The organism is Streptomyces sp. NPDC048504, from assembly GCF_043200035.1.
GTDB lineage: Bacteria > Actinomycetota > Actinomycetes > Streptomycetales > Streptomycetaceae > Streptomyces.
In genome coordinates this window covers 1-113,148 of record NZ_JBICXA010000009.1, presented here as the reverse complement: position 1 = coordinate 113,148, position 113,148 = coordinate 1, and the positions used below count along the sequence as shown (strand labels likewise).

Annotated in this window: 99 protein-coding genes and 3 pseudogenes (1 of these 102 only partly in view); 44 read left to right on the top strand and 58 right to left on the bottom strand. The window is 70.0% G+C overall.

From position 1 onward, the window contains the following. Positions 1–192 carry the 3' portion of a nuclear transport factor 2 family protein gene (locus ACGFY9_RS23140; RefSeq protein ID WP_393756888.1) on the top strand. 135 nt of this gene lie to the left of the window's left edge, so the window shows 192 of its 327 coding nt (coding positions 136–327); its start codon lies off the left edge, out of view; its stop codon occupies positions 190–192. A gap of 94 nt (positions 193–286) precedes the next feature. Continuing rightward, positions 287–1,282 carry an aldo/keto reductase gene (locus tag ACGFY9_RS23135; RefSeq protein WP_393756886.1) on the top strand — a complete coding sequence of 332 codons (996 nt, stop codon included), beginning with the start codon at positions 287–289 and terminating at the stop codon, positions 1,280–1,282. 175 nt (positions 1,283–1,457) lie between these two features. On the opposite strand, the gene ACGFY9_RS23130 is transcribed toward ACGFY9_RS23135, so the two are convergent. Further along, positions 1,458–2,192, bottom strand: coding sequence for an ABC transporter ATP-binding protein (locus ACGFY9_RS23130; protein ID WP_393756884.1), 735 nt, complete (start codon positions 2,190–2,192; stop codon positions 1,458–1,460). Between the two features lie 100 nt (positions 2,193–2,292). Then, entirely contained in the window at positions 2,293–3,771 is a 1,479-nt protein-coding gene (locus tag ACGFY9_RS23125; protein ID WP_393756882.1) for an ABC transporter permease, read from the bottom strand. Positions 3,772–4,045: 274 nt separating this feature from the next. On the opposite strand from ACGFY9_RS23125, the gene ACGFY9_RS23120 reads away from it, so the two are divergent. Further along, entirely contained in the window at positions 4,046–5,224 is a 1,179-nt protein-coding gene (locus ACGFY9_RS23120; RefSeq protein WP_393756880.1) for a D-alanyl-D-alanine carboxypeptidase family protein, read from the top strand. A 243-nt stretch (positions 5,225–5,467) separates the two neighbouring features. Here ACGFY9_RS23120 and ACGFY9_RS23115 read toward each other — a convergent pair whose 3' ends face one another. Together ACGFY9_RS23115 and ACGFY9_RS23110 are read right to left on the bottom strand one after the other, a co-directional pair. After that, positions 5,468–6,229 carry an SDR family oxidoreductase gene (locus ACGFY9_RS23115; RefSeq protein WP_393756878.1) on the bottom strand — a complete coding sequence of 254 codons (762 nt, stop codon included), beginning with the start codon at positions 6,227–6,229 and terminating at the stop codon, positions 5,468–5,470. 16 nt (positions 6,230–6,245) lie between these two features. After that, positions 6,246–7,244, bottom strand: coding sequence for a Gfo/Idh/MocA family protein (locus ACGFY9_RS23110; protein WP_393756876.1), 999 nt, complete (start codon positions 7,242–7,244; stop codon positions 6,246–6,248). An 87-nt stretch (positions 7,245–7,331) separates the two neighbouring features. Between ACGFY9_RS23110 and ACGFY9_RS23105 the strand changes: the two genes are divergently transcribed. From ACGFY9_RS23105 to ACGFY9_RS23090, 4 genes are all read left to right on the top strand, one after another. Beyond that, positions 7,332–8,618 (top strand): multidrug effflux MFS transporter, encoded by a 1,287-nt coding sequence (locus tag ACGFY9_RS23105; RefSeq protein ID WP_393756874.1) that lies wholly within the window; start codon positions 7,332–7,334, stop codon positions 8,616–8,618. Next, complete coding sequence (locus ACGFY9_RS23100; protein ID WP_393756872.1) at positions 8,570–9,742, top strand: serine hydrolase domain-containing protein; 1,173 nt, start codon at positions 8,570–8,572, stop codon at positions 9,740–9,742. Before ACGFY9_RS23105 ends, ACGFY9_RS23100 begins: the two co-directional genes overlap by 49 nt. Before the next feature lie 239 nt (positions 9,743–9,981). Next, positions 9,982–10,977: a small ribosomal subunit Rsm22 family protein gene (locus ACGFY9_RS23095; protein ID WP_393756870.1), complete on the top strand. Its 996-nt coding sequence runs from the start codon at positions 9,982–9,984 to the stop codon at positions 10,975–10,977. 218 nt (positions 10,978–11,195) lie between these two features. Next, positions 11,196–11,933, top strand: a complete 738-nt coding sequence (locus tag ACGFY9_RS23090; protein ID WP_393756868.1) for a bifunctional DNA primase/polymerase — start codon at positions 11,196–11,198, stop codon at positions 11,931–11,933. A 10-nt stretch (positions 11,934–11,943) separates the two neighbouring features. On the opposite strand, the gene ACGFY9_RS23085 is transcribed toward ACGFY9_RS23090, so the two are convergent. The 4 genes from ACGFY9_RS23085 to efeO are packed head-to-tail and all read right to left on the bottom strand — an operon-like array spanning position 11,944 to position 16,201. After that, positions 11,944–12,933, bottom strand: coding sequence for a hypothetical protein (locus tag ACGFY9_RS23085; RefSeq protein ID WP_393756866.1), 990 nt, complete (start codon positions 12,931–12,933; stop codon positions 11,944–11,946). Then, positions 12,893–13,765, bottom strand: coding sequence for an iron uptake transporter permease EfeU (efeU, locus tag ACGFY9_RS23080; protein WP_393756864.1), 873 nt, complete (start codon positions 13,763–13,765; stop codon positions 12,893–12,895). Before efeU ends, ACGFY9_RS23085 begins: the two co-directional genes overlap by 41 nt. A gap of 3 nt (positions 13,766–13,768) precedes the next feature. Beyond that, a complete protein-coding gene (gene efeB, locus ACGFY9_RS23075; protein WP_393756862.1) occupies positions 13,769–15,061 on the bottom strand; it encodes an iron uptake transporter deferrochelatase/peroxidase subunit in 1,293 nt (430 codons plus the stop codon). Positions 15,062–15,070: 9 nt separating this feature from the next. After that, on the bottom strand, positions 15,071–16,201 hold the full coding sequence (gene efeO, locus ACGFY9_RS23070; protein WP_393756860.1) for an iron uptake system protein EfeO: 1,131 nt from the start codon (positions 16,199–16,201) through the stop codon (positions 15,071–15,073). Positions 16,202–16,895: 694 nt separating this feature from the next. Between efeO and ACGFY9_RS23065 the strand changes: the two genes are divergently transcribed. Both ACGFY9_RS23065 and ACGFY9_RS23060 read left to right on the top strand, forming a co-directional pair. Beyond that, complete coding sequence (locus ACGFY9_RS23065; protein WP_393756858.1) at positions 16,896–17,402, top strand: hypothetical protein; 507 nt, start codon at positions 16,896–16,898, stop codon at positions 17,400–17,402. Further along, the gene (locus ACGFY9_RS23060; protein ID WP_393756856.1) at positions 17,395–18,039 is read left to right on the top strand and encodes a PhzF family phenazine biosynthesis protein; all 645 of its coding nucleotides are present in this window, start codon (positions 17,395–17,397) and stop codon (positions 18,037–18,039) included. Before ACGFY9_RS23065 ends, ACGFY9_RS23060 begins: the two co-directional genes overlap by 8 nt. A gap of 153 nt (positions 18,040–18,192) precedes the next feature. Here the strand turns inward: ACGFY9_RS23060 and ACGFY9_RS23055 are convergent, their stop codons facing one another. Together ACGFY9_RS23055 and map are read right to left on the bottom strand one after the other, a co-directional pair. After that, positions 18,193–18,840, bottom strand: a complete 648-nt coding sequence (locus ACGFY9_RS23055) for a heme oxygenase (biliverdin-producing) (RefSeq protein WP_393756854.1) — start codon at positions 18,838–18,840, stop codon at positions 18,193–18,195. Between the two features lie 112 nt (positions 18,841–18,952). Then, positions 18,953–19,810: a type I methionyl aminopeptidase gene (gene map / locus ACGFY9_RS23050; RefSeq protein ID WP_393756852.1), complete on the bottom strand. Its 858-nt coding sequence runs from the start codon at positions 19,808–19,810 to the stop codon at positions 18,953–18,955. Positions 19,811–19,868: 58 nt separating this feature from the next. Between map and ACGFY9_RS23045 the strand changes: the two genes are divergently transcribed. Beyond that, the gene (locus tag ACGFY9_RS23045) at positions 19,869–20,096 is read left to right on the top strand and encodes a hypothetical protein (RefSeq protein WP_384168572.1); all 228 of its coding nucleotides are present in this window, start codon (positions 19,869–19,871) and stop codon (positions 20,094–20,096) included. Positions 20,097–20,168: 72 nt separating this feature from the next. Here ACGFY9_RS23045 and ACGFY9_RS23040 read toward each other — a convergent pair whose 3' ends face one another. Further along, a complete protein-coding gene (locus ACGFY9_RS23040; protein ID WP_393756850.1) occupies positions 20,169–21,521 on the bottom strand; it encodes an MFS transporter in 1,353 nt (450 codons plus the stop codon). A gap of 58 nt (positions 21,522–21,579) precedes the next feature. After that, positions 21,580–22,182 (bottom strand): hypothetical protein, encoded by a 603-nt coding sequence (locus ACGFY9_RS23035; RefSeq protein ID WP_393756848.1) that lies wholly within the window; start codon positions 22,180–22,182, stop codon positions 21,580–21,582. A gap of 105 nt (positions 22,183–22,287) precedes the next feature. Here ACGFY9_RS23035 and ACGFY9_RS23030 point away from each other — a divergent pair, with 105 nt between their 5' ends. The 3 genes from ACGFY9_RS23030 (at position 22,288) to ACGFY9_RS23020 (ending at position 24,379) form a co-directional block, all read left to right on the top strand. Beyond that, positions 22,288–23,361 carry an exo-alpha-sialidase gene (locus ACGFY9_RS23030; RefSeq protein ID WP_393756846.1) on the top strand — a complete coding sequence of 358 codons (1,074 nt, stop codon included), beginning with the start codon at positions 22,288–22,290 and terminating at the stop codon, positions 23,359–23,361. Positions 23,362–23,398: 37 nt separating this feature from the next. Beyond that, positions 23,399–24,139, top strand: coding sequence for an NADPH-dependent F420 reductase (npdG, locus tag ACGFY9_RS23025; RefSeq protein ID WP_393756844.1), 741 nt, complete (start codon positions 23,399–23,401; stop codon positions 24,137–24,139). A 69-nt stretch (positions 24,140–24,208) separates the two neighbouring features. Beyond that, positions 24,209–24,379, top strand: a complete 171-nt coding sequence (locus ACGFY9_RS23020) for a hypothetical protein (RefSeq protein ID WP_365299770.1) — start codon at positions 24,209–24,211, stop codon at positions 24,377–24,379. On the opposite strand, the gene ACGFY9_RS23015 is transcribed toward ACGFY9_RS23020, so the two are convergent. Next, complete coding sequence (locus ACGFY9_RS23015; protein WP_393756842.1) at positions 24,369–25,169, bottom strand: site-2 protease family protein; 801 nt, start codon at positions 25,167–25,169, stop codon at positions 24,369–24,371. The two genes, ACGFY9_RS23020 and ACGFY9_RS23015, sit on opposite strands and share 11 nt — an antisense overlap. Before the next feature lie 270 nt (positions 25,170–25,439). Here ACGFY9_RS23015 and ACGFY9_RS23010 point away from each other — a divergent pair, with 270 nt between their 5' ends. Further along, positions 25,440–29,504, top strand: a complete 4,065-nt coding sequence (locus ACGFY9_RS23010) for a BTAD domain-containing putative transcriptional regulator (protein ID WP_393756840.1) — start codon at positions 25,440–25,442, stop codon at positions 29,502–29,504. Between the two features lie 52 nt (positions 29,505–29,556). Here ACGFY9_RS23010 and ACGFY9_RS23005 read toward each other — a convergent pair whose 3' ends face one another. The 3 genes from ACGFY9_RS23005 to panB form a co-directional block, all read right to left on the bottom strand. Next, complete coding sequence (locus tag ACGFY9_RS23005) at positions 29,557–30,381, bottom strand: ABC transporter permease (RefSeq protein WP_393756838.1); 825 nt, start codon at positions 30,379–30,381, stop codon at positions 29,557–29,559. Continuing rightward, on the bottom strand, positions 30,378–31,397 hold the full coding sequence (locus tag ACGFY9_RS23000) for an ATP-binding cassette domain-containing protein (protein ID WP_393756836.1): 1,020 nt from the start codon (positions 31,395–31,397) through the stop codon (positions 30,378–30,380). The genes ACGFY9_RS23005 and ACGFY9_RS23000 overlap by 4 nt, the downstream gene beginning before the upstream one ends. A gap of 244 nt (positions 31,398–31,641) precedes the next feature. Beyond that, the gene (gene panB, locus ACGFY9_RS22995; RefSeq protein WP_393756834.1) at positions 31,642–32,517 is read right to left on the bottom strand and encodes a 3-methyl-2-oxobutanoate hydroxymethyltransferase; all 876 of its coding nucleotides are present in this window, start codon (positions 32,515–32,517) and stop codon (positions 31,642–31,644) included. 217 nt (positions 32,518–32,734) lie between these two features. Between panB and ACGFY9_RS22990 the strand changes: the two genes are divergently transcribed. From ACGFY9_RS22990 to ACGFY9_RS22975, 4 genes are all read left to right on the top strand, one after another. Further along, a complete protein-coding gene (locus ACGFY9_RS22990; protein WP_393756832.1) occupies positions 32,735–34,324 on the top strand; it encodes an MFS transporter in 1,590 nt (529 codons plus the stop codon). 54 nt (positions 34,325–34,378) lie between these two features. Further along, positions 34,379–35,041: a TetR/AcrR family transcriptional regulator gene (locus tag ACGFY9_RS22985; protein WP_393756830.1), complete on the top strand. Its 663-nt coding sequence runs from the start codon at positions 34,379–34,381 to the stop codon at positions 35,039–35,041. A gap of 188 nt (positions 35,042–35,229) precedes the next feature. Next, complete coding sequence (locus ACGFY9_RS22980) at positions 35,230–36,282, top strand: endonuclease/exonuclease/phosphatase family protein (protein WP_393756828.1); 1,053 nt, start codon at positions 35,230–35,232, stop codon at positions 36,280–36,282. 98 nt (positions 36,283–36,380) lie between these two features. Next, the gene (locus ACGFY9_RS22975) at positions 36,381–37,595 is read left to right on the top strand and encodes an MFS transporter (RefSeq protein ID WP_393756826.1); all 1,215 of its coding nucleotides are present in this window, start codon (positions 36,381–36,383) and stop codon (positions 37,593–37,595) included. A gap of 126 nt (positions 37,596–37,721) precedes the next feature. On the opposite strand, the gene ACGFY9_RS22970 is transcribed toward ACGFY9_RS22975, so the two are convergent. The 8 genes from ACGFY9_RS22970 to ACGFY9_RS22935 all read right to left on the bottom strand — a co-directional run bounded on the left by ACGFY9_RS22970 (position 37,722) and on the right by ACGFY9_RS22935 (position 47,444). Then, positions 37,722–38,156, bottom strand: coding sequence for a VOC family protein (locus ACGFY9_RS22970; protein ID WP_393756824.1), 435 nt, complete (start codon positions 38,154–38,156; stop codon positions 37,722–37,724). A gap of 82 nt (positions 38,157–38,238) precedes the next feature. Continuing rightward, positions 38,239–38,613 (bottom strand): alpha/beta fold hydrolase, encoded by a 375-nt coding sequence (locus tag ACGFY9_RS22965; protein ID WP_393756822.1) that lies wholly within the window; start codon positions 38,611–38,613, stop codon positions 38,239–38,241. Further along, positions 38,504–40,540: an NAD(+) synthase gene (locus ACGFY9_RS22960; protein WP_393756820.1), complete on the bottom strand. Its 2,037-nt coding sequence runs from the start codon at positions 40,538–40,540 to the stop codon at positions 38,504–38,506. Before ACGFY9_RS22960 ends, ACGFY9_RS22965 begins: the two co-directional genes overlap by 110 nt. Positions 40,541–40,638: 98 nt before the next feature. Further along, positions 40,639–41,163 (bottom strand): hypothetical protein, encoded by a 525-nt coding sequence (locus tag ACGFY9_RS22955; RefSeq protein WP_393756818.1) that lies wholly within the window; start codon positions 41,161–41,163, stop codon positions 40,639–40,641. A 36-nt stretch (positions 41,164–41,199) separates the two neighbouring features. Next, positions 41,200–43,614, bottom strand: coding sequence for a DNRLRE domain-containing protein (locus tag ACGFY9_RS22950; protein WP_393756816.1), 2,415 nt, complete (start codon positions 43,612–43,614; stop codon positions 41,200–41,202). 347 nt (positions 43,615–43,961) lie between these two features. After that, the gene (locus tag ACGFY9_RS22945) at positions 43,962–45,920 is read right to left on the bottom strand and encodes a protease pro-enzyme activation domain-containing protein (protein WP_393756814.1); all 1,959 of its coding nucleotides are present in this window, start codon (positions 45,918–45,920) and stop codon (positions 43,962–43,964) included. Positions 45,921–46,146: 226 nt separating this feature from the next. Further along, positions 46,147–46,776, bottom strand: a complete 630-nt coding sequence (locus ACGFY9_RS22940) for a DUF305 domain-containing protein (RefSeq protein WP_393756812.1) — start codon at positions 46,774–46,776, stop codon at positions 46,147–46,149. Beyond that, positions 46,773–47,444, bottom strand: coding sequence for a DUF3105 domain-containing protein (locus ACGFY9_RS22935; protein WP_393756810.1), 672 nt, complete (start codon positions 47,442–47,444; stop codon positions 46,773–46,775). Before ACGFY9_RS22935 ends, ACGFY9_RS22940 begins: the two co-directional genes overlap by 4 nt. Before the next feature lie 354 nt (positions 47,445–47,798). Between ACGFY9_RS22935 and glnA (ACGFY9_RS22930) the strand changes: the two genes are divergently transcribed. Further along, positions 47,799–49,160 carry a type I glutamate--ammonia ligase gene (gene glnA, locus ACGFY9_RS22930; protein ID WP_019064820.1) on the top strand — a complete coding sequence of 454 codons (1,362 nt, stop codon included), beginning with the start codon at positions 47,799–47,801 and terminating at the stop codon, positions 49,158–49,160. A gap of 72 nt (positions 49,161–49,232) precedes the next feature. Further along, positions 49,233–49,532 carry a hypothetical protein gene (locus ACGFY9_RS22925; protein ID WP_393756808.1) on the top strand — a complete coding sequence of 100 codons (300 nt, stop codon included), beginning with the start codon at positions 49,233–49,235 and terminating at the stop codon, positions 49,530–49,532. 39 nt (positions 49,533–49,571) lie between these two features. On the opposite strand, the gene ACGFY9_RS22920 is transcribed toward ACGFY9_RS22925, so the two are convergent. From ACGFY9_RS22920 to ACGFY9_RS22900, 5 genes are all read right to left on the bottom strand, one after another. Then, positions 49,572–50,591 (bottom strand): TolB family protein, encoded by a 1,020-nt coding sequence (locus ACGFY9_RS22920; protein WP_393756806.1) that lies wholly within the window; start codon positions 50,589–50,591, stop codon positions 49,572–49,574. Beyond that, complete coding sequence (locus tag ACGFY9_RS22915; RefSeq protein WP_393756804.1) at positions 50,588–51,949, bottom strand: MFS transporter; 1,362 nt, start codon at positions 51,947–51,949, stop codon at positions 50,588–50,590. Before ACGFY9_RS22915 ends, ACGFY9_RS22920 begins: the two co-directional genes overlap by 4 nt. Position 51,950: 1 nt before the next feature. After that, positions 51,951–52,826, bottom strand: a complete 876-nt coding sequence (locus ACGFY9_RS22910; RefSeq protein WP_393757402.1) for an alkaline phosphatase family protein — start codon at positions 52,824–52,826, stop codon at positions 51,951–51,953. 152 nt (positions 52,827–52,978) lie between these two features. Continuing rightward, a complete protein-coding gene (locus tag ACGFY9_RS22905; protein ID WP_393756802.1) occupies positions 52,979–53,419 on the bottom strand; it encodes a VOC family protein in 441 nt (146 codons plus the stop codon). A gap of 24 nt (positions 53,420–53,443) precedes the next feature. Next, the gene (locus ACGFY9_RS22900) at positions 53,444–53,956 is read right to left on the bottom strand and encodes a pyridoxamine 5'-phosphate oxidase family protein (protein ID WP_393756800.1); all 513 of its coding nucleotides are present in this window, start codon (positions 53,954–53,956) and stop codon (positions 53,444–53,446) included. 187 nt (positions 53,957–54,143) lie between these two features. On the opposite strand from ACGFY9_RS22900, the gene ACGFY9_RS22895 reads away from it, so the two are divergent. Further along, on the top strand, positions 54,144–57,143 hold the full coding sequence (locus tag ACGFY9_RS22895; protein WP_393756798.1) for a bifunctional [glutamine synthetase] adenylyltransferase/[glutamine synthetase]-adenylyl-L-tyrosine phosphorylase: 3,000 nt from the start codon (positions 54,144–54,146) through the stop codon (positions 57,141–57,143). A gap of 144 nt (positions 57,144–57,287) precedes the next feature. Then, positions 57,288–58,147, top strand: a pseudogene (locus ACGFY9_RS22890) (LysR substrate-binding domain-containing protein). Positions 58,148–58,608: 461 nt separating this feature from the next. On the opposite strand, the gene ACGFY9_RS22885 reads toward ACGFY9_RS22890, so the two are convergent. Together ACGFY9_RS22885 and ACGFY9_RS22880 are read right to left on the bottom strand one after the other, a co-directional pair. Beyond that, positions 58,609–59,469: a phosphatase PAP2 family protein gene (locus tag ACGFY9_RS22885; RefSeq protein ID WP_393756796.1), complete on the bottom strand. Its 861-nt coding sequence runs from the start codon at positions 59,467–59,469 to the stop codon at positions 58,609–58,611. A 164-nt stretch (positions 59,470–59,633) separates the two neighbouring features. Continuing rightward, positions 59,634–60,668, bottom strand: coding sequence for a LacI family DNA-binding transcriptional regulator (locus ACGFY9_RS22880; protein ID WP_318015932.1), 1,035 nt, complete (start codon positions 60,666–60,668; stop codon positions 59,634–59,636). Positions 60,669–61,030: 362 nt separating this feature from the next. On the opposite strand from ACGFY9_RS22880, the gene ACGFY9_RS22875 reads away from it, so the two are divergent. From ACGFY9_RS22875 to ACGFY9_RS22850, 6 genes are all read left to right on the top strand, one after another. Then, positions 61,031–62,305: an extracellular solute-binding protein gene (locus tag ACGFY9_RS22875; RefSeq protein ID WP_365299720.1), complete on the top strand. Its 1,275-nt coding sequence runs from the start codon at positions 61,031–61,033 to the stop codon at positions 62,303–62,305. 128 nt (positions 62,306–62,433) lie between these two features. Next, positions 62,434–63,438: a carbohydrate ABC transporter permease gene (locus tag ACGFY9_RS22870; RefSeq protein ID WP_393756794.1), complete on the top strand. Its 1,005-nt coding sequence runs from the start codon at positions 62,434–62,436 to the stop codon at positions 63,436–63,438. Between the two features lie 13 nt (positions 63,439–63,451). Further along, positions 63,452–64,318 carry a sugar ABC transporter permease gene (locus tag ACGFY9_RS22865; protein ID WP_393756792.1) on the top strand — a complete coding sequence of 289 codons (867 nt, stop codon included), beginning with the start codon at positions 63,452–63,454 and terminating at the stop codon, positions 64,316–64,318. A 161-nt stretch (positions 64,319–64,479) separates the two neighbouring features. Further along, entirely contained in the window at positions 64,480–66,213 is a 1,734-nt protein-coding gene (locus ACGFY9_RS22860) for a glycoside hydrolase family 13 protein (RefSeq protein WP_393756790.1), read from the top strand. Between the two features lie 161 nt (positions 66,214–66,374). After that, positions 66,375–67,751: an alpha-amylase family protein gene (locus tag ACGFY9_RS22855; protein ID WP_393756788.1), complete on the top strand. Its 1,377-nt coding sequence runs from the start codon at positions 66,375–66,377 to the stop codon at positions 67,749–67,751. Positions 67,752–67,790: 39 nt separating this feature from the next. Then, positions 67,791–68,453: an HAD family hydrolase gene (locus ACGFY9_RS22850; protein WP_393756786.1), complete on the top strand. Its 663-nt coding sequence runs from the start codon at positions 67,791–67,793 to the stop codon at positions 68,451–68,453. Here the strand turns inward: ACGFY9_RS22850 and ACGFY9_RS22845 are convergent. Then, positions 68,434–69,660: a helix-turn-helix transcriptional regulator gene (locus ACGFY9_RS22845; protein WP_393756784.1), complete on the bottom strand. Its 1,227-nt coding sequence runs from the start codon at positions 69,658–69,660 to the stop codon at positions 68,434–68,436. The two genes, ACGFY9_RS22850 and ACGFY9_RS22845, sit on opposite strands and share 20 nt — an antisense overlap. A gap of 574 nt (positions 69,661–70,234) precedes the next feature. On the opposite strand from ACGFY9_RS22845, the gene ACGFY9_RS22840 reads away from it, so the two are divergent. Next, positions 70,235–70,558: a hypothetical protein gene (locus ACGFY9_RS22840; protein ID WP_393756782.1), complete on the top strand. Its 324-nt coding sequence runs from the start codon at positions 70,235–70,237 to the stop codon at positions 70,556–70,558. Positions 70,559–70,789: 231 nt separating this feature from the next. Here ACGFY9_RS22840 and ACGFY9_RS22835 read toward each other — a convergent pair whose 3' ends face one another. Then, positions 70,790–71,404, bottom strand: coding sequence for a DUF4232 domain-containing protein (locus tag ACGFY9_RS22835; RefSeq protein ID WP_393756780.1), 615 nt, complete (start codon positions 71,402–71,404; stop codon positions 70,790–70,792). A gap of 147 nt (positions 71,405–71,551) precedes the next feature. Then, positions 71,552–72,592 (bottom strand): NAD(P)/FAD-dependent oxidoreductase, encoded by a 1,041-nt coding sequence (locus tag ACGFY9_RS22830; RefSeq protein ID WP_393756778.1) that lies wholly within the window; start codon positions 72,590–72,592, stop codon positions 71,552–71,554. Between the two features lie 99 nt (positions 72,593–72,691). On the opposite strand from ACGFY9_RS22830, the gene ACGFY9_RS22825 reads away from it, so the two are divergent. Continuing rightward, positions 72,692–73,327 carry an HAD family hydrolase gene (locus tag ACGFY9_RS22825; protein ID WP_393756776.1) on the top strand — a complete coding sequence of 212 codons (636 nt, stop codon included), beginning with the start codon at positions 72,692–72,694 and terminating at the stop codon, positions 73,325–73,327. A 28-nt stretch (positions 73,328–73,355) separates the two neighbouring features. On the opposite strand, the gene ACGFY9_RS22820 is transcribed toward ACGFY9_RS22825, so the two are convergent. Continuing rightward, a complete protein-coding gene (locus ACGFY9_RS22820; protein WP_393756774.1) occupies positions 73,356–73,925 on the bottom strand; it encodes an NUDIX domain-containing protein in 570 nt (189 codons plus the stop codon). A gap of 376 nt (positions 73,926–74,301) precedes the next feature. Then, the gene (locus tag ACGFY9_RS22815; protein WP_393756772.1) at positions 74,302–74,529 is read right to left on the bottom strand and encodes a hypothetical protein; all 228 of its coding nucleotides are present in this window, start codon (positions 74,527–74,529) and stop codon (positions 74,302–74,304) included. Between the two features lie 444 nt (positions 74,530–74,973). Between ACGFY9_RS22815 and pulA the strand changes: the two genes are divergently transcribed. From pulA to ACGFY9_RS22800, 3 genes are all read left to right on the top strand, one after another. Further along, the gene (gene pulA, locus ACGFY9_RS22810; RefSeq protein WP_393756770.1) at positions 74,974–80,388 is read left to right on the top strand and encodes a pullulanase-type alpha-1,6-glucosidase; all 5,415 of its coding nucleotides are present in this window, start codon (positions 74,974–74,976) and stop codon (positions 80,386–80,388) included. A 76-nt stretch (positions 80,389–80,464) separates the two neighbouring features. Beyond that, positions 80,465–82,084, top strand: coding sequence for a SpoIIE family protein phosphatase (locus ACGFY9_RS22805; protein ID WP_393756768.1), 1,620 nt, complete (start codon positions 80,465–80,467; stop codon positions 82,082–82,084). A 53-nt stretch (positions 82,085–82,137) separates the two neighbouring features. Next, positions 82,138–82,494, top strand: coding sequence for a 5-carboxymethyl-2-hydroxymuconate Delta-isomerase (locus tag ACGFY9_RS22800; RefSeq protein WP_393756766.1), 357 nt, complete (start codon positions 82,138–82,140; stop codon positions 82,492–82,494). 17 nt (positions 82,495–82,511) lie between these two features. Here ACGFY9_RS22800 and ACGFY9_RS22795 read toward each other — a convergent pair whose 3' ends face one another. From ACGFY9_RS22795 to ACGFY9_RS22775, 5 genes are all read right to left on the bottom strand, one after another. Then, positions 82,512–83,201, bottom strand: coding sequence for a TetR/AcrR family transcriptional regulator (locus ACGFY9_RS22795; RefSeq protein WP_393756764.1), 690 nt, complete (start codon positions 83,199–83,201; stop codon positions 82,512–82,514). Positions 83,202–83,269: 68 nt separating this feature from the next. Beyond that, positions 83,270–84,307, bottom strand: coding sequence for a PDR/VanB family oxidoreductase (locus tag ACGFY9_RS22790; protein WP_393756762.1), 1,038 nt, complete (start codon positions 84,305–84,307; stop codon positions 83,270–83,272). Further along, positions 84,307–85,173, bottom strand: a complete 867-nt coding sequence (locus ACGFY9_RS22785; protein ID WP_393756760.1) for a metal-dependent hydrolase — start codon at positions 85,171–85,173, stop codon at positions 84,307–84,309. Before ACGFY9_RS22785 ends, ACGFY9_RS22790 begins: the two co-directional genes overlap by 1 nt. Before the next feature lie 177 nt (positions 85,174–85,350). Continuing rightward, complete coding sequence (locus ACGFY9_RS22780; protein WP_393756758.1) at positions 85,351–87,273, bottom strand: hypothetical protein; 1,923 nt, start codon at positions 87,271–87,273, stop codon at positions 85,351–85,353. Positions 87,274–87,322: 49 nt separating this feature from the next. Beyond that, positions 87,323–87,835, bottom strand: a complete 513-nt coding sequence (locus ACGFY9_RS22775; protein WP_393756756.1) for a tetratricopeptide repeat protein — start codon at positions 87,833–87,835, stop codon at positions 87,323–87,325. A gap of 142 nt (positions 87,836–87,977) precedes the next feature. Here ACGFY9_RS22775 and ACGFY9_RS22770 point away from each other — a divergent pair, with 142 nt between their 5' ends. Next, positions 87,978–88,379 (top strand): hypothetical protein, encoded by a 402-nt coding sequence (locus ACGFY9_RS22770; RefSeq protein ID WP_043682399.1) that lies wholly within the window; start codon positions 87,978–87,980, stop codon positions 88,377–88,379. Positions 88,380–88,467: 88 nt separating this feature from the next. Here ACGFY9_RS22770 and ACGFY9_RS22765 read toward each other — a convergent pair whose 3' ends face one another. The 8 genes and pseudogenes from ACGFY9_RS22765 to ACGFY9_RS22730 form a co-directional block, all read right to left on the bottom strand. Beyond that, on the bottom strand, positions 88,468–90,018 hold the full coding sequence (locus ACGFY9_RS22765) for a DUF1996 domain-containing protein (RefSeq protein ID WP_393756754.1): 1,551 nt from the start codon (positions 90,016–90,018) through the stop codon (positions 88,468–88,470). A gap of 183 nt (positions 90,019–90,201) precedes the next feature. Then, positions 90,202–90,855, bottom strand: a complete 654-nt coding sequence (locus ACGFY9_RS22760; RefSeq protein WP_318015915.1) for a response regulator transcription factor — start codon at positions 90,853–90,855, stop codon at positions 90,202–90,204. Then, positions 90,840–92,108 (bottom strand): sensor histidine kinase, encoded by a 1,269-nt coding sequence (locus ACGFY9_RS22755; protein WP_393756752.1) that lies wholly within the window; start codon positions 92,106–92,108, stop codon positions 90,840–90,842. The genes ACGFY9_RS22760 and ACGFY9_RS22755 overlap by 16 nt, the downstream gene beginning before the upstream one ends. 144 nt (positions 92,109–92,252) lie before the next feature. Continuing rightward, entirely contained in the window at positions 92,253–93,257 is a 1,005-nt protein-coding gene (locus ACGFY9_RS22750; protein WP_393756750.1) for an NAD-dependent epimerase/dehydratase family protein, read from the bottom strand. 86 nt (positions 93,258–93,343) lie between these two features. Next, positions 93,344–93,913, bottom strand: a complete 570-nt coding sequence (locus ACGFY9_RS22745) for a winged helix-turn-helix domain-containing protein (RefSeq protein WP_393756748.1) — start codon at positions 93,911–93,913, stop codon at positions 93,344–93,346. 295 nt (positions 93,914–94,208) lie between these two features. After that, positions 94,209–95,129 (bottom strand): DUF6891 domain-containing protein, encoded by a 921-nt coding sequence (locus ACGFY9_RS22740; protein ID WP_393756746.1) that lies wholly within the window; start codon positions 95,127–95,129, stop codon positions 94,209–94,211. Between the two features lie 83 nt (positions 95,130–95,212). Continuing rightward, positions 95,213–96,241 carry a glutamine synthetase gene (glnII, locus tag ACGFY9_RS22735; protein ID WP_033284207.1) on the bottom strand — a complete coding sequence of 343 codons (1,029 nt, stop codon included), beginning with the start codon at positions 96,239–96,241 and terminating at the stop codon, positions 95,213–95,215. A gap of 256 nt (positions 96,242–96,497) precedes the next feature. Beyond that, positions 96,498–96,914: pseudogene (locus ACGFY9_RS22730) on the bottom strand (MarR family winged helix-turn-helix transcriptional regulator); the annotation flags it as partial. A gap of 20 nt (positions 96,915–96,934) precedes the next feature. Here ACGFY9_RS22730 and ACGFY9_RS22725 point away from each other — a divergent pair. After that, positions 96,935–97,798 carry an alpha/beta fold hydrolase gene (locus ACGFY9_RS22725; protein ID WP_393757400.1) on the top strand — a complete coding sequence of 288 codons (864 nt, stop codon included), beginning with the start codon at positions 96,935–96,937 and terminating at the stop codon, positions 97,796–97,798. A gap of 3 nt (positions 97,799–97,801) precedes the next feature. On the opposite strand, the gene ACGFY9_RS22720 is transcribed toward ACGFY9_RS22725, so the two are convergent. The 3 genes from ACGFY9_RS22720 to arsM all read right to left on the bottom strand — a co-directional run bounded on the left by ACGFY9_RS22720 (position 97,802) and on the right by arsM (position 99,959). Then, on the bottom strand, positions 97,802–98,488 hold the full coding sequence (locus ACGFY9_RS22720; RefSeq protein WP_393756744.1) for a hypothetical protein: 687 nt from the start codon (positions 98,486–98,488) through the stop codon (positions 97,802–97,804). Positions 98,489–98,776: 288 nt separating this feature from the next. Further along, a complete protein-coding gene (locus ACGFY9_RS22715) occupies positions 98,777–99,157 on the bottom strand; it encodes an arsenate reductase family protein (RefSeq protein WP_393756742.1) in 381 nt (126 codons plus the stop codon). 10 nt (positions 99,158–99,167) lie between these two features. After that, entirely contained in the window at positions 99,168–99,959 is a 792-nt protein-coding gene (gene arsM, locus ACGFY9_RS22710) for an arsenite methyltransferase (protein ID WP_393756740.1), read from the bottom strand. Between the two features lie 70 nt (positions 99,960–100,029). Here arsM and ACGFY9_RS22705 point away from each other — a divergent pair, with 70 nt between their 5' ends. The 4 genes from ACGFY9_RS22705 to ACGFY9_RS22690 all read left to right on the top strand — a co-directional run bounded on the left by ACGFY9_RS22705 (position 100,030) and on the right by ACGFY9_RS22690 (position 102,099). After that, entirely contained in the window at positions 100,030–100,416 is a 387-nt protein-coding gene (locus tag ACGFY9_RS22705; RefSeq protein WP_393756738.1) for an ArsR/SmtB family transcription factor, read from the top strand. After that, positions 100,413–101,135 carry an aquaporin gene (locus tag ACGFY9_RS22700; RefSeq protein WP_393756736.1) on the top strand — a complete coding sequence of 241 codons (723 nt, stop codon included), beginning with the start codon at positions 100,413–100,415 and terminating at the stop codon, positions 101,133–101,135. Before ACGFY9_RS22705 ends, ACGFY9_RS22700 begins: the two co-directional genes overlap by 4 nt. Before the next feature lie 97 nt (positions 101,136–101,232). After that, complete coding sequence (locus tag ACGFY9_RS22695) at positions 101,233–101,580, top strand: arsenate reductase ArsC (protein ID WP_393757398.1); 348 nt, start codon at positions 101,233–101,235, stop codon at positions 101,578–101,580. Between the two features lie 204 nt (positions 101,581–101,784). After that, positions 101,785–102,099, top strand: a complete 315-nt coding sequence (locus tag ACGFY9_RS22690) for a hypothetical protein (RefSeq protein ID WP_033284269.1) — start codon at positions 101,785–101,787, stop codon at positions 102,097–102,099. A gap of 190 nt (positions 102,100–102,289) precedes the next feature. On the opposite strand, the gene ACGFY9_RS22685 is transcribed toward ACGFY9_RS22690, so the two are convergent. Continuing rightward, complete coding sequence (locus ACGFY9_RS22685; RefSeq protein WP_393756734.1) at positions 102,290–103,474, bottom strand: winged helix DNA-binding domain-containing protein; 1,185 nt, start codon at positions 103,472–103,474, stop codon at positions 102,290–102,292. A 153-nt stretch (positions 103,475–103,627) separates the two neighbouring features. Here ACGFY9_RS22685 and ACGFY9_RS22680 point away from each other — a divergent pair, with 153 nt between their 5' ends. Then, positions 103,628–104,968 (top strand): DUF2252 domain-containing protein, encoded by a 1,341-nt coding sequence (locus ACGFY9_RS22680; RefSeq protein WP_393756732.1) that lies wholly within the window; start codon positions 103,628–103,630, stop codon positions 104,966–104,968. Between the two features lie 229 nt (positions 104,969–105,197). After that, positions 105,198–105,503, top strand: a complete 306-nt coding sequence (locus ACGFY9_RS22675; protein WP_393756730.1) for a hypothetical protein — start codon at positions 105,198–105,200, stop codon at positions 105,501–105,503. Positions 105,504–105,537: 34 nt separating this feature from the next. Here the strand turns inward: ACGFY9_RS22675 and ACGFY9_RS22670 are convergent, their stop codons facing one another. From ACGFY9_RS22670 to glnA (ACGFY9_RS22650), 5 genes and pseudogenes are all read right to left on the bottom strand, one after another. Then, positions 105,538–106,122 carry a hypothetical protein gene (locus tag ACGFY9_RS22670; protein ID WP_393756728.1) on the bottom strand — a complete coding sequence of 195 codons (585 nt, stop codon included), beginning with the start codon at positions 106,120–106,122 and terminating at the stop codon, positions 105,538–105,540. 2 nt (positions 106,123–106,124) lie between these two features. Further along, complete coding sequence (gene htpX / locus ACGFY9_RS22665; RefSeq protein WP_393756726.1) at positions 106,125–107,048, bottom strand: zinc metalloprotease HtpX; 924 nt, start codon at positions 107,046–107,048, stop codon at positions 106,125–106,127. 133 nt (positions 107,049–107,181) lie between these two features. Continuing rightward, positions 107,182–108,482 (bottom strand): annotated as a pseudogene (locus tag ACGFY9_RS22660) (hypothetical protein). A 2-nt stretch (positions 108,483–108,484) separates the two neighbouring features. Then, a complete protein-coding gene (locus ACGFY9_RS22655) occupies positions 108,485–108,745 on the bottom strand; it encodes a hypothetical protein (RefSeq protein ID WP_393756724.1) in 261 nt (86 codons plus the stop codon). Positions 108,746–108,842: 97 nt separating this feature from the next. Further along, positions 108,843–110,252, bottom strand: coding sequence for a type I glutamate--ammonia ligase (gene glnA, locus ACGFY9_RS22650; protein WP_393756722.1), 1,410 nt, complete (start codon positions 110,250–110,252; stop codon positions 108,843–108,845). 198 nt (positions 110,253–110,450) lie between these two features. On the opposite strand from glnA (ACGFY9_RS22650), the gene ACGFY9_RS22645 reads away from it, so the two are divergent. From ACGFY9_RS22645 to ACGFY9_RS22635, 3 genes are all read left to right on the top strand, one after another. Beyond that, positions 110,451–110,921, top strand: coding sequence for an RDD family protein (locus ACGFY9_RS22645; RefSeq protein WP_019064483.1), 471 nt, complete (start codon positions 110,451–110,453; stop codon positions 110,919–110,921). Between the two features lie 170 nt (positions 110,922–111,091). Continuing rightward, positions 111,092–112,267: an acyl-CoA dehydrogenase family protein gene (locus ACGFY9_RS22640; protein WP_393756720.1), complete on the top strand. Its 1,176-nt coding sequence runs from the start codon at positions 111,092–111,094 to the stop codon at positions 112,265–112,267. Positions 112,268–112,504: 237 nt separating this feature from the next. After that, complete coding sequence (locus tag ACGFY9_RS22635) at positions 112,505–113,014, top strand: flavin reductase family protein (protein WP_393756718.1); 510 nt, start codon at positions 112,505–112,507, stop codon at positions 113,012–113,014. Positions 113,015–113,148: the final 134 nt, after the last annotated feature.

Here is a 113,148-nt window from a genome sequence, read left to right as displayed (position 1 = left end):
GACCTCGCCGAGTGGATCGACCGGGAGATCTTCTCCTCCCACGGCCACATGGAGGTCGACCGCGAGTCCGACGGCGGCCGCGCCCTCCTCGCCCGCTACTCCAACGACGCGTGGGGCGAGATGCGCACCCGGTGGAGTTTCACGGTCGGCGAGGACGGCAGGATCGCCCGCTTCGAGACGGGCCAGGCCTGACCGCCGTAAAAAAGAGGCTTCTCCCGACGGGATGTGAGCCCCTGTGTGAAAGCCCTTGACCTGAAGTGCGCTCCAACTCCTAGTGTCCCCAGGCATGGAGACGAAGTCGAACATCAGGACCCTCGGCCGCAGCGGTATCGACGTGAGCGCTCTCGGCTTCGGCTGCTGGGCCATCGGCGGTGAGTGGCAGGACGTGAGCGGGCAGCCGCTCGGCTGGGGCAAGGTCGACGACGAGGAGTCCGTACGGGCGGTCCGGCGCGCCCTCGATCTGGGCGTCACGTTCTTCGACACCGCCGACACCTACGGCGCGGGGCACAGCGAACGCGTCCTCGGCCGTGCGCTCGGCAAGCGCCGTGCCGATGTCGTCGTGGCCACCAAGTGGGGCAACGTCTTCGACGAGGAGACCCGCACCCTCACCGGCGCCGACGACTCCCCGGAGTACGCCCGCCGCGCGCTGACCGCATCCCTGAAGCGCCTCGACACCGACCACATCGACCTGTACCAACTGCACCTGTCCGACGCGGACTTGGGACGGGCGGCCCAACTCCGGGACCAGTGCGAGGAGTTCGTGCGTGAGGGGCTCATCCGCGCCTACGCCTGGAGCACCGACGACCCCGCCCGCGCCGCCGTCTTCGCCGAGGGGGAGCACTGCGCGGCCGTGCAGCACGCGGCGAACGTGTTGCAGGACGCCCCTGAAATGTTCGCGCTGTGCGAGGAGTTGGGCCTGGCCAGCATCAACCGCAGCCCCCTCGCGATGGGCCTGCTCACCGGAAAGCAGGCGCCGGGACGGGAGTTGGAGGCCGGCGACATCCGCAACACGCCCCCGGCCTGGATGCAGGGCTTCAAGCAGGGCGCGGGCGCCGACGAGGACTACGTCGCCCGCGTCGAAGCCCTGCGCGAGATCCTGACCTCCGAGGGCCGTACCCCGGCCCAGGGCGCCCTCGCCTGGCTCTGGGCCCGCAGCCCGCGCACCGTACCGATCCCCGGCTTCCGCTCGGTCACCCAGGCGGAGCAGAACGCGGGCGCGATCGCGAAGGGGCCGCTCACCGCGGAGCAGTTGGCGGAGGTCGACCAGGTGCTCGGGCGGTGAGCGGACGACGGGACCGTCTCCGGGGGCGGTAGTCCTGGATCGTGGGCCCGCGCAGCCGCACACGCCGAGCAGAGCGCGGGCGCGATCGCGAAGGGGCCGCTCACCGCGGAGCAGTTGGTCGAGATCGACCGCGTGCTCGGCAGGTGAACGGCCCCGACGGGACCAACAGGTGGGCTCAGTAACCCTGGTTGCCGTGTTCCGCGTACTGCTGCTGAGGGGTGAACCGGCCGCCCCGGCCCTGTTCGGTCAGCCTGATCTGGCCGGCCTTGATGGTCGCCAGGCGCGGTGCGCGGCGGGCGATCGACGAGTCGTGGGTGACCATGATGAAGGTCAGCCCGTACTCGTGCCAGAGGCCTTCGAGCAGGCCCATGATGTCGTCGCGGGTGCCCTCGTCGAGGTTGCCGGTGGGCTCGTCGGCGAGGAGCACCTTCGGCTTCTTGACCAGCGCGCGGGCGATCGCGACGCGCTGCTGCTGGCCGCCGGAGAGTTCGGACGGGGCGTGCTTCAGCCGGTCGCCGAGACCGACCGACGAGAGCGCCTCGGCGGCCCGCTCGCGGCGCTCGGCCGGCTTGACGCCGAGCGGCACCAGGGCCGTCTCGACGTTCTCCTGCGCGGTGAGCGTCGGGATGAGGTTGAAGGACTGGAAGATGATGCCGATCTTCTCGGCCCGCAGCCGGGTCAGCTTGGCCTCGCTGATGGTGGCGAGGTTGACGCCGTCCAGCTCGACACTGCCCTCGGAGGGGCGGTCCAGGCCGCCGATCATCTGCAGCAGCGTCGACTTGCCGCCGCCGGTGGGGCCCTGGATGACGAGCTGGTCGCCGTCCTCGATCGTGAGGTCGACGCCGCGCAGCGCCTCGACCGTCTCCTTGCCCCGCGAGTAGCGCTTGGTGACGCCGGTGAGCTTGTACATGGAATCTCCGTCGTGAACGTCTGTGAAGAAGAGGGTCGGGGCGCCGCCTCTCGGGGGGAGTGGAGGCGGCGCCCCGGATCAGGGGGATACGGCCGGTCGGCTACGACACGCTGCGCAGCGCGTCCGCCGGACGCATCCGCGAGGCACGCCAGCCGCCCATCGCGCCGGCGATCAGACCGCCGGTGACGGCCAGGCCCACCGCGAGGGCGATCGTGGTCAGCGAGACCGGCGCGTTCAGGGCGATCTCCAGGGTGTTGGAGGTGGCCTGCTGGCCGGGACCGCCCTGGCCGCCGCCGGGGCCGCCGCCCTGGCCGCCACCGCCGCCGGTGGAGCCGAGCTGCGCGGTGAGCTTGGGGCTGATCGCGGTGACCGTGTAGGCCGCCAGGAGGCCCAGCGCGATACCGAGACCGCCGCCGATCAGACCGTTGACCATGGACTCGCCGACGACCTGCCGGGTCACCCTGCGGCTCGGCCAGCCGAGCGCCTTCAGCGTGCCGAACTCACGTACCCGGCGGGAGACCGCCGACGAGGTGAGCAGCGCGGCGACGAGGAACGCGGCGATCAGGACCGCGATGGACAGCCACTTGCCCACGCTGGTCGCGAGGTTGGAGGCGGTGGACAGCGAACCGGAGACCGTGGACGCGAGGTCGGCGGAGGTGGTGACCGTCGTACCCGAGATGTTCTTCTGGATGGTCGTCTTGACGGCCGAGATCTGCTTGGAGTCGGTCGCCTTGACGTAGATCGTGGTGACCTTGTTCTTCGAGTCGCTCAGCGTCTGCGCCTGCTTCAGCGGCACGTACACGTCGATCGTGGACTCGCTGCTGTTGGGCGTCGCGATGCCGATGACCGTGAACTTGGTGCTGGAGATCTTGAAGGTCGAACCGACCTTGTACTTCTTCGTCTTGGCGTACGACTTGCTGACGATCGCGACCTTCGCGTTGGTCTGCGCGGTCGTGAAGGTCTTGCCGGTGGTGATCTTCGACGTGGACAGCGGGCCCAGCGTCTGGTTGGTGACGTCGATGCCCGCGACCGAGTACGAGTTCACGTTGAAGTTGGCGCCGCCGCCCTGGACCTGCGGCGCACCGGTGCTGCTGGTGCCGCTGCCGCCGGGGCCACCCTGCTGCGAGGACCCCGAAGAGCCGGACGTGGTGGAGGACTTCGCCTTGCCCTGGGTGAAGGAGCCGTCGACCTTGGTGACGTTCAGGGTGAGCGCGCCGACCGCCGTGGACACGCCCTTCTGCGAGCCGACCTTGGTGACCAGGGAGGACGCGAGGGCCTGACCGCCCTGCGTGTTCACCCGGTCCGAGCTCTGCGAGCTGCTGCTGGAGGAGGTGGCGCCGAACTTGAAGCTGGGACCCTGCGAGCTGCCGGCCTTGGGGGCCGACTGCGCCTTGGTCACGGTCATGTCGGTTCCGAGACCGTAAAGAGACTTGAGGACCTTGTCCTGAGCCTGATTCATGCCGGCCGACACCGAGTTGACGGTGATGACCAGCGCGATACCGAGCGCCAGACCCATCGCGATGACCAGGGCCGCCTTCTTGCGCCGGCCCAGCTCGCGCTTGAGATAGATGCCAAACATCCCATTCCCCAAAGGTTCTTGGCGCCCGCTGTGGGCGCGGCCACAAGCTATGGAGGAACCTTTGAGTCGACCTGAGTAAAGGATGTGTCTGGCCTGAGAAAAAGAGGCCCGAAATCAGAATTGCGTCAGACAGCTCATTCCTAAGCTGACGAGGGCTTCCTGCCAGGAAACCCCTGTTCAATGGCCTGCTGACATGGGCTGTCGATCATCCTTCCGGCGCCTCGCGACGGACCCCGCCGTGCACGCCCGCGCCCGCGTTTTGTACGGTCCCGGGATGCGCGATTCCTCTCGGCTCACCCGGCGTGCCGCTCTCGGCCTGACCGCCGCCGCTCTTCCCCTGGCGGCGGCCGCACCCGCGTCCGCGGCTACCGCGATCGGCGGTGAGCGGCTGGCCCGCGACGGGATCCAGGCCGGCGACGCCTCCACGCTGCCCAAGAAGCTCACGGCCCGCTCCTGGCTGATCGCCGACCACGAGACCGGCGAGGTGCTCGCCTCGTACCGCGCGCACCAGCGGCTCGCGCCCGCGTCCACGCTGAAGATGCTGTTCGCCGACACCGTGCTGGGGAAGTTCGAGCGGACCCGCACCTACCGGGTGACCGACGCCGACCTCGCCGACGTCCCCTCCGGCTCCAGCCTCGTCGGCGTGAAGCCCGGAATCCTGTACAGCGTCCACCAGTTGTGGCAGGGCGTCTTCCTTCGCTCCGGCAACGACGCCGTGCACGTACTGGCCCACATGAACGGCGGGATCGCGCGGACGGTCGCCGAGATGCAGGCCAAGGCGAAGGACCTCCAGGCCCTGGACACGCACGTGGTGAGCCCGGACGGCTTCGACCACCCCGGGCAGGTCTCGTCGGCGTACGACCTCACGCTCTTCGCCCGGCACGGGCTGCACGACGACGACTTCAGCTCCTACTGCTCGACCCGGACCGCGGACTTCCCGGCCGGCGGCAAGAAGACCTTCCAGATCCAGAACACCGACCGTCTGCTCAGCGGCGCCTACGGCCTGCGCCCGTACCGCGGCATCATCGGCGTGAAGAACGGCTACACCAGCCACGCCGGCAACACCTTCACCGGTGCCGCCACCCGCGACGGCCGTACCCTCCTGGTCACCGTGATGCACCCCGCGAACGGCGGCAACGAGGTCTACAAGGAGACCGCCGCGCTCCTCGACTGGGGCTTCGGCAAAGGGAGTTCGGCCCAGGCCGTGGGCACGCTGGTCGAGCCGCTGAGCGAGGGCGGGGCGACCGCGAGCCCGACACCGTCGGGGAAGGGCGCGAAGGGGGCGCCGGGCGCCACCGGAGCCGCCGCGTCCTCGTCGGACGGTCCCTCGCCCTGGCGGCTGCTGGAAGGCGCGGCGGGGACGGTCGCTGTGCTCGCGGGCGGCGCGTTCGCGTTGCGCAGGCGACGGGCGGCCGTAGCGGCGGCGAAGTCCCAGGAACTCGACGGGAGTTGATGTGACGCGACAGCCGCTCCACGGTCCGGTGCGTAACCCGCGGTCCCACGCGGGCTCCACCCCCACCCGGGTCGTGGAACGACTGTCGCCTCTCCCCCCTCGGTTTTGGTCCGCGGAACACAGCGCTCCCATATTGCGGAAGCCCCGTGCTCCAAGTGTGAAGCTTTGGTGGAGAGAGTTGAGCATAGGTCAGCAACCGGGCGCAATGGTGCGGATGGTCAAATTCCGTTTGTGCCAATCGACTTAGCCGCGCCCCACGTACGGCATCGCGGTCGCCAGCACCGTCGCGAACTGCACGTTCGCCCCCAACGGCAGCTCCGCCATGTGCCGCACGGTCCGCGCCACATCCGCGACATCCATCACCGGTTCCGGGGCGACCACCCCGTTGGCCTGCAACGCCCCGGTCTCCATCCGCGCCGTCATGTCGGTCGCCGCGTTCCCGATGTCGATCTGCCCGACCGCGATCGAGTACGGCCGCCCGTCCAGCGACAGCGACTTGGTGAGCCCCGTCAGCGCGTGCTTGGTCGCGGTGTAGGCCACGGAGTGCGGCCGAGGCGTGTGCGCGGAGATCGACCCGTTGTTGATGATCCGCCCGCCCTGCGGCACCTGCTCCTTCATCCGCTGGTACGCCGCCTGCGCACACAGGAACGCCCCGTTGAGATTGGTGTCCACCACGTGCCGCCACGCGTCGTACGGCAGGTCCTCCACCGCCACCCCACCGGGCCCGAAGGTCCCCGCGTTGTTGAACAGCAGATCCACCCGCCCGAACCGCTCCACGGCGGCGTCGAACAGCCCGTCCACGTCCTCCGGCCGCGCCACATCCGTCGCAACGGCGAGGGAGGCGCCCTCGGGCACCAGCGCGGCCGTCTCCTCCAGCGGTCCGGTGCGGCGGCCGGCCAGCGCCACCGACCAGCCCGCGCGCAGCAGTTCCACGGTGACCGCGCGCCCGATGCCGGAGCCGGCGCCGGTCACCACGGCGATCCTCGACGATTCCTCAGCGTTCATGGCCGCAGCCTACGAGTCACCCCTCCTGCGGGTACCGCACCCCGATCCGCTCCCGCACCGCGTCCAGCGTCCGCATCACCGCGAGGGTCCCCTCCAGCGGCACCAGCGGCGACTCGGTCTCCCCGGCCCGCACCGCCCGCATCACCTCGGACGCCTCGTGGCGCAGCGTGTTGCGCGGCCCGTCCGCCGGGTCGAGGACGAACTCCTCGGGGTCGCGCCCGTCCCGGTGCAGCACGAACCGCTCCGGGTGGAAGAAGCCGTCCGGGATGTCGATCCGCCCCAGCGAACCGGTCACCGACGCCGAGGTCCCCGTACCGCCGACGATCGAGCAGTGCAGCGCGGCCAGCGCGCCGCTGTCCCAGGTGAACAGCGCCGCCGTCTGCAGATCGGCGCCCTCGGGCGAGAGCACGGCCGACGCCTTCACGTCGGCGGGCTCACCGAGCAGCAGATGAGCGAACGACACCGGGTACACCCCGAGGTCCAGCAGCGCGCCGCCGCCCTGCGCCGGGTCGCGCAGCCGGTGTGCGGGCGGGAAGGGTCCCGCGAGCCCGAAGTCGGCCTGAACGGTGCGGACCTCACCGACAGCCCCGTCGTCGACAAGCGACTTGAGCCGCCGTATCAGCGGATGGCAGTACATCCACATGGCCTCCATCAGGAAGCTGCCGCGCTCGCCCGCCAGCGCGACAAGTTCCGTCGCCTCGCGGGAGTTCAGGGTGAAGGCCTTCTCGACGAGCACGTTCCGCCCGGCCTCCAGGCAGAGACCGGCGGCCGCGCGGTGCGCCGCGTGCGGGGTGGCGACGTAGACGACATCGATGTCCGCGTCGTTCGCCAGTGCGTCCCAGTCGCCGTAGGCCCGCTCGATCCCGAAACGTTCCGCGAAGGCCTTCGCCGAGGGCTCCGTCCGGGAGGCCACCGCGACCAGCTCGGCGTCCGGCAGATCGACGAGCTCCGCCGCGAACGCGGCCGCGATCCCGCCGGTCGCCAGGACTCCCCAGCGCACCCTCTGTTCCGTCATCGCGGCCCCACCCTCGCTCACCAGACCCTCGGCACCCTGTACGAGCTGAGAGCATAGGTGGCGGATCACTCGGAGAGGGAGGGGCACATGCCCGAGCAGGAGGCGCAGGCGCAGGCCGTGCCGCGGTCCGCCGTACCGTCGTCGCCCAAGGCGACCCGTCGCGCGGGCCTCTTCATGATCCTCGTCCTCGGCGGCCTCACCGCGACCCCGCCGCTGTCGATGGACATGTACCTCCCCGCGCTCCCGGCGGTCACCCGCTCCCTGCACGCACCCGCGGCGACCGTCCAACTCACGCTCACCGCCTGCCTGGCGGGCATGGCGCTGGGCCAGTTGGTGGTGGGCCCGATGAGCGACAAGTGGGGCCGCAGACGCCCGCTGCTGACCGGCCTCGCGGTCTACGTCGTGGCGACGGCCCTGTGCGCGGTCGCGCCGAACGTCGAATCCCTGGTCGCCTTCCGCCTGCTCCAGGGCCTGGCGGGCGCGGCCGGAATAGTGATCGCGCGGGCGGTCGTACGCGACCTGTACGACGGCGTGGCCATGGCCCGCTTCTTCTCCACCCTGATGCTGGTCTCCGGGGTGGCCCCGATCGTCGCGCCGCTGGTCGGCGGCCAGATCCTGAGGGTCACGGACTGGCGGGGGGTGTTCGTGGTCCTGACGTTCGTCGGGACGGCGCTCGCGGTCCTCGTCTGGACCCGCCTCCCCGAGACCCTCGCCCCGGCGGACCGCCACGCGGGCGGCACGGCGGAGGCCCTGCGCGGCATGCGCGCCCTCCTGGCCGACCTCCCCTTCACGGGTTACATGCTCACGGGCGGCTTCTCCTTCGCGGCGCTGTTCGCGTACATCTCGGCGTCCCCCTTCGTCGTCCAGGAGATCTACGGCGCGACCCCGCAGACCTTCAGCCTCCTCTTCGGCATCAACTCGGTCGGCCTGGTGGCGGTGGGCCAGATCAACGGAAAACTGCTGGTGGGCAGGGTCTCCATGGACAAGGTCCTGGGCGCTGGCCTGGCGGTGGTGCTGCTGGCGGCGACGGCGCTGCTGCTGATGGCCACGGGCGCGTTCGGGCAGGTGGGCCTGGTCCCGGTGGCGGCCGGTCTGTTCGTCCTGATGTCGGCGATGGGCGTGACGCTCCCCAACGCCCAGACCCTCGCGTTGATGCGCACGCGCCACTCGGCGGGTTCGGCGTCCGCGCTGCTGGGCACGTCATCCTTCCTGATCGGCGCGGTCGCCTCCCCGTTGGTCGGCATCGCGGGCGAGCACACCGCCGTCCCGATGGCGGTCGTCCAACTGGTGGCCGCACTGGTGGCGGTGGCCTGCTTCGTGGGAATGTGCCGTCCTTGGAACACACGTACGACCGCGGAGGGAGTGGGGAGCTGAGCGCCCCGAGACTGCGCAACGACACCCCGGAACGGGCCGGCCTCGACCCCGAGGAACTCCGCCACCTGGTCCGGCAGGTCCACGACCTCACCACCGGCGACCACCCCTGGGCGGCGGGCACCGTCGTGGTCGCCGGCCGCGGCCCGGTGATCGCCGTGGAGGAGGCGGCGGGCTGGGCCGTTCGCTACTCCGCCTACGACCCCGAGGCCGACCGGGGCGTCGAACTGCCACCGGCGTCCCGCGTCCCGACGACAGTGGACACCCCCTTCGACCTGGCCTCGGTCACCAAGCTGTTCACGGCGGTGGCCGCGATGCAGCAGATCGAGCGGGGCACGCTGGGCATAGACGCCAGGGTGGGCGCGTACCTGCCGGACTTCCGGGCCGCGGCCCGCCACGGCATCACCGTCCGCCAACTCCTCACCCACACCTCGGGCCTGCGCCCCGAACTCCCGCTCTACGACTGTGCCGACGACGCCGAACGCCTGTCGATGCTCCGAACGGAGGCGCCGGCGGGGGAGCCGGGCGAGTACGTCTACTCGGACCTGAACCTCCTCCTGCTCCAGTTCGTTCTGGAACGCATCAGCGGCCGCACACTCGACGTCCTCATCCACGACGGCATCACCCGCCCGTTGGGCATGACGTCCACGGACTTCGGCCCCTGCCCCGGCGCGGCGGCGACGGAGGACCAGCGCCGCCCATGGGCCAAGGCGGACCGGGGGATGCTGCGGGGTGTCGTCCACGACGAGAACGCGTGGGCGCTGGGTGGCGTGGCCGGTCACGCGGGCCTGTTCTCGACGGGCCGTGATCTGGCGGTCTTCTGCCGCACGTTGCTGGCGGGGGGTTCGTATGGGCCCGCCCGCATCCTGGGATCCGACTTCGTGGAGTTGTTGCTGACCCCGCCGGGGCTCGGCTTCGGGGTCGATCAGGCCTGGTTCATGGGGGAGTTGGCGGGGCGGGGGGCGGTGGGGCACACGGGGTTCACGGGGACGTCGGTGGTGCTGGATCCGGCTACGGACACGTTCCTGGTCCTGCTGGCCAACACCGTGCATCCGCGAAGGCGGGGGGCGGACAGTGGGCCTCGGGCGGCTGCGGGGACGCGGGTGGCTCGGGCGGTTAGAGGGTGAGAGGGGTGCGGGGTGGTGCCGGTTGTGTTGTGTGGTGCGGCCCGGTGGGGGCTGGTCGCGCGGTTCCTCGCGCCCCTTCGTAAGCGGGGCTGTGTTTGAGAGGTGCGGGTAGGGCGGGCTTTTTGAGCCGAGTTCTTCCATGCCCCGCCATGGGTGGTGGGTGGGCATAGGCCTCGGGGGTCTGGGGGCGGAGCCCCCAGGGACCTCGGCTGGAGCCCCGGGGCACTTAGAATCGGCGGGTGAACGACCCCGTGGCCCCGGCCGAAACCCTCCGTACCGCTCTGGCCCGCCTGCTCGACGGGCTTCCGCCCAGGCAGGCCGCCGGGGCTGTGGAGCGGCTGATCGCCAGTTACCGGGGTGCCACCCCGACCGACGCCCCGATCCTGCGGGACCGTGCGGACGTGGCGGCCTACGCGGCGTACCGGATGCCGGCGACTTTCGAAGCCGTACGTTCCGCGCTGGACGCCTTCGCGGACGCCGTACCCGACTGGGCCCCGCAGGGACACGTGGACGTCGGCGGCGGGACCGGTGCCGCCACCTGGGCCGTCGCCGCCACCTGGGACGGTGATCGCCCGGTGACCGTCCTCGACTGGGCCGAGCCCGCGCTCGCCCTGGGGAAAGAGATCGCCGCCGCCAACCCGGCGCTGAGCAAGGTCAGTTGGCGGCGCGCACGGATCGGATCCGCGCTCACCCTCGACCCCACCGACCTCGTCACCGTCTCCTACGTCCTCAACGAACTCACCGCCCCCGACCGAGCCACCCTCGTCGACGCCGCCGCATCCGCAGCCCAGGCCGTCGTGATCGTCGAAGCAGGCACCCCCGCCGGTTACGCCCGCGTCATCGAGGCCAGGGACAGACTCATCGCCGCCGGTTTCCACATCGCCGCCCCCTGCCCCCACAGCGCCGCCTGCCCGATCACCCCCGGCGAGGACTGGTGCCACTTCTCGGCGCGGGTCAGCCGTTCCTCCCTGCACCGCCAGGTCAAGGGTGGCTCCCTGCCGTACGAGGACGAGAAGTTCAGCTACGTGGCCGCCGCCCGCTTCCCCGTCGAACCCGCCCCCGCCCGCGTCGTACGCCGCCCGCAGATCCGCAAGGGACAGGTACTCCTCGACCTCTGCGAGACCGACGAGCAGCTGCGCCGGACGACGGTCACCAAACGCCACGGCGACCTGTACAAGGCGGCCCGGGACACGAACTGGGGCGACCCCTGGCCGCCGTACACCTCACAGCCGTAGAACCGCAGGTGGCCTTGAAGGCCGTAAATCCCGCCAAATCGTCTGATAGCCGCTGATCCGGGTCTCGGTGTGTCTCGTCCCACCCACCCCGGATGCGGGGTCCCGCCTCTCAAGGCGCAGGATGGTGGGACCATAGGGGAAGTTCTCCGCACAACGGCAGGGCTTCGCACGACGGCAGGGCAAGACGGCAAGGCGACAACAGCAGGGCGAGGAGATAGATGAGCGCGACGTTCGGTGGCCGGACCGGTCGGCAGGGCAGACTCTCCTCGTGGCTGCGTGGACGCCGCCCGCAGGAGGCCCCCGACGACGGCAGCGGACGCGAGGCGCTGCTGCTGGCCGCCGCCGAGGCCGGGCTGCCGCTCGCCCCCGCCGCGCACCCGGCTCCGGGCTACCGATGTTCGTGCGACCGTGTGGGCTGCCCCACACCGGCCCGGCATCCCGTGTCGTTCGCCTGGCAGACGCAGTCCACGACCGACCGCGCCCAGATCGAGCGCTGGGCCCGCCACCAGCCGCAGGCCAACTTCATCACCGCGACCGGCATGGTCAACGACGTCCTGGACGTACCCCTCGAAGCGGGCCACGAGGCACTGGAGCGGCTGCTCGCCGCCGGTGTCGAGGTCGGCCCGGTCGCCGCGAGCGACGACGGACGGCTGCTCTTCTTCACCCTCACCCGCGGCACCCCCGAGGACGAGGACGAGTGGTGGCCGTGCGAACTGGACTGCCACCCCGAGACGATGGACGAACACCCCGGCCTGCGCTGGCACTGCCGCGGCTCCTACGTCCTGGTCCCCCCGGCCCAACTCCCCGGCGAGAACCAGTCCGTTCACTGGGTACGCGGCCCCGAGCATCCCCTGCCCGACCCGCTGACCCTCCTCGAAACCCTCACGGACGCCTGCGCCCGCCACGCGGGAGCGGAACCGGACCACGCGAACTCGGCCTGGCCGCTGGGCCGTTGACCTCCTGAGGTCAGCCGCCCTGCGCGGAGGTCAGCCCCTCGATCCGCCCCAGCACCGACACCTTCCCGCCCCGCTTCGGGTCCAACGCCACCTCGTTCGAGATGAGTTGAAGGGTGAGGGACTGCTCCACCTCACCCGTCGTCAGCGCCTGTACGTCCTTGTTCTGCGTCGGCACCGACGTGCCCTCCGCCGCGGTCTCCTTCTGGAAGTACCGCGTGGTGAAGAACACCAGTGCCCCGCCGTCCGCCGTACGCAGCGCCAGCGGCGCGTAGTCGCCGCTCGTCAGCGGCTGGTCGAGGAACTGGACGGCCAGGCCGGGCTTGGTGGCCTTCTCCCGGTCCGCACGCCACGCACTGGTGTGCGTCCCGTCCGCGAAGTCCGACCCACCGCTCTTCAGATACGTCGCATAGCTCTGGCTCAACTCGCCCGGCGCGACGGCCAGTTCGGTCGAGTTCGCCGGTACGGCCTCCGCCCAGCCGTCCTTGTCGGTCTTGAACTTCGGTACGGCACTGGGCGCGAGCAGCGTCAGATACGCCACCTGCCACGGCTCGGAGAGGTCGTTGCGGGTGAAGACCAGCAACCACCGGGCCCCGCCACCCTTGTTGGCGGCGGTGTCGGCCACGAACCAGCGCGGCCAGCCGGCCTTCTTCGGGATGGTGAACTTCGCGTCCGTCAGCTCCAGCGGCGAGTAGTTCGCGTTCCCGGACGGCGAGTTGGTGTGCCCCGCCTTCAGCCGCGCCGCGTCGATGTCACCGAGCGCGCCGGTGACATGAGCGGCGTCCAGCGAACTGTCGTACGCCTTGTCGGCCGCGTTGTACGCGGTCGTGAACTGCTGGAGCGCCGTCGCGGCCTCGGCGCGGGTGGTGGCCGGGAGGACCTCCCGCTCGCCGTGGACCACCACGCAACCGCTCGCCGTCAGCGACAAAGCGGTCACCGAGGCCGCTATCAGTACGCGCCGGTCAAGCCTGCGGAGCCTTCGAGGGCTGCGATCCCTGCTCATCAGGTGTCTTCACCTTCCCCTTCCCGGAGGCGAACCCTACCGGGGCGAAGAACAGGGCGAGCGTGGGGACCAGGTACAGCAGCCACACCGTGATCTGCAGGACCGTCGGGTCCGGCTGGAAGTTGAAAACGCCCTTCAGGAGGGTGCCGTACCAGCTGTCCGGCGGGATCGTGTCGCTGATGTCGAAGGCCAGCTTCGTCAGCCCCGGGAGCCAGTCGGCCTCCTGCAAGTCGTGGAAGCCGTATGCCAGTACACCCGCCGCGACGACGACCAGCATCGCCCCGGTCCAGGTGAAGAACTTCGCGAGGTTGATCTTCAGCGCGCCCCGGTAGAACAGCCAGCCCAGGAACACCGCCGTGGCCAGACCCAGTCCTACGCCGACCAGCGGGCGCGGGGTGCCGTCGCTCGCCGCGTGCACCGACGCCCACACGAACAGGGCGGTCTCCAGGCCCTCGCGGCCGACGGCGAGGAAAGCGGTGGCGACCAGCGCGCCCGTGCCCATCGCGAGGGCCGCGTCCAGCTTGCCGTGCAGTTCGGTCTTCAGGTGCCGGGCGGTGCGCCGCATCCAGAACACCATCCACGTCACCAGACCGACCGCGAGGATCGACAGCGACCCGCCGAGCGCCTCCTGCGCCTGGAACGTCATCTCCTGCGAGCCGAATTCGAGCGCGCAGCCGAAGCCCATCGCGATGAGCACCGCGACGACGATGCCGATCCAGATCGGCTTCAGCGCGTCCCGCCGGCCCGTCTTGACGAGATAGGCGATCAGGATGCAGACGACGAGACTGGCTTCCAGCCCCTCGCGCAGACCGATCAGATAGTTCGAGAACACGGTCTACGACTCCTTCGCGTCCTTGGAGAACAGCGTGCTGCCCCACCAGTCGTCCTTGTCACGGACGCCCGGCGGGACGGCGAAGACCGCCGAACCCACGTGCTGGATGTACTCGTTGAGCGCGTCGGACGCCGACAGCTTCCGCTGGAGCGGGATGAATCCCTTGCGTACGTCGCGCTGGTAGGCCAGGAAGAACAGGCCCGCGTCGAGACGGCCGAGGCCGTCGGTGCCGTCGGTGAAGGAGTAGCCCCGGCGCAGGATGGTGACCCCGCTGTTGGAGTCGGGGTGCGCGAGCCGGACGTGCGCGTCGGGCTTCATCGCCTTCAGGAAGGGCGCGTCGTGTTCCTTCGCCTTGCCGACCGGAGCGCCCTCGCCCTTGTCCCGCCCGAAGACGTCCTCCTGCTCCTGCAGCGAGGTCCGGTCCCAGGTCTCGATGTTCATCCGGATGCGCCGGGCGACGAGATACGAACCCCCGGTCATCCAGGCCGAGTTCGCGCTGTTGTCGCCCTCGCCCACCCACACGAACTTCTTCAGCCGGTCCGTCTCGGTCCCCGCGATGTTGCGGGTGCCGTCCTTGAACCCCATGAGATTGCGCGGGGTTTGAGCCCCCGGGGTCGTCGACGAGGTCTTCCCGAAGCCCAGTTGGGACCAGCGGATGGCGACCTTGCCGAAGCCGATACGGGCCAGGTTGCGGATCGCGTGCACGGCGACCTGCGGATCGTCCGCACAGGCCTGGACGCAAAGGTCCCCGCCCGTACGGGACTTGTCGAAGTTGTCGCCGGGGAACTGCGGCAGGTCGACCAGGGCTTCAGGACGACTGCCCTTGAGCCCGAAGTGGTCGAAGAACCCCGGCCCGAAGCCGATGGTGAGGGTCAGCCGCGAGGGTTTCAGCCCCAGCGCCTCACCGGTGTCGTCCGGCGGCGCCTCGGCGAGCCCGCCGTAGGCACCCTCGCCGACCGCGTGCCCACCGGTCATCCGGCGGGCGGCGGCCGTCCAGTCCTTCAGCATCCGCACGAACTCGGCGCGGTCGTCGGTCTTCACGTCGAACGCGGCGAAGTGGAGCCGGTCCTGCACGGGTGTGGCCATGCCGGCCTGGTTGGCGCCGTGGAAGGCGACCGCGGCACCGGTGTCGGCACCGGCCGGATCGACATCGTCGCCGACCCGGGTCATCGCCACCGCGCCACCGGCCGCGACGGCACCGAGCGCGAGCCCGGCACCGCCCCAGCCGATGAGCGAACGACGGGAGGGGCTCTCGGATTTCTGGGGCGTGGTCTCGGATTTCGGGGTCTCGGCCATGGTGATCCCCTACTTCACGACGGCGGCGGCGAGCTTGGACAGCGGCTCCGCAAGGGCGTTGACCGCGTCCGACAGCTCCTTGCGCTGGTCGGCGGTGACCTTGTCGTACGACACGAAGCCGTCCGAGGTCGAGCGGTACTTGTCGAGCAGCGTGTTCAACGCGGCGAACTGCTTGTCGAGTTCGGTGGTGAGGGCCGCGTCGTTCTTCCGCGCGACCGGCTTCAGCAGCTCGTACGCCTTCTGCGCGCCCTCGACATTGCCCTTGAAGTCGCTCAGGTCGGTGTGCGAGTAACGGTCCTCCTCACCGGTGACCTTGCCGGTGGCGACCTCGTCGAGGAGTTCCTTGGCACCGTTGGCCATGGAGGTCGGGGTGATCTCGGCCTTGCCGACGCGCTTCTGCCAGTCCTTCAGATCGGTGACCAACTCGGCGGCGAGGGCCTTCTGTTCGGCGCCGATCTTCTTGTCCTGCCACAGGGCCTTCTCCAGCGCGTGCCAGCCGGTCCACTTCTGGCCCTTCTCCAGGTCGTTGACGCGGGTGTCGGTCTTCGGGTCGATGTCCCCGAACGACTCGGCGATCGGCTCGGTGGCCTCCCAGCCGTAACGGGAGGGCGCGTAGGCGTTCTTGGCGGCGGTGAGGTCGCCCGCCTTGATGGCGTTGGCGAAGGTCTCCACCTTCGGGATCGTCGCGTCGGCCTGCTCCTGCGCGTACTCGCGGTAGGCGGCGACGGCCGCGTCCAGCTTCGGGTCGCGCTTGGCGACGCTGCCCCCGGTGACGGTCAGCTTCTGCCGCACACCGTGCCCCTTCATCCCCGGCCGGCAGGCGATCTCGTACGACCCCGCCTTCACTTCAGCGGTGAGCGTGTACTTCGTTCCCGGCCCGATGTTCTCCTTCTCGGAGACGATCCGGTCGTCCGGGAAGAGGATCTCGACCTCGGTCGCCTTCGAGCCGGTGTTCTCGATCTTCAGCGTGACCTGTCCGGCCGGGATCGACGTCGCCGAGGTCGTGCACTTGGAGTCGGCCGCGGTCACCTGGATCGCGTCGCCGTCCTTGGCGTCGCTCTTCGCGGTGCACGCCGTGACGGCGGTCAGTGCGGCCGCGGCGGCGACGGCGGTGGCGACGGGAAGTCGGACGGCACGCATGCAGGCTCCAAGCGGAAGTGTCTGGCGAGGCAGTGTGGTGAGGCTGCCCTAACTTACCTGAGGCTTACCTCAGTCCTACCCGCGCGGTCCGGTATTCACTGCCCACAGAAAAATCACAGACACGGCTTGATCTCGACGGCGGAAAACAAACGGCAAGTAATGGTCAAGAGAAGGTCAAGCGGGGCGTTTCGGTGCCACCACGACCGCCCCCGTGCGCGGATGCGGGAACACCTCACGGGCTCGCCCGGCAGCACCACCAACTCCGGTACGACGGGCTCGACTTCGGGCGCGGGCGTGGTGTTCGCGATGCGCAGGCGGCGTACGGAGGCGTAATCGGGTGTCGGGGCGGTCGTAGGTCCCCCAGACTGCTCCTCATGACCATGAAGAGGGGCCGCAGGGAACTGCTCGGGCCGGGCGGTCTCGTACTCGATGTGCGGGACCGTCCCGGCCTGCCTTCGTTGCGCTTCGAGACGGCGGAGGGCGGTTGTTCGCACGAGGGTCTCTTCGTGCACCGGCTCGAAGGCTTCCGCTCACCGTCGCCGCGCATCCGGTCGGACCTGATGAGAAACCCCGGCAACTGGATTCACCAGTACGCGCGTTGGCTGGAGGAGGCGAAGGAGGGCCCACTGCACGACGCACGCTGGTACCTCCGCGAGCGGCGCAAGTTCCCGGCGTACGTGGGTGGGGCGACTTCATGCGCGACTGGCCCGCCTGCCACCTCGACTGGTGCGCGGGAGGCTGGGAGGGCGTCGTACCGCTACGCCCGCTCTCGCCCACGGACGTGCCACGCGTGAAGGCCTACCGCAAGCACGTTCAGGAGGACACGCCCGCCCCCGTCCTCCTGTGGCGGGTGACGCCGTTCGACGGCTGGGCACTCCTCGACGGCCACGACCGTGCCGTGGCGGCACTGGCGGAGGGCAGGACCCCGCCGTGCGTCGTCCTGTACCGCGCACCGGACGACGAGGACTGGCGCCGCACCGCAGACGAGCTGACCGAGGCGCACGAACAACGCATGCGCCAGTTCGCGGAGCGCCCGCAGACCCCTGAGCGCCAACGGGCCGTCCTGGAAACGGCGTACGAGGACACGCTGTCCTCGCTGCCGTACGACGAGGCCCCCACCCTCACCTGGCCCCTCCCCGGTGGAGCCCCCACCTGGGATGACCTCGCCGCCCGCGCGGTGTTTGAATGCCCCCGTGACTGACTACGACGTACTGCGTGTCTTCTGCGGGCCCAGCGGCGGATACGGCAATGAACTCGGCGTCGTCCGCGAGGGTTCCGTCATGCCGGACCCGGACGAGCGGCAGGTGTTCGCCGGGAAACTCGGCTTCAGCGAGACGGTGTTCGTCGACGACCCCGAGCGCGGGGTCATCGACATCTACACCCCGACCACGCGCCTGCCCTTCGCCGGCCACCCCTGCGTCGGCACGGCCTGGCTCCTGGACATACCCGAACTGGTCACCCCCGCAGGCGTCGTGGGCGCCCGCCTGGACGGCGAGTTCAGCTGGATCGAGGCCCTCCCGGAGTGGGCCCCGCCCCGCACCCTGCGCCAGTACGCCACCGCCCCCGAGGTCGACGCCCTCCCCGTGCCCCCGCCCGGCGAGTGGATCTACGCCTGGGCTTGGGAGGACGAGGCAGCGGGCCGCATCCGCGCCCGAGCGTTCCCCGGCCGCGACGACGGCATCCACGAGGACGAGGCGACGGGTGCGGCGGCGTTGTTGCTGACCGACCAGCTGGGCCGGGCTCTCAACATCACGCAGGGCACGGGTTCCCAGATACTTACGGCGCCGCAGCCGGGGGGTTGGGTCGAGGTCGGGGGACGGGTGTTCCTGGAACGCTGACGGCTCCGTGACACCAACTCCTCCGTAATGGCGGCCACTTCACCACGCAGGCCGGCAATATACAGCCCGTCCGGCGCTTGAGGACGAGGCCCCTTCAGGGCCGATCGGGGGTCTGGGGGCGGAGCCCCCAGCAACGCACCCGCAGACAGACACTCAAGCCGACAGCGGAAACTCCGCACCCAGAGCCCGAAACACCCCGGTGTTCAAGGCAAACGCCCGCTTGCACTCGGCCACGACCCGCTGCTTCTCCAGATCATCGACCGGCACGGAATCCAACCGCTCCCGGTATCCCCGCTTGAACGCCGCCGGGTTCCCGATCCCCTCGAACACATAGAACCGGACCCCGTCCCCCTTCCGGGAGAACCCCCACGTCCGCTCCGCCTTGTCCCGGATGATCTGCCCGCCGGAGAGATCCCCGAGGTAACGGGTGTAGTGATGGGCGATGTACCCGGCCGGCCACGACTCCGCGCACTCCCGCACCCGTTCCGTGTAGGCCCGGGTCGCCGGCAGTGCCGTCAGCCCGGAACGCCACTCCGCACCCCGCAGATGCTCAAGGTCCCGCTCCAGCGCCGGCAGCCGGAACAACTCGGCCTGGATGAACGCCCCGGCCACCGGATCCGCCGCGAGGCGCTCCGCCCCGGTCTCCAACGCCTCGTAGACGAACCACAGTTGCTCGGTGTACCGGGCGTACGCGTCCACGCCCAGTCGGCCGCCGAGCAGATCGCTCATGAAGGTGGAGGTCTCGGCCTCCACGTGCTGTTCGTGGGACGCGGTGCGGATGACTGTCGAGAAGGAGTCCATGAACCCTATCCTCTAAGGCAAGCCTTACCTAAGTCAACAGGTTTACCGACACCCTGTCGGTAAAAGCGTACAAGAAAAGACCCGTCCTCGGCCGAGGACGGGTCTCGACGTGCTACGGCAGCGTCAGGACCTCCGCCCCCGTGTCCGTCACCACCAACGTGTGCTCGAACTGAGCCGTCCGCTTCCGGTCCTTCGTGACGACCGTCCACCCGTCGTCCCACATGTCGTACTCGTACGTCCCCAGCGTCAGCATCGGCTCGATCGTGAACGTCATCCCGGGCTGGATGACCGTCGTCGCGTGCGGGCTGTCGTAGTGCGGGACGATCAGGCCGGAGTGGAAGGACGAGTTGATGCCGTGGCCGGTGAAGTCCCGGACCACGCCGTAGCCGAAGCGCTTGGCGTACGACTCGATGACCCGGCCGATGATGTTGATCTGCCGGCCCGGCCTGACCGCCTTGATCGCGCGGTCCAGGGACTCACGCGTGCGCTCGACCAGCAGCCGGGACTCCTCGTCGACGTCACCGACCAGGTAGGTCGCGTTGTTGTCGCCGTGCACCCCGCCGATGTACGCCGTCACGTCGAGGTTGATGATGTCGCCGTCGCGCAGCACCGTGGAGTCCGGAATGCCGTGGCAGATCACCTCGTTGAGCGAGGTGCACAGGGACTTGGGGAAGCCGCGGTAGCCGAGCGTGGACGGGTAGGCGCCGTGGTCGCACATGTACTCGTGCGCCACGCGGTCGAGTTCGTCCGTGGTCACCCCCGGCGAGATGATCTTCGCGGCCTCCGCCATCGCCCGCGCGGCGATCCGCCCGGCGACGCGCATCGCCTCGATCGTCTCGGGGGTCTGCACCTCCGGCCCGGTGTACGGGGTCGGCGCGGGCTTGCCGACGTACTCGGGGCGACGGATGTTTCCGGGCACGGGACGGGTGGGGGAGAGCTCCCCTGGTACGAGCAGCGACTGGCCAGACATGCCAGCGAGTCTAACCAGCGGACATGGGGGAACATGGCCGTAGGGAAAGGAGCCGTTGATGGCCCTGTTCAAGAAGCGCACGGTCGGGAAGCCCGGCGAGTGGTACTACTGCCTCGAACACAAGAAGGTCGAGGAGGGGCCGGAGTGCCCCGCCAAGGACCGCTTCGGGCCCTACACCACCCGCGCCGAGGCCGAGCACGCGATGGAGACGGCCCGCGAGCGCAACCTGGAGTGGGAGAACGACCCCAAGTGGCACGACGCCGCCAAGGGGACCGAGGACGACTGACCGGCCTGCGCTACGACGGCACCGGCGGTGACTTGATCAGGCCGCGCTACGACGGCCGGCGGCGCCGACCGCTCAGGCATCGGCCGGGGCCGCGGGGGTCGTTGGGGGCGTACGGGTCGTAGGAGTCGTCGCCGCGCGCTGCGCCTTCAGCCGTAGCGCGTGCTCGTCCGTCCGCGCGTCGTACGACATCAGCTTCGGCAGTCCCACGGCCAGCAGCCCCACCGCGCCCACGCCCATCAGGCCGCCCGCCCACACCGAGGTCCGCACCCCGGTCAGGGCGGCCATGCCACCGGACCTGACCTGGCCCAGCTGAGGGCCCACCGAGTAGGACAGCAGCTCGATCCCGGCGAGCCGGCCGCGCAGCTCGTCCGGGATCGTCTGGTTCCAGATGACCCCGCGGAAGATGCCGCTGACCATGTCGCAGCCGCCCGCGACGGTGAGGAACAGCAGCACCAGCCACACGTTGCCGACCGCGCCCGCGCAGGCGATCGCCGCGCCCCACAACGCGGCCGCCAGCACCACCATCCGCCCGTGCCGGTGGATCCGCGAGGTCCAGCCGCTGGTCATGCTCACCAGCAGGGCACCGGCCGGGACGGTCGAGTACATCAGCCCCAGCGCCCACGGCGCGTGCAGATCATCGGCGAGAAACGGCAGCACCGCGAGCGGCATCGCGAAGAACATCGCCGCCAGGTCGATGGCGTACGTCCCGAGGAGTTCCTTGCGGCTCCAGGCGTACCGGGCACCCTCCGCGATCGACTTCAGCGAGGGCTTCTGCGCCTCGTGGGCGCCGGGCGAGGCGGCGATACGGAAGATCAGGACGACGGACAGCGCATACGTCACCGTGTCCGCCGCGAACGCGTACGGCAGCCCCGCGAACGCCACGACCACCCCCGCCACCGCCGGTCCCGTGACCCCGCCGACCGTCCAGCGCAGGGAGTTGAGCGCCGACGCGGCCGTCATGTGCTCGTGCGCCACGATCCGCGGCCACAGCGAGTCCAGCGCGGGCCGCTGGATCGCACCGAGGACGGCGGTCAGGGCCGCGATCACATACAGCGGCCACACGGCGGGCTCCGGCAGCAGCGAGTTGAAGAGCAGCGCCCCGCACAGCACACCGAGCCCGGCCTCGGTCCACACGATCAGCTTCCGCTTGTCCCACGCGTCGGCGAGCGCACCGCCGTAGAGCCCGAACACGATCAGCGGCACCAACTCCACGGCACCGACCGTGCCCACCGCCGCCGCGGAGCCCGTGAGTTCCTTGATCTGCACCGGGAGCGCGACGAACGTCAGAAAACTCCCGAAGCTCGACACCAGCCCCGCGATCCAGAGCCTGCGGAAGTCGGCGGAGGCGTGCCAGGGGGCCAGGTCGGGGAGGAGGGCGCGGAGGCCCGTGGGGGGTTCGGCGGGGGGATCCGTGCTGTCGGTCACGAGGGGCAATGGTCGGGGCGGTGTGGGGACCTGGCAACCGGATTTCTCCCCGGTCCGGCTACCAGGGTGTGGGCGGGGGCGCGGTGAGCTGGTCGGTCAGCCGGGACAGGCGGTCACGGAAACGTCGTCGCCCCCGTGTCGCCGGCAGCACGTTCTCCCCGGCCGCCGCGCTCACCAGGTGCTGGACGGTGTCGAGGTCCAGGTCCGTGCCCTCGGGTACGGGGAGCGACTCGTGGGCCAGGGAGGCGAGTTCACGGTTCTCGGAGCCCAGGGAGAGGACGGTCGCCCCGGCCCGGCGGGCGTCGTGCACCCGCTCCAGGAGGGGGTCGCCAGGGCCCTCCGGCGACACCACCAGCAGCGTCTCACCACGCCGGGCCGCCTCGATCCGGCCGAGCCCGACGGCCAGGTGCGCCGGATCCGAGGGGCGCGCGTCATGCCGTACGAGAGTCGGTGCCAGCTCGGGCGTACCCGACCACGCGGCCTCGTCGACGAGGTGCGCCGCGAGATGCCACGGCTCGTACGCGGGCGTGCCCACCAGCAGCAGCCCGCCCCCGTGCGACACCACCGACCCGCGCAGCACCCCCGCGAACCGTCGCGTCGCCCCCAACCACTCGGTCCCGGCGAGCACTTCACGCAACAGCGCGACCCGTACGGCATCCATGACCGAGCATCCTGCCCCAACCGGCCGTTCGTGACGTGGAGTTCACCACGAATTCGCCCAACTTGGGGATGGTGCGGGCTCATAGGCCACACAAGGAGTCAACTCATGACAGAGGTAACCGTCCCCTTCGTCGCAGGCCAGGGAGGCTACGCGAGCTACCGCATCCCGGCGGTCGTGGTGAGTTCCGCCGGCACCGTCCTGGCGTTCTGCGAGGGCCGGGTCGACTCCGCGAGCGACCACGGCCACATCGAGATCGTCCTACGGCGCTCCACGGACGGCGGCCGCACCTGGGGCCCGCTCATTGCCGCCGCCACCAACGGCCCCCACCTCGCGGGCAATCCGGCCCCCGTCGTCCTCGACACCGGCCGCATCCTGCTCGTGTACGTCCGCGCGACCGCCACCGCCACCGAGGACGCCATCCTGCGCGGCCAGGTGCCGGCGGCCGACGGGCGGCGGATCTGGGTGCGCTACAGCGACGACGACGGTGTCACCTGGTCGAGTTCGAAGGAGATCACCGCGCAGGTGAAGAAGCCCGAGTGGCGCTGGTACGCCACCACGCCCGGGCACGCGATCCAGCTGAGCACCGGCCGGGTGGTCGTCGCCGCCAACCACACGATCCCGCCCACCGGCAAGGACGTGGGCAACGAGGCGAAGTACAACAGCGGCCACTGTCTGCTCAGCGACGACAAGGGCGAGACCTGGTCGATCGGTTACGTCGACGAGAACCCGGACGGCTACGTCAACTGCAACGAGACCACCGCCGCCGAACTCCCCGACGGGCGCGTCTACTTCAACACCCGCAACGACGCGACGGCCCCCGGTCACCGCGCCGACGCGTACTCGGCGGACGGCGGCAGGACCCTCGTGGAGCCCTTCCGCCCGCAGGCCGGCCTCACCGCCCCGATCTGCGAGGCGAGCGTCCTCCAACTCCGCGACCCCGACGTGCTGTTGTACTCCGGCCCCGGCGACCCGGCCGCCCGCGCCCTGATGACCCTGCGCGCCTCCACCGACGACGGCACCACCTGGCGCCCCGTGCACACGGTCGACGGGCTGCCCGCCGCGTACTCCGACCTCGTACGGATCGACGACGACACGGTCGGACTCCTCTACGAGACCGGCGACTTCGGGCCGTACGAGACAATCACGTTCCGGCGGGTCCCCGTGACGGACCTCACCTGAGCCGATACGGGTGCGGAGGCGGACGTAAAGTCGGCCCATGACCTCTACCGACAGTGCTGCACAGACCCCCGCGACGGCCTCCGGGACCGCCCCCGCGAAGGCCCCCGCCAAGGACCCGTGGGACCTCCCCGACGTCTCCGGACTGGTCGTCGGCGTGCTCGGCGGGACCGGGCCGCAGGGCAAGGGCCTCGCATACCGGCTCGCCAAGGCCGGCCAGAAGGTGATCATCGGCTCCCGCGCCGCCGAGCGCGCGCAGGCCGCCGCCGACGAACTCGGCCACGGGGTCGAGGGCGCCGACAACGCCGAGACCGCGCGCCGCAGCGATGTCGTGATCGTTGCCGTGCCCTGGGACGGTCACGGCAAGACCCTGGAGTCGCTGCGCGAGGAACTGGCCGGCAAGCTCGTCGTCGACTGCGTCAACCCGCTCGGCTTCGACAAGAAGGGCGCCTACGCGCTGAAGCCGGAGGAGGGCAGCGCCGCCGAACAGGCCGCCGCCCTGCTGCCCGGCTCGCGGGTCGCCGCCGCCTTCCACCACCTGTCGGCGGTGCTGCTCATGGACACGGAGATCGCCGAGATCGACACGGACGTGATGGTGCTGGGCGAGGAGCGCGCCGACGTCGAGATCGTGCAGGCGCTGGCCGGCCGTATCCCCGGCATGCGCGGTGTCTTCGCCGGCCGGCTGCGCAACGCGCACCAGGTGGAGTCCCTGGTCGCGAACCTGATCTCCGTCAACCGCCGCTACAAGGCACACGCGGGACTGCGCGTCACGGACGTCTGAGCGGGTGGGGGACACTGGTGGCGACCAGCCTTCAGCGTCCCCCATGTTCTGCCGACAGGAGCCGACCCCATGCCCCGCCTCGCCCTCTACGCCCTCGTCGTCTGCCTGCTCGCCGTGGCCGCGGCGGTCGTCTCCTTCGTACAGGGCAGCCTGCTGGGGATCGTGTGGGTACTGCTCGCGGGCCTCTCGTCCAACATGTGCTGGTACTACCTGAAGCGCGGCCGCTCGGTCACCCGCTGATCGAGCAGAACTCGTTGCTGCCCTGCCAGAAGCGGTACAGGTTCTGGCCGCAGTAGGTCTCGAAGTCGCTGATGCCCAGCCCGCGCAGGATCGCGTCGATCACATCGAAGAAGTACGTGTTGATCGACGGCACCCACAGCAGCGCGAACACGAACAGCAGGCCGAACGGCGCGAACGGCTCCACCTGCCGCTTGATGTTGTACGACAGCCAGGGCTCGATCACGCCGTAGCCGTCCAGGCCCGGCACCGGCAGGAAGTTCAGCAGCGCGGCCGTGACCTGGAGCAGCGCGAGGAACGCCAGCGCGAACCGGAAGTCACGCGGCACCCCGTCCAGCGAGTGCAGCCAGAACGGCGCGGTGCAGACGGCCGCGAACAGTACGTTCGTCAGCGGACCCGCGGCCGAGATCAGGCTGTGCTTCCACTGGCCCTGGATCCGGTTGCGCTCGATGAACACCGCGCCACCGGGCAGACCGATGCCGCCCATGATGACGAAGATCACGGGGAGCACGATGCTGAGCAGGGCGTGCGTGTACTTCAGCGGGTTGAGGGTGAGATAGCCCTTCGAGCCGACCGAGATGTCACCGCTGTGCAGGGCGGTGCGCGCGTGCGCGTACTCGTGCAGACACAGGGAGACGATCCAGGCCGCCGTCACGAACAGGAACACGGCGACGCCCGGCTGCTCGGCGAACCCGGTCCAGGTGGCCCAGCCGGTCACCGCCGTGACGGCCAGGATCCCGAGGAAGACGGGACTGATCCGCCGGTCGCTCGGGCGGGTGGTGGTGGCGGTCATGGGGGCGGGCTCCCTGCTGGGGGTCGGTGGATCGCGAAGCCCGACGGTACCGGGCACTAGGGGAAAACGTCTCGCGAGCGGCTGTCGGTTCCGGGGAAGGTAGAGGGAGGGGCAGGGGACGGGGGAAGGTGGGGACATGGGACTCTGACACGCGTTCTACGACCCCGTCACCCCTCGGGGGCTTCTTGGTGGGCTTCTCCGGGGTCGTCGTACCGCGTCCGGCGCCGCGCCGCCGTAACCCCGTGACCGCTTTCCACGCCACCGGAGACAATGGACCCCGTGCGCTATCGCATTCTCGGCACCACCCAGGCACTCCGCCCCGACGGCACCCCCGTCCCGGTCGGCGGGGCGCGGCTGCGCGCCCTGCTCACCGTGCTCGCGCTGCGGCCCGGCAAGGCCGTACCCGCGAGCCTCCTGGTGGACGAGGTGTGGGGCGTGGACACGCCCGCCGACGCGACCGGCGCGCTGCAGGCGCTGGTGGGCAGGCTGCGCCGGGCGCTCGGCGCCGACGCGATCACCTCGGCGGAGAGCGGCTACCGGCTCGCCGCCGCCCCCGACGACATCGACCTGCACCGTTTCGAGCGGCTGACGGGGGAGGGGCTGCGGGCGCTGGCCGACGGCAACCCCGCGAAGGCGGCCGAGGTCCTGGACGACGCGCTCGCCCTGTGGAACGGCCCGGCCCTGGCCGACCTCCCCGACCGCACGGCGGAGGCGGCCCGCTGGCAGACCCGCCACCTGGACGCCCGCCGAGCCCGCCTCACCGCGGCCGTCTCCCTCGGCGACGCGGACACCGCCCTCCCCGAACTGACCGCCCTCTGCGACACCCACCCCCTGGATGAACCCCTCCAGTCCCTACGCCTACGTGCCCTCCGCGCGACGGGCCGCACGGCGGAGGCACTGGCCGCGTACGAGGACGTACGACAGCTGTTGGCGGACCGGCTGGGCTCCGACCCGGGCCCCGAACTGCGGGCGCTGCACGGGGAGTTGCTGAGCCCGGGGGGCGGTGGTCACGGCGGGTCCGGTGGTCGTGGCGGCCTCGGCGGGCCTGGTGGCCGTGCAGGGGCCGGTGGTTCTGAGGGTCATGGCGGATCCGGTAGGGGTTCCGGACGGGGCGGGGCCGGCGGCCGCGGCGGGTTCGGTGGGCCTGGTGGCCGTGCCGGGGCTGGTGGTTCTGAGGGTCATGGCGGATCCGGTAGGGGTTCCGGTCACGGCGGGTCCGGTGGTCGTGGCGGCCTCGGCGGGCCTGGCGGCCGTGCAGGGGCCGGTGGCTCTGATGGCCATGGCGGATCCGGAAGGGGTTCCGGAGAGGGCGGGTCCGCCGGTCGTGGCGGGTTCGACGGGTCCGGCGGTCATGCCGGGGTCGGCGGACCGGGTGCCCACGGCGGACCGGACGGCCGTGCCGGATCCGACGGACCTGGAGCCTACGACGGCCCCGCCGGACCGGGCTATGGCGACGTACCCGGTGGACCGGGCGACGGCGACGGACGTGACGGCCACGGCGGGCCGACCGGCGACGCCCTTTACAGGGCCGCAGGCACCGCCGATCACCGCGGGCCTGCCGACACCGAAGATCACCGCAGGGCCGTAGGCAACGCCGATCACCGCGGGCCTGCCGGCACCGCCGATCACCGCGGGGCCGTAGGCGACGCCGATCACCGCGGGCCCGTCGGCGACGCCGATTACCCCGGGCCCGCCGGTACCACCGATGACCACAGGCCCTCCGGCAACGCCGATCACCGCGGCCCCGGCACCGATATCCCCGCCCCCGCCAACAGCACCCCCGCCCCGACCACCCCCGGCGGGCCCCGCACCTCACCCCCCGGCAACCTCCGCGCCCGCCTCACCTCCTTTGTCGGGCGGGAGGCCGACATCGACGTCATCCGGGGTGATCTCGCGTCCGCCCGGCTGGTGACGCTGCTCGGGCCCGGTGGGGCCGGGAAGACGCGGCTGTCGCAGGAGGCCGCCGAAGGGGTGCGGGACGCGGCGCGGGACGGGGTGTGGCTGGCCGAACTCGCCCCCGTGGACGACCCCGACGCCGTACCGACGGCCGTGCTCACCGCTGTCGGCGCGCGCGAGACCGTGATGTACGGCGCCGGCGCCGAGGCGATCCGGGCCGCCGGCGGGGAGCGGCACGACGACCCCGTCGACCGGCTCGCCGAACACTGCGGCAGCCGCCGGATGCTGATCGTCCTCGACAACTGCGAGCACGTCGTGGACGCCGCCGCCCGCCTCGTGGAGACCCTGCTGGAGCGCTGCCCCGGCCTCACCGTGCTCGCCACCAGCCGTGAACCCCTGGGCGTACCGGGCGAGTTGCTGCGCCCGGTGGAACCGCTGCCCGACCCCGTCGCGCTACGGCTGCTCGCCGACCGAGGTGCCGCCGCCCGGCCGGGGTTCAGCGTCGAGGACGACCCCGAGGCCTGCGCCGAGATCTGCCGCCGCCTCGACGGACTGCCCCTCGCCATCGAGCTGGCGGCCGCCCGGCTAAGGATGTTGACGCCACGTCAGATCGCCGACCGGCTCGACGACCGCTTCCGGCTGCTCACGTCGGGCAGCCGTACGCTGCTGCCCCGCCAGCAGACCCTGCGGGCGGTCGTCGACTGGTCCTGGGACCTCCTCGACGCGGACGAACGGGACGTGCTGAGCACCCTGTCCGTCTTCGCGGGCGGCTGCGACCTCGCCGCCGCCGAGGCCGTGTGCGGGCCCGTCGCGTTCGAGGCGCTCGGCTCACTCGTCGACAAGTCCCTTGTGGTGGCGGCCCCTTCGGGTGAGGGGGAGATGCGCTACCGGCTCCTGGAGACCGTCGCCGAGTACGCGGGCGAGCGGCTCGACGAGGCAGGCCGCCGCCCCCGCGCCGAGCGCGCCCATCTGACGTACTACCGCGAACTCGCCCGCACCACCGACCCGTTGCTGCGCGGCCCCGGCCAACTCGCCGCCGTAGGACGGCTGGAGCTCGAATACGAGAACCTCCGCACCGCCCTGCGGCACGCCGTCGCCGAACGCGACGAGCAGGAGGCGATCTGCCTCGTCCTGTCGCTGGTCTGGTACTGGCAGATGCGCGACGTCCGCATCGAGGCCCGCAACTGGTGCGTCGAGGTGATGGCGTTGGGCCCCGACCCCTTCACCGCCCCCGTCCAGCGCGCCGAACCCGTCTGGCAGCGCTGCACCGACATCCCGCCCCCGCTCACCGGCGAACTCCTCGCCGAGGCCCGACGCGGCGTCCATCTCGCCCATCTGGGCTGGATGGACACGGAGTTGGAGGCCTGGGAGGCACCGGAGGCGAAGGAGAAACTCCGCCTGATCACCGAGGTCTACGAACCCGGACACCCGCAGACCTGCCGTACACCCGGCATGCTCTGGTTCTACGCCGTGCTGATGACCGGCAACGTGGACCGGCTGCCGGGCATCCTCGAAGCCGCTGTCCGCACCTGCCGTGCCACCGCCGGGATGGAGTGGGAGCTGGCCACCACCCTCCAGATGCGCGCCAACATGCTCGCCAACCGCAGCGACTGGGCGGGCGACGCGGTCCGCGACGCCGACGAGTCGCTGGAGATCTTCCGCCGCCTAGGGGACGTCTGGGGCACCGCCGAGGCGCTCTCCGCACGGGCCGAAGCCCGGGAACGCGTCGGCGAGTTCGGGCTCGCCGCCGCCGACTACGAGGCCGCGATCGAACACGCCGAACGGCTCGGCGCGCACGGTCAGACGGCCGTGCTCAGGGCCCGGCTCGGCAGCGCGCTCGTCGAGGGCGGCGAGGCCGAGCGGGGCGAGCGCATCCTGCGCGAGGTGGTCGAGAACCAGCCCTCCCGCGGGGGCAACGAGGCGATGCCCGCCGCCCGGATGTTCCTCGCGGGCTACCTCGCCCTGACCGGTCGGCCCGCCGAGGCGCGCGAGCAACTGCGCCTGCTGCGCGAGCAGTTCTCCATCTCCCACTTCGTCGTCTTCGACGCGTACATCCTCGGCCTGGAGGCCTGGGTGGCGACGGTCGACGGCGACCACGACGAGGCCCTGGACAAGATCAGGGGGGCGCTGCGGCGGGCGGGCGACCCGCTGTCCGAGGCCATCGCCCCGCACATGACCCCGCTGTACCTGGGAGTGGCCGCGATCGCCCTCGCCGAGATCGACGGCGGCAGCCGGGCCCGTGACGGTGTCCGCTGCCTCGTCACGGCGCGGACGCTGCTGCCGTCCGGGCATGTCGCGACGTCGATGGAACGCGAGGTCTACCTCCGGGCAGAGCGGTGCGCGCGGGCCGCGCTCGGCGACGAGGTCTACGAGACCTGCGAGGCCGAGTACGCCGAAGGCGGCGGCCTCTCCGTGGAGGAGGCCGCCGCCCTGGTGTGACGCCGACGCGTACCGGTGGGACGCGACTGTGGTGCGTACCGGTCCGGCGCGGTCAGGTCTTGGTGCGGAACTTGTAGATCGAGATCGGGGCCATCACCGCGGTGAGCCCCACCGACCAGGCCAGCGTCAGCAGCACGCCGTGGGCGACCGGGCCGCCCACCATCAGCCCGCGGGCCGCGTCGGCCAGGGCGGACAGCGGGTTGTAGTCGGTGAAGTTCTGCAGCCAGCCCGGCATCGACCCGGTCGGCGCGAAGATCGACGAGCCGAACTGCAGCGGCATCAGCACCAGGAAGCCCATGGCCTGCACGGACTGCGCGCTCTTCATGGTCACGCCGAGGGTGAGGAACACCCACATCAGGGCCGAGCCGAACACCGCGGACAGTCCGATCGCGGCGAACATGCCGAGCCAGTGGTGGATGTGGAAGCCGACGAGGACACCGACGACCATCAGCACGGCGGACGCGACCAGCATCCGCATCATCTCGACCGAGATCTTGGCGATCAGCACCGAGGCGCGCCCGATGGGCAGCGACCGGAACCGGTCCATGACCCCGGTGTGGAAGTCGGTGTTGAAGCCGGTGCCCACCCCCTGGGCCATGTTCATGCCCATCATGGCGAGCAGACCCGGCACGACGTACTGCACGTACGCCTCCTGCCCGCCGCCGAGCGACTGCCCGATCGAGCCGCCGAAGACGTACACGAACAGCAGCGTGAAGATGACCGGGAACAGGATGGCGTCGAACATCGACTCCGGGTCCTGCCGGATCCACAGCAGGTTGCGGCGGATCAGCGCGCCGGTGTGGCGCAGATGGTTGCGCAGCGGGATACGGGGGTCCGCCGCCGATACGCCGGCGGGGTTCACGGTGACGGCGCTCATACGGCGACCTCCTCGCGGTCGTGGGTGGGCACGGAGTCCTGCGGGGCGCTGGCGCGGTGTCCGGTGAGGGACAGGAACACCTCGTCCAGGCTGGGGAGTTCGGTGGTGATGGAGGCGATGGTGATGCCCCGGGCGCTCACCGCGCCCACCACGGCGGTCAGTTGCTCGTCGCTGAGGATCGGCACCAGGACGGTTCCGCTCTCCACATCCACGGTGACGGTGGCGAGTCCGGTGATGCCCAGCTCGTCCAACGCCCGTGCCAGCGGCCGCAGTTGCAACGGATCGGCAGGCCGAATGCGCAACGCCCGCCCCCCGACCTTGGCCTTCAACTCGTCGATGGCGCCACTCGCTACGACCTTCCCGTGGTCGACGACGGTCAGCTCGGAGGCGAGCGCCTCGGCCTCCTCCATGTACTGGGTGGTGAGCAGCACGGTCACGCCGCCGCCGACCATGGACTTCACCTCGTCCCACACTTCCATGCGGGTGCGCGGGTCGAGCCCGGTCGTCGGCTCGTCGAGGAACAGCACCTGCGGATGCCCGATCATCGAGGCGGCCAGGTCGAGCCGTCGCCGCATACCGCCGGAGTAGGTACTCGCCGGCCGCTTGGCCGCGTCCGTCAGCGAGAACCGCTCCAGCAGTTCGTCGGCGCGGGCTCGGGAGTCCTTGCGGGACAGGTCGAGCAGCCGCCCGATCATGTACAGGTTCTCCCAGCCCGGGAGCTTCTCGTCCACGGAGGCGTACTGGCCGGTGAGGCCTATCACCCGGCGCAGCTGGCGGGGCTGGCGCAGGACGTCGTAGCCGGCGACGGTGGCTTCGCCGGATGTCGGGGCGAGCAGCGTGGACAGGATCCGTACGAGGGTGGTCTTACCGGCACCGTTCGGCCCGAGCACACCCATCACGGTGCCCTCCCGGACGTCCAGGTCGACGCCGTCCAGCGCCTTGGTCTCGCCGTAGTGCTTGACCAGCCCCCGCACGGACACGGCCGCGCCGCCGGAATTCTTGTCGATTCGCGTCATGCCGATGACAGTGCCAGGGCCGACCGACAGAACGCCTACATCCCACCGACAGCCACCGACAGCTGACCGATGGCAGCGGCACTCTTCCGACGATCACCGCCACCATCAATTGAGGAACCACGACGGCGAGGTACCACCTCCGCGAGAGCGGCGCCGGTTTAGGCGCAAAAGAGGGGGCAGCCCGCCGACGGGGGAAGATCGGCGGGCTGCCTATGTGCCGCAGTGGCTCTATGAGTTCAGGACGTCAGTGGACCGAGTGCTCCTCAAGCGGGAACGTTCCGCCGACGACATCCTCCGCGAACGCCTTCGCCGCGTCGCCCATGACGGAACGCAGATCGGCGTACTGCTTGACGAACTTCGGCATCTTCCCGCCCGTCAGCCCCAACATGTCGGTCCACACCAGGACTTGGGCGTCGGTCTCGGCCCCCGCCCCGATCCCGACCGTAGGAATGTGCAGCACCCGAGTCACCTCGGCCGCCAACTCCGCCGGCACCAGCTCAAGGACAACAGCGAACGCCCCCGCGTCCTGCACGGACTTCGCGTCCCGCAGCAACTGCTGGGCCGCCTCCTCGCCCCGCCCCTGCACCCGGTATCCCATCGAGTTCACGGACTGCGGGGTGAGCCCGATGTGCGCCATCACCGGAATCCCGGACTCGACCAGCAACCGGATCTGTTCGTGCGACCGCTCGCCGCCCTCCAGCTTCACGGCGCCGACCCCGGCCTCCTTCACCAGCCGGGTCGCCGAGCGCAGCGCCTGCACCGGACCCTCCTGGTAGGAACCGAAGGGCAGGTCCGCGACGATCAGGGCGCGGCTCGTGCCGCGTACGACGGCCGCGGACAGCATGGCCATCTCGTCCAGTGTGACGGGCACGGTCGACTCGTACCCGAGGTGACAGTTGCCCGCCGAGTCCCCGACGAGCATGACCGGGATCCCGGCCTCGTCGAAGACGGACGCGGTCATCGCGTCGTAGGCGGTGAGCATGGGCCACTTCTCGCCGCGTTCCTTGGCGAGGGCGATGTCCCGGACGGTGATACGACGTGTGCCCTTGCCTCCGTACAGCGCCTTGCTGCCGTCGGAGGAGCTGTTCTTCCCAGCCTGGGCAGCCGAAAGCTGCGTCATTGCAACGGCTCCTTCAGTCATCTTGAGGCACCCTTACGGCGTCCCCAGATCCCCTCCATGGTGGCACCTCGTGCCACGGAGGGCCAGAGGGACCCCAGTCACCCGCGTCACGTAGGCAAGCATGCGTAAGGAGGCTTACGTAAGGCCTGAGTAAAATATTTACGATACGGCACGGTCCCGTATCGTAATTAGCCCGCGGCTCCCTAGTCTGGACCGCATGACCACTCCACCCGTCCCCGGCACCCGGATACCCGAAGCGGTGCACCGCCGCCGCTGGGCCATCCTCGGCGTGCTGATGCTGAGCCTGCTCATCGTGGTGCTCGACAACTCGATCCTCAACGTCGCCATCAAGACCATCTCCACCCCGGCCCCGACCGGCCTGGGCGCGACACAGAGCGAGCTGGAGTGGGCGATCAACGCCTACACCCTCGTCTTCGCCGGCCTGCTGTTCACCGCCGGCCTCCTCGGTGACCGGATCGGCCGCAAGAAGGTCCTCCTCGGCGGGCTCGTCGTGTTCGGCATCGGCTCCGCGCTGGCCGCCGAGTCCGGCTCGCCGGACCAGCTCATCGGCTACCGCGCCCTGATGGCCCTCGGCGCCGCCTTCGTGATGCCCGCCACCCTCGCCGTCCTCATGAACGTCTTCGAGCGCGACGAGCAGCCCAAGGCCATCGGCATCTGGGCCGGCGGCGTCGGCCTCGCCATCGCCATCGGCCCGATCACCGGCGGCGTGCTCCTCGACCACTTCTGGTGGGGCTCGGTCTTCCTGATCAACGTGCCGATCGTGCTGATCGCCCTCGCCCTGATGATCTGGCTGGTCCCCGACTCCCGCGACCCGAAGCCCGGCCGCCTCGACCCGGTCGGCGTCGTCCTGTCCGTCGTAGGCCTCGTCCTGCTGGTCTACGGCATCATCGAGGGCGGCGAGCTCGCCGACTTCACGGCGCCCAAGGTGCTGGCGACGATCATCGCCGGTGTCGTCGTGCTCGCCGGGTTCGTCTGGTTCGAGAAGCGCAGCGACCACCCGTCGATCGACGTCACGTACTTCAAGAACAAGGTGTTCTCGGCCGCGATCGCCGCCATCGCGCTGGTCTTCTTCGCGCTGATGGGCGTGACCTTCTTCTCGGTCTTCTACACCCAGAGCGTGCGCGGCTACTCGCCGCTGCAGACCGGCCTGCTGATGCTGCCGCTGGCCGCCGCGCAGATGATCTTCGCGCCGCGGGCCCGGCTGGTCGTCAACCGGTTCGGCAACCGGGTCACGACCGGCGTCGGCCTGCTCCTGCTCGCCGGGATGCTCGCCGCCTTCGCGACCCTCAAGGCGGACACGCCGATCTGGATCCTGGAGGTCATCTTCTTCCTCATGGGCGCGGGCATGGCGCACGTCATGACCCCGACCAGCGTCGTCATCATGCAGGCCCTGCCGCGCGAGAAGGCGGGCTCCGCGTCCGCGCTCAGCAACACCTTCCGCCAGGTCGGCGGCGCCCTCGGCATCGCCGTCCTCGGGTCGGTGCTGTCCACGGCGTACCGCAACGGCATCGAGGGCAAGCTCGGCTCGGTACCGGCCGCCCTGCGCGACACCGCCGGCGAGTCCATCGAGGCCACGCTCGGCGTCGCCGCGAAGCTCGGCCCGCAGGGCAGGGCCCTGGTCACCCCGGCCAACGACGCCTTCCTGCACGCCATGCACGTCACCGCCCTGTGCGGCACGGGCGTCGCGGTCATCGGCGCCGTGGTCGCGTTCCTCTTCCTGCCCGGCAGGCCTCCGGTCCCTCAGGAGGGCAAGGAGGAGCCGGAGTTGGTCGTCGTGGGGGAGTAACGACGACAATCGTCCGACACGGGAACGGGGGAACAGCGGAAGGGACGGAGTGAAGTGAGCCTTGCCGACAACGGCACCGCCACCGGCAACGACCATGGCACCGACAGCGGGACCCGGCCGTGCGCGCCCACCAGAGGACGCCCACGCAGCGAGGCCGTCGAACGGGCCATCACGGAGGGCGTGATGAAGCTCCTGGAGGACGGCGTGCCGCTGGCCGAACTCTCCATCGAGCGCATCGCCCGTACCGCCGGTGTCGGCAAGGCCACCATCTACCGCCGCTGGCCGGGCAAGGAGGAACTGTTCGCCGACGTCGTCCGCGAGGCCGAGCCCCAGGACCCCGAACTGCCCGGCACCTCCCTGCGCGACGACCTCGTGGCCATGATGGAACAGCTGCGCCAGCGCGGCCTGTTGACCCGGTCCTCGGTGCTCCTGCACAACGTGTACGCGCAGATGAAGAGCAGCCCGAAGGTGTGGGCCGCCTACCACGCGAACGTCGTGGAGCCCCGCCGCCGCAAGCAGGTGGACCTCCTGCGCCGCGGCCAGGAGAACGGCGAGCTCCGCGCCGACATCGACGCCGAGCTGATGAACGACATGCTGGTCGGCCCGATGCTCCTGCGCACCGTCATGCGCTTCGACGCGGACCTCCCCGAAGGCCTGTCCGAACTCCTCGTCGACACCGTGCTGGTGGCCCTGCGGCCGGTCGCGCCGGCGATCTGAGCACCCGTCCGAATGTGCGCCTTTCGTCACAGAGGGCGCTGCCGCCGCGCGTGTTCGGAACTCCGGACGCCGACTTGTTCGTCCTCGTACCCGTACGGCCGTCATGGGACGGCGGATCGGAACCGATCATCCCCTAGGGTCGTAGGCGCGGGGACGATGGTGTGCACGGCAGGTAGTGAGGCGACGGTATGGCACAGCAGGCGTATGTGACGGAGACGGACGGCGGCGGCTCGGGGGACGAGCCGCGTGGATCCCGGCTTCGGCGCCTGTGGAACAGACTGATCAGCGGCTGGCGCGGCGATCCCAGGATCTGGCGCCGGGGCCTGGTCCTCGCCGCGCTGGCGATCGTCCTCGCCCTCGTCATGTTCCTGCACTCACGCATCCCGAACCGGATCGGCAACCTCGGCAGCCTCACGGAGACGTTCCTGCCGTGGTTCGGGTTCGCGATCCCGGTCCTGCTGATCCTCGGCCTGGTCCGCAGGTCGGCGACCGCGCTCATCGCCGTCGTCCTCCCGACGGTCGTGTGGCTGAACCTCTTCGGCGGGCTGCTGCTCAGCGACAAGACCGGCACCGGCGGCGACCTGACGGTGGCCACCCACAACGTCAACGCGGAGAACCCCGACCCGTCCGGTACGGCCCGTGACGTGGCCGCGTCCGGCGCGGACGTCCTCGCCCTGGAGGAACTGACGGCCTCGGCGGTCCCGACGTACGAGAAGGCACTCGCGTCGACGTACAAGTACCACTCGGTCGAGGGCACGGTCGGGCTGTGGAGCAAGTACCCGATGAGCGGCATCAAGGCCGTGGACATAAAGCTGGGCTGGACGCGCGCGATGCGCGCCACCGTCGCGACCCCCGAGGGGCAGATCGCGGTCTACGTCGCCCACCTCCCCTCGGTGCGGGTGAAGATCGAGGCCGGCTTCACGGCCCGGCAGCGGGACACGAGCGCCGACGCGCTGGGTGAGGCCATCGCCGCCGAGCCGCTCAAGCGGAAGATCCTCCTCGGCGACCTCAACGGCACGATGAACGACCGCTCGCTGAACGCCGTCACCTCCCAGATGCGTTCCACGCAGGGCGCTGCGGGCAGCGGCTTCGGGTTCAGCTGGCCGGCGTCGTTCCCGATGGCGCGGATCGACCAGATCATGGTCCAGGGTGTCGAACCGGTGACGTCGTGGACCCTCCCGAAGACGGGCAGCGACCATCTCCCGATCGCGGCCCGTGTGAACCTCGACACGAGCTCTTAACCTCGTGGAATAGCGGGCCTGGGAGTCTTTGTTCCGTAACTGAACTTAAGCTCGGTAGTACGGAACTCCGCTCTCCCTTGAAAGGCACAGGCACTTCCATGCCCCTGGCCCTGCTCGCTCTGGCCGTCGGCGCTTTTGGTATCGGCACCACCGAATTCGTGATCATGGGCCTCCTGCCCGAGGTCGCGGACGACCTGCACGTCTCCATCCCCACGGCGGGCCACCTGGTCTCGGCGTACGCGCTGGGCGTCGTCATCGGCGCTCCGTTGCTGGCGGCGGTCACCGCCCGTCTGTCCCGCCGCACGGTCCTGATCGGTCTGATGGCGCTGTTCGTGGCGGGCAACGTGCTCTCGGCCTTCGCCGCGAACTACGACTACCTCCTCGCGGCCCGCTTCCTGAGCGGCCTGCCGCACGGCGCCTTCTTCGGCGTAGGGGCGGTGGTCGCCACGACCATGGTCGCGCCCGAACGCAAGGCCCGCTCCGTCTCCCTGATGTTCCTGGGCCTCACGGTCGCCAACGTCGTGGGCGTACCGGCGGCCACGCTGATGGGCCAACACCTGGGCTGGCGAGCCACGTTCCTCCTCGTCAGCGTGATAGGCGTCGCGGCGATAGCGTCGTTGGCCCTGCTGATCCCGCACGACCACGCACACGCGCCGGTGGTGGGCCTGCGCCGCGAACTGGCGGCTCTTCGCTCCCTCCCGGTCTGGCTGGCACTGGGTACGACGGTGGCGGGCTTCGGCGCGCTCTTCTCGGCCTACAGCTACATCACCCCGATGCTGACGGACGCGGCGGGCTTCGCGGAGGGCAGCGTGACACTGCTGCTGGCCCTGTTCGGCGTAGGCGCCACGGCAGGCAACCTGGTCGGCGGCCGGCTGGCGGACCACTCCCTCCGCGGCACGTTGTTCGGCGGCCTGACGTCCCTGGCGGCGGTCCTGGCCCTGTTCCCCCTCCTCATGACGACGGAGTGGACGGCGGCACTGGCGGTCGTCCTCCTGGGCACGGCGGCGTTCGTGACGGGCTCCCCGCTCCAGCTGATGGTGATGGAGAAGGCGGCGGCAGGCCCGTCGTTGGCCTCCTCCGCCAACCAGGCAGCCTTCAACTTGGCCAACGCGGGCGGCGCTTGGATCGGCGGCCTGGCATTGGCGGCAGGCTTCGGCGCTACGTCCCCTGCGCTGGCCGGCGCGGTCCTGGCCGTGCTGGGACTGGGAGTTGCCGTGACGGCGTGGAGTGTCGACCGGCGTCGAGCGGTACCGGGGCGCGAGCGCGTGGTCGCGGCCCACGTACCGGACCAGTCCCCGGCACTACAGCACTGACTCGGCCCACCCGCCAACCCGTCCCGGGCAGTTGGAGGATTCACCTTCTGACCGACGGGGCGGGCACCTCGCCACGACCGCTTCCGCCTACGCCGAGCAACAACCCCGTCCGACTGTCACGCCCCCTCAGTCGAGACAGAACTCGTTGCCCTCGACGTCCTGCATCACCAGGCACGACTCGTTGTAGCCATCGGCGGTCAGGAGGCGCACGCGTACCGCGCCGAGCGCGAGCAGCCGTGCGCACTCGGCCTCCAGTGCGGCGAGGCGCTCCTCACCCGCGAGCCCGGTGCCGACCCGCACGTCGAGATGAAGCCGGTTCTTGAGGGCCTTCCCCTCGGGAACACGCTGGAAGAACAGTCGCGGGCCCACACCTGAGGGGTCGACGCACGCGAACGCCGAACCCTGACGTTCGGATGGCAGCGACTGATCGAAATCGCCCCACGTGGCAAACCCCTCCGGCGGAGGCGGTACGACGTATCCCAACACCTCGCACCAGAAACGGGCGACGCGCTCGGGTTCCGCGCAGTCGAAGGTGACCTGGAACTGCTTGATCGACGCCATCGGCCCACCGTAGTGGCGCATGCCGCTCACCGGGCGCCTGGGGTGTCATCGCGGGCTCGGCCCGGCCGGCCCGCGCCAGCCGTCAAAGACCCAGCACCAGATCCCGGACCGCCAAGGCCCGAGACAGGAACGGATGGTGGCCCGCGTCGAGTTCGACCACGCTGCCGGCCCGGCGGGCGTACTCGCGCTGGAGGTGCGGCGGGGTGCCCCGGTCCTGGGCGCAGACGAGGTACGTCGAGGACCGGCGACACCACCCGAACCGACGGGGCCTTCCGCGACTCCCTCGCCACACTCGAGCCCCTGCCCAGCGGCGGCGACCGCCCCTGACCCCACCGGCCCGGACCGCCCTAGTCGAACCGCTCCAGATCCCGCAGCCAAGCCGTGGCCGACCCGTCCGACGGCGCCCGCCAGTCCCCCCGAGGCGACAGCGACCCCCCCGCCGAAACCTTCGGCCCATTGGGCATCGCCGACCGCTTGAACTGCGCGAACCCGAAGAAGCGCCGGCAGAACACCTCAAGCCAACGCCGGATCTCGGGAAGGTCGTACGCGACCCGCTTCGCCTCGGGGAACCCGGGCGGCCACGCCCCGGCCCCCACCTCGTGCCACGCATGCCACGCCAGGAACGCGATCTTCGACGGCCGGAAGCCGTACCTGAGCACGTGGAACAGCGTGAAGTCGTGCAGCGCGTACGGGCCGATCTTCGACTCCGTCGACTGCATCTCCTCGCCCGGTACCAGCTCCGGGCTGATCTCCGTGTCGAGGATCGCGGTGAGGATCTTGCCGGTCTCCTCGTCGAACTGGTCGCTGCTGACGACCCAGCGGATGAGGTGCTGGATCAGGGTCTTGGGGACGCCGGAGTTGACGTTGTAGTGGCTCATCTGGTCGCCGACGCCGTACGTGGACCAGCCGAGCGCCAGCTCCGAGAGGTCGCCGGTGCCGAGCACGATGCCGTTGTGCTGGTTGGCGAGGCGGAACAAGTAGTCCGTGCGCAGGCCCGCTTGGACGTTCTCGAAGGTGACGTCGTAGACCGGCTTCCCGGAGGCGAAGGGGTGGTCCATCTCCTTCAGCATCAGCCGCGCCGTCGGCGTGATGTCCAGCTCGGCCGCCGTGACGCCGATCGCCCGCATCAGCGCGTGGGCGTTGTCCTTGGTGTGGTCGCTGGTCGCGAAACCGGGCAGCGTCCACGCCAGGATGTCGCTGCGCGGGCGCCCCGCGCGGTCCATCGCCCGGGCGGCGACGATCAGCGCGTGCGTCGAGTCGAGGCCGCCGGAGACCCCGATGACGACCTTGGGGCCGCCGATCGCCGCGAGGCGCTGCTGGAGGCCCTCGACCTGGATGTTGTACGCCTCGTAGCAGTCCTGCGCGAGGCGCTGCGCGTCGGCCGGCACGAACGGGAAGCGTTCCAGACGGCGGCGGAGCCCCAAGTCCGTGAGCGGCGGGGCGAGTTCGAAGGAAACTGTGCGGAAGTCGGCCGTCCGCGCCCTGTGCGTACGGCGGTTGTCGTCGAACGTGCCCATCCGCTGCCGCTCCTGCCGCAGCAGGTCCAGGTCGACGTCGGCCACCGCGTACTCGTCGCCCAGCGGGAAGCGTTCCGTCTCGGCCAGCAGCGCGCCGTTCTCGTAGATCATCGCCTGGCCGTCCCAGGACAGGTCGGTGGTCGACTCGCCGAGGCCGGCCGCGGCGTAGACGTACGCGGCGAGGCAGCGGGCGGACGCCGAGCGGCAGAGGAGTCTGCGGTCCTCGGCGCGGCCTACCGTGATCGGGCTGCCGGAGAGGTTGACGAGGACCGTCGCACCCGCGAGGGCGGCCTCGGCGCTCGGGGGCACCGGCACCCACATGTCCTCGCAGATCTCCGCGTGCAGCACGAGGGAGGGCACGTCCTGCGCCGCGAACAGCAGATCCACGCCGAACGGCACGCTCTCGCCGCCGACTTGGATCGAACCGCCGCGCTCGTCGGCGCCGTCGGCGATCTGGCGGCGCTCGTAGAACTCGCGGTAGTTCGGGGGGTACGACTTCGGTACGACACCCAGGACCCGGCCGCGGTGCACCAGCACCGCGCAGTTGTAGATCCGGTTGCGGTGGCGCAGCGGGGCGCCGACGACCAGCACCGGCAGCAGGTCCGCCGACCCCGTCACCACGTCCCGCAGCGCCTCCTCGACCTGGTCCAGGAGGACGTCCTGGAGGAGCAGGTCCTCGATGGAGTAGCCGCACAGGCCCATCTCGGCGAAGACGGCGACGGCGACGCCCTCCTCGTCGCACCGGCGGGCGTGGCGCAGGACCGCTTCGGCGTTGGCGTGCGGGTCCGCGATCACGGTGTGGCCCGTGCAGGCGGCGACGCGGGCGAAGCCGTGCTGATAGATCGACCAGAAGTTCAGTGGAGGCACGGGGTCCACTGTAATCGCCGGTAATCGTCAGGGCGACGCAATGGGGTGGCGTGAGGTGTGGTGCACCCCACGCCACCCCGTCGTCTCTTCCGGTCGCGTCAGAAGTCCTGGTACGCGACCTGTCGGCCCGAGGCGTCCAGCGGCTTGGGCGACATCTCCTTGCCGTTCGCGGGGAGCGGCCAGTCCTTCGGGATGATCTGGATCCAGTAGCGACCGGCGGGCAGCTGCTTGCCGGCCGGGAACGGCTCGGTCGGCAGGATCTCCTTGGTCGCCACCCGGATCTGGGTGGCGCGCGAGGGCAGCGGCCCGTAGTTGATGTCGCTGTCACCGGGCCCCGGACCACTGGCGTAGTAGCCCGACGACGGGTTCTTCTCGTCGAACCCGCACGCCCCGGCGTCCGGTCCCCCGGAGGCCGTCGGGCCGCCGGGCCCGTCGACCTCCATGCACAGCTGCCCGCCCTGCTGCCATGCGTACACCGACCAGGCGTTGCCCTGGTAGACGCCGCTGGTCAGCAGCACGTGCGGGGTCTGCGTCGGCTGGGAGTGCCCCGAGCAGCCGGCCGCCAGCAGGGCGACGGCCGTGACCGCCACCGCGCGCGGGCCGGCGGGCCTGAATGCCTTCACATCCGCTCCTTACTCTCTGTGGCTCTCGCCGGGCCTTCAGAACTTGGTGTGGGGATACACGACCCACACATGCAGGTTGGGGTGGCCGGAGGACCAGGTCTTCTGGCTGCCGTCCTTGTACAGCGGTTCGTTGTGCCGGGTGTTGGAGTGCTGGTCGATGTAGATGTTGCCGCCGTCGTTCTTCACGACGACGCCGGTGTGGGAGATCCCGGAGGCCGAGCTGCCGGACCAGTTCGCGAAGATCAGATCGCCCGGGGAGACGTCCTGGGCGTAGTGGTAGAAGTACGAGCCCTCGATGCTCTGGAAGTTCGCCTGGTGGTAGGCGCCCGCCCACGAATAGCTGGTGGTCGCCCCGAAGATGCCGTGCGACTGGAACCAGTAGTGGTCGTCGGAGTGGTGCGCCGGCGGAACGCTCGGCGTGTTCTCGTTCAGCTTGCCGCCGTAGTGGATGGCACGGGAGGCGAAGTCCGTGCAGTCGTCCGAGAACCCGTTGTACGTGCCGCCGTACCACTTGTTCGCCCAGGCGACGACGCCGGAGAGGTTGGCCCGGTGGCCCCCCGAGGAGCTGACCGTCTCGGTGCCGGCGGTGAGGTATCCGGTACTGGGGTCGGTGGTCAGGGCGGACGACGTGCTGGCGGGCGTTCCGTCGAGGGTGGCGGAGTAGGCGGTGATCTCGGAGGCGGCGGTCACCGGTTTGACGAGGGCGTCGGCGTCGGCCGCCTGGGAGATCTGCGGCACGGTGCCGGTGACGCTGAAGGTGTACGCGTCCTGGTCGATCGCCTCGCCGGGGACGGTGTCCGTGGTGCCGGTCCTGGTGTCGACGGTGGTGAAGGTCTCGTCCGCAGTGGTGTAGACGGTCACCGTGCCGCCGTCCGCCGAGAGGGCCGCGAGGGAGTTCGACAGGGCCGTGGTGTCGCTGGTCTCCGACTCGCTGTTCGCTGACTCCGCGGTGTGCACTCCGGCATCGGCGGTGGACTCGTAGCCGAGCCAGGTGGACACGTAGGCCGAGTAGGAGTCCGAGGCCAGTGCGGCGGTGGACGTGGTGTAGGTGCCCTTCTGCAGTCCGTCGCGGGCGTTCAGCATCTGGCCGGCCGCCTGGATGTACTGGGCGGGCCCGCCGGGCACCGCCTCGGGGCTGACCCCTGTGGCACTGGCCGCCGGTCCGGTGCCCACCGGGTTGGTGGCGGTGACCTTGACGGTGTAGCTCGTCCCGTCGGTCAGACCGGTGAGCAGGGCCTCGGTGGTGGTGGACGTGTTCGCCGTGGCCACGGTGCTGCCGGCGGCGTTGACCGCGCTGACGGTGTACGAGGAGATGCCGTCGCCGGGGTCGTCGTTGTCGGTGGCGTTCTCCCCCTCGACATAGCCCGTCGAAGCCGGTGCGGCCCAGGCCACGAGCACACCGCCGTCACCTGCGGTCGTCGTCAGCGAGGTGGGGGCGCCCGGCACGGCGGGCGGGGTGTACGTCACCTTGATCGACGCCGCCCCGGAGGCCGCGGTCGGACCGGCGTAGCCCACCCCGGAGGTCGCGGTCGCCTCGTCCGACGCCGACAGCAGGATGCCGTCGTCGGCGACATCGCCGTTGGCCCACTCCGCGACCAGCGGCGTGATGTCGTAGGCGCCCGCCGACTCGGTGCCGCTCGCGGTGAGGGTGGTGCTGACCGCGGCGAGCGACGTGCCGTCGGTCTGCGCGGTCACGCTGTCCTGTGCCAGCCCGATGGTCAGGGTGTCGCCGGCGCAGCCGCCCAGGCAGGCGGTGGACGTCAGGTCGAGGGTGGCGCTGTCGATGGTGGATCCGGCGGGGACGGCCGACAGATCCGGTCTGAGCGCGGACACCCAGTGCGAGGTGCCGTCTCCTCCGACGTCCAGCGTGGCGGGGTTCTGGGAGAGCGGGCACGGCGAGCCGGAGCACGCGGTGGAGTCGCTCTTCGCCGTCTCCGCGGTCAGCGACGAACCGGTGATCGTCACCGAGTCGGGCCCCGTCGTCGTCCCGGGCGAGGACGTTGAGGTGGTGGGCGTGAAGCTGATCGCGCCGCTGCTGGAGTGCACGCAGGCCGAGATCGACGCGGTGACCCACCACTTGTACGTCGTCCCGATGCTCAGCGCGCCCGCGGGCACCTGGTAGGTGAGGCGCTGGCCCGAGAGGACGGTGCCGGTGGCCATCGGCGTGCCGGCCACCGCGTTGCCCGAGCTGTCGGTGACGAACAGCGAGCCGCTGATGCTGCCGACGCCGTTGTACGTCTCAAGGACCGTCGACAGCACCGGGGTCGTGGTGGTGGAGTCCGCGGACTCGGGCTCCACCACGACCGGCGTCTGGTCGGTCGTCGCCCCGGGACAGATGACGGCCTCGGCACGGCCGGGAGCCACCAGCACGCCGACCAGCAGGGCGAGCAACAGCAGGACGGCGCGCGCCACGTGGGCCGCGGGTCTCGAACGTACAGTGCTGTGTGACATGACATCCCCGTTCGGTGGTCAAGGGTGAACGGGGGGTCGGCTGATCCGCGCGGCGGACGGCGACCTCGGCGTCGCGACTCGAAGGTGTTCGGCCTGCTCCGGCTCCCGAAGACTGCCCCCCGTACGAACTGGTACGGCGGCACGCGAGGGCAAGTTGTCATTCCCCCGTCAACCGCTGCGCCCTGACCGTATCTCCAGGGGATCTTCACGCATAGGGCCAGTGACCTGTGATGACCATACGGAGACCGCCCCTTTCCCCGTGCGTTGCGCCTGCTTGAAGAAGGCGAACGCAAAGGGGCGTGAGGTCCGTAAGAACCCCACGCCCCTTTGCTGAACCGCTCTGTGGATCAGTGCTTGTGGTGCGACTTCTGCGGCACGTACGACGCGACGTAACCGTCCGCCGGCGTGCCCACGCCGGTCACGTCGTCATAGCCCTTCACCGCGGACAGCGAGCTGTCCTTGCCGAGGCTGCGGACCGAGGTCAGCAGGCCTTCGGAGGCGTCGAAGCTGTTGGCGAAGTCCACGCGCGCCACCGCCAGGCCGGAGCCCGTCGGGTTGTCGGTCACGTCGTGGTAGGCCTTCGTGCCGTACTTGGAGTAGATCGACGGGTTGGCGAAACCGATCGCCTTGCCGCCGCGCGCCTCCTGGGCCAGGGCCTGGACCGCCGCGATCACCGGGGAGGCGAGCGAGGTGCCGCCGATCCGGTACTCGCTGTACTGCTCCGAACCGTCGGGGAAGGTCTGCGTCTGGCCGACCTTGAATCCGGTGTTCGGGTCGGCGATCGCCGAGATGTCCGGGACGACGCGGTTGCCGGCGGCGCTGTTGGCCTTGGCGAGCGCGTCCGGGACGACACCCTTCTGGTAGAAGGGCTCGGCCACCGTCTTGCTGGTGCCGCCGCCCGCGCCCGAGGTGAAGGCGCCGGGGAAGCTGGTCCAGCTCTTGCCGTCGGCCGACAGCGAGGCCTTCTCGGTGCCCCAGCCGGTCTCCCACAGGTACTTGTCACCCTTGCCGACGGCCAGCGAGGTACCGCCGACCGCCGTCACCCACGCCGAGTTGGCCGGGGTGTCGACCTGCTTCACCTTGGTGTTGGCGACCTCGTCGCCGTTGTCACCGGAGGAGAAGTAGAAGCCGATGCCCTCGACCGCGCCCAGCTGGAACACCTGGTCGTAGGCGGCCGCGAGGTCCGGGGTCTGGTTGGCCTCGATGTCGCCCCACGAGTTGGAGACGATGTCGGCCAGGTGGTTGTCGACGACCTTGCTGAGCGAGTCGAGCAGATCGTCGTCGTAGCAGGACGCGGCACCCACGTACGTGATGTTCGCGTCCGGCGCCACCGCGTGCACGGCCTCGACGTCGAGGGTCTCCTCGCCGTACCAGCCGGCCGCCCCGCACTCCTCGGTCTTGGTGTACTCCGAGGGGAGCACCTGCTTGAGCGTGCTGGTGGTGTACTTCGCGTCGCCGTGGGCCTTCGCGTACGTGGCCCCGTCGTAGGCGATCGTCGGGGAGGCGTACGCGTCGGTGATCGCGACCCGCACCCCCTTGCCCGTGTACTTGCCCGCGCCGTAGGCCGCACGCAGCTGCTTGCCGGTGTAGCCCTGGACCGCGTACGGGATCTTCTGGCCGTAGGCGGAAGGCAGCGTGGTCGCGATGTTCGAGCCGTAGTACGAGGAGAACGGACCGGAGTTCTTGAACACCGTGTCCGGACCCGGCAGCGTGTCCTCGTGGCTCGCCGTGTGCGGGGCGTTGTCCAGACCGGTGACGGTCAGGACGGCACCGTTGAGGCTGTCCGGCGCGGAGGCCGTCTTCGACGGGGCGCGGTAGGTCTTCGAGCCCTTCGAGTAGTTGTGCAGCGAGGTGCTGAACGCCTTCTCGACCGCGGCCACGTCACCGGAGACCGTGACGTAGTGCTGCGTGGTGCCGGTGACCTTCAGCCCGGCGGACTTCAGCCAGGACTTGACGGCCGTCACCTGGGCCGTCGTGGCGCCGAAGCGCTGCTGCACCTGAGCGGCGCTCAGGTACTTGCCGTACAGGGCCGAACTCGGGTCCGACACGGACTTGGCGTACGCCGCGAGACCGGAGGCGTCCCGGCCGGCGAGGTAGACCCGGGCGGAGACCTGGGAGCTGTCGGAGGTCGCTCCCTTGTCCGCCTTGGCCGTCGCCCACGCGGGCTTGGTGCCCGCGAGCGTGTCCCGGCCCGGGCTGTCCGCGGCGTGCGCCGCGGGTATGCCGAGCGCCAGTGCACCGGCGATCATGGGCAGTGTCGCCGCCATGCTCACGCCGGCGCGCTTGGTGGCGCGATTGGATCTCATAAAACCCCCTGCTATGCGGTTCGACGCATGGAGTGGTTGGTCGTCGTCGATCCGTACGGAACCCGCGGCGGGAGGGTCCGGGATGGATCACACGTGGGGGCCACTCTTTCGATGAACCGTTCATGCCAGGGGAACGCGAAAGTCAAGAGAACCCCAAGGAACCGTCACCCGGGGCGAATTGGGGGCTTTTTTCCTTACGGGCGTGTAACGAACGACCGGGGGTGCTTTACGAACGCGCTTTTGCGCCACGCTCCTTGAGCATGTCGGCCATCAACTGGATCTCCGACTGCTGCGCGTCCACCATCCCCTGCGCCAGCCGCTTCTCCACCCCCACCCGGCACTTCTCCACACACCCCTCGGCCATGTGGATACCGCCCTTGTGGTGGTCCGTCATGAGCTGCAGGAAGAACACCTCGGCGGGCTTGCCGCTCAGCGTGTTCAGCTTCTTCAGCTCGGTGTTGGTCGCCATCCCTGGCATCAGCGCGCCATCCTTGCCGGACGCCATGTCACCCATGCCCATCCAGGTCATCGGCGGATCGGCCGACACCTTCGGAAGGTTCCACAGGTCCAACCACCCCAGCAGCATGCCCCGTTGGTTGGCCTGCGTCTGCGCGATGTCGTATGCGAGGCGCCGTACCTCCACGTTCTTCGTACGGTCCCGCACGATGTACGACATCTCGACGGCCTGCTGGTGATGGACCGCCATGTCCCGCGCGAAGCCCGCGTCGGCCGAATCGGCCGTAGGAGTGGGGGAGTTGGTGGACGATCCGCCGTCCTCGGCGACCGCGTACGTGATCGCGCCGGCCGCGACGAGCGCCGTCGCCGCGGCCCCGGCGATCAGAGCCGCGGACCTCACTGCGACAGCCCGCCCGTGCACGCGGCGCCCGGCTCCGGCGTCTGGCTGCCCTGCACGAACTTCTCGAAGAACGTGTTCACGTCCGGGTCGCTCGCGCTCTTCACGGTCCGCTGGTGACCCCACGCCGACAGCATGATCGGGTCCTTCTGGCTGTCGTACGGGCTCATCAGCGAGTACGGCGTCGACTTCACCTTGGCCGCGAGCGCCTTGATGTCGGCGGCCGAGGCCTTCTTGTTGTACGTCACCCAGACCGCGCCGTGCTCCAGCGCGTGCACCGCGTTCTCGTCCTTGACGGCCTTGGTGTAGACGTCGCCGTTGCAGTTCAGCCAGACCGGGTTGTGGTTGCCGCCCACCGGCGGGTGCATCGGGTAGTTCACCGTGCCCGTGACGTGAGTGCGGCCCAGCGTGCCCTTCCAGGTGTTCACACCGTCCGCGCCCGCGACGAAGTGACCCGAAGCGGAGTTCTTGGAGTCGCTCGCGGAACTGTCCTTCTTGCCGGACTGCGCGTGCACGACCGCGACCCCGCCGACGACGAGACCGGCTACGACCACCGCGCTCGCCGCGATCTTCACGATCCGGGAACGTCGCTCGCGGGACTGCTCGGCGCGCCGCATCTCCTCGATGCGGGCCTTGCGCGCCGCGGTACCGGTGTTCTTGGCGGAACCCATGAGGTATGTGTCCTTTTTGGGGGAAGGGACGGGGAAGGGACAGGAAGGTCGGGACGTACTGATCGTAGTGGGCGGAAACACGTTCTCGTAGGGCGCCCACAGCAAAGTCGGGGGAACACCAGGGTCACCCCCGGACCAGGCATTACGAATGTCAGTCCGAGCAGGCAAGATGGTCACAAGAGGGGCAAGAGCGCAGGACACCTGCCGTACGCGAGCCGTTCAGCCCGAGGTCGACCGGTCGATCATGGTCGGCAACGCGCACGAAATGGTGTTGTGGTGGGATGCTCAGGTGCCCGACCGCCTCCTGCGGTACGAGGACAGGCGGCCTGACCAGCAAGGATGGGGAAGCGGAAGATGGACAAGCAGCAGGAGTTCGTGCTCCGGACGTTGGAGGAGCGCGACATCCGGTTCGTACGGCTGTGGTTCACGGACGTGCTGGGCTTCCTCAAGTCCGTCGCCGTGGCCCCCGCCGAGCTGGAACAGGCCTTCGACGAGGGCATCGGCTTCGACGGCTCCGCGATCGAGGGCTTCGCCCGGGTCTACGAGTCCGACATGATCGCCAAGCCGGACCCCTCCACCTTCCAGGTCCTGCCGTGGCGCGCGGAGGCCCCCGGCACGGCCCGGATGTTCTGCGACATCCTCATGCCGGACGGCTCCCCGTCCTTCGCGGACCCGCGCTACGTGCTGAAGCGAGCCCTCGCCAAGACCTCCGACCTGGGCTTCACCTTCTACACCCACCCGGAGATCGAGTTCTTCCTCCTGAAGGACCGCCCCCTGGACGGCTCCCGCCCGACACCCGCCGACAACTCCGGCTACTTCGACCACACCCCGCAGAACGTGGGCATGGACTTCCGCCGCCAGGCGATCACCATGCTGGAGTCGATGGGCATCTCGGTCGAGTTCTCCCACCACGAGGGCGCCCCCGGCCAGCAGGAGATCGACCTCCGCTACGCGGACGCCCTCTCCACCGCGGACAACATCATGACGTTCCGCCTGGTCATGAAGCAGGTGGCGCTGGAGCAGGGCGTGCAGGCGACGTTCATGCCGAAGCCGTTCTCGGAGCACCCGGGCAGCGGAATGCACACGCACCTCTCCCTCTTCGAGGGCGACCGGAACGCGTTCTACGAGTCCGGCTCGGAGTACCAGCTCTCCAAGGTCGGCCGCTCCTTCATCGCGGGCCTGCTGAAGCACGCGGGCGAGATCTCCGCCATCACCAACCAGTGGGTCAATTCCTACAAGCGCATCTGGGGCGGCTCCGAGCGCACCGCCGGCGCCGGCGGCGAGGCCCCCTCGTACATCTGCTGGGGCCACAACAACCGCAGCGCCCTGGTCCGCGTCCCGATGTACAAGCCCGGCAAGACCGGCTCCGCGCGCGTGGAGGTCCGCTCCCTGGACTCGGGCGCGAACCCGTACCTGGCCTACGCCCTTCTCCTCGCCTCCGGCCTCAAGGGCATCGAAGAGGGCTACGAACTCCCCCCGGGCGCCGAGGACGACGTCTGGGCCCTCTCCGACGCGGAACGCCGCGCGATGGGCATCGAGCCGCTCCCGCAGAACCTGGGCGAGGCCCTCACCCTGATGGAGCGAAGCGACCTCGTCGCCGAGACCCTGGGCGAGCACGTCTTCGACTTCTTCCTGCGCAACAAGCGGCAGGAGTGGGAGGAGTACCGCAGCGAGGTCACGGCGTTCGAGCTGCGGAAGAACCTGCCGGTGCTGTAAAGGCAGGCGTTCAGTCGAGTGGGGCCGACGGTCGGGAACCGTCGGCCCTGCCGCGCTTCATCAGGGGGTGGCATGGACGAGGACGTGGTCAGTGCCCGGCTGCACAGCCGGGTCCGGCGGGACTTTCCGGATGCCGATGTCGCGCGGGGGATCGTCGGGGCGTTGAGAGTGCTCGCGGTCCAGCTCGAAGGGTCGCTGCAGAGCGCGGAGCGGCTGCTGGCGGCGGCTGTGGTGATCGCAGCCGGAGACGTCGATCGGTTTCGGTCGGCGGTACGGCTCGCTCGGACGGACTGGCGTGACCTGCTCATGGCGGGCGGGCTGGGGCACGCGGACTGGCCGCGCGTGCTGGACGAGGAACTGGGCCCTCGATAGCGGTCGGCGTGCCTCGTGTACGCCGAAGACGGTGTCGGCCTACCTCACATACGCCGGAGACACCGCCGCCGTGCTGATCCGCCGAGCCCTGCCCGTGCCGTCCGCCGGGGCGCTGTACAGATCGGCGCCGTAGTCGCCGGGCATGGCGTAGACGATCGTGTGGTCGTCGCGCCAGACGGCCTGGTCGTCGACGCTCCTCGGCTCCGCCAGTGAAGTCTCGTGCATCGTGCGGAGGTTGAGGACGTAGAGGTGCCAAGGGGCGTCCTTCGGGAGGCCCTTGACGCGTTTCTTGTACGCGATGCGCGTGCCGTCGGGGGAGAGGGACGGGCATTCGACGTTGGTGTGGAGCGTGGTGACCGTGCGCGTGCGCAGGTCGCCCCGCACCAGATAGGTGCTGCCCTTCGTCGCCAGCGTCGCGTAGAAGGTGCGGTCGTCCGATGCGAAGGTCACGCCCCAGAAGTTGACGTCGGCGGAGTGGTAGACGTGGCCGTCCTTGATGATCCGGAACGACTCCAACGTCGGGATCAGCTTCCCCGTCCGTGTGTCCACGATCGCCGCCCGCGTCGAGAAGTTCGTCCCGGCATACGAGTCGCCGCCCACGAACGCCGTCCACGCGGCGAAGTGGCCCGTGGGGGAGACCCGGGCGCGGGAGGGGATGCCGGGGACGTCGTAGCGGGCCGTCTCCTTGAGGTGGGCGTCGAGGATCAGTGCGCGGTACGTGTCCGTGACCGTGCCGTGGACCGCCTGGAGGCAGACCCCCGTGCCCGAACTGGCGTAGAAGCGCAGGCACTTGACGCCCGCGGCGGTGCGGGGGCCGGAGGGATCGGACGCCGGGACCGTGGTGAGTTCGTCGCGGTGGGGGCCCCAGGCCATGTTGCGGAACACCATGGTGCCGGGTGTTGTGAGAGTGATCCGGCCCGCGGTGATCTTCGGGCCGCCGGGCTGGGTCACGTTCCGTCGTTCGGCCCGTGCGGACGCGTGCAGGACCGAGGCCGTGGCGACCGCCGCGAGTGCGGCCACGGCCGCGAGGAGGACCAGGATGCGGTTGCGCAGGGTCATGGGGCAGGCTCCAGAACTGATCGGCCCGGACGGAGAGTTGACGCGAACGCCGCGCAGACCGCCAGCGCCGCCGCCGACGCCGTGAGCGCCGTACGGTCGCCCCACAGCGTCCACGCCGCACCGAAGCCGAGCGAGCACACGAACCGTGCCGCCGCCTGGCCCGTCTGCACCAACGCGAGCCCCGACGACCGCAGTTCCGCCGGCACGCTGTCCGAGGCCGCCGCCATCAGCACGCCGTCGGTCGCCGCGTAGAAGGCGCCGTGCAGGAGGAGGACGGCGTAGGGGAGAGCCGTGCCGTGCCAGGACGTCAGCAGCAAGGCGTACGCCGTGAGGAGGGCGCCGTGGCCGCCGAGGAACACCCGCCAGCGGCCGACACGGTCCGCGAGCCGGCCCAGCGGTACGGCGAGGAGCAGGAACGCCGCCGCCGTGCCCAGCGGCAGCAGCGCGAACCAGCGGTCGGGGACGCCGAGTCGCCGTTGCAGGAGCAGGTAGACGAAGGAGTCGCTGACCGTCGCGAGGCCGAGGAGGAGCGCGCAGACGGTGATACGGCGCAGGTCGCGGCGGGCGAGGAGGGCGAAGGCGGCGCGGAGGGTCGGGCGTACGGCCTGCTCGTCTACGGCCTTCTCACCTATGGCCTGTTCCCCTACGGCTCTTTCCCCTACGACCCTCTCCCGTGCGGCTTTCTCCGTGCGGGGCGCGGCAGTTGACGTCGACCCCGGCACGAACAGCACCAGCACCAGGACGCCGACCACCGCCACGCAGAAGCTCACCGTGAACACCGCGTCGTAGCCGTCCACCGTCGCCCGGAGGATCAGGAACGCCACCAGCGGGCCGAGCAGCGCGCCCGCCGTGTCCATCGCGCGGTGTACGCCGAAGGCACGACCACGGTTCTCCGGGGTGGAGGAGAGGGAGATCAGCGCGTCGCGGGGTGCTGTGCGCAGGCCCTTGCCCGTGCGGTCGGCGGCGAGGATCAGGCCGATCGGGGGGAGGGTGTGGGCGAGCAGGAGCAACGGCTTGCAGAGCGCCGAGATGCCGTAGCCGATGCCCGCGATCCACTTGTGGCGGCCGCCGCCGCGGTCGGCGAGGTGGCCGCCGGCCAGCCGGACGAGCGCCGAGAAGCCGTTGTAGATGCCGTCCAGGAGACCGAAGCCCAGCGGGGACAGGCCGAGGCCCGTCACCAGGTACAGCGGGAGGACCGCGGTCACCATCTCGGACGACACGTCGGTGATCAGGCTGACCGCGCCCAGTGCGAAGACGGTGGGCGCTACGGCGGCGGACACCCGCGCCGTCCTACGGGCAATACCCGTAGTACTCCCGGCACTTGGGTCGGCGTTGGCGCGGCTGTCCGCCACGTACATCTCAGGACGCCCAGATGCCGGTGATGTCGGCGGCCGAGGCCGCGTTGCCCGCGTGGGTGGTCAGGCCCTGGGAGTCCTCCAGGGTCCGCAGCAGGTTGTAGTGGTTGTACGTGGTCGAGGACGTCGAACCCGCCTTCACCGGCTGGCCGTAGAAGACCGTCGGGATGCGGTTGCCGCTGAGCAGGTTGTCCTCGTCGAAGGTCACGACGAGCAGGCTGTTGTGGGTCTTGGCCCAAGTGGCGTACGCGCCGAGGTTGTTCTTCACCCAGGTGTCACCGGTCGCCACCGAGCAGTCGTGCATGTCGCTGCACAGGTTGGGGGTGACGAAGGAGATGTCGGGGAGGGTCGTGTAGTCCGTCGGGAACTGCGTGAACGTCTTCGCCGTTGACGTCGCGACGTTGGAGAAGCCGAACCACGGGTTGTGCTTACGCGCGTAGTTGCCGCTGCTGCACGTCGTGGAACCCTGGCTCGGCAGCGTCTCGTTGTAGCTGGCCCAGGTGCCGCCCGCGGCGGTCACCTCGGAGGCGAGGTTCGCGGCCGAGGAGAAGCCCGCCGTGTAGCAACTGTCGCTGGTGATGCCCTGGGTGGAGCCGGAGAACAGCGCGAAGTAGTTCGGCTGGCTCGGGTGGGTGATCCCGTACGACTGGGTGAGGGCGGCGCCGCCGGTCGCGAGCGAGTTGATGTAGGGGGCACTGGAGGAACCGATGTCCTGGCTGTAGGCGTGGTTCTCCATCACCACCACGACGACGTGGTCCGGGGTCGGCACCCCGGTCGCGGCGTGCGCGGTCGACACGGTGCCGAAACCGGTCCAGACCCCGACGGCGGCTGCCGAGAAGGCGAGCGCGGACGCCACGACGGCGCGGCTGCGGCGGTACACGGAACGGCCGGAACCGCCGGACACTTCTTCACTGCCGGACACTTCTACCTCCGGGTGGGGGGAGGACGGGGGTGACGGTGCGGACAGAGCATGCACACGCCAAAATGCCCGCCTCCCACCACTCCCAACCCGGCGGATGAAGAATTGGTGAACTACTCCTGCGGCGCCGCCAGTTGGGCCAGCACCTGGTGCAGCGGCTCGGCGGCCCGCTTCCGGTACTCCTGGATCGCCCAGCCGTTCCCGTCCGGGTCCTTGAAGTACATGAACGTCGCCCCGTCCTGCGGCGCGAACTGCACCGGCTCGCTGACATCGAGGCCGCGCGCGGTCAGCTCGTCGTAGGCCGCCTTCGCGTCCTGCACGCACAGCTGCATGCCGTGGTACGTCCCCGGCTGCGGCGTCCCGGTGGGGATCTGCAACCCGGCGACCAGCGCGATCGAACAGCCCGAGCCCGGCGGCGTCATCTGCACGATCCGCACGCCCTCCATCACCTCACCGTCGAGATCGACGTGGAAGCCGACCTTGTCCCGGTAGAACTCCTTGGCCCGGTCCACGTCCGAGACCGGCAGGACGATCACTTCGAGGGTCATGTCCATGGCTTGACTCCTTTGTCAGGCGCGTCACTCGAACCGCCACCGCGTCTGGCTGAACGGCTCCCCCTTACCGAAGCCGAAAACCGTGCGGGGCGCCACAGCGAAGACGTACGCGTACCCGGAACCGTGATGAAACGCCCCGTCCCGCACGTCGAAGCGCCAGAAGCTGCCGTACTTCGCCTCCCACGCGGCGGCCAGCTCCCGCAGCCGGTCCTCGTCCGTGACCCGCGCCGCCGCACCCTCGACGACCAGGTCGTACCCCTCGTCCCAGGTGCTCGTGCCCGTCGTCAGCACGACGTGCGGGTTGCCGTCGAGGTTGCGGGCCTTGCGTTCCTCGGGCCCGGTGCAGAAGTGCAGCGCCCCGTCCGCCCACACCGCGGGCAGGGGCGTCACATGCGGCCGCCCGTCCGGCCGTACCGTCGAGATCCAGAACTGCTCGGCCGCCCCGAGCTGAGCCTCGGCAGCGGACCAGTCGGTCGCGGTGGCCGCCGGGTCGCTGTAGCGGGGGTCGAGACGGGTGATCGGCTGCTTGTCAGTCATCGGCTGCCCCTGGTCCCTGAGCCGTAGGTCATCGGCTACTCCCTGAGTCGTACGTCCTCTCTTCCGCAGACTCCATCTCACTCCAGAACTCATCGCCGCACGCCCCGGCGCCACCGCCCGCACCTGCGGTTAGGCTCGGGACGTTACGACCTAGATCCGCACGACCTTGATCCGAGGGAGGCCGAGGATGACGGCGCCGGGGCGCAGGAGCAGCACCTTCACGCGACTGCTGCGGCACGGCTTCACCGATCCCTCGGCCGCCGAGCGGCTCCTGGAGAGCGCGGAGCTGGCGCCGATAAGGAACGACCCGGTCCTGCTGGAGGCCCTGGGCGCCACCGCCGACCCCGACCTGGCCCTTCAGGGTCTCGTACGACTCCTGGAGGCGCAGCCCGAGGACACTCCTCGCCGCGAGCTGCTGGACACCCTGATCGCGGCGAAGCCCTTGCGCGACCGGCTGCTCGGCGTCCTCGGCGCCTCCGCCGCCCTGGGGGACCATCTCGCCCGGCACCCGCGCGACTGGCACGCCCTCGTCATGTACGAGCCGCGTGACCTCCACCCCGGGGTGGAGGAGTTCGAGCGCGGGCTGGCCGAGGCCACCGACCCGGTCGCCCTGCGCGTCGCCTACCGCCGCTGCCTGCTGTCCATCGCCGCCCGTGACGTGTGCGGCACCACCGACCTCGCCCAGACCGCCGCCGAACTCGCCGACCTCGCGACCGCCACCCTGCGTGCCGCCCTCGCCATCGCCGGTGCCGCCGCGCCCGACGACGCCGCGCTGTGCCGGCTCGCGGTGATCGCGATGGGCAAGTGCGGTGGCCACGAGCTGAATTACATCTCCGACGTCGACGTGATCTTCGTCGGCGAAGCCGTCGAGGGCGCCGACGAGGGCAAGGCGGTCCGCGCGGCCACCAAGCTCGCCGCGCACATGATGCGGATCTGCTCCCAGACCACCGTCGAGGGGTCCATCTGGCCCGTCGACGCCAACCTGCGCCCCGAGGGCCGCAACGGCCCGCTGGTCCGCACCCTCGCCAGCCACCTCGCCTACTACCAACGCTGGGCCAAGACCTGGGAGTTCCAGGCCCTGCTCAAGGCCCGCCCGGTGGCCGGCGACCTCGCGCTCGGCGCCGAGTACGTCGACGCGCTCGAACCCCTCGTGTGGAAGGCCGCCGAGCGCGAGAACTTCGTCCCCGACGTGCAGAAGATGCGCCGCCGTGTCGTCGAGAACATTCCCGTCGCCGAGATCGACCGCGAACTGAAGCTCGCCCCCGGCGGCCTCCGCGATGTCGAATTCGCCGTCCAGCTCCTGCAGTTGGTGCACGGCCGCGCCGACACGTCGCTGCGCAGCGGCACGACACTCGTCGCGCTTGAGGCCCTCGCCGCCGGTGGCTACGTCGGCCGCGAGGACGCCGCCCGCCTCGACGACGCCTACCGCTTCCTGCGCACGATGGAACACCGCATCCAGCTCTACCGGTTGCGCCGCACCCACCTCGTCCCCGTCGAGGAGGCCGACCTGCGCCGCCTCGGCCGCTCGATGGGCCTGCGCACCGACCCGGTCGCCGAGCTGAACCGCGAGTGGAAGCGCCACGCCACCGTCGTACGACGCCTGCACGAGAAGCTCTTCTACCGCCCGCTGCTCGACGCGGTCGCCCAACTCGCCCCCGGCGAGACCCGGTTGAGCCCCCAGGCGGCCCGCGAGCGACTGGTCGCCCTCGGCTACAGCGACCCGGCGGCGGCCCTGCGCCACATCGAGGCCCTAGCCTCCGGCGTCACCCGCAAGGCCGCCATCCAACGCACTCTGCTGCCCGTCCTGTTGGGCTGGTTCGCGGACTCCGCCGACCCGGACGCGGGCCTCCTCAACTTCCGCAAGGTGTCCGACGCGCTCGGCAAGACCCCTTGGTACCTACGGCTGTTGAGGGACGAGGGCGCCGCCGCCGAGAACCTCGCCCGGGTCCTCTCCGCCGGCCGTCTCGCCCCCGACCTCCTCATGCGCGCCCCCGAAGCGGTCGCCCTGCTCGGCGACGGAGACGGCGGCAGCGGCCTCGAACCCCGCGAACGCGCCCACCTGGACCAGGAGATACTGGCCGCGGTCGGCCGCGCCGACGACGCCGTCCAGGCCGTCACCTTCGCCCGGGGCGTCCGCCGCCGCGAACTCTTCCGTACGGCCGCCTTCGACATCGTCGGCTCCTACGGCACCGAGACCCAGCCCGTCGAGGCCGACCAGGGCGCCCTCGTCGACCGGGTCGGCAGCGCGGTCTCCGACCTGACCGCCGCGACCCTCGCCGGCACCCTGCGCGCGGTGGTCCGCGCGGGCTGGGGCGACACGCTCCCCACCCGCTTCGCCGTCATCGGCATGGGCCGCTTCGGCGGCCACGAACTGGGCTACGGCTCCGACGCGGACGTCCTGTTCGTGCACGAACCCCGCGAGGGGGTGCCCGAGCGGGAGGCCTCCGAGGCTGCCAACAAGGTCGTCTCCGAGATGCGGCGGCTGCTTCAGGTCGCCAGTTCGGATCCGCCGCTGCTGATCGACGCGGATCTCCGGCCGGAGGGTAAGTCGGGGCCGCTCGTACGGTCGTTGAAGTCCTACGAGGCGTACTACCGCCGGTGGTCGCTGGTCTGGGAGTCGCAGGCGCTGTTGCGGGCCGAACCTGTCGCCGGGGACGAGGAGTTGGGACGCCGGTTCATCGAGCTGATCGATCCTCTGCGGTATCCGGCTGAGGGGCTCGGGGACGATGCCGTGCGGGAGATTCGGCGGCTCAAGGCCCGTATGGAGTCCGAGCGGTTGCCTCGCGGGGCTGACCCGACTCTGCATACCAAGTTGGGGCGTGGGGGGCTGTCCGACGTCGAGTGGACTGTGCAGCTGATGCAGTTGCAGCACGGGTGGGCTGAGCCGGGGTTGCGTACGACGCGTACTCGGGCGGGGCTTGCTGCGGCTTGCGCTGCCGAGCTGATTTCCGTTGAGGACGCTTTGATCCTCGACGAGGCTTGGGTGTTGGCCACGCGGGTTCGTAACGCGGTGATGCTTGTGCGGGGGCGGGCGGGCGATACGTTTCCTTCCGATCCGCGTGAACTGGCCGCCGTGGGACGGTACTTGGGGTATGGGCCGGGGCATGTGGGGGACATGCTGGATGACTATCGGCGGACCACACGTCGGGCGCGTGGTGTGGTGGACGTGTTGTTCTACGGGGCCTAGAGGGTTGCTTTTCGGCTGACCGCCCGGTGGGGGCTGGTCGCGCCCGCGCGGCGGAGCCGCAGATGTCACAGCCCCGCGCCCCTAAAGGCAAAAGCTTTTACTGGGCGGGGTCTTGCAATGGCTACGCCCGCTAGGACTACTGCCATGCCCGCCACCACCCTCGCGCCCGCCCTCTCGTCCAGCGGCACCGCGCCCAGCGTTACCGATACAACTGGCAGTAGATATCCGACCGTTGCCGCGCTTGTCGCGCCCTCGCGGGTCGGGCGCGGGGTGCGGCCCACGGCGGCCGGGCTGCTGCTCACCGGGTACGCGGACGCCATCGGGCGGCAGGTCGCCGAGGCGGAGACGGCGCTGGCGGACCTGGTGGCCGGGCGCACGGGACGGCTCACGGTCCGCTATTTCGCCACCGCCGGTGCCGCCCTGGTCGCCCCCGCCGTGGCCCGGCTCCGCGCCGAACACCCCGGAGTCCAGCGGGAGTTGAAGCTCACCGACCCCGAGGATCCGCTGCCCGAGGTGAAGGAGGGGCGGGCGGATGTCGCGCTGGTGGTCGGGGCGTCCGGGGCGTCAAAGGCCCATGAGGGCGTACGGCTGGTGAAGCTGCTCGACGATCCGTATCTCGCCGTCCTGCCCAAGGGGCACCGGCTGGCCGCGCGGCGGAGCGTGGAGCCGAGGGAGCTGGCCGAGGAGCCGTGGGCCGGCAGCGAGTGGCCGGGGCCGTGTCTCGACGCCCAGCTCGACGCGTGCGAGGCAGCCGGGTTCCGGCCGCGGTTCGCGGTCAAGAGCGAGGACTACGTGGGGGCTCAGGGTTTCGTCGCGGCGGGCCTCGGGGGCGCCCTGATCCCCGGCTGGGTCTCGCCAGCCGCCACCCCGACGTGGTCGTACGGGCCGTACAGGATCCGGAGCCCGTACGAACCGTCCACGCGGCCGTCCGGGAGACCGCGCCGCCGCAGCCGGTCCTACGGGCGTTCCTGCGGGCGCTGCGGGACGCGGCGAACGAGGGCTGAGCGGGGTCGGTTGAAGTCAGCGGCTGGGTCTCGGCAGCCGCCATCCGGACGCGGTCGTACGGGTCGTACGCGATCCGGAGCCGTGCGGGCCAACCGCGCCGCCGCAGCTGGCCCTACGAGCGTTCCTGCGGGCGCTGCGGGACGCGGCGAACGAGGGCTGAGCGGGGTCGGCTGAAGTCAGCGGCTGGGTCTCGGCAGCCGCCATCCGGACGCGGTCGTACGGGTCGTACGCGATCCGGAGCCCGGACCGCCGCCGCCGGCCCTACGGGCGTCCCTGCGGGTTCTGCGGGACGCGGCGAATGAAGGCTGAGCGAGGTCCCGGTGATGGCAGCGGCTGGGGCTCGGCAGCGCCCTGAAGGGGCGCGGGGAACTGCGCGACCAGCCACGACGGCGCGGCAGCGGAACGACGTCCCATCGCGGCCCTGCGGCGGAGCCGCATATCCACGCAGCCGACGCAGCGGTCAGGCCTTCGTGGGTAGCAGGAGCCCGTCCGCTCCCCGTACCGCCACCGTCCTCGGCAGGGCGTACGGGAACGCGCCGTACCACAGGCGGGAGACCGCGAAGCCGAAGGCCAGGCAGAGCATGCCGCCCACCGCGTCGAGCCAGAAGTGGTTGGCCGTGGAGACGATGACCATGAGCGTCACCGCCGGGTACAACAGGCCCAGGACGCGGACCCAGGGGACCTTCGCCAGGGCGAAGATCGTCAGGCCGCACCACAGGGACCAGCCGATGTGCATGGACGGCATCGCGGCGTACTGGTTCGACATGTGCTTCAGGTCGCCCGACGCCATCGAACCCCAGGTCTGGTGGACCATGACCGTGTCGACGAAGTGGCCGCCGTTCATGAGGCGGGGCGGGGCCAGCGGGAAGAAGTAGTAGCCGACCAGGGCCACGGCCGTCGTCGCGAAGAGGACGAGGCGGGTCGCCGCGTACCGGCCCGGATGACTGCGGAACAGCCACACCAGGACACCCAGCGTCACCACGAAGTGCAGTGTGGCGTAGTAGTAGTTCATGCCGATGATCAGCCAAGTCACCGAATTCACGGCGTGGTTGACCGACTGCTCGACGGCGATGCCGAGATGATGCTCCACACGCCAGATCCAGTCGGCGTTGCGCAGCGCCTCGGACCGCTGCTCCGGGACCGCGTTGCGGATCTGTGAGTACGTCCAGTAACTCACCGCGATCAGCAGGATCTCGAACCACAGCCGGGGTCGGCGCGGAGTGCGCAACCGGCGCAGAAATCCCTGCCCCGCGGCGTCCGCGACGGGGCTCGGAACGGCTTCTTCACGGCCTTCCAATGTCGTCACGGTGGTCTCACCCATAGACACGAAGTCTGCCAGAAAAGGCTTCCGCGACCGATCATCCCCTGGTCGGGTCCGGCTCGCATGTTCTACGACGGGGAGAGCGCCCGGACTACTACCAGCGCACTGGATACGGCCGCGTTTCCTCCCCCTTAGGGACGATTCAGGGAGGAGTCAGGAAGGAGTCAGGGACGGTTCCGGTCCCCGGGCGCCGAAGCCGTCGACCCGCGCACCACCAGCTCCGGCATGAACACGAACTCGCTGTGCGGGGCAGGCGTCCCGCCGATCTCCTCCAGCAGCGTCCGCACCGCCGCCTGCCCCATCGCCGGGACCGGCTTGCGGATCGTCGTGAGGGGCGGGTCGGTGAACGCGATCAGGGGGGAGTCGTCGAAACCGACCACCGAGACGTCCTTGGGTACGTCGAGCCCCCGCTGCCGGGCCGCCCGGATCGCACCGAGCGCCATCATGTCGCTCGCGCACACCACCGCCGTGCAGTCACGGTCGATCAGCGCGGCGGCCGCGGCCTGCCCGCCCTCCAGCGTGTACAGCGAGTGCTGCACGAGCCGGGTCTCCACATCCTCGGCGGTCAGGGCCAGTTGGTCCTGCATCGTGCGGACGAAGCCCTCGATCTTGCGTTGTACGGGTACGAACCGCTTGGGGCCCAGCGCCAGTCCGATGCGGGTGTGGCCGAGCGAGACGAGGTGGGTGACCGCGAGGGTCATCGCCGCGCGGTCGTCGGGGGAGATGAACGGCGCCTGCACCTTCGGCGAGAAGCCGTCCACGAGCACGAACGGCACGCCCTGCGCCCGGAGTTGCTCGTAGCGCTGCATGTCCGCGGAGGTGTCCGCGTGCAGCCCGGAGACGAAGATGATGCCCGCGACACCGCGGTCGACGAGCATCTCGGTCAGCTCGTCCTCGGTGGAACCGCCCGGGGTCTGGGTGGCGAGCACCGGTGTGTAGCCCTGCCGGGTCAGCGCCTGGCCGATGACCTGCGCCAGGGCGGGGAATATCGGGTTCTCCAACTCCGGTGTTATCAGGCCCACCAGGCCCTCGCTGCGCTGTCGTAGCCGTACCGGACGTTCGTAGCCGAGCACGTCGAGCGCGGCGAGGACGGACTGGCGGGTGGTGGCGGCGACGCCCGGCTTGCCGTTGAGGACGCGGCTGACGGTCGCTTCGCTCACCCCCGCCTGGGCGGCGATGTCGGCAAGCCGTGTGGTCACGGGAGTGGACTGTACCGGCCGTCGGCGCGCTGCGGGTTGCTGCGTCATCGCGATCCCTCGTGTTCTGGTCGGCTGCTGGTCGACGTACGGCATGCGGCAAGAGCTTGCAGAGTCTTGCACAAGTGTCCCCCTGCCCGCTCAGCCGCACCAGTACTGGGTTTCGCGGGGGTCGAGGAGAGGTCACGGACGGGTAACTCTCGGGCCGTCTTGCAGTTTTTTGCAGCAAGGACTTTCGCCGCGCTTGCATCGCTGTTACGTTCGGCGACGCCCGGCGGACGCAACGGCGCAGTCGGCAAGTCGACAGGGTGACGGACGGGACCGTCTCCCTGCACCTCACGGGCTTTCACCCTCAAGGAGAACTCATGCGGCGTGGCATAGCGGCCACCGCGCTGGTGGCGTCCATCGCCCTCGCGGCGACGGCCTGCGGCGGCAGTGACAGTGACAGCGGCAAGTCCGACGGGCCCGTCACCATCACCTGGTGGGACACCTCCAACGCCACCAATGAGGCACCCACGTACAAGGCCCTGGTCGCCAAGTTCGAGGCGGCCAACAAGAACGTCAAGGTCAAGTACGTCAACGTGCCCTTCGACCAGGCGCAGAACAAGTTCGACACCGCCGCCGGCTCCAAGGGCGCCCCGGACGTGCTGCGTTCGGAGGTCGGCTGGACCCCCGCCTTCGCGAAGAAGGGCTACTTCCTGCCGCTCGACGGCACCGAAGCCCTCGCGGACCAGGCCAAGTTCAAGTCGAACCTGATCACGCAGGCCCAGTACGACGGCAAGACGTACGGCGTGCCGCTGGTCACCGACACCCTCGCGCTCGTCTACAACAAGGCCCTCTTCAAGCAGGCCGGGATCACCCAGGCGCCCACCACCTGGGACGAGTTGAAGACCGACGCGGCGACGATCAAGGCCAAGGCCAAGGTCGACGGCTACTGGGGATCCACCCAGGCCTACTACGCGCAGACCTTCCTCTACGGCGAGGGCACCGACACCGTCGACGCCTCCGCGAAGAAGATCACCGTGGACTCCGCCGCCGCGAAGAAGGCCTACGGCACCTGGCTGAGCCTCTTCTCCGGCACCGGCCTGCACAAGGCCGACACCACCGCGGACGCCTACGCCCACATCCAGGACGCGTTCGTCAACGGCAAGGTCGCCGCGATCATCCAGGGCCCGTGGGAGATCACGAACTTCTACAAGGGCTCGGCCTTCAAGGACAAGTCCAACCTCGGCATCGCCACGATCCCGGCCGGCTCCACCGGCAAGTCCGGTGCCCCGACCGGTGGTCACAACCTCTCGGTCTACGCCGGCTCGGACTCCGCGCACCAGAAGGCGGCCCTGAAGTTCGTCAACTTCATGACCTCCGCCGCCTCCCAGTCGACGATCGCGCTGAAGAACTCGACGCTGCCGACCCGCGACGACGCCTACACCGCCGCCGTGAAGTCCGACCCGGGGATCGCCGGCTTCCAGGGCGTCCTCGGCGCCGCCCAGCCGCGCCCGGCGCTCGCCGAATACAGCTCCCTGTGGGGCCCGTTGGACACCGAACTGCCCAAGGTCGCCGGTGGCAAGGAGTCCCTCGACAAGGGCCTGAGCAACGCCGAGCTGGCGATCGCCAAGCTGGTCCCGGACTTCAGCAAGTAGCCCCGAGTGGCCGTCGGATCCGCCAGATCAGGAACTGGGGGGACGGATCCGACGGCCATCGGCCTGCGCCGCCGTAGCCCTCGAACTTGCCGTGCCCGCTTGAACTTCCAGAAGGTGTCGAACGAACCATGACAGTCGCCATCGACCGCGCGACCGGCAAGCGCCACGGTGACCGCGCCCCCCGACCCGGACCCCGCAGCCGCCTCAAGTACGCCTACCAGAAGCACTGGTACGCGTACGCGATGATCATCCCCGTGGTCGTCGTGCTCGGCGTCCTCGTGCTCTACCCCCTGGTGTACGGCCTCTACCTGACGCTCACGGACGCCAACAGCCTCAACACCGCGCGCACGATCGGCGTCAACCACATCGACGCCACCTACAAGTTCATCGGGCTCGACAACTACAAGGACATCCTGTTCGGCCCGACGTCGTACGACCGCTTCTGGTCGCACTTCATCTGGACGATCGTCTGGACCGCGCTCTGCGTCGCCCTCCACTACGCGGTCGGCCTCGCACTGGCTTTGCTGCTCAACCAGAAGCTGCGCGCCCGCACCCTGTACCGGCTGATCCTGATCCTGCCGTGGGCCGTACCCACCTTCGTCACGGTCTTCGGCTGGCGCTTCATGCTCGCCGACGGCGGCATCATCAACTCCGCGCTGCACAGCCTGCATCTGCCCCAACCCGACTGGCTGGAGAACACGTTCTGGCAGCGGTTCGCCGCGATCATGGTCAACACCTGGTGCGGTGTGCCCTTCATGATGGTCTCGCTGCTCGGCGGCCTCCAGTCCATCGACACCTCGCTCTACGAGGCCGCCGAGATGGACGGCGCGAGCCCCTGGCAGCGCTTCCGCTACGTCACTCTCCCGGGCCTCAGGTCGGTCAGTTCCACCGTCGTCCTTCTCGGTGTGATCTGGACCTTCAACCAATTCGCCGTGATCTTCCTGCTGTTCGGCAACACCGCGCCCGACGCCCAGATCCTGGTCACCTGGTCGTACTTCCTCGGCTTCGGCCAACAGCCGCGCGAATTCGCCCAGTCGGCCGCCTACGGCATCCTGCTGCTGGCCATCCTGATCGTCTTCACCTCCTTCTACCGCCGCTGGCTGAACCGCAATGACCAACAGCTCGCGATCTGAGGCAGGAGTCCCCATGAGCACCACGACCGCACCGCAACGGACCCGCCGCCGGGGCGAGTTGAGCCGCGCCGGCGCCCTCGGCTCGCACGGCGTCCTGATCGTCGCGAGCCTGATCGCCCTCTTCCCGATCGCCTGGCTGGTCTTCCTCTCCCTCGGCCCGGACTCGGACGACTACCTCCACCCGGCCGGCATCTGGAAGAAGATGACGTTCGACAACTACTCGTTCGTCCTCCAGCACACCGGATTCTTCGACTGGTTGAAGAGCTCGCTGATCGTCTCGCTCGGCACCACGGTCATCGGCGTGACCATCGCCGCGAGCACCGGCTACGCGGTGTCGCGCATGCGCTTCCCCGGCTACCGGAAGTTCATGTGGGTGCTGCTGGTCACCCAGATGTTCCCGATAGCGGTACTCATCGTGCCGATGTACCAGATTCTGGCCGACCTGCAGCTCATCGACAGCTACCTTGGTCTCATTCTCGTCTACTGCTCGACCGCCGTGCCCTACTGCGCCTGGCTGCTCAAGGGCTACTTCGACACGATCCCGTTCGAGATCGACGAGGCCGGACGCGTCGACGGGCTGAACCCCTTCGGCACGTTCCTGCGACTGATCCTGCCGCTCGCCAAGCCGGGCCTGGCGGTCGCCGCGTTCTACAGCTTCCTCACGGCTTTTGGTGAGGTCGCGTTCGCCTCGACGTTCATGCTGTCGGACACGAAGTACACGTTCGCGGTCGGGCTGCAGACCTTCGTCAGCGAACACGACGCGCAACGCAACCTGATGGCGGCGACAGCGGTACTGATCGCGATACCCGTGGCCGCGTTCTTCTACCTGGTACAGAAGAACCTGGTCACCGGCCTGACGGCCGGTGGCACCAAGGGCTAGTGAAGCGCCCCGTCAGGGGCGCGGGGAACTGCGCGCCCAGCCCCCCACAAAGCCGCACCAAAAACTCGAGGCGGCCGTGACGTCCATCCGACCCCGCTGACATCACGGCCGCCTCGGCTCAACTCCCCCTGCCCAAAACCCCGTTACGCACCAAGGACGCCATGACCCAGCAGCACTCCGTCATCGCCCCGGCATCGAACTCCGCCAAAGTCAAGCGCGGCGACTGGTGGAGAGACGCCGTGATCTACCAGGTCTACCCCCGCAGCTTCGCCGACAGCAACGGCGACGGGATGGGTGACCTGGAAGGCGTTCGCGCCCGACTTCCGTATCTGCGTGACCTCGGGATCGACGCCGTGTGGCTCAGCCCGTTCTATGCCTCTCCGCAGGCGGACGCAGGCTATGACGTCGCCGACTACCGTGCCGTGGACCCGATGTTCGGGAACCTGCTCGATGCCGACGCGCTGATCCGGGACGCCCATGGACTCGGTCTGCGCATCATCGTCGACCTCGTCCCGAATCACTCCTCGGACCAACACGAGTGGTTCAAGCGGGCGTTGAGGGAGGGCCCCGGTTCACCGTTGCGGGAGCGCTACCACTTCCGTCCGGGCAAGGGGGAGAACGGCGAACTCCCGCCCAACGACTGGGAGTCCATCTTCGGCGGGCCGGCGTGGACGAGGGTCACTGAGCCCGACGGCTCGCAGGGGGAGTGGTATCTGCACCTCTTCGCGCCCGAGCAGCCGGACTTCAACTGGGAACACCCGGCGGTGGGGGACGAGTTCCGCTCGATCCTCCGCTTCTGGCTGGACATCGGGGTCGACGGCTTCCGCATCGACGTGGCCCACGGGCTGGTGAAGGCGGAGGGGCTGCCCGACCTCGGCTCCCACGAACAGCTCAAGCTCCTGGGCAACGATGTCATGCCGTTCTTCGACCAGGACGGCGTGCACGACGTGTACCGCCAGTGGCGCACGGTTCTCGACGAGTACGCGGGAAATAAATTGGGGCCCGAAGGGCCTTCCTTGGAAGGGCGGGGGCGGGAGACGGGCGGGCGCATCTTCGTCGCCGAGGCGTGGACCCCGACCGTCGAGCGCACGGCGAACTACGTCCGCCCGGACGAACTCCACCAAGCCTTCAACTTCCAGTACCTGTCGACGGATTGGGACGCCGAGGAGCTCCGTACGGTCATCGACCGCACCCTGGAGGCCATGCGCCCGGTCGGTGCCCCCGCCACCTGGGTCCTCTCCAACCACGACGTCACCCGGCACGCCACCCGCTTTGCCAACCCGCCCGGCCTCGGCACCCAGATCCGGCTGGCGGGGGACAGGGAGCTGGGCCTGCGCCGAGCGCGTGCCGCGACACTCCTCATGCTGGCGCTGCCCGGATCGGCGTACATCTACCAGGGCGAGGAGCTCGGCCTGCCCGACGTCGTCGACCTCCCGGACGAAGTCCGCCAGGACCCCGCGTACTTCAGGGGCGCGGGCCAGGACGGCTTCCGGGACGGGTGCCGGGTGCCGATCCCGTGGACGCGTGACGGATCGTCGTACGGCTTTGGCAGCGGGGGCAGTTGGCTGCCGCAGCCGGACGGCTGGGGCGAGTTGAGCATCGAGGCGCAGACCGGGGCGGCCGGTTCGACGCTGGAGCTGTACCGGGCCGCGCTCGCCGCGCGTCGCACCCAGCCGGACCTCGGCGCGGGCGACTCGGTGGAGTGGCTGCGGGCACCGGAGGGTGTACTCGCCTTCCGGCGCGGGGAGTTCGTGTGTGTCGCGAACACGGGCGGGGAGTCGGTGACGACGTCGGCGTACGGTCGTCTCCTGCTCGCGAGCGGTGAGGTGACGGAGGCGGACGGCGATGCGAAGCTGCCCGCCGATACGACGACATGGTGGACAACCACACCGTAACCACCCCTCAACTCCCCCTCCGCCACAGGAAGTTCTTGCATCAACTTCACACGGCCCGCTGCCCTTTTGGGCGGCGGGCCTCTAACATCTGGGCGACTGCAAGGTTTCCACGGTGTTTCAGCAAGAACTGTCAAGAACCTTCAACGGAGAAGGGACCCCACATGGCCAACAGCAGATCACTTGCAGGAGCTTGCGCCCTCGCCGCCGCGACAGCCCTCCTGGTGCCCGGTACCGCACACGCCTCCCCGCCCGGCACCAAGGACGTCACCGCCGTCCTCTTCGAGTGGAACTTCGCCTCGGTCGCCAAGGAGTGCACCAACACCCTCGGCCCCGCCGGTTACGGCTACGTCCAGGTCTCCCCGCCCGCCGAGCACATACAGGGCTCGCAGTGGTGGACGTCGTACCAGCCGGTGAGCTACAAGATCGCGGGCCGGCTCGGCGACGCCACGGCCTTCCAGAACATGATCAACACGTGTCACGCGGCGGGCGTGAAAGTCGTCGTCGACACGGTCATCAACCACATGTCGGCGGGCAGCGGCACCGGCACGGGCGGTTCGTCGTACACGAAGTACAACTACCCCGGCCTGTACTCCTCGTACGACATGGACGACTGCACGTCCACGGTCAGCGACTACACCAACCGGGCCAACGTCCAGAACTGCGAACTCGTCGGCCTGGCCGACCTGGACACTGGCGAGGAGTACGTCCGCGCCACGATCGCCGGCTACATGAACACCCTCCTCGGCTACGGCGCCGACGGCTTCCGCATCGACGCGGCCAAGCACATCCCGGCGACCGACCTCGCGAACATCAAGTCCCGCCTGACGAACCCCTCCGCGTACTGGAAGCAGGAGGTCATCTACGGCGCCGGCGAGGCCGTCCAGCCCACCGAGTACACCGGCAACGGCGACGTCCAGGAGTTCCGCTACGCCTACGACCTCAAGCGGGTCTTCAACAACGAGAACCTCGCCTACCTGAAGAACTACGGCGAGGGCTGGGGCTACATGAGCAGCTCGGTGGCGGCGGTCTTCGTCGACAACCACGACACAGAGCGCAATGGATCGACCTTGAACTACAAGGACGGCGCCAACTACACCCTGGCCAACGTCTTCATGCTCGCCTACCCCTACGGAGCCCCGGACATCAACTCCGGCTACGAATGGTCGGACGCGGACGCCGGCCCGCCCAACGGCGGTTCGGTGACGGCCTGTTGGCAGGACGGCTGGAAGTGCCAGCACGCCTGGCCGGAGATCAAGTCCATGGTCGCCTTCCGCAACGCCACGAGCGGCCAGTCCCTCACGAACTGGTGGGACGACGGCAACGACGCGATCGCCTTCGGCCGCGGCAGCAAGGGCTACGTCGCCATCAACCACGAGTCGTCGTCGGTGACCCAGACGTACCAGACGTCGATGGCCGCGGGCACGTACTGCAACGTCCAGAACAACACGTCGGTGACCGTGAACTCCAGCGGCCAGCTCACGGCGACCCTGGGCTCGAACACGGCGCTGGCGATCTACTCGGGCAAGTCGAGCTGCTGACCCGGGAGATGCCTTCTCGTGTCCGGCTACGCTGCCGCCATGATGCGTGCGGTGGTGTTCGACGTCGGTGAGTGCCTGGTGGACGAGAGCCGGGAGTACGGCACTTGGGCCGATTGGCTCGGCGTACCCCGGCACACCTTCCACGCGATGTTCGGCGCAGTCGTTGCGCAGGGCCGGGACTACCGTGAGGTGTTCCAGGAGTTCCGGCCCGGCTTCGACCTGTACGAGGAGCGCGAGAAGCGGGCCGCCGCCGGCAAGCCGGAGTCCTTCGGCGAGGAGGACCTGTACGGGGACGTGCGCCCCGCGCTGGCGCGGTTGCGTGCCGACGGCCTGTGGCTGGGCATCGCGGGCAACCAGACGATCCGCGCCGGGAAGATCCTTCGGGATCTGTTCACCGAGGACGTCGACCTCATCGGCACGTCGGACGACTGGGGTGCCAGCAAGCCGGACCTTGAGTTCTTCCGACGTGTGGCCGAGGTCGTCCCCTTCGCTGCCGACGAGATCCTCTACGTCGGCGACCGTGTCGACAATGATCTGCGGCCGGCCGTAGCGGCGGGCATGCGTACGGCCCTGGTGCGCCGGGGACCGTGGGCGACGATTCAGTGGAGGACCGAAGAAGCCGAGAAACTCCCGACGTTCAGAGTCGAGAGCCTCTCGGAACTGCCCGGACTGATCGCGAACTTCAACGGCTCAGCGCGCTGACCGTCGTCGACCAGCCGTACAGCCGGTCGTCGAGTTCGCGCACACAACGCTCGTCCTGGTGCGGTGCCAGAGTGCGCCGCACCTCGCGCACCCGGTCCATTCCCATCGCGTACCAGGTCCGTTCCAGCTGGTCGAGCGCCCGCCGCGCATAGCGGCATGCCTCGTCCGGGTGCCCTGCCGCTGCCTCGACAGAGGCAAGGTCTCCGAGAACGACGGTCGCCTGCTTCTCCTCACTCGGGTCGAGCGAATCGAGCACCCCGAGGAGGGTTTCCCTGGCCTGGGGCAGATGCCCCGCCTTCAACTGCGTGTTGCCTTTGAAGGCGGCGAGGCGGACAGGGCTGAACCAGTCCAGCCAGTCCGGGCTTTGCTGCTCGGAGCCCGCGGTGAGCATGTCCTCAGCGTGTCCGATGAGATGCAGTGCCGTACGGGTGTCGCCGCACCGGGTCTCACACTCCGCCTCGACCGCGTCCAGCCAGGCAAGCAGTTCGGCGGAGGGGGCGCCCCGCCGGGAGTAGGTGCGCGCGGCGACCATCCGTTCAACTGCCTTGTCCCGCTCGCCTTCCCACGCGGGGATGAAGGCGGTGTGGGCCAGGATCGCCGCGCCGAGCAGCGGGTCGTCGGCCTCGCCTGCGGCCTGGAGTGCGAGCAGCAGGGTGTTCCCGGCGCGATCGGCGTCACGCATGTCGAAGAACTCGATGCGTCCGGCGAGCAAGTAGGACTCCGCGAGGGCTGCGGCTACGGCCCGCCGGGTCTGGCCTGCGGTCTCGGTGAGCAGGGCACAGCCGAGGGAGCCGTGGGCCTGCGCGGCGGGATGCAGCGTGGCGGGGGCGACGGACCAGTACAGGCGCCGGTGGGATCGAGTGACGGCCTCGAAGTCCGCTGCGACGGTGGCGGGTTGCATGGTGATGACCGTCGTAGGGACTGCGGCCAGCCCTACGACGGCGGCCGTGGCCGCGAGAACAGAGCGACGGCCGCGGTCGGGTTGGACAGAGTTCGGCGAGGTGAAGCCCAACGCTTCCAGATCCTGGCCGAGTTCACGCGTGAGGGCCTGTGCCTGCTCCGGTTGAGGCGACGGCGGATTCTCGGACTCCCAACGCCGCACCTGGCGCACGCCAACCCCGAGGGCGTCGGCGAGAGCCTGCTGCGATCCGAATCCGGCCGCCAACCGGGCCGCCTTGAGTCGGGTGTTGCCTGCTGGACGCGGCACTGGTGCACCTCCATGTCGAGCACTGCGGATAGTGTCACCCGAAGTCCTCGATCTGGCTAGCAGTCACCCTGTAAGACCAATAGAAGTCCCAATCGCGGCAGTTAAAAGACCTATTGAAGTCCTCGTTTTTGGTGTCTGAGAGGGCCATTCTGAAGCACACCTGATCATCCGTGCTTCGAGGAGCCGCCATGCCGCCCACACGATTGCCGACCGCTGCGGGGTGCACTCTGCAGGACGCGGGCCTGGACTGGGATGTGATCCGGGTGCCGCGCCAACTCGGTATCGCCGCCATGGCTGTTCTGGGTGCTCGCTGCGGAGCCGTACTGGAGTACCCACCCAAAGACGTCGTCTACTACTTCGTTGCTCGCGGTACCGCTGCCGGGTGGGCAGTCGAGGGGACCCATCCGATCGGCAAGGGCGGGACCCTCGCTATCCCACCGACACGATGTACGCAGCCACCGGGTCCGCACTGGCGGATCTGCCCCGGGGAGCGCGACTGGCTCACCGATGCGCGTGCTCTCCGGGCTGCCCTTGAGGACTGCTTACGTTCCGAGAGCGAATGGGAGCGGTCGGCATGAGCAATCCCGCTTCGGGCCTGGTCCGTGGTGTCCTGGGGGTCTTGGCGTTGCCGTCGCTCGACGAACTCACCGATGAGCAGGCGCGCGGCGTGACCTGCGTCTGGGGCGGTGAGCGGTTGACGACCGAGATGGCCGTCGACCTGGGCGAGCAGCCGGAGCCCGGGCGCTGGTTTCCCAGAGCGTGTCGCCAGTGCGTGGCCGGGCGTGCGCACCAAGGGCTGTTCGCTCATGGCTCGACCTGCAAGGATTGCGCGGACGATGCCGCCGCGTGCCCGGTCGGGAGAGGCTTGTACCGCTTGGTGAGGGAGTGTCGACGGTGAATTTCTGCGGCCGTTGCGACGAGCTGATCAGGCGCGACGAGGGGTTCACGGAGCACGACAAACTGTCACCCTCGGCTGCGGGTACGACGATCTACCTGCATGTGAAGGACTGCAAAAGGGTGCCGACCCGGACGACCCAGGTATCCCTTGGCCATTGAGTCGGCCTGCTGATCCACGGTGTTGGACGGCGGCGGCGCGAGGGCGCGTCGCCGCGGTCCGGCCCGTGGGGGATCAGGAACTGACGGTGATGTGCTTCGCCAGCGCGGTGACCGAGAGGTCGCCGTGGTCGACCCACTGGGGGAGGGCCAGGGTCTTGTGCTGGGTGGAGGCGGGCGGGGTGATCTCCAGGTAGGCGGCGTGCACCGCGCCCGACGTACCGGTGTTGGCGTGGGTCCAGGCGACGACGGCCTCGGCGCTCTCGCCGTCCTTGAGAGTGAGGGTCTTCTTCCCGGGGTTGTGCGCGTACCAGGTGTTGCCCCAGGTGGTGTGGGTCGTGAGCTTCTTGTGGGCGGAGTTCTCCAGTCCCAGGCCGGGGTAGCCGCGCAGCGCACAGGTCCTGCCGCTGAGGTTGCGCAGCCGGATGACGACACCCTCGTGGTTCATGCCACCGGCGAGCTGCTGACCGTAGGTCGCCTTGAGCGCGGCGGCGGAGCAGGTCGGCGTCGCCTTCGCCGTGGCCGTACCAGTGGAGGTCGCGGCGTTCGCGGTACCCGCCCAGGCCGCGAGCCCCAGGCCGACGACGGCGCCCAGGCCGATCATCGTGCGCCCGACCTTGCGGTCCGAGCGGCGCCGGTGCTTGGCGGTGCCGGCCTGGTCGGTGGTGTTCTGGACTTCGTTCACGGTCATGGTCCCCACTCCTGCTTCGCGGGCCGTGGTCTGCGGCCCGCACCGTCCTTCTGGTGCCGTACACAAGGTCCGATGCGTGGTACGGCGGATTTGTTCGCGGGAGAAGGTAAGAGAATTTTCGTTGACCAATGTCGTCGCGAAGCGATGTCAGGAGACGCGCGGTCGGCACCGCCGTAGCTCGGGAGCCGGCCTGCCGGTCACGAGTTCATCCGCGACGAGTCTTCCGACGGTGGGCGCCAGGGTGACGGCCGAGTGCATGACGGCGACGTAGACGGATCGATCGTGGATCGCGTACCCGATGAGGGGGCCGTGCGCGGACATGGGGCGGCTGCTGGTGCGGTGGCCCAGCAGGCGGCATCGGTCGCTTCCTCGGAAGGCCGACTTCAGGTGGCGGAGCGCGTCTTGGGCGGCCTGCTCGCCCCCTCCCGCTGTGCCTTCGGCCCGCGGTACGACCAGCAGGAGGTTGCCGTCCCGTACCTCTCGGAGCTCGAAATCGGGGCTGGCCACGATGGTCCTGATCAGGCCCGGAGGCGCTGCGACCCGCGCGAGGGTGGCCGGGGAGGCGGCGATGGCCAGGTCGACCGGTAGTCGCTCGCACAGCTGGGGGACGGCGGTTCCGGCCGTGAGGACGACGGTGGTGGCGGGGTGGAGCCCGGTCGGTGTCAGGACTCCCGTGACGTGCCCGTCGGTGATCTGCAAGGAGGTGACAGGGGTGTCGTGGAGCACGGTTGCTCCGTGGGCGTCGGCGGCTGCAACGAGTGCGCGGGCCAAGGCGGTTGGGTCGACGCCCGCGTCGCTCGGGGTGTGGATGGCCTGGTCGGGTGGGTGTCGGAGGTTGGGTTCCAGGGCCGTGATGTCGCTTCGCCCGATGCGGAACCGGCCCGGCTCCGGTCGTGAGTCTCCGGCCGGTACGTCGGCCCAGGACAGCGAACCGGTCCTCCGGACGGTGACCTGGGGCAGCTCGTTCTCCAGGCGCCGGTAGTCCGCCAGGACGTGCTCGCGGAGATCTCGTGCGCCGCCGGGCCAGTCGCCGCCCGAGCGGCCGATCCAGGCGAAGGAGTTTCCGGTGACACCGGTGGCTGGTGCGGGTCCTTGTTCGAGGAGTGTGACCGGGACGCCTCGACGGGCCAGGTGGTAGGCCACCGAGGAACCGACGATTCCCGCACCGACAACGACGACGGCTGACATGACGTCCTCCTTGGGTTGGTACGTGTGATCGGTCTGGCCAGGCGTTTCCTGTGACGATGGCATCCTTGGCCGGTGTACTCACCTGATCACGTAGGGGCCGTGTTCTTCGACGTCGACGGCACTTTGGTCCCGGGGACCAGTTCGTCGGTCTTCCTGGCCGAATTCCTCGGCCATCGCGACAAGTTGGCCAAGGCCGAGGACGCTTACGCCGCCGGCGCCTGGGACAATCGGCAAGTCTCCCTTCTGGATGCGGCGGGCTGGGCGGGCGTGTCCGTGGAGCGGATCTCCGGCCGGCTCGACGGGCTCCCGTTGGTCATGGGCATTGCGGAGACCGTGGCCTGGTGCCGATGGAACGGGCTGGTGCCCGTGCTGGCCACCTTGGCCTGGTCCCCGGTCGGCAGCTACTTGGCCGACCGCTTCGGGTTCCACTCGTTCAGCGGGCCTCAGCTGGAGACTGCCGATGGCCGGTTCACGGGACGTGTAGCGCGCCACTTCGACGAGTATGACAAACGAGACTTCGCCCTTGCCCAGGCGCAAGAGCTGGGACTGGACCCTCACTCGTGTGGAGCTGTCGGAGACAGCCGGTCCGACCTGCCGCTGTTCTCATCCGTCGGGTTGAGCGTGGCGTTCAACGCGTCGGCGGGCGCCAGGGCAGTGGCGACAGCCACTGTGGACGACGTCGACCTGCAGAGTGTGCTTCCCGTCTTGAGCCGCCTGGTCACAGCCAGTTGTTGAGGGCCAGCCGAGCGCTGCCACTGGGCGGTCAGCCTCCCGCCGTGCGGTGGTGCTGGAAGAGCGCCAGGGCCGCTACCGACGGCGCGTCCTTGAACCGGCCTCCGGCGATCAGCCGCCACACGTCCGCCTCGGAGAACCAGCGGCTGACCAAACCGGCTTCCTCCTCGTCCAGGTCAGGTTCACCATGGGTGAGATCGGTGGCAAGAATGATATGAAACCCCTGGTCACAGTATCCGTATGCCTCGTACAGGTGCCCCAGCGGAGTGAGCGTTCCAGCGGTCAGTCCTGTCTCCTCCGCCAGTTCACCGCGTGCCAGAACCAGCGGGTCCACATCCGGCCGGTCTTCCCATGTGCCCTGCGGAAACTCCCAGTAGCGAGCCTTGACCGGGTAGCGGTACTGCTCCACGAGGTGGAAACCACCGTCTGCGTACGGAACGATCAACGAAAAGTCGGGCTTGTGCACCACGCCGTACAAGCCCTCCGCGCCGTCGTGGCGCAGCGTCCTGTCCTCGCGAACGGTCATCCAGCGGTTCTGGTAAACCACCGTTGAGCTGGTTGCCGTGAGCTCGTGCTCAGGTAACGGCGTATCGGAGATCATGCTCTGACGTTAGTCCATCCCACCGGAGCACTGAGAGCCAACAAAGCCTGAGGCCCAGGAAGTTGACGGCTTGGGCATTCAGACTGCGTCAGCCGTCGCGCAGCGACGACAGGAGGCGGTCGATCGCGGACCTCTTGTAGTAGTCCGTGCCACCGACCGTGACGGTTTGCGCGGGGCGTCCTTGCGGTTCAGCAGTGTTCTGACCCGCTCGCGCCGCTGCTCGGTGGTCCCGCCGTGCCCGGCCTGTTCCAGGAGTTCTGCTTGTCGCTGTGGGGGACGAGCCCGTGACGGGGCATCAACTGCCCTGCCGCGCCGGCGAGATAGGCCCGTGCCACGGTGTGGCCGACGCCCAGTTCACAGGCGAGCCTCGTCGTGGTCAGGTCCCCCGGCCCGGCCCGGCTAACGCCGACTCCAGCCGGGCGACGACTTCCGGGATACGTCCGTACGCGCGCCGCGCCGCGTACCCCGGCCGCTCGGTGTCGTACCAGAGGAACCACTCGGCTACGGCCGCCGCGTCCCGCTTGTGCCCTACGGCTCGTGGGAACGGCCTGACCGGGTGGTTCTCGTAGGACTGCGCCAGGTTGCTGACGGCGCCGGGCGTCACCCCGCGGCGCCTCGCGATGTCGGCCCATCCCCATTGCTCGCCGGGGGCATGGCTCAAACGTCGGGGTTCCGCCGCCAGCCGCGGGCAGGTTCGCAGCACCGTGGTGCCGGACTTGGGCTCGAAGAGGTTCCGGCGGACCAGGGTCAACGCCGCCTCGCGCTCGCCGAGTTGGGCGTTGCGCGGGCCCGTGCGGATCCAGCTGTAGGACGGGTTGTCGGAGTGATCGGTTCCAGACCGTTCCGGTGGGGAACCGGCAAGACCGCTGCACGCTTCCTACGGGCGGCCGGCAGGGGCCGCCGCACCCTTTTCGCGGGTGACCGGAAAGCGGGCAGCTGAAAGTTCTTTCTCCCCCTTTCACGACTCTTGCTGCAACCCTTGCGTCGGCGATACGGTCTCGCCGGGGTCGGACCCGAACTGAGCCGTAATCGCAAGGAGTTCACGCCTGTGATACCGAGATGGCCGGCGCCCCGCACGCGCCGCACCGAGCGACGGAGAAGGGCCACGGGTGTCATCGTCGCCGCACTCCTCGCGGCGTTCGTCCAACCCCTCGCCGCCCACGCCGCGACCCCGCCCGCACCCCCGTCGGACGCCAAGCTGGCAGCCACACCCGCCCGGCACGACGACACCCGCGAGCAGTTCTACTTCGTGATGCCGGACCGGTTCGCCAACGGCGACACCGCCAACGACCAAGGCGGGCTGACCGGTTCACGTCTCAGCACCGGCTACGACCCCACCGACAAGGGCTTCTACCAGGGCGGCGACCTCAAGGGCCTGACAAGGAAGCTCGACTACATCAAGGGCCTCGGCACCACCGCCATCTGGATGGCCCCGATCTTCAAGAACCAGCCCGTACAGGGCACGGGGAGCGACGCCTCCGCCGGCTACCACGGTTACTGGATAACGGACTTCACCCAGGTCGACCCGCACTTCGGCACCAACAAGGACCTGGCGACCCTCATCTCCAAGGCGCACGCCAAGGGCATGAAGGTCTTCTTCGACGTCATCACCAACCACACCGCCGACGTCGTCGACTACGAGGGCAAATCCTACGACTACCTCTCCAAGGGCGCGTTCCCGTACCTGACCAAGGACGGGCAGCCCTTCGACGACGCCGACTACGCGGACGGTACGAAGACGTTCCCCGCCGTCTCCACCGCCTCCTTCCCGAAGACCCCGACCGTCCACGCCGGCAAGACGGACGCCAAGGTCCCGTCCTGGCTCAACGACCCGACGATGTACCACAATCGGGGCGACTCGACCTACGTCGGCGAGAACGCCACCTACGGCGACTTCTCCGGCCTCGACGACCTGTGGACCGAACGCCCCGAGGTCGTCAGCGGCATGGAGAAGATCTACGAGAAGTGGGTCCGTGACTTCGACGTCGACGGCTTCCGCATCGACACCGTCAAGCACGTCGACATGGACTTCTGGACCCAGTGGGCCACCGCGCTCGACAACTACGCGGCGCGGCACGGCCGTAGGAACTTCTTCATGTTCGGCGAGGTCTACTCCGCCGACACGTCGGTCACTTCGCCGTACGTCACCCAGGGCCGCCTCGACGCGACGCTCGACTTCCCCTTCCAGGACGCGGCCCGCGCCTACGCCTCCCAGGGCGGCAGCGCGCAGAAGCTCGCGAGTGTCTTCGGCGACGACTACAAGTACACGACCGACAAGGCGAACGCGTACGAGCAGGTCACCTTCCTCGGCAACCACGACATGGGCCGCATCGGCTACTTCCTCGACCAGGACAACCCGAAGGCCACCGACGCCCAACTCCTCGCCAAGGACAGGCTCGCCAACGAGCTGATGTTCCTCAGCCGCGGCAACCCCGTCGTCTACTACGGCGACGAACAGGGCTTCACCGGCTCCGGCGGCGACAAGGACGCCCGCCAGACGATGTTCGCGTCGAAGGTCGCCGACTATCTCGACGACGACGAGATCGGCACCGACCGGACGGCCGCCAGTGACTCGTACGACTCAACTGCCCCGCTGTACAAGGAGATTGCCGCTCTCTCGAAGCTGCGCACGGACAACCCCGCCCTCACCGACGGCGTCCAGACCGAGCGCTACGCGGCCGACGGCGCCGGTGTCTATGCCTTCACACGGACGGGCACGGGATCGGACAAGAACGAGTACGTCGTCGCCCTCAACAACGCCGACTCGGCCAAGACGGTGACCTTCGCGACCGGTTCGCCGGACATGAAGTACCGGGGGATCTACGGCACTTCGGCCACCGCGACGAGCAGCGCCGACAACAAGGTCACCGTCACCGTCCCGGCCGGTGCCGCGATCGTCCTCAAGGCGGCCGGAGTTCTCGCCAAGCCCGTCACCAAGCCCACGATCACCCTCAAGGCCCCGGACGCCGGAGCCACCGGCACCGTCGAGTTGAGCGCCGACGTCACCGGCGGTCAGCTCAACCGGGTCGTCTTCGCCGCCCAGACCGGCAACGGCAAGTGGCAGACGCTGGGCTCCGCCGACCACGCCCCGTACAAGGTCACGCAGGTGATCGGGAATGACGTACCGGCCGGAACGGCCCTGCGGTACAAGGCAGTTGTCGTCGACTCGACCGGCCGCACGGCGAGTGCGACGGCCGTCTCCACCGCCGGCACCCCGCCCGCCGAAGAGATCCCCACCGCATCCTCGCGCGACTACGCGGTGGTCCACTACAAGCGCACCGACGGCGACTACGACAACTGGGGCCTGTACGCCTGGGGCGACCTCGCCGACGGCGAGGCGACGACGTGGCCCGCGAGCCATCCCTTCGTCGGGCGGGACGCCTACGGGGCCTTCGCCTACGTCAAGTTGAAGCCCGGCGCGACGAACGTCAGCTTCCTGGTGATCGACAAGGACGGCACCAAGGACGTCTCCGCGGACCGTTCGATCGACGTCACGCAGACCGGCGAGGTGTGGATCGAGCAGGGCAAGGAGGCCGTACAGACGCAGCGGCCCGACTACCCGGCGCAGGACACCACCAAGGCCGTCATCCACTACCACCGCGCCGACGGCGACTACACCGGCTGGGGGCTGCACGTCTGGACGGGTGCCGCGAGCCCTACGGACTGGTCGAGCCCGCTGCAGCCGGTGAAGACTGACGCGTATGGCGCTGTCTTCGAGGTACCGCTCAACTCCGGTGCCACCAGCCTCAGTTACATCATCCACAAGGGTGACGAGAAGGACCTCTCCGCCGACCAGTCACTGGACATCAAGACCAACGGCAACGAGGTCTGGCTCTTGAACGGCCAGGAGAAGTACCTCCTGCCACAGCCGGCGGGCAGTGCGGCGGCCCTCGACCTGACCACCTCCAAGGCGGTCTGGATCGACCGGGACACGGTCGCCTGGAACGGCTCCGACGCGGCTGCCTCCACCCAGCTCGTGTACTCCCACGACGGTTCGATCGCCGTGAAGGACGGCACGCTGACGAGCGACGACGAGCGGTGGCTGCGGCTGTCCAAGACCACGCTCACCGACGCCCAGAAGGCCAAGTTCCCCTATCTGAAGGACTATTCGGCCTGGTCCGTCGACCCACGTGATCGAGGCCGCGTGAGAGAGGCCTTGGGTGGGCAGCTCGTCGCCTCCCAACGAGCCGTGAACGGCGCGGCGTTGGCGGCCACAGGCGTGCAGATCGCCGGAGTGCTCGACGACCTGTACGGCTCCGCGACCAAGGCCGACCTCGGCCCGACCTTCCACAACGGCCGTCCCACGCTGGCCGTTTGGGCGCCGACCGCGCAGTCCGTCGAGCTCGACCTCGACGGCTCGCTCAAGAAGATGAGCCGTGATGCCGGCACCGGCGTCTGGTCCGTCACCGGTCCCGCCTCCTGGAAGAACAAGCCGTACCGGTACGTCGTGAAGGTGTGGGCGCCGACCGTCCAGAAGGTCGTCACCAACGAGGTCACCGACCCCTACTCGGTCGCCCTCACCACCGACTCGAAGCGCAGCCTCGTCGTCGACCTCGCCGACAAGTCCCTTGCCCCGAGCGGCTGGTCGACCCTGAAGAAGCCGAAGGCGGTGGCACTGAAGGACGCGGAGATCCAGGAGCTGCACATCCGCGACTTCTCCGTCGCGGACAAGACGGTTCCCGCGAAGGACCAAGGGACCTACCTCGCCTTCACGGACAAGAACAGCGACGGCTCGAAGCACCTGCGCGCGCTGGCCGAGTCCGGGACGTCGTACGTGCATCTGCTGCCCGCCTTCGACATCGCCACCATCCCGGAGAAGAAGTCCGAGCAGGCGACCACGGACTGCGATCTCGCCTCCTATGCCGCCGACTCGGAGCAGCAGCAGGCGTGCGTGGCGGCCGTCGCCGCGAAGGACGCCTACAACTGGGGTTACGACCCTTACCACTTCACGGTCCCCGAGGGTTCGTACGCGACCGACCCGGACGGCACCGGTCGTACCGTCGAGTTCCGCGAGATGGTCAAGTCGCTGAACGAGGACGGGCTCCGGGTCGTCATGGACGTGGTCTACAACCACACGGCGGCCAGCGGGCAGGCGGACACCTCGGTGCTGGACAAGATCGTGCCGGGCTACTACCAGCGGCTGTTGGCCGACGGCAGCGTGGCGAACTCCACCTGCTGTGCCAACACGGCCACCGAGAACGCCATGATGGGCAAGCTCGTCGTCGACTCCGTGGTCACCTGGGCCAAGGAGTACAAGGTCGACGGCTTCCGCTTCGACCTCATGGGGCACCAGCCGAAGGCCAACATCCTCGCCGTACGCAAGGCGTTGGACGCGCTGACCCTCGCAAAGGACGGCGTCGACGGCAAGAAGATCATCATGTACGGCGAGGGATGGAACTTCGGCGAGGTCGCCGACGACGCCCGCTTCGTGCAGGCCACGCAGAAGAACATGGCCGGCACCGGCATCGCGACCTTCTCCGACCGGGCCCGGGACGCCGTACGCGGCGGCAGCCCCTTCGACGAGGACCCGGGGGTGCAGGGCTTCGCCTCGGGGCTCTACACCGACCCCAACTCCTCTACGGCCAACGGCACTTCGGCCGAGCAGAAGGCCCGCCTCCTGCACTACCAGGACCTCATCAAGGTCGGCCTGAGCGGCAACCTCGCCGCGTACCGGTTCACGGACACCGACGGTAAGGACGTCACCGGCGCCGAGATCGACTACAACGGCGCTGCCGCCGGCTACGCGGACGCGCCCGGCGACGCCCTCGCCTACGTGGACGCGCACGACAACGAGTCGCTGTTCGACGCGCTGACCTACAAGTTGCCCGCCACGACGAGCGCCGCCGACCGGGCGCGGATGCAGGTCCTCGCGATGGCCACGGCGACCCTCTCGCAGGGGCCGTCCCTCTCTCAGGCCGGGACCGACCTGCTGCGCTCCAAGTCCCTGGACCGCAACTCGTTCGACAGCGGCGACTGGTTCAACGCGATCCACTGGAACTGCGCGGACGGCAACGGCTTCGGGCTGGGCCTGCCGATGGCGGCCGACAACACGTCCAAGTGGACTTACGCGAAAGGCCTGTTGACGTCGGTCAAGGTCGGCTGCGGGCAGATCGACGGGGCCTCGGCCGCGTACCAGGATCTGCTGAAGATCCGTACGACCGAGCCCGTGTTCTCGCTCGACACGGCCGGGCAGGTGCAGTCGGAGATGTCCTTCCCGCTGTCCGGGAAGGACGAGACGCCCGGGGTGATCACCATGGAACTCGGTGATCTGGTGGTCGTGTTCAACGCGACGCCGAGCGCGCAGGAGCAGAAGGTGGGCTCCCTCGCCGGTACCGGATACCGGCTGCACCCGGTGCAGGCGGCCGGTGCGGACGCCACCGTGAAGTCGGCCTCGTACGCGAAGGTTTCGGGCACCTTCGTCGTTCCGGGGCGCACTGTGGCGGTATTCACCCGGACACCCTGAAAGCGCATTACCGTAGTGGGGCAGGCTGCGGACACCGGCCTGCCCCACCGGTGTGTCAAAGGGCCAGGTCTGAGAAATGGACGTCAACGGCAAACTGACGCATGCGACCGTGCTGGTCGTGGACGACGAGCCGGCGAGCCGGTTCGCGGTCGAAAGCGTGCTGAGCCGCGCGGGGCACAGGGTCCTCGCGGTCGGCAGCGGCGCCGAGGCGCTCGACGAACTCGATGTACGGCTGCGCAAGGGGAACCTGCCCGACGTAGCCCTGATCGACGTGAACCTGCCGGACATGAGCGGGTTCGAACTGTGCCGGCTGCTCAAGGAGCGGCCGCGCATGGCGGGCCTGCCGGTCGTGCACGTCTCGGCCCTCGCCGCGCCCCCGAGCGACCGCTGCCAGGCGCTCGACGCGGGCGACGAGGCCTTTCTCACGGTGCCCGCGGAGCCCGAGGAGATCGAGGCGGCGGTCCGGTCCGCGGTCCGCGCCGCCCGGCTGCGCGCCGACGACCAGGCGCTCGTACGGCGGCTGACCCTGCTGTCGGAGATGATCGTCACCATCCAGGCGGCGCGTTCCCTCCAGGAACTCGTCGACGTCGCCGCCGACGGCACCGCACGGCTCACCGGCACCCCCGCCGCCGTGTTCGTCCTCGACCGGGACGACCAGCTGTACCGCGGCCTGCCCCGGGACCGCACCGCGGTGGCGCTGCCGGGCGAGGACGCAGACCGGACGGTGGCCCGGCTGCTGCGGCGGCTCTCCCAGGGGCAGTCCGGGGTGCAGATCACCACGGTGCCCGCGCCGCTGTGGCCCACCGGGTTCTTCCGGCCCGGCGTGGAGCACGACGCCCGCCTCGCGCTGGTCCTCACCCACGAGGGCCGGGCGCCGGTCTGCCTCGCCGCCCCCACCCGCGGCCTGCGCCGGGTGGGCCCCGAGGCCGGCGCGCTGCTGGCCCAGCTCGCGCAGGCCACCGCGCTCGCCGCCGAACCGCTCCTCATGTACCAGGTCGAACGGCATGTCGCCCTCACCCTCCAGCGCAGCTTCCTGCCCACGCCGGACCGGCTGCCCGAAATCCCGGGCGTCGACGCGGTCGTACGGTACGTGCCCGCGTCCCAGGACACCGAGATCGGCGGCGACTTCTACGCCGTCCTCAAGGTCACCGGGGGAGTGCTGTTCGCGGTCGGCGACGTCGTCGGGCACTCGCTGGAGGCGGCCACCGTCATGGTGGAGATCCGGCACGCCCTGCGCGCCTACTGCGTCGACGAGAGCGACCCGGGCGTCCTCGCCGAGCGGCTGGACCGGATGCTCCAGCACTACCACCCGGAGACCACGGTCACCGTCTGCCTGGCCCTCGTCGCCCCGGACACCGGGCGCACCCTCATCGCCAACGCGGGCCACATCCCGCCCCTGATCATCCGGGACAACGGCAGCGCGGACTACGCCAAGGCGGCCGGCCCGCTGCTCGGCGTGGGCCTGTCCCATCCGGCGCCCACGGAACTGTTCCTCGAACCCACCGACCGGCTCCTCATGATCACCGACGGCCTCATCGAGACCCGGGGCACGGACATCTCCGTGTCGATGGAACACCTCCGCGCGGCCGCCTCCGGCGCGCTGCCGGGTCTGGACGCCCTGTGCGACACCCTGCTCGACTGCTTCGGTGTCGACCGGGACGACGACATCGCGATGCTGGCGCTACGGCTGGGGTGAGCCCGTGGGGAGCTAGGGTGAGCCCGTTGTTGGCTGAGAAACAGGAGCGCCTGATGCCGCAGATCACCGTCGACCACTCCCACACGATCTCCTTCGACCAGGACGGTTTCGCCCGTGCGCTGCACGAGGCGGTCGTCGAGATCGCGGCCGCGAAACCGGAGGCGTGCAAGACCCAGTTCCGCCCGAGCGAGTACACGGCCTTCGGGTACGAGGGTCTCGACGAGCTGGGACACACCGTCGTCCACGTCACCCTCGGCCTGCTCGCCGGACGCACCGAGGAGACCAAGGCCAAGCTGACCGAGAAGGTCCTGGACCTCCTCCGCGAGTACATCGACGAGGACGGCTCCGTCCTGCACGCCTCGGCCGAGGTGCGCGAACTGGACGCGTCCTACCGGAAGTTCGAGCGCTAGGTCTTGTTGTACGGCTGCTAGGACGCCAGCGCGATCAGCCGGGCGACGAGGTCGGTGAACGGCCCGTCGCCCGGCTCGTTCCGGAGGGACTCGCGCAGCAGCGCGGCCAGTTCGTCGTCGTAGGCCGCGCTCACCGCCGCCAACGCCCCGAAGTCGTGCACGAGTTGGCGTTCCAGATCGGTGCGCGGGATGCGTCGGCCGTCCAGCCAGATCAGGGCCGTCGACTCGACCAGCGATATCCAGGAGCGGATCATCAACTCCAGCCGGGCGGGCGGCTGTTCGACCTTCATGTGGGACAGGATCTGGAGATACGCGGCCTGCCGCACCCCGTCGACCAACGCGTTGGTGGTGGACGAGCCGACCGCCGGACCGCCGCGCATCAGCGCCGCGAAACCGGGCCCGTGGTCGTCCACGAAGTCGAAGAACCGGCCCATCACCCGCAGCAGCCGTCCCCCCAGCGAGCCCTCCTGGGCGACCACGAACCGCCCGGCGAGATCGTCCGAGGCGCGCTGCAACGCGGCCTCGTACAGGCTGAGTTTGCCGGGAAAGTAGTGGTAGACCAGCGGCCGGGAAATGCCCGCGGCCGCGGCTATCTCGTCGATGGAGACCTCGTCGGGCGAGCGATGGCTGAACAGGTCGAGAGCGACGCCGATCAACTGCTGTCGCCGTTCCTCGACTCCCATCCTGCGGCGAACCCCGGTAGTCATGCGAACACCTTACCGATCCGTTCCGGCCCCGAACGGACCGGACCGACAGGGTTGTTCACATCACCTCATCACAAATCCAGCACCAGACGCTCACTTCGGGCCCGTGACACGCAGATCAACATCGAGTCGGCCCGCTCGCCGTCGGTCAGCAACTCGTCCCGATGCTCCACTTCCCCTTCCAGCACCCGCTGTTGGCAGGTCCCGCAGAATCCCTGTTCGCAGGAGTAGAGGGTGTTCGGCAGCTCCGCACGGACGGCCGCGAGCACCGTGGAGTCGGCGGGCACGGTCAACGTCCGCCCGCTGCGCCGGAGTTCGACCTCGAAGGCCACGTCGCCGCGGTTGCCGTCCGGTGCGGTCCGGGGTGCGAAGCGTTCGAGGCGTACGTCCGGGAAGCGCTCCGCGACGGATGCCATCAGCCCCTCCGGCCCGCAGCAGTAGACCACCGCTTCGTCGGGTACGTCGGCCAACTCCCCGTCCAGATCGGGCAGTCCGGCCACGACGGTCACCCGGTCCGCGCCGAGTTCCTCGATCTCGGCCAGGAACGGCATCGACTCCCGCGTCCGACCGGCGTACAGCAGGCGCCAGTTGACGCCCTCGGGCAGCGCCCGCAGCATCGGCAGCACCGGGGTGATCCCGATCCCTCCGACGACGAAGACGTATGCGGGCGCCTCGACGAGCGGGAAGCGATTGCGCGGCCCCCGTACCTCCAACTCCGCGCCCACCCACACCTGTTCGTGCACCTCGCGCGACCCGCCCCGCCCGTCCCCGACCAGCCGCGTCGCGACCGTGTAGGACGAGGTGTCCGCCGGGTCCCCGCACAGCGAGTACTGCCGCACCAGCCCGGAAGGCAGCACCAGATCGATGTGCGCCCCGGGCTCCCACTGCGGCAAGTCCCTTCCCTCCAGGCGCAGTTGTACGACGCCCTCGGCCACCGTCTCCCGCGCGGCGACCCGGAGTCTCAGTGCGCGTGTGCGCGGCCGGCCGGAGATCGGCGGGTCCAGCGCGGGCAGCGGCCACAGGGGCGAGGCCCGCACCCGGCGCCGTAGCGCACGGCGGGTGAGGAGCGCGGCGCCGGCCAGGACGGCGACGGTGAGGGGCTTCGGCACTACTCCGCCCTCTTCTCGGCGGCCACCGCGGCGGGCGAGGACGCGAGGTAGGCGACGGCCTGCTCGGTGCTGCCCTCCTGCGAGGGGTGGTAGGCGCGGCTCAGGTAGCGGGGTATGGACCTGAGCATGTCCCGGGTGGCGGGCAGGGTGCCGCGTTTCCCGGCGACGTAGAAGTCCTTGAAGCTCGCGTGGGCGTCGACGAGGGTCGGGTCGTTCGCCATGAAGAAGCGGGACCCGCGCTGCCACAGGAAGATCAGGGCGGCGAACGCGGTTGCCCAGGTCCGGGCGCGCCGCCGGTAGCTGCCGTCGACGTGCGTGAAGAGGTCGAAGGCGACGGACCGGTGCTCGACCTCCTCGGCGCCGTGCCAGCGCAGCAGGTCCAGCATGGTCGGATCGGCCCCGCGCCGGTCCAACTCCTCGGCGTTCAGCACCCAGTTGCCGAGGAACGCGGTGTAGTGCTCGATCGCCGCGATGATCGCGACCCGCTCCAGCAGCCACCACCTCCGGGCCTTGCCCGGGGGCAGCGTGCGGTCGCCGAGCAGCTTCTCGAAGAACCAGTCGACCTGTGCGGTGTACGGCGTCGGGTCGAGCCCCAACTCCTTGAGGTGCGGGAGGACTTCGTCGTGCGCCTGGGAGTGCATCGCCTCCTGGCCGATGAACCCGATGACGTCCGCGCGGAGTTGCTCGTCCCGGATGAGCGGCAGCACCTGCTTGTAGACGTGCACGAACCACCGCTCACCGGCGGGCAGCAGCAGATGCAGCACGTTGATCGTGTGCGTGGTGAACGGGTCGCCGGGCACCCAGTGCAGCGGGGTGCCCTCCCAGGAGAAGGACACCTTTCGGGCCTTGAGCGGCGTGTTAGACATGGCGTCAATGTACTGACGGGTAAGTCTCTGGGGAAGCCTTGTGCGGAGACTTGTTGACGCGAATGTCAGCGAGCTGGCGATCGAGTGCCGGCTGAGGTCAGCACCCTAGGGGCGCGGGGAACTGCGCGCCCAGCCACAACGGACCCGCACCCGACGACGCACCCGCGCAGCGGAGCGCTAACGCAGGCCCGCGATCGTAGTGCCGTCGTCCAGAATCCCCTTCAACTCGGCCTGAACACCCTGCTTGGTCTTCACGGCGAGCAGTGCACCCCGAGCCGAGCCATTGACCCCGCCGGTCGCACTCACCGCCTCCGTGCCCTTACTACCCGCCGCCAACAGGTACCAGTGCCCCGCCGCCGACTTCCACAGCACCCCGGCCAGCACATGCGGATCACGCGCCCCGCACGCCGGCACCCCCTGCGCCTTCGCGGCGACCGCGCCGTACGTCCCGCCCGGTGTGCGGAACTGTGCCAGCACCCGCTCGCCGCCGCCCTGCCAGGTCTCGGCCCGGGTGCACACCCAGTCCGCCGCGCCGCTCGCGTCGGGCAGCGGCTGCTGGGCGAACTGCCAGGCGTTCACGGTCCGTACGCCGAGCGAGCGCATCGCGCCGAGGGAGCAGGCGAAGGGCGCCCAGGCGTGCTGGGCCGCAGCGCCGGACACCTCGTGGACCGAGCCGGGGCGGCCTGCGGTGAGGTGCGCCGGGACCAGTTCGCCGAGGTCGCTCATCAGGCGAGTGGTGCCGGTGTCGTCGGTCAGCTGGAGCACGTTCCACGACGTGCACGCGCCGGTCGCCTGCGCGGGGCTGGCCAGCGGCGAGGTGATCCCGTCGGTGACGGTCATGGGCAGCGCGCCGGCGTTCGGCTTCTGCAGGTCGCGCTCGGCCGCCTTCTTCACCCAAGGGGCCGTCAGATAACGGACGTTGCCGTCGGCGCGGTCCAGGACCACCGCGTCCGACTCGGACCCGGTCGCGCCGTCGACGCGCGCGAAGTCCAGCGCCGCCCCCTTGGTGCCGTCCTTCGGTTCGGCGTAACGGGCGATGCGCAGACCGTCGTAGAGGATCACCACGCGCGCGTTGTCGACCGTGCCGGCGTAGAGGAGCTGGGGCGGGCCCGCCGGGCCGCCGGAGGGGGTGCCGGGGGTGGCCGAGACCTGGACGGACTCGCCGGGGCGGGCCCAGACGGCGAGGGCGCGGCGCAGCAGGGCGGTGTCCTCGGTGAGGTCGCCGCGGGCGGGCCAGACGGAGAAGTCCTCGCGTGCGGAGGACTGCCACGCGGTGGGCGCGATCCTGATCAACTTGCCTGGATTCAGGGCGGCTTGGGACGCCGGGTTCTGCGCGTAGGCGGGTGCGGCGGCGCCGTCCGGGCCCCAGCCGCCGCCGGGCATCGCGAGCAGCGCGCCGCACACGGCGACGGCCGCCGCGGCGGCGAGCGCGGCCTTGCCGTGCTGGCGGCGGCGCATCAGGTCGGTGGGCCGCGCGTGCAGCGAACAGGGGTCGAACTCGGGGGAGTTGAGGAGTTCGTACTGCGCGGGCGTCTCGTCGGCCTCGCTCAGCGCCTCGTCCACCTCGTCGACCCCGGCCGCCGCGAGCACCCTGCGTACGTCGCCGTCGGGCAGCTTCTCCAGGCCACGCAGCACGTACACCGCGCGGGCCGGGCCGGACAGCGCCGACAGCCGCTGGTCCAGGGCGAGTTCGTCGGCGCCGCCCGAGCGCGGGAAGAGCCGTAGGCCCCGCACCTGGGGGAGCAGCGGCGGGAGCTGGGACCGCTTGGGCCATGCGCGGAACGACAGCGGGAGGCCCGCCTCCAGCGCCGTACGGACGACCCGGAGACGGACGAAGGCATAGCCGGGGTCGCCGTCGCGGCCGGTCGACTGGGCCGGGATCACGGACGCGGACGCGCGGCCTCTGGGCAGGGCGCGCTGGGTGAGGGCGTGCGCGGTCAGGACGCGCCGGTTGCGGCCGAGGCTCGGGGGGAGCACGAGATAGGCGAGCCGGACGAGCCGTGGATAGTGCTCGACGAGCGCGGCCTCGGCCTGTTCGACATCGACGACCGGGTCGGTGGGTGAAGCTGCGGGGCGCTTGGCGACATCCTGTGACTGCACGTTCAGCAAAACGAGCGAATGGTGAGTTGGTCACCGCCGCCCGGGCGGCTCAGGCCTCGGGCTCGACCAGGGCCCGCGCGTAGTTCGCCATCGACCGCTGGTAGCGCGGGAGATGGGGCGCGAGGGCGCCCAGCACGAGGGACAGGCCCTCGCGGTCGCGACCCACACTGGACAGACACAGGGCGAGGCACGCGCGGACCGCGTCGTCCAACTCGTCCGAGGGGCCGTCGAGTTCGGGCGTGAGCAGCTTGACGCCCTCCTCCGCCTGCCCGATGTTCCGCAGCGAACTGGATAGTTGGATCTTCGCCCGGCGTCCCTTGTAGCCGTCAAGCCCGCGCGCGAGCGCCTCCCGGTACAGCGGAACGGCCTGGTCGGAATGTCCGGTGGAGTCCCAGGCGCAGGCCTGTTCGAACGGCCGTAGCGGACTGCCGTCCGGCAGCTCGGCGACGAGCGCGTCGATCAGGGCACGGAACTCGGCCGCCCTCTCCTCGGGATAGTCGTCGAAGGTCGCCCAGGCGGCGGTCACGCGGTCTTCCCAGCCCTGATCCACATCTTGATCCATGGGCGTCACCTTCGCACACGCGTCCAGCCGAGGACCATGGATTTGAGCGCGGGGCCCCTCCGGGCCGTATCGGATGGGACGGCCCCTCGCCGGGGTTCGCTGCGGCATGCTTGTGTTGACCGGACGACCGGAGGAACGACAGATGAGGCTGACCCGACCGATGCTCGCGGTGGCCGGTGCCACGGCGGCGCTGGCGCTGGTGGGCTGCGGCGCCGACACCAAGGCCGCGACCATTCCGACGGCGGCCACCGGCAGCCTGGAGAGCCTGGCGGCCAAGGTGAAGTGCACGCCCGACATCCAGACCGACGCCGACGAACTCCGCCAGGCCATCTGCAAGATGAGCTACGGCAAGTTCGTCCTCGCGACCTTCGCCACCGACCGCGGCCAGCGCGAGTGGATCAACGACGCCAAGGACTACGGCGGTTTCTACCTCGTCGGCCGCAAGTGGGTCGCCGTGGGCACCGACAAGATCGTCAAGAAGCTCCAGCTGACGCTCGGCGGCGACGAGGAGATCGGCACCGACCACTCGAAGCACACCAGCTGAACTCCCGTACGGACGAACGAAAGCGGGCGGTGGGAGACTCCCACCGCCCGCTTTCGTACCACCGGGTTCTACCGGCTGGCTGCGCTCACTAGCACTTCTTGCCGGTGTTGATGCAGTTGGCGATCGTCGCCGCCAGGTTGTTCTTGGTGACGCTGATGAAGTCGTCGTGGTCGGTCGAAGCCTTGTGCAGCTGCTCCGGGAAACCGTCCACGGCGTAGGCGTTCTTCACCGTGCCGTCCGCCTGGATGGTGGGCGGCGTGATCTTGTAGACCAGGCGCATCGTCAGCTGCGGGATGGCCTTGAAGCCGTTCCCGCAGACACCGCTCGCCGGGTCCGCGAAGGCCACGTGCGTACGGTGGTTGGCGCTGTCGATGTTCACGCCGTCCCAGCAGCTCTGGAACGCGAAGGTGCGGACCACGTTGCTGCCCTGCGGGCAGATCGGGTACTGCTCCGTCAGCTGGACCTTGTTCTCGAAGCCGGTGCAGCTCCAGTGCGCGTTGGCGTTCGCCAGACCGTTGGTGAGGGTCTTGGCGTCACCGGTGATGATGCGCAGGAACTGCGGCATCGCGACGACCTTGCTGGCCGGCGAACCGACGTACTTGATCTGCGCCGACTGCGGGGTCAGGATCTTGCCGACGTTGCCTTCCTTGCCACCGCCGAGCGCGTTCGCGTCGAACTCCTGCGAGCCGTCCTGCACACGCACGACCGGCCAGTAGTACGCCGAGAGGTCACTCTGGTTCTGGCAGCTGGAGGGGGCGGCCAGCAGCGAGTCGTTCGTGGAGAACGCGTTGACCTTCTGGTTGCCGACGTAGTCGTGCTCGTGGTGCGCGCCGTTGGTCACGCCGGGCGCCACGATGACGTTGTCGGTGTTGTGGTTCTTGTTCGCGTTGACACCGCACCTGGTGGTGAACGAACCGGTCGAAGCCTGGCCGCTGTTCTGCGGCTTCGCCAGCACGTTGTTCGCCACCTTCGTGATGTCCACGAAGTCGGCCGCCGTCGGGCCGTTGCCGGCCTGGCCGCCGTTGTTGGCGGGGGGCGCCGCGGAGGCGCTGGCACTCGCGCTCGGCGCCGCGGTGTTCTGACCGCCGTTGTTCTGGCCGCCGTTGTTGTTCTTGCCCCCGCCGTTGTTCTTGCCGCCGCCCGCCGTGGTGGTGTTGGTGGCGTTCTGCGTCGTACAGGCGGCGAGCTGCTTCAGCGCTGTCGCGTTGACGGTGCCGCCCACTCGCTGGATGTCGATGCGAATGCGGTCGATCGTCGCGGCCCGCTTCTCCTTGAGGGGGCCGACGATCGCGTTCTGCACGAAGCTCGCGTCATTCGCCTGGGCCTGACGCGTCGAGGCGAGCCGGGCGTAGGCCTCGGTGATCTGCTTGTCGAGGTTCGCCAGCTCGGTGGCGACACCCTGACGAGCCTTCTGCGGCACGTTCGTCAGCTGCTGGCCGACGTCCGGGCAGGCGATCGTGGCGACCTGCGCCGCGGCGGCCGCGGCCTTGGTCTGGTTCTGCCCCGACGAGTTGGACTCGTGCGCCGAAGCGTTCATCTGTGCCCAGAGCAGCCCGCCCCCACCGAGCGCTAGGGCAGCCGATGCGGCAATGGCCTTGGTGGCCAGCGGCGTACGGCGTTTACGATCATTGCGTCCCATGGAACTCCTCTGACTTCCTTGCGGGGCAGCGAGGCGCCCGACAGGAGTGAAGCGGCGCCCTTTGATACGCAGGGGGTCCCAGGAGTGTTCAGCCGTCTCAGAAACTGATGAGAGATTCTTGGGTAAGTCCCCTCCCAACTGCCCTTTAAACACCAGCAGTTGTGATCGACTCACAGGTAGTGCTCAGCGTCCCTGGTCCAAATAGGCCAATACCGCCAGCACGCGTCGATTGTCATCGTCCGAGACTTCCAGCCCCAGTTTGGCGAAAATATTGGACGTGTGCTTCCCGATTGCCCGTTCCGTGACGACGAGTTGTCCCGCGATCGCCGCGTTCGACCGCCCCTGCGCCATCAGTTCCAGCACCTCGACCTCCCGCGGCGTCAACCGCCCCAGCGGCCGGTCGTCGGCGGCCCGCCGCGCCAGCAACTGCTGGATGACCTGCGGATCCATCACCGTCCCACCCCCTGCCACCCTCCGCACGGCATCCACGAACTGCTCGGCGTCGAACACCCGGTCCTTCAGCAGATAGCCCACCCCGCCGGTCCCGTCGGCGAGCAACTCCCGCGCGTACAACTGCTCCACGTGCTGCGACAGCACCAGCACCGGCAACCCCGGCCGCTCCCGTCGCGCCCGCAACGCGCACTGCAGCCCCTCGTCGGTGTGCGTGGGCGGCAGCCGTACGTCGACCACGGCGACGTCGGGCGCCGACTCGGCCAGCGCCTTGGTGAGTTCGGGCCCGCTCTCCACCGCCGCGACGATCTCGAAGTCGTAGGCCTCCAACAGCCGCACCAGCCCGTCCCGCAGCAGGAACAGGTCTTCGGCTAGGACAACACGCACGGAATCTCCATGGTCACCATGGTGGGACCGCCCGCGGGACTGCTGACGGCCAGGACGCCGTCGAATGTACCCAGCCGCCGCTCGACCCCGGAGAGCCCCGACCCGCCCCCGACCACCGCGCCACCCCGCCCGTTGTCGGTGACGGAGACCCTCAACGCCCCTTCCGCATACCGCATGTCGACCCAGATCCGGTCGGCACCGGAGTGCTTCACGGCGTTGGTGAGCACCTCACTCACGGCGAAATAAGCGGCCGACTCGACCGGCGCGTCGGCCCGCCCACCCCCGAGCTCCGCCGACACCTCGGTCGGCACCGGCATCCGCAACGCCAACGCCCGTACGGCATCCCCGAGTCCACGCTCCGCCAGCACCGGCGGATGAATCCCCCGAACGAGATCACGCAGCTCGTCGAGGGCCTCGACGGAGGACTGCCGGGCCCGGGCGAGCAACTCCCTTGCCTTGGCAGGGTTCTTCTCCACCAGCGCCTCGATGGTCCCGAGATCCATCCCCATGGCGACCAGCCGGGCCTGCGCCCCGTCATGCAGATCCCGCTCGATCCGCCGCAACTCGGCAGCCGAACCGTCCACCGCATCCCGCCGCGTCTCCGTCAACACCCGTACCCGCTCGGCGAGTTCACCCTGCCCCGGGGCAAGGAGGGAACGCGTCAGCAGAAAGTGAACGCGGAGGAGGGGAAGGGTGAGAAAGAGGGAAGCGACGAGAATCCCGACCCCCAGAAGCCCCGCGAGCAGCGCACTGCCCTGCCCACCCACCGGCACGAACCCGTACCACCACCCCACATACGTTCCGTCCGTGAACACCCGCCACAACCCGAACGCCAACGCGAACCCCTCCAGCGGATAGAACACCAGAGCCGCAGGCACCAACGCGGTGACGAACCCGGCGACCATGTCGACAGGCAGCCACCGCAGATCCCGCCAGGTGGCGGGGTCACGGAGCATGCGGATGGTCCGGGTCCAGGGGAGCGCATCGGTGGGGATGGAGCGGTACGTCGTCGGAATACGCACCTCGCACCATTGCGCGCCGAGCAGCCGCCGCAGGTTCGCATGGGCGCGCACAGCACTGAGCACCCAGGGCGTGGTGAACAGCCCGACACCGAGCGGGACGGCCACAAGAGACACGACGGTCAGCACAAGGAGGACGAGCGACCCGGAGAGGGAGATGAGAGCGAGCCCAAGAGCACGCACCCCCGCCACGAGAACGCCCCGGGCCCGCCCACTCTCGCTTTTCGTGTCCATGAGCCCAGTCTCACGGAACAGCCAGGCCAGGTCACGGGGCCGGGCCACCGTGGTGGGGGTGTCGCTGGCAACACCGGCTGGCTTAGGTCCTTTAGGGGCGCGGGGAACTGCGCGACCAGCCCCAACGCGCCCGCAGACAACAAATCACCCCTCCAACGGCACCCCCAGCACCTTCGCCTCAACAACAGGGTCAAGCCCCGCCCCCGGCCGATCCCCCCGCTGCGGCGCGGAACCCCCGATCCCCTGCAACCAACTCCACGTATCGGCCACCGTCTCGTCGACAGAACGACAGCTCAGCCCGGTCGCAAGCGCCCGAGACACATCAGCCCGGTGGAGCGCGTCGTGCCCGTCACTACCCTCCGGCACCCACACCGGCAACTGAGTCCACGGCTCGATACCGGCCCCGAGCACGACTTCCGGCGAGGTCCAACGCAGCTCAGCCCCTCCACCGGTAACCCGCACACACGCGTCCAGGAGCGACCCCATCGTCGCGTGCCCCTGCGCGGAGATCAGGTTGTACGCCCCGCTCAACTCCCGCTCCACGGAACCCAGCAACCACTCCGCCAGATCCCGCACATCGACATACTGAAGCGCCAGATCCCGAGGCCCGGGCGCCAGCACCGGCCCGCCCCGCGCAACCCGCCCCAGCCACCACGGCAACCGCCCGATGTTCTCGTACGGCCCGAGAATGAGCCCGGCCCGGGCGAACACCGACCGCTCCGCCCCGAACGCCGCGAGCGCGGCCAGCTCCCCGCCCCGCTTGTCCCGCGCGTAATCGGTCTTGTCGGCGGAGGCCGAGGCCCCCTCGACGAGCGGCGCGTCCTCCCCGTACCCGGCAGGCGGCGCCCACGCGTACACGGAGCAGCTCGACACATACACGTACCGGCCCACCCGGTCGGCCAGCAGCCGCGCCGCGTCGTCGACCGCGCGCGGCGCCGCCGACCAGGTGTCGACCACGGCGTCCCACTCGCCCGAGGCCAACGCGGCGAGCCCACCAGGCGCGGTGCGGTCACCCCGCAACGCCCTTACCCCGGAAGGGGGTTCGTGGCGTCCCCGGTTGAGGACGGTCACCTCCCAGCCCCGGCCGAGGGCCGCCTCCACGACGGCCCGCCCCGCGAACTCCGTACCGCCCAGCACCAGAAGTCTCATACCGCCGACTCTGCCCGCGGGGCTCACGGAACGGAACACGGATCTGCCGTCAGCAGAAGCTCAGCCGGCCACCAGCCGGCTGATGATCAACGCGCGGTCGGCGGCGTGTACTTGTACCCGACCCTCCGCACGGTCTGGATCGCCTTGCGGTGCTCGACGCCCAGCTTGCGGCGCAGCCGCGCGATGTGGACGTCGACGGTACGGCCGTCGCCCACATGCCCGTACCCCCACACCGTGGTGACCAACTGGTCGCGCGTGTGCACCCGGTTGGGGTGCGCCACCAAGTGCGCGAGGAGTTCGAACTCCAGGTACGTCAGGTCGAGTTCCGCGCCGTTCAGCTGGGCGGTGCGCTGCACGGTGTCGATGCGGACGAGCGGTTCGGCCTCGGCGGGGAGGGGCGGGACCGGGTCGGTCCGGGTGAGGTGCGGGCTGTCGGCCGGGATGAGGACGAGGTACCCGACCATCGGCGGCTGCCCCGGCAGCGTGGGCAGCGTGTGCGGAGGCGCGGGCAGCCAGGTGGCGCCCGGAGGCAGGAACTCCGCGACGTCGATCACCTCGTCCCGGTCCACGGCGCGCAGATGGTGCCGTGGGGCGTTCGGGGTGGGGGTGTCGAGCGGGGCGGAGGGGAGAGCGGGGAGGGAATGGATGATCGCCATGAGAAGTCAGCTCTTTCGCGCGAGAGGTTCGTCGAGGGGACGTACGTCGAGTCGCGCAGGCCGGAGGCCGAGGGTGTTTCGGCTTTAGAGGGCCGGCGCGTTCATCGCGCGACAACACACCCGGTCGAAGTCATGGTGCTGACGGGAAGGCCAGAAGGGCTCAAGGTCATGGCGACCCGTCGCTCCGCACTTCTGGTAGTTGCCCATGCGCCCATTGAAGCAGACACACGCCCGCAACAGGACCCTCCTCTCACAGCTTGGACGCTTCCTTGGCGTGAAGCCGACGCCCGGCTCCTCAGCCCACCAGCCGTCTGTGCCAGGTCAGCGGTACGACGTCGATCGCCTTGTCCGGATCGCCGTCCCAGCCGGCGGACAGCCCGGCTCCACGCAGCGCGGCCAGCACCTCGTGCCCGACGGCCGCGGTGGTCTCGGCCGAGCCGTCGAACCCGCCGTAGTGCAGCGCGAGGCCGTATCCCTCGGCGGCGTGCTCGGTGACCTGCTCGTGGAAGAAGACGAAGCCGCGGGCGTCCTCCCGCTCGGCGCCTATCTCCGCGAGGCCGCAGCCCCGGCAGCAGGCGAAGTTCTCCCGGGCCGTGATGCCGCTCGCGTCCAGCGTCTCGAAGGCGCGGCTGATCCGGTCCGGGTCGGTGACGTCCGCCCAGTCCGCCTGCTCGGCCACCCGCTCCAGCCACAACCGGTCCACCAGCAGGGCGGCCTGGGCACGCGACACCGGCCGCTCGTCGCCGTCGACCAGCCACTCCTCGGCGATCTCGGTCAGCACCTTCCGGTCGTCGTAGCCGCAGCGCAGCCGGACCCGGACCCGCTCCTCGACCTTCTCCCGCACCTCGTCCGGCATCTCGGGAACCTCCTCCTGAGGCCCCAGGTCGACCGGCTCCCACGCGACGCCCGCGTCCCACCCGGCCGTCTGCCGTGCCCAGCCGGTCAGGAGATCCGCCACCCGGTCCGCGCCGTCCAGGTTCGTACCGTAGAACTCGTTCCCGCTCAGCCGGTGTTCCAGCCGGAAGTCCCCGCCCTCCTCGTGCCACACCTGCGCGAACACGTCCGGGAGGTCCGGTATCCGCTGCACGACCAGGAAACGGTCGCCGGCGCCGCCGGTCCGCGCCACCAGCCCCCGCAGCCGTAGCGCCGAAATGCGGCTGTGCGTCCGCCCGTTCTCCGTCTCGACCTTGATGGCGAGACCCCCGTCGATCTTCATGTTCCCACGATGGCACGCGCCACTGACAACGCGAAGAGGCGCCCACCACGACGGTGGACGCCTCTCCCTACGAGCGGGGCGGATCAGACCTGGCCGGCCTTCTCCAGCGCGGCGCAGCAGGTGTCGACGATCAGCCGGGTCACCAGGTACGGGTCGACGTTCGCGTTCGGACGGCGGTCCTCGATGTAGCCCTTGCCGTCCTTCTCGACCTGCCACGGGATACGGACCGAGGCACCGCGGTTGGAGACGCCGTAGGAGTACTCGTTCCACGGGGCGGTCTCGTGCAGGCCCGTCAGGCGGTCGTCGATGCCGGCGCCGTAGTGCTTGACGTGGTCGAGGGGCTTGGAGCCCTCGCCGAGGGACTCGCACGCGGTGATGATCGCGTCGTAGCCCTCGCGCATCGCCTTGGTGGAGAAGTTGGTGTGCGCGCCCGCGCCGTTCCAGTCGCCCTTGACCGGCTTGGGGTCGAGGGTCGCGGAGATGCCGAAGTCCTCGGCGGTGCGGTAGAGCAGCCAGCGGGCGATCCACAGGTGGTCGGAGACCTCCAGCGGAGAGACCGGGCCGACCTGGAACTCCCACTGGCCGGGCATGACCTCGGCGTTGATGCCGGAGATCGCGAGACCGGCCTTCAGGCAGTTCTCCAGGTGGGCCTCGACGATCTCGCGGCCGAAGATCTCATCGGCGCCGACACCGCAGTAGTAGCCGCCCTGGGGGGCCGGGAAGCCGCCCTCGGGGAAGCCGAGCGGACGGGCGCCGTCGAAGAAGGTGTACTCCTGCTCGATGCCGAAGATCGGCTCCTGCGCGGCGTACTTCTCGGAGACCTCGACGAGCGCGGCACGCGTGTTGGACTCGTGCGGCGTCATGTCGATCTCCAGGACCTCGCACATGACGAGGATGTCGTCGCCGCCGCGGATCGGGTCCGGGAAGCTGGCGACCGGCTTGAGCACGCGGTCCGAGGAGTGCCCCTCGGCCTGGTTCGTGGACGACCCGTCGAAGCCCCAGATCGGGAGCTCGGCGCCCTTGGCGTCGTCGGCCAGAATCTTCGTCTTGGAACGGAGCTTGGCCGTCGGCTGGGTGCCGTCGATCCAGATGTACTCAGCCTTGAAGGTCACGGGCCACATCCTTCGGGGTGGGTCATTCGTCGCACTTGCGGGTGCTGCGGCGCAGCGGCACTGGAGCGCCGCGATTCATGCCGCGCAGCCTGTCAACATGCGATTTCCCGATCATTGCCCAAGTGTGAACCCCGTGTTACCTGGTGGCGCTGTGTCGCGGTTCACGTGCGCTGCGCACGGCGCACCCTGAGACCGCTGTGAACCCGCTGTTCGCAGTCGCAGACGGGGGCCGCCGTACGGCTCGTATGCGATGGGGTTAGCTCTCGGCGGCGGCCTCGCGGACCCCGGCCAGGAAGCTGCGGATCGCCGCCAACTCCCGGTCGTCGTAGCCCTGGAGCAGTTCTACGGCGCTCCCGATGAGCGGACCGAAGAAGTCCTGCCCGAGTGCGACCGCCCGCTGGTCCACTTCGACCACGGCTTTGCGCCGGTCCCCCTCGCCCCGCACCCGCCGCACGTGCCCGGCCCGCTCCAGCCGGTCGACCAGGGCGGTGGTGCCCGCCGAGTTGAGCCCGAGCGCGCCGCCGAGCCGCCCGGTCGTCATCTCCTCGCCGGCCCGGGCCGCGTCCATGAGGGCGATCAGGGCGCGTACGTCTGTGGGGTGCATGCCGTTCTGGTTCGCGAACCGGGCGCTGTGCAGGCCGAGTTCGACCGCGACGGCCCAGGGACAATGAAGGGGAGGGAGAGGTGAGCGGCATGGGAATCCGCGGCCCGTACGACCCCGACCGCTTCGGGTCCGCCTACGACAAGGTCATGGCGAAGTGGCCCGAGGACCGGGAGGCGGTGACCGTCCCGACGCCGTTCGGGGAGACCTACGTGAATGTGTGCGGACCCGCCGACGGCCGCCCGCTCGTGCTGCTGCCGGGCGGCGGGGGAGCGACCTCGGCGTCCTGGTACGCCCAGGCCGCCGACCTCGCCCGCACCCACCGCGTCCACGCCGTCGACCTGATCGGCGCCCCGGGCCGCAGCGTTCCGGTGGTCGGCCGGAGGCCGCGCACGGTGGCCGATCTGGTGGACTGGCTGGACGCGGTGCTCGACGGGCTGGGGGCGTCGGTCGTGGACCTCGGCGGCCATTCCTACGGCGGCTGGATCGCGCTGCACTACGCACTGCGCGCGCCTGCCCGCGTACGCCGTCTGTTCCTCCTCGACCCGACCCAGTGCTTCGCCGGGTTCGAGACGGCGTACCTGCTGCACGCACTGCCGATGCTGCTCCGGCCCACTCCGCGCCGCGTCCGCGCGTTCCTGGAGTGGGAGACCGGGGGAGTGCCGCTGGACCCCGACTGGCTCCGCCTCCAGGAGGCGGGCGCGGGGTTCCCGTCCGCGAGACCGGTGACCGGTCCCCGTCCGGCGCCCGAGGCGCTGCGCGGGCTGAACGCGTCGGTCCTGCTGCTTCTGGCCGGAAGCAGCAGGACCTGTGACACGCACCTGGTGGCGGCCCGGGCGGGCGGTCTGCTGCCGCGCGTCGAGACGGACATCCTCGCGGACGTCTCGCATCACGCGCTGCCGCATGCCGCGCCGGAGCGACTGGGCCGTCACCTCACCGGTTTTCTGGGACCTTGAGCGTCACCCCACCTTCTGGATCAGAGCGCGGCGGATGAGGAACTTGCCGGGCTCACGGACCTGTTCGAACGCGGCGTTGTTCAGCAGGACACAGCTGCCGGAGACCGACGTCACCTTCACCGTCGTGGACTTGTTGTTGTCCAGGTTGGTGACCTTCAGCGTCGTACCCGCCGGGAACTGGTTGCTCGACGCGGCGGGCGCACCGGCCTCGCCGGAGAGCGTGACGGTCGAGCCGTTGCACACCTGGCTGCCCGCGGCGGCGTTGCCGCCACCGGTGTTGCCCGCCGCCGGAGGGGTCGCGGCAGGGGTGGTCTTGGTGCCCGCGGGCGCCGACTGCGCCGGCTGTGCGACCTGGGAGTCCTGAGCCGACTCCCCAACCGCACAACCGGACGCCTTCTGCTGCACCTTGATCTGCGCGATGACCGCTTCGCGGTTGGCGATCCGCGCGCTCGACTGGGCGTCGGGCGCGGCGCGTTGACCGTCGATGAACTTCTGGTTGTTGCCGAGCGCGGTGGCGAGCCCCTGGCAGACCGTCGAGTTCGCGGCGGACAGCGTCTTGGCGTTCTGCGCCGTCGACTGCGACGCGTTCGACGTGGTGGCCAGCGCGAAGGCCCCGCCGCCCGCGACCGCCGCGGCGGTGACCAGCAGCGCCAGCTTCTTCTTCGTACTGGCAGTTCTCCTGCGCGACATGCGCGTCTCCTGTGGGGTAGGGGAGCGTACGCCGCTATGTACGGGATACCGAACGATGTAACTCAGCGGACACACGAGTCGCATAAGTGACGTGCGTCACAAGGGGATTGGGGCTCAGCGCACCCGATCCCGGTCGGCCAGGAACGACCCGACGGTGCGCATGCGCACCGTCGGCCGGCAGCCGCGTGCGCAACTCCCGGGTGCCGGCGACGAATTGGGGCGCGCTCGACCCCGTACAGGTGGTGCCGCCGCAGCCCCGCCGAAATGAACGGACATCGGCCACATGACCTACCCCTGGGTCGACCCCGGCTGCCGTGACAGCGCGTCCCGTACGGCCTCGTCACTGCGGGCGACCACCGCCGTACCGTCCTCCGCCGTGATGATCGGCCGCTGGATCAGCTTCGGATGCGCGGCGAGCGCCGCCACCCACCGCTCCCGCGAACTCGCGTCCCGCGCCCACGACTTGAGCCCCAATTCCTTGGCCACGGCCTCCTGGGTGCGCGTGATGTCCCACGGTTCGAGCCCGAGCCGCTCCAGTACGTCCCTGATCTCGGCCTCGCTCGGCACGTCCTCCAGATAGCGGCGGACGGTGTACTCGGCCCCTTCGGCGTCGAGCAGACTCACGGCGCTGCGGCACTTGGAACAGGCCGGGTTGATCCAGATCTCCATGGTGTTCACGTTAGGCGAGAGGTGCCCGGTCCGGCCCGGTGGGCGGCTTGGTGGCGCGGACGAGCGCGGAATGCATGCCGTCGGCGACGGGGTGGGTGGGCGTGATCCCGACATCCGTGAACCCGGCCGCTTCGAGACCCTCCCGGTACTCCGTGAAGGACAGGGCCCCGGCGATGCAGCCGACGTAGTCACCGCGTTCGGCGCGCTGCCCGGAGGTGAGGCTGTCGTCGGCGACGACGTCCGAGACGCCGAGACGCCCGCCGGGCTTCAGGACGCGGAAGGTCTCGGCGAAGACGGCCGGCTTGTCGACGGACAGGTTGATCACGCAGTTGGAGATCACGACGTCGACAGTGTCCGCCGGGAGGGGGATCGCCTCGATGGCGCCCTTGAGGAACTCGACGTTGGTCGCGCCCGCCTTCTCGGCGTTGGCCAGGGCGAGTTGGAGCATCTCGTCGGTCATGTCGAGCCCGTACGCCCGGCCGGTGGGGCCCACGCGGCGCGCGGAGAGCAGGACGTCGATGCCGCCGCCGGAGCCGAGGTCGAGGACGCGGTCGCCCTCCCGGAGTTCGGCGACGGCGGTGGGGTTGCCGCAGCCGAGGGAGGCGGCCACGGCTTCGGCGGGCAGGGTGCCGCGTTCGTCGGCGGTGTAGAGGGCGGAACCGAAGATGTCGTCGTCGAAGGTGTCGTCGGTCCCGGCCGGCTGCGGCCCGCAACATCCGGTGCCGCCCTCGGTGACCTGGACGGCCGCGGCGGCGTAGCGACGGCGGACGACTTCGCGCAGGTCGGTGGAGTGCTCGCTCATGTCTGCCTCCTGTATTGATGTTCTTCGATGCAACGTTGCGCCCTGGATCGAAGAATGTCAACATAGAAGAATGTCGAAACAAGTGCTTCAGGTGATCGGTCAGGACGGGGACCCGGCCGGTTCCTGCTGCGGCGGACTGGCGTCCGCACCGCTGGACGACGAGCGCGCGACGGAACTGGCCAAGATGTTCAAGGCCCTCGGGGACCCGGTCCGCCTACGGCTCATGTCGATGATCGCCTCGCGCGGTCAGGGCGGCGAGGTGTGCGTGTGCGAGCTGACGCCCGCCTTCGACCTGGCCCAGCCGACGATCTCCCACCACCTCAAACTCCTGCGCCAGGCCGGTCTGATCGACTGCGAGCGTCGCGGCACGTGGGTGTACTACTGGGTGCTTCCCGACGTCCTGGACCGCCTCGCCGGATTCCTGGTCATCCCGCGGACCGTCGCGGCGCCGGCGTGAGCGTCCCCCTCGGCCGCCGCGCCGCCGCGGAGGCGCTCGGCACCGGACTGCTGGTCGCCGTCGTGGTCGGCTCCGGCATCCAGGCCACCGAGCTGACGCACGACGTCGGCCTGCGACTGCTGGCCAACTCCCTCGCCACCGTCCTCGGCCTGGGCACGCTGATCACCCTGCTCGGGCCGGTCTCCGGCGCGCACTTCAACCCGGCCGTCACCCTTGCGGCCTGGCTCACGGGCCGCCGTACCGGCACCGGACCCTCGCTGCGGGATGTCGCCGTGTACGTGCCCGCGCAGGTGGCCGGGGCGATCGGCGGCGCGGTCGTGGCCGACGCCATGTTCGCGAAGCCGCTGCTGAAGTTCTCCACCCACGACCGGTTCGCCGGACACCTGTGGCTGGGCGAGGTCGTCGCCACGGCGGGGCTGATCCTCCTCGTCCTCGGACTGGAACGCACCGGCCGCCCCCACCTGGCCCCGGCAGCCGTCGCCTCCTACATCGGCGCGGCCTACTGGTTCACGTCCTCGACCTCGTTCGCGAACCCCGCGGTGACCGTTGGCCGCGCCTTCTCCGACACCTTCTCCGGGATCGCCCCCACGTCCGTCCTCCCGTTCATCGCGGCCCAACTGGCGGGCGCGGCCCTCGGACTGACCACCGCGACGCTGCTCTACGGCCGTCCCGCACCGGTCGACGACACGGCCGCGGTCCCGCAACTCGCCCCTTCCTGACCGCCCTCCGCAGACAAGGACTCCCTCCGTGCCACCACCTGCCGCCCCACGCCCGTCCGTCCTGTTCGTCTGTGTCCACAACGCCGGCCGCTCACAGATGGCCGCCGCCTTCCTCACGCACCTCGCGGGCCCGCGCGTCGAGGTCCGTTCCGCCGGATCCGCCCCTGCCGACCAGGTGAACCCCGCGGTTGTCGAGGCGATGGCCGAGGTCGGAATCGACATCGCCGCCGAGACTCCCAAGATCCTCACCACCGAGGCCGTACAGACATCCGACGTGGTGATCACCATGGGGTGCGGTGACACCTGCCCGGTCTTCCCCGGCAAGACCTATCTCGACTGGCAGCTCGACGACCCCGCAGGGCAGGGCGTCGAGGCCGTACGGCCGATCCGGGACGCGATCGAGCGCCGTGTCCGGGGGCTGATCGCGGACGTACTGCCGGCCTGAGGGCCGCTCTGTTCGAATTTGATGCCGCCTCACGCATACCTCCCGGAGCTTGCGTGACACGGTGACAACATCCTTTCCCACCTGGGGATTTGGTGGGCTGTCGGGGTTCGCCTGTTGTCAGTGGCGGGCAGTAAACTGGGAGCAGTGTTCGAGGGTGTCGCCGGGCGGTCCGGACGGCGCCCTGACCGCGACAGGAGGATGTCCGTGCCCGCTGCCGCACTGAAGCCGAAGCCGTTGCCGACCCAGTCCACCGCGAAGCGTTCCGTCCAACTCGACCTGCCCTACGTGCCCGTGGAGAAGCGCCCGCTGCCGCCCGGACGCCCGCGGGACTGGTACGTCACGCACAACCGCCGCCTCAAGGCGATGCGGCTGGCCATCGCCCTGCTCGACTCGGGCGTGTACGTCCCGAACCAGGCGCGCAACGAGACGATCCGCAGCACGGCCGAACTGATCGGCGTCCACGCGCCGTCGGACACGACGTGTCACATGGTGCGGGCGCTGATGCGGTACTCGCGCTGAGGGGTGGCGCCGGGTGCCGTGTGTCTTTTCGGCGCCCGGCGCCGGTGCGAGGGTCCCTGGGGGCTGCCGCCCCCAGACCCCCGCTTCGGCCTGAACGGCCTCGTCCTCAAGCGCCGGACGGGCTGGATGATGCCGGCCGGTGCCCAAAACGCCGGACGGCTGATGGTTCCGGCCCCCGATATCGGCCCCCCTACACCGACAACTCCCGTTCCACCGGCGTCCGGAACCGCGGTGTCACCCGGGTCGCCCCCACCCACCCCCGCAACCGCTCCGCCGCCTCCCCGATCGCGGCCTCCGCCTCCCGCCCGACGTCCGTCCGGTCGAGTACGCGCCACACGATCTCCCCGTCCGGACGCTGGGCCCAGCCCCCCACCACCCGCCCGTCCCACCACACCGTCGGCCCCACGTTGCCGCTGTAGTCGAACAGCGCGGGGCGCAGCTCCGGTGCCAGATACCAGTCCCGGTGCTGCCAGCCCATCGCCGTCGGATCGAGGGCGGGCAGCAGGGCCGCCCACGGCTCCGCGGGACCGGCCAGTGGAGCGAGGTCGCCCGCGGCGACGTACCCCACCCCCTCGTCCAGGGACACCGGCTCCGCGCCGATCGCCGCGAGCGCCCGGCGGACCTCCGTCACCCGCCAGCCCGTCCACCACTTCAGGTCGGCCTCGGTGGCGGGGCCGCATGCCGCGAGCCAGCGCCGCAGCAGGGTCGACTGGGCCTCGGCCACGTCGAGTTCGGCATGTTCCGGCGCCACCGCCCAGCGCAGCTGGCTCGACGTCCAGCCGCCGAGCGGACGGCCCCGTACGACCTTCCCCTCGACCCCCAGCACCCTCAGCAGCCGGGTCGACAAGGTGTGGACGCCCTGGTAGCTCTTCCCGGCGGCGTACACCCACTGTTCCCTCAGCCTCGGCTCGTCCTCCGCGAGTTCGGCCGCCGTCGCCTGCCCGCGCCGGGCCAGTGCGGCGAGCGCCGCCTCCTCGACCTCCTTCAGCCAGACCGCGTCCGGCGCCCCCGCCTTCGCCATGTCCTTGACCAGGGAGGCCCGTTCACGTGCGGCCACGACGATCCCGGTCGAGGCGTGGACGACGGCGGTCAGCTCGGCGGGGAACACGAACACCGTGTGCCGCATGCCGTGCATACGGAGCAGGGTGCGGTCCTCGTACAGGGCGCGGGTGGTCTCCGGGACGGTGAGGGAAGGGTCGGCGAGGCGGGCGCCCACCGCCAGGTACACCGTCGCGGGGTCCGTGCCGTGCAGGGCGACGAGGGAGTCGGCGACGGCCTCGGGGGTGGCCGCGCGGGTGCTGGGGGTGAGGCGGTGGCGGAGGGCAAGGCGGGCCCGGCGCTCGGGGGTGGTGATGTGACGGGGGGTGCGACTCATCTCGACCTCGCCTCGAAGACGTCCACTTCTCGACCGACAGTAAGCGTTCACCCGATCGACGTCCCCGAAATGCACCCCCGTACCGACCCGGTTTCACTGCGAAGCAACAGGCGGTGCCATCCCAGAAGGCGGCGGCATGCAAAGACACGGCACATGACCACCCCGGCCGACCGAGCGGAGCGAGGCCGCGCCGCGCGCAAACGCGTTGCCCGTTCCGCCCACGCCGGCTGGATCCCCGCCGTGGACCGCCCGGACCCCGTAGCCGTACTCGAACGGCAGGGGAGGGACAGACTCTCGGAACTCCTCCCGATCCGGTACGGCCGCATGGCCGCCTCCCCCTTCGCGTTCCTGCGCGGCTCGGCCGCCGTGATGGCCGCCGACCTGGCGTCCCAGCCGCACACCGGCCTCACCGTCCAGCTCTGCGGCGACGCGCACCTCCTCAACTTCGGCCTGTACGCCTCCCCGGAACGCTCCCTGCTCTTCGACCTCAACGACTTCGACGAGACGTTCCCGGGCCCGTTCGAGTGGGACGTGAAGCGCCTCGCCGCAAGCGTGGCCGTCGCCGGCCGCGAGAACGGCCACAGCGACACGAAGGCCCACCGCGCCGCGCTGGAGGCGACAGCCGCGTACCGTACGGCCCTCCGCGGCCTGGCCCGCAAGGGCGAACTGGCCGTCTGGTACGAGCGGATCGACGCCGACAGCCTGCTGCCGCTGGTGCGCTCCAGCCGCCATCGCCACCGGGTGGAGTCCAGCCTCACCCGGGCCCGCCGCCGCACCAGCCTGCACGCCGTGGGCAAACTGACCGAGACCGTCGACGGCCGCCGCCGTATCGTCCACGACCCGCCGCTCCTGGAACCGGCCGGCGCCGCCGACATGGCCTCCCTGCGCAAGATCTTCAGCGACTACCGTTCCACGCTCTCCGAGGAACGCCGCCTCCTCCTCGACCGCTACCGCTTCGTCGACGCGGCCCGCAAGGTCGTCGGCGTCGGCAGCGTGGGCACCCGCTGCTTCATCGTGCTGCTCGCAGGGCGCGACCAGGACGACCCGCTGTTCCTGCAGATCAAGGAGGCGCGGAAGTCCGTACTGGAAGAGCACCTGCCGAACGGCCCCTACGTCCACCCCGGCCACCGGGTCGTAGCGGGCCAGCGCCTCCTCCAGGCGGCCAGCGACATCTTCCTCGGCTGGATGACGGGACCGCAGGGCCGCGCCTTCTACTGGCGCCAGCTCCGCGACATGAAGGGCTCCGCCGACGTCGTCGGCATGGGCCCGGGGGCCCTCACGGCCTACGCCCGCCTCTGCGGCACCGCCCTCGCCCGAGCCCACGCCCGCTCCGGCGACCGCGTCGCCATCGCCGCCTACCTGGGCAGCACCGACACCTTCGAACGCGCCGTGGCGGACTTCGCCCTGTCCTACGCCACCCAGACGACCGCCGACCACGCCGCTCTCGGCGCGGCCGTGGCGGCAGGCGTGGTCTCGGCGGCACCGGGCATCTGACCGCCCGTAGAAAAAGAAGATGCACACCGAGTGACCGACTCCCTACGCTGGAGACGCATTGCGGAGCAGGTCACCACCGTTTCACGCAGGGCCGGCGTCACCCTGCGGAGTCGGCGCTAGTCTCGTTCGCACCCAACCCACCGGCGGTCGGCCGCCTACCCCAGCGCCCTGTCGGGACAGTGTTCATACCGCTCGGACATCACCACACCCACGCCCACGGAGGCCCGTCATGGGCACCATCGTCCTTTCCGGGACCGTCGTCCTGGTCGTCCTGGGATTCGGAAACCACGTCTGGTGGCTCGCCGCCGTCGCCGTGCTCTTCCTCTACGTCCAGTACGGCAGGGACTCGACGTCGTCCACGTCATCCTCATCGTCCACGTCGTCCTCGTCGGGCGGCGGTTCCTCCTCGGGAAGCACCCCGTCGAGCTACCGCGCGTACCGCGACCGCCGTGACAAGCAGGCCAAGTGGGAGCGCCGGTACCAGCGCGAGCGCCCCCTGGAGTCGCGTCGGCAGGCGCGCGAGAAGAGCAAGTAGGAGAAGAAGCGCACGTAAGGGTCCGGGGCGCCCGTCACAACCCGGGGGCGCCCCACACCGGGAACCACCGGCTCAGGTCCTGCTCGATCCGCAGGTCGTTGCCGAGCATCGACTTGACCTGGAGTTCCAGCGCGCTGTCGCGCCGCTGACCGTCACCGGCCAGCGGCGCGAACGGGAAGAACGTCCCGCGCTTGTACAGATAGACCAGCGCCAGCCGCCGGCCACTGTCATCCTCGAACCCGGCCAGCGAGCACAGCAGTTGAGGCCCGAAGCCGTTGGCCTCCATCGCGCTGTTCACCGCGTGCAGATCGTTCACCAGCGACGACAGCTGATCCGGTGTCCGGCGCGAGACCAGCCACGAGTAGCCGTAGGCGTCCTGGGCCAGCTCCACCGGCGGACCAGTGCGTTCCGCGTCCGCGTCCAGCAGTGCCTGGACCTCCCGGTGCGTCTGCTCGAACGCCCCGCCCTCCACCGTCGCGAAGCACACCGCACCGCGCCCGGTCGGCCGGAACCCGGCCGCCGCCTCCAGCGTCACCGCCGCCGAGGGCAGCGCGAACAGCTGGTCGAGATCGGGAGCGACCGGTTTCGTACGGCCGAGCAGGATGTCCAGCAACCCCATCCTCAGTCCGCCTTCCCGATACCGGGCACCGCCGCCTCACCCAACTCGGCGGAGATCCGCCCCAGTTGGTCGAGCCGCTGCTCCAGGCTCGGGTGGGTCGAGAAGAACCGCGAGATACCGGGCTCGGCGCCGTTCGCCGGGCTGAAGTAGAAGGCGTTGAAGGCCTGCGCGGTCCGCAGGTCCTTGGTCGGAATCCGGGCGATGTCGCCGTCGACCTTGGTGAGCGCGGACGCCAGCGCCGAGGGCTTGCCGGTGAGCAGCGCCGCCGCCCGGTCCGCCGCCAGCTCCCGGTACCGGGACAAGGCCCTGATCAGCAGGAAGCTGATCGCGTAGACGGCCGCCGAGATGCCCATGATCCCGGCGAACACGGCGAGCGTGTTCTGGTCTTTCCGCCCCCGGAAGATCTGCGAGTAGAACGCGAACCGCACCATCAGCCCGGCGAGCACCCCGAGGAACGACGCCACCGTGATCACGGCCACGTCCTTGTGCGCCACGTGCGACAGTTCGTGCGCGAGCACACCCTCCAGCTCGGCCGGCTCCAGCCGCCGCAGCAGACCGGTGGTCACGCAGATGACGGCGTGGTCGGCGTTCCGCCCGGTGGCGAAGGCGTTGGGCATATCAATGTCCGACACGGCGACGACGGGCTTGGGCATGTCGGCCACGGCACACAGCCGGTCGATCACACCGTGCAGCTCGGGATACTCCTCCCGCTCCACGATCCGCCCGTGCATCGCGTACAGCGCGATCCGGTCGGAGAACCAGTACTGCGCGACGAGCAGCCCGCCCGCCAGCACCACGACCAGCACCCAGGACTTCAGCAACACGATCAGCGCGGCCACGAACGCCACGTACAACAGCCCGAGCAGGAACAGCGTCAGACCCATACGTACGGTCAACCGCCGGTCGCTCCGGAAGCGGCTCTGCATCTGCCATCACCCCGCAGTCAGGCACTCGTCCCACCGCCCAGTGTGCACCCGCGCCTTCCCATGAAGTGGTCCCGATCGGCCCTAGGCGGAGCAAAAGGTCCCTGAGAATCCGCTGAGCGCGCGGGGGCGCAGGTCAGCCGCCGAGCCCGGCCTCCCACAGCCGCCGCGTCAGCACGTACTCGCTGAACAGATGCCGGGCCCGCCCGAGCAGCTCACCCACCTCGGCGTCCCCGGGCGTCATCCCCTCCTCCAGATGCCACCGCTGCACCACCTGCGCACCCCAGGCCCGCAACCGCTCATCCGGATCATCAAGCACGGCCACGGCGGCCCGCAGCCGCACGATCCCGCCCCGCGCGTCCAACAGCCGGAACGCGCCGACGCGCACATGCCGGGGCCACCCGCCGGCGAACCGTTCCATGAGTGGCCCGTCCGGCACCAGCCCGGCCGACGGCAACAGCGCGAGCGTCGCCTCCCGCACGACCCCGGGCGCCGGATCGTCGAGCAACGGCAGCATCCGCCGTACGTCCACGACGTCCAGCACCCGCAGCCCGGCCACGGCCCGCGCCCGCACGGCGGCACGCGGATGCGAGACGAGCGGCCACAACAAAGCCGCATCCCGCCGCTCCCCACACTCGGCAAGCCCGATCACGGCCCCCGGCGCGGGCTCCGCCGCACGGCACCAGGCCCGGTACAACGCCAACGGATCGCCCCCACCCTGCCGCACGACATACCGAGCACAGGCCCGCACGACCCCCGACCGATCCCCGAGAAACCCCTCGGCCCGCCCCGGCTGCCCCGCCGCCCGCAACGCGGTGACGCCAGTCGCCCGGGCACGCGGATTCCGCGCCCCGAGCAGCGGTTCGAGCACCTCGTCGTAGCCGCCCGTCTTCGCTACGGCGGCCAGCGCGGCCTCCGCACACAGGTTCTGTACGACGGCGTCGGTGTCCCGGGCGGCGGCGCGGGCGAGTTCGGCGGGGGAGAGGAGGCCTCCTCGACCGCGATCCGGTGGACGTGACGACGCACGGTACGGTCCGCGTCGGTGAAGAGGGGAGCGAGCTGTTCGCGGGACGCCCGGCGCAGCACCTCGTCGAGCAGCTCGATGGCGAAGGCACCCCGCCCCCGCCGCCCGAAGAGCAGAATCAGCGGCGCGAGCGCGACGCCGGTATCCACGTCGAGAGCCGCACGGAGCAACTCCCGTGCCCGCTCCCGCACTTGCCCGACCCAGTCGGCACACCGCACGACGACCAGTGGCAGCAACGCCGGTTCCCCGACGGCCTGTTGGAGCGCCGCCTCCCGCATCCTGCCGTCGCGGTGGCACAGGTCGATCGCGAGCCGAGGCTGAGCAAGGCCGGAGGGCGCGTACGACTCACGCCGCAACGCCTCGTCCAGCCGAAGCCACGCGAGGGGATCCCCAAGATCGATCTTCTCGCCCATCTCTAGTACGGCGCCCGGAAGTTGACGTACCCCAACAACACGATGACCGCGACGACACTCCCCAGCACGACCACCGTCGATATCCACGAAGACCGCCGCGGCCCCACCCCCTCGGGCTCACCCCGGAACGGCACCGGCCCCGGAGGGTTCTCCTTCCAGCGGGCCGCGAGCATCCGGGCCCGCGCGGAGGGCTCCTTGTGCTCGGCGTTGTCGGCCCACTTGAGGTCGAACTCGCGCTCCTCGTCGCCCTGTTGTTGTCCCATCCCCGTTGCCCCTCCCGGAAAACAGTCTGCGTACGACGGTGCCCCCGCCTCTCCGAAGAGAGACGGGGGCACCCGACGATCGGTTCGATCGGTTGGATCACACGTCGAAGTACAGCTCGAACTCGTGCGGGTGCGGACGCAGCTGCAGCGGGGCGATCTCGTTCGTGCGCTTGAAGTCGATCCACGTCTCGATCAGGTCGGACGTGAAGACGTCGCCCGCGAGGAGGAACTCGTGGTCGGCCTCAAGGCGGTCGAGGACGGCCGGGAGGGACGTCGGGACCTGGGCGACGCCCGCGTGCTCCTCGGGGGCCAGCTCGTAGAGGTCCTTGTCGATCGGCTCGGCCGGCTCGATCTTGTTCTTGATGCCGTCCAGGCCCGCGAGGAGCAGGGCGGAGAAGGCGAGGTACGGGTTGCCGGAGGAGTCGGGCGCGCGGAACTCGACGCGCTTGGCCTTCGGGTTGGAGCCCGTGATCGGGATACGCATCGCGGCGGAGCGGTTGCGCTGCGAGTACACCAGGTTGACCGGCGCCTCGAAGCCCGGCACCAGGCGGTGGTACGAGTTCACCGTCGGGTTGGTGAACGCGAGCAGCGACGGGGCGTGCTTGAGGATGCCGCCGATGTAGTAGCGGGCGAGGTCCGACAGACCCGCGTAGCCGGCCTCGTCGTAGAAGAGCGGGGAGCCGCCCGCCCACAGCGAGGAGTGGACGTGCATGCCCGAGCCGTTGTCGCCGAAGATCGGCTTCGGCATGAAGGTCGCGGTCTTGCCGTTGCGCCAGGCCACGTTCTTCACGATGTACTTGAAGAGCTGGAGGTCGTCGGCCGCGGCGAGCAGCGTGTTGAACTTGTAGTTGATCTCGGCCTGGCCGGCGGTGCCCACCTCGTGGTGCTGGCGCTCGACCTGGAGGCCGGACGCGGCCAGCTCCAGGGAGATCTCCGCACGCAGGTCGGCGAAGTGGTCGACCGGCGGGGTCGGGAAGTAACCGCCCTTGTAGCGGACCTTGTAGCCGCGGTTGTCCTCGACCGCACCGGTGTTCCAGGCGCCGGCCTCGGAGTCGATGTGGTAGAAGCTCTCGTTCGACTTGGTCTCGAAGCGCACGCTGTCGAAGACGTAGAACTCGGCCTCGGGACCGAAGTACGCGGTGTCGGCGATGCCGGTGGAGGCGAGGTACGCCTCCGCCTTCTTGGCCACGTTGCGCGGGTCACGGGAGTACTGCTCGCCCGTGATCGGGTCGTGGATGAAGAAGTTGATGTTGACCGTCTTGTCGCGGCGGAAGGGGTCCACACGCGCGGTCGACAGGTCGGCGCGGAGCGCCATGTCGGACTCGTGGATGGCCTGGAAGCCGCGGATCGAGGAGCCGTCGAAGGCGAGTTCCTCGTCCGGGTCGAAGGCCGTCGCCGGCAGCGTGAAGTGCTGCATCACACCCGGCAGATCGCAGAATCGGACGTCGACGAACTTGACGTCCTCGTCCGCGATGAACTTCTTGGCCTCGTCGGCGTTCTGGAACATCCAGCTCCTCCTACTCCCGACCGTCCGTGCCGGGGTGGTAGTTCGTTCGTGCGGCCAGTGCGGTGGCACACGCTGGACCCGACCTTAGGGACGGGGGATTTCTCAAGCGTGACCCATTTGTTTCGCCCAAGTTAACCGGTCTTGGGCCCGCCGGCCCCTCCTGTCCGCATGGCAGAACGCGGGCAGTACCGTGGACGGGTGGACAACAGGGATGCAATCGGCTCATGGCTCTCCGGGCCCCGTGAGGCCGCGGAGCGGGCAGGTGTCGACTTCGGCTACCGCGGTGAGCAGCTGGGCCTGCCCGAGGACGGCCCCGGCTCGATCGCCCGCCCGGGCCGCCGGCTCGGCGCCCTCGCCGTCGACTGGGCCCTGTGCCTGTTGATCGCATACGGCCTGCTCACCCACGGCTACAAGCCGGGTGCGACCGGCAACTGGGCCCTCCTCGTCTTCTTCGTCCTCAGCGCCCTCACGGTCGGCACGATCGGCTTCACCCCGGGCAAGCGCCTCTTCGGCCTCCGCGTGTACGCCCTCGACACCGGCCGCCCCAACCCCCTCCGCACCCTGCTTCGCACCGCCCTCCTCTGCATCGCGATCCCGGCCCTGATCTGGGACCGGGACGGGCGCGGCCTGCACGACCGGTTCGCGCGCACGGTGGAAGTCCGGATCTGAGAGGCCGTAGAGAAAGTAGTCGTACGACGATGGGGGCGCCCGGAGCGATCCGGGGCGCCCCCTTTGCCGCGCCGGGTGGGTGACGGTCGGCCGGTCGCGGCCCGGGATGCGGTCGTCGGGGTCCGCTGCCGGTGACACTGTCGCCGTTCCCGACGGAGGTGGTGGCCAGGATGCCGCAAGGCGACAAGTCGACGATCGTGACCCGGGCGCCGGGGGTCGCCGAGATCGCGGCCCGGCACACGGACGAGGCGGAGACCGCGCGCAGGCTCTCCCCGGAGGTGGTCCAGGCGGTGCTGGACGCCGGGTTCGCGCGGCACTTCGTACCGGTTGCCCATGGCGGCGAGGCCGGTGGTTTCTCCGAACTGACCTCGGCGGTCGGCCTGGTGGGGGAGGGCTGCACGTCGGCGGCGTGGGCGGCTTCGCTGGCCGCGTACGCCGGGCGCTACGCGGCGTTCCTGCCCGCCGAGGGCCAGGCGGAGATCTGGGCGGACGGTCCCGACGCCCTGCTGGCCGGCGCGCTCATGCCGTCCGGCAAGGCGGAGTCCGTGGCAGGCGGCTGGCTGCTGAGCGGTGAGTGGAAGTACATCAGCGGGGTGCACTTCGCCGACTGGGCACTGGCCTGTGCGGCGGTACCTGCGGAGGGCCCGGTGGATCCCGACGCGCGGCCCGAGGTGCGGTTCTTCGCCGTGCCGCGGGCGGACTTCTCGATCGAGGACAGCTGGTTCACCGTGGGGATGCGCGGGACGGGCAGCGACACCCTGGTCCTCTCCGACGCCTTCGTGCCCGAACACCGCACCCTGGCCCGCTCGGTGGTGCACGCGGGCCAGGCCCCCGCCTCGGACGCCCGCTGCCACATCGTCCCGATGCACGCCGTGAACGCCCTGCCGTTCGCCGCCCCGCTGGTCGGTGCGGCCAGGGGCGCCCTGCGGGCCTGGATCGCGCGGACCGGTGCGCGCGTCGACCGCCGCGGGCAGGCGGTGGGCGAGAAGCCCTCGACCCAGGTCGCGCTGGCCCGCTCGGCCGCCGAGGTGGACGCCGCCGAACTCCTGATCCTGCGTACGGCGGCGATCGCCGACGGCACGGAGGAAAACCCACCGGGCGGTGAGGCCGCGGTCCGGGGCGCCCGGGACCTGGCACTGGCGGTGGAACTCCTGGTCTCGGCGGTGGACCGCGTCTTCCGCGCCAGCGGCACATCCGGGCAGTCCTCGTCCGACCCGGTGCAGCGGTTCTGGCGCGACGTGAACAGCGCGGCCTCGCACGTCGCGCTCTCCTTCGAGACGACGGGCGCGGCCTACGGCGCCTGGGCACTGTCCGGCGAGGAGCAGCGGGCGGGCGCCGTGCGCTGACCGGCCGGCTCCGGCTGCCCTGTGCTGGGCGGGTTCCGCCTGCTGTGCGCAAGGTGGGCCCCAGTTACCGGTCGCCGATCGGGCACCGCCCCGGTTGCCGGTCCCCGGCGCTGCCCGCATAGTCGATCTGGACCCGGGTGGCGGTCCCGATCACTGTCGGTGAGCCGCGTCCGTGGCTGCCCCGAGGCTGCTGAACCCGCGGTGGCCTCCGCGAGGCCCGACAGGTGGTGCACCGTCATGCCGGAGCGTCAGGAAGTACTGGAGACAGCACGCGCGACCGTGGCGCCCGAGGAGTTCCGGGCCGCGATGGCCCGCTTCCCCTCCGGTGTCGTGGTCGTCACCACGTGCGGCGAGGACGGAACCCCGCGCGGCTTCACCGCCAGCTCCTTCTGTTCGGTCTCGCTGGAGCCGCCGATGGTTCTGGTCTGTCTGGCGAACTCCGCCGACTCGGCGCCGTCGTTCGGGCACTGCGACCGCTTCGCCGTGAGCGTGCTGGCCCCGGCTCACCGCCCGCTCGCCGTGCGCTTCGCGACCAAGGGCACCGACAAGTTCGCCTCCGGCGGCCTGCGCACCAGTCCCGACGGCCTGCCCACCGTCGACCGCGCCCTGTCCGAGCTGGACTGCACCGCACACGCACGTCACCCGGCCGGTGACCACACGGTCCTGATCGGCCGGGTGACGGGAGTGCGGCTGGGGGAGGGGTCCCCGATGGTGTATTACGACCGGGGGTTCAGGACCCTGGCCTGACCGTGGCCGGCTTACGACGGAGGGGGGGGGGGGGGGGGGGGGGGGGGGGCCCCCCCCCGGGCGCAATATGGGTGGGGGGGGGGCGGGGGGGGGCGCGGCCCCCCCCCGGGGCGGGCGAGGGGACGGGCGCGGGG

Excerpts from the sequence above, each read along its gene's own strand:
- ACGFY9_RS22640 (WP_393756720.1), top strand. The coding sequence starts at position 111,092 with ATGCCGCAAGGCGACAAGTCGACGATCGTGACCCGGGCGCCGGGGGTC.
- ACGFY9_RS22770 (WP_043682399.1), top strand. The coding sequence starts at position 87,978 with ATGAGGCTGACCCGACCGATGCTCGCGGTGGCCGGTGCCACGGCGGCG.
- ACGFY9_RS22775 (WP_393756756.1), bottom strand. The coding sequence starts at position 87,835 with ATGGATCAAGATGTGGATCAGGGCTGGGAAGACCGCGTGACCGCCGCC.
- ACGFY9_RS22855 (WP_393756788.1), top strand. The coding sequence starts at position 66,375 with ATGGCCAACAGCAGATCACTTGCAGGAGCTTGCGCCCTCGCCGCCGCG.
- ACGFY9_RS22905 (WP_393756802.1), bottom strand. The coding sequence starts at position 53,419 with ATGGACATGACCCTCGAAGTGATCGTCCTGCCGGTCTCGGACGTGGAC.
- ACGFY9_RS22965 (WP_393756822.1), bottom strand. The coding sequence starts at position 38,613 with ATGGGCCGAAGGTTTCGGCGGGGGGGTCGCTGTCGCCTCGGGGGGACT.
- ACGFY9_RS22895 (WP_393756798.1), top strand. The coding sequence starts at position 54,144 with ATGACGGCGCCGGGGCGCAGGAGCAGCACCTTCACGCGACTGCTGCGG.
- ACGFY9_RS23125 (WP_393756882.1), bottom strand. The coding sequence starts at position 3,771 with ATGTTTGGCATCTATCTCAAGCGCGAGCTGGGCCGGCGCAAGAAGGCG.
- ACGFY9_RS23130 (WP_393756884.1), bottom strand. The coding sequence starts at position 2,192 with ATGTACAAGCTCACCGGCGTCACCAAGCGCTACTCGCGGGGCAAGGAG.
- efeO (WP_393756860.1), bottom strand. The coding sequence starts at position 16,201 with ATGCGTGCCGTCCGACTTCCCGTCGCCACCGCCGTCGCCGCCGCGGCC.
- ACGFY9_RS22705 (WP_393756738.1), top strand. The coding sequence starts at position 100,030 with ATGTCGAAACAAGTGCTTCAGGTGATCGGTCAGGACGGGGACCCGGCC.
- ACGFY9_RS22655 (WP_393756724.1), bottom strand. The coding sequence starts at position 108,745 with ATGGGACAACAACAGGGCGACGAGGAGCGCGAGTTCGACCTCAAGTGG.
- ACGFY9_RS22870 (WP_393756794.1), top strand. The coding sequence starts at position 62,434 with ATGACAGTCGCCATCGACCGCGCGACCGGCAAGCGCCACGGTGACCGC.
- ACGFY9_RS22920 (WP_393756806.1), bottom strand. The coding sequence starts at position 50,591 with ATGACCCTGCGCAACCGCATCCTGGTCCTCCTCGCGGCCGTGGCCGCA.
- ACGFY9_RS23035 (WP_393756848.1), bottom strand. The coding sequence starts at position 22,182 with ATGGATGCCGTACGGGTCGCGCTGTTGCGTGAAGTGCTCGCCGGGACC.
- ACGFY9_RS22945 (WP_393756814.1), bottom strand. The coding sequence starts at position 45,920 with ATGAGATCCAATCGCGCCACCAAGCGCGCCGGCGTGAGCATGGCGGCG.
- map (WP_393756852.1), bottom strand. The coding sequence starts at position 19,810 with ATGTCTGGCCAGTCGCTGCTCGTACCAGGGGAGCTCTCCCCCACCCGT.
- ACGFY9_RS22850 (WP_393756786.1), top strand. The coding sequence starts at position 67,791 with ATGATGCGTGCGGTGGTGTTCGACGTCGGTGAGTGCCTGGTGGACGAG.
- ACGFY9_RS22745 (WP_393756748.1), bottom strand. The coding sequence starts at position 93,913 with ATGGCGATCATCCATTCCCTCCCCGCTCTCCCCTCCGCCCCGCTCGAC.
- ACGFY9_RS23015 (WP_393756842.1), bottom strand. The coding sequence starts at position 25,169 with ATGACCGCCACCACCACCCGCCCGAGCGACCGGCGGATCAGTCCCGTC.
- ACGFY9_RS22975 (WP_393756826.1), top strand. The coding sequence starts at position 36,381 with ATGCCCCTGGCCCTGCTCGCTCTGGCCGTCGGCGCTTTTGGTATCGGC.
- ACGFY9_RS23005 (WP_393756838.1), bottom strand. The coding sequence starts at position 30,381 with ATGAGCGCCGTCACCGTGAACCCCGCCGGCGTATCGGCGGCGGACCCC.
- ACGFY9_RS22670 (WP_393756728.1), bottom strand. The coding sequence starts at position 106,122 with ATGGGGTTGCTGGACATCCTGCTCGGCCGTACGAAACCGGTCGCTCCC.
- ACGFY9_RS22990 (WP_393756832.1), top strand. The coding sequence starts at position 32,735 with ATGACCACTCCACCCGTCCCCGGCACCCGGATACCCGAAGCGGTGCAC.
- ACGFY9_RS23090 (WP_393756868.1), top strand. The coding sequence starts at position 11,196 with ATGAGCGCGACGTTCGGTGGCCGGACCGGTCGGCAGGGCAGACTCTCC.
- ACGFY9_RS22795 (WP_393756764.1), bottom strand. The coding sequence starts at position 83,201 with ATGACTACCGGGGTTCGCCGCAGGATGGGAGTCGAGGAACGGCGACAG.
- ACGFY9_RS23120 (WP_393756880.1), top strand. The coding sequence starts at position 4,046 with ATGCGCGATTCCTCTCGGCTCACCCGGCGTGCCGCTCTCGGCCTGACC.
- ACGFY9_RS23030 (WP_393756846.1), top strand. The coding sequence starts at position 22,288 with ATGACAGAGGTAACCGTCCCCTTCGTCGCAGGCCAGGGAGGCTACGCG.
- ACGFY9_RS22980 (WP_393756828.1), top strand. The coding sequence starts at position 35,230 with ATGGCACAGCAGGCGTATGTGACGGAGACGGACGGCGGCGGCTCGGGG.
- ACGFY9_RS23135 (WP_393756886.1), top strand. The coding sequence starts at position 287 with ATGGAGACGAAGTCGAACATCAGGACCCTCGGCCGCAGCGGTATCGAC.
- arsM (WP_393756740.1), bottom strand. The coding sequence starts at position 99,959 with ATGAGCGAGCACTCCACCGACCTGCGCGAAGTCGTCCGCCGTCGCTAC.
- ACGFY9_RS23045 (WP_384168572.1), top strand. The coding sequence starts at position 19,869 with ATGGCCCTGTTCAAGAAGCGCACGGTCGGGAAGCCCGGCGAGTGGTAC.
- ACGFY9_RS23065 (WP_393756858.1), top strand. The coding sequence starts at position 16,896 with ATGCGCGACTGGCCCGCCTGCCACCTCGACTGGTGCGCGGGAGGCTGG.
- ACGFY9_RS22950 (WP_393756816.1), bottom strand. The coding sequence starts at position 43,614 with ATGTCACACAGCACTGTACGTTCGAGACCCGCGGCCCACGTGGCGCGC.
- ACGFY9_RS23105 (WP_393756874.1), top strand. The coding sequence starts at position 7,332 with ATGCCCGAGCAGGAGGCGCAGGCGCAGGCCGTGCCGCGGTCCGCCGTA.
- ACGFY9_RS22860 (WP_393756790.1), top strand. The coding sequence starts at position 64,480 with ATGACCCAGCAGCACTCCGTCATCGCCCCGGCATCGAACTCCGCCAAA.
- ACGFY9_RS22750 (WP_393756750.1), bottom strand. The coding sequence starts at position 93,257 with ATGAGACTTCTGGTGCTGGGCGGTACGGAGTTCGCGGGGCGGGCCGTC.
- ACGFY9_RS23115 (WP_393756878.1), bottom strand. The coding sequence starts at position 6,229 with ATGAACGCTGAGGAATCGTCGAGGATCGCCGTGGTGACCGGCGCCGGC.
- ACGFY9_RS23085 (WP_393756866.1), bottom strand. The coding sequence starts at position 12,933 with ATGAGCAGGGATCGCAGCCCTCGAAGGCTCCGCAGGCTTGACCGGCGC.
- ACGFY9_RS22865 (WP_393756792.1), top strand. The coding sequence starts at position 63,452 with ATGAGCACCACGACCGCACCGCAACGGACCCGCCGCCGGGGCGAGTTG.
- ACGFY9_RS22875 (WP_365299720.1), top strand. The coding sequence starts at position 61,031 with ATGCGGCGTGGCATAGCGGCCACCGCGCTGGTGGCGTCCATCGCCCTC.
- ACGFY9_RS22765 (WP_393756754.1), bottom strand. The coding sequence starts at position 90,018 with ATGGGACGCAATGATCGTAAACGCCGTACGCCGCTGGCCACCAAGGCC.
- ACGFY9_RS22685 (WP_393756734.1), bottom strand. The coding sequence starts at position 103,474 with ATGAGTCGCACCCCCCGTCACATCACCACCCCCGAGCGCCGGGCCCGC.
- ACGFY9_RS22635 (WP_393756718.1), top strand. The coding sequence starts at position 112,505 with ATGCCGGAGCGTCAGGAAGTACTGGAGACAGCACGCGCGACCGTGGCG.
- ACGFY9_RS22830 (WP_393756778.1), bottom strand. The coding sequence starts at position 72,592 with ATGTCAGCCGTCGTCGTTGTCGGTGCGGGAATCGTCGGTTCCTCGGTG.
- ACGFY9_RS22755 (WP_393756752.1), bottom strand. The coding sequence starts at position 92,108 with ATGGACACGAAAAGCGAGAGTGGGCGGGCCCGGGGCGTTCTCGTGGCG.
- ACGFY9_RS22725 (WP_393757400.1), top strand. The coding sequence starts at position 96,935 with ATGGGAATCCGCGGCCCGTACGACCCCGACCGCTTCGGGTCCGCCTAC.
- ACGFY9_RS22695 (WP_393757398.1), top strand. The coding sequence starts at position 101,233 with ATGGCCGCCGCCTTCCTCACGCACCTCGCGGGCCCGCGCGTCGAGGTC.
- ACGFY9_RS23055 (WP_393756854.1), bottom strand. The coding sequence starts at position 18,840 with ATGGACTCCTTCTCGACAGTCATCCGCACCGCGTCCCACGAACAGCAC.
- ACGFY9_RS22835 (WP_393756780.1), bottom strand. The coding sequence starts at position 71,404 with ATGACCGTGAACGAAGTCCAGAACACCACCGACCAGGCCGGCACCGCC.
- ACGFY9_RS22675 (WP_393756730.1), top strand. The coding sequence starts at position 105,198 with ATGGGCACCATCGTCCTTTCCGGGACCGTCGTCCTGGTCGTCCTGGGA.
- glnA (WP_393756722.1), bottom strand. The coding sequence starts at position 110,252 with ATGTTCCAGAACGCCGACGAGGCCAAGAAGTTCATCGCGGACGAGGAC.
- efeB (WP_393756862.1), bottom strand. The coding sequence starts at position 15,061 with ATGGCCGAGACCCCGAAATCCGAGACCACGCCCCAGAAATCCGAGAGC.
- glnA (WP_019064820.1), top strand. The coding sequence starts at position 47,799 with ATGGACAAGCAGCAGGAGTTCGTGCTCCGGACGTTGGAGGAGCGCGAC.
- ACGFY9_RS22720 (WP_393756744.1), bottom strand. The coding sequence starts at position 98,488 with ATGTCGCGCAGGAGAACTGCCAGTACGAAGAAGAAGCTGGCGCTGCTG.
- ACGFY9_RS22900 (WP_393756800.1), bottom strand. The coding sequence starts at position 53,956 with ATGACTGACAAGCAGCCGATCACCCGTCTCGACCCCCGCTACAGCGAC.
- ACGFY9_RS22785 (WP_393756760.1), bottom strand. The coding sequence starts at position 85,173 with ATGTCTAACACGCCGCTCAAGGCCCGAAAGGTGTCCTTCTCCTGGGAG.
- ACGFY9_RS22935 (WP_393756810.1), bottom strand. The coding sequence starts at position 47,444 with ATGGGTTCCGCCAAGAACACCGGTACCGCGGCGCGCAAGGCCCGCATC.
- ACGFY9_RS22800 (WP_393756766.1), top strand. The coding sequence starts at position 82,138 with ATGCCGCAGATCACCGTCGACCACTCCCACACGATCTCCTTCGACCAG.
- ACGFY9_RS22805 (WP_393756768.1), top strand. The coding sequence starts at position 80,465 with ATGGACGTCAACGGCAAACTGACGCATGCGACCGTGCTGGTCGTGGAC.
- ACGFY9_RS22680 (WP_393756732.1), top strand. The coding sequence starts at position 103,628 with ATGACCACCCCGGCCGACCGAGCGGAGCGAGGCCGCGCCGCGCGCAAA.
- ACGFY9_RS22885 (WP_393756796.1), bottom strand. The coding sequence starts at position 59,469 with ATGGGTGAGACCACCGTGACGACATTGGAAGGCCGTGAAGAAGCCGTT.
- ACGFY9_RS22915 (WP_393756804.1), bottom strand. The coding sequence starts at position 51,949 with ATGTACGTGGCGGACAGCCGCGCCAACGCCGACCCAAGTGCCGGGAGT.
- ACGFY9_RS22740 (WP_393756746.1), bottom strand. The coding sequence starts at position 95,129 with ATGAAGATCGACGGGGGTCTCGCCATCAAGGTCGAGACGGAGAACGGG.
- ACGFY9_RS23000 (WP_393756836.1), bottom strand. The coding sequence starts at position 31,397 with ATGACGCGAATCGACAAGAATTCCGGCGGCGCGGCCGTGTCCGTGCGG.
- htpX (WP_393756726.1), bottom strand. The coding sequence starts at position 107,048 with ATGCAGAGCCGCTTCCGGAGCGACCGGCGGTTGACCGTACGTATGGGT.
- ACGFY9_RS22970 (WP_393756824.1), bottom strand. The coding sequence starts at position 38,156 with ATGGCGTCGATCAAGCAGTTCCAGGTCACCTTCGACTGCGCGGAACCC.
- npdG (WP_393756844.1), top strand. The coding sequence starts at position 23,399 with ATGACCTCTACCGACAGTGCTGCACAGACCCCCGCGACGGCCTCCGGG.
- ACGFY9_RS22715 (WP_393756742.1), bottom strand. The coding sequence starts at position 99,157 with ATGGAGATCTGGATCAACCCGGCCTGTTCCAAGTGCCGCAGCGCCGTG.
- ACGFY9_RS22840 (WP_393756782.1), top strand. The coding sequence starts at position 70,235 with ATGAGCAATCCCGCTTCGGGCCTGGTCCGTGGTGTCCTGGGGGTCTTG.
- ACGFY9_RS23110 (WP_393756876.1), bottom strand. The coding sequence starts at position 7,244 with ATGACGGAACAGAGGGTGCGCTGGGGAGTCCTGGCGACCGGCGGGATC.
- ACGFY9_RS22820 (WP_393756774.1), bottom strand. The coding sequence starts at position 73,925 with ATGATCTCCGATACGCCGTTACCTGAGCACGAGCTCACGGCAACCAGC.
- panB (WP_393756834.1), bottom strand. The coding sequence starts at position 32,517 with ATGACGCAGCTTTCGGCTGCCCAGGCTGGGAAGAACAGCTCCTCCGAC.
- ACGFY9_RS22925 (WP_393756808.1), top strand. The coding sequence starts at position 49,233 with ATGGACGAGGACGTGGTCAGTGCCCGGCTGCACAGCCGGGTCCGGCGG.
- ACGFY9_RS23020 (WP_365299770.1), top strand. The coding sequence starts at position 24,209 with ATGCCCCGCCTCGCCCTCTACGCCCTCGTCGTCTGCCTGCTCGCCGTG.
- ACGFY9_RS23010 (WP_393756840.1), top strand. The coding sequence starts at position 25,440 with ATGGACCCCGTGCGCTATCGCATTCTCGGCACCACCCAGGCACTCCGC.